This window comes from Nigerium massiliense (assembly GCF_000826085.1).
Classification (GTDB): Bacteria; Actinomycetota; Actinomycetes; order Propionibacteriales; family Propionibacteriaceae; genus Propioniciclava; species Propioniciclava massiliense.
In genome coordinates this window covers 1309845-1422186 of the sequence record NZ_CCYM01000003.1, presented here as the reverse complement: position 1 = coordinate 1422186, position 112342 = coordinate 1309845, and the positions used below count along the sequence as shown (strand labels likewise).

The following is a 112342-nucleotide window of genomic DNA, read 5'->3' as shown; positions in this document are numbered from 1 at the left end:
ACTCGTCCCCGCGGCGCACCTGATCGACCACGCTCATCGCCTCGCTGATCGGCACCGCGTAGCTGGACGCCTCCCCGCGCGTGCTGCCCGCGGTCGTCATGCCCATCACCTCGAACGTGTCGTCGAACATGGGCCCGCCGGAGTCGCCGGGCTCGGCGTGGGCGTCGGTCTCGATGAGCCCGCGCAGGTTCTCCTCGGGGTCGTACTCGCTCTGCCCGCGCACCCGGATGCTCTGGTCGGTCGCGGTGATCTTGCCGCTGAACGCGGTGATGTAGCCCTGGCCGCTGGCGTTGCCCGCGGCCACAACGGTGTCGCCGACGGCGACGGGGTGATGGTCGATCGTCACGGGCTCGAGCCCGCTCGCCCCCTGCAGCTGCAGCAGCGCGACGTCGCGGGTGGCGTCCCGTCCGACCAGCTTGGCGTCGTACCGCTTGCCGGTCGCGGCGATCGTCACCCGCACCAGCGACGTCGACCGGACGACGTGGTAGTTCGTGAGCACCTGGCCGTCCGGGGTGAGGACCATCCCGGTGCCGGCCCCCGACTGTCCCGGGCTCGTGACCCGAATCAGCGCCAGCCCGCGCTGCACCTGCGGCGACACGGACACCTCGGCGTTCCCGGGGGTCACGCTCGGCGCGGTGCTCGGCCCCGGGCGGCTCGGTAGGGCGGTGCTCGGCCCCGCGGCGTTCGGGAGGGTCGGCGCCGGTGACCCCTGGCTCGCGGGCGCGAGTCCCAGTCCGGTCGGCAGCAGGGTGATCGCGACCAGGTCGGCGATCACCGCGACCAACACCCCGAGCCCCACCGCGCGTCCCGGCTTGCGCGGACGCTGCGGCGGCAGCCCCTGTGGGGGAGGCGCGGGGTACGGCTGCATCGGGAAAATCCTTCGGTTGCGTGGGCCGACACCCCTCCGGGACGGAACCGGCACCTGCGGAGCGTCGACGTCAAGAGTGCCACGGCGCCGGTTTCGCCGCGATTTCCGCGCGCCGGGGCCGCGACGTTCGCCGACGTCCGGACGACGAGTCTGAGGCGCCCCGCCCGCCACGGTCCCGGCGCGGCGGTTCGCTCGGAGCACGGGGTTTCGCCGAGCTGAGGCCCTCGGGATCTCCCAACCCCACCCCTAGCGTCGAAGGAGATCCCGAGGGCGGCTTGGGCCGCGAGGGCGGCTTGGGCCGCGAGGGCGGCTTGGGCCGCGAGGGCGGCTTGGGCCGCGAGGGCGGCTTGTGGCCCGTCAGTTGATCGGGCTCGCGTCCAGGGTGACGGTGGCCGTCTCGCTCCGACCGTCGGCCGTGTCCCAGGTCACGGTGACCCGCTGACCGGGCTGGCGCTCGGCGAGCGCCGCGGCGAGCTCGGCCTGGCTGGTGACCCTCGTGCCGCCCACCGAGGTGATGACGTCGCCCTCGCCGAGCCCGGCTGTGTCGGCCGGCGTCCCGGGCGTCACGGAGTTCACCTCGACGCCGTCCGAGGACGCCTCGCCGTAGCCGCCGTAGCCGCGGTCGCCGGACCCGCCCTGCGCGGAGGCCACGGTGATGCCGAGGTAAGGATTGGGCCCGACCTGGACGGTCCCGGAATCCCGGCCCGCCTCGATGACGTTGGCCACGGCGAGCGCGTCGTCGATGTCGATCGCGAAGCTCGTCGTCGTGGCGGACGTCGGCCGGTAGCCGCCACCGGTGCCGCCCGCGGTCGTCATGCCGACGACCTCGCCCTGCGCGTCGAGCATCGGCCCGCCGGAGTCGCCGGGCTGCGCCTTGGCGTCAGTCGCCATCACGTCCCGCAGCGTCTCGGAGCCGGCGAGGTTGTCGCTGTTCACCGTGACGGTCGTCCGGGTCGTCGTGATGCGGCCACTGGCCGCGCTCAGGTAGCCCTGCCCGTTGGCGTTGCCCACCGCGGTGACGGCCTCGCCGACGCTGAGCGGGTCGGTGTCCGGCCTGATGACCGTGAGGTTGGACGCCTTGGCCAGCTGGAGCAGCGCCACGTCCCGGCTCGCGTCGTGGCCGAGCACCGTCGCCGTGTACGTCTGCTCGGTCGTCGGCACCGTGACCTTGATCGCGGTGCTCCCCTCCACGACGTGGTAGTTCGTCAGCACCTGCCCGGACGCGGTGAGCACCATGCCGGTGCCGGCGGCCTCGCCGGACGTCGTGGCGGTGTCGATGAGAACGATCCCCGCGCTCTGGGCCGCGGACGCCTCGGCCGTCGTGGAGCTGGACCCCCCCGACCCGGACGATGCCTGGTCCGTGGGCACTCCGCCGGACGCCGTGGAGCCCCCGGACCCGGTGGAGCCGGACCCCAGCCCCGCAGGCGCGGACTGGCCGGTGATGGCCGACCGGAACGCCGGGACGACGTTCGGCACGCTGACGCCGAGCGCGAGGACGCCGACGGCCAGCACCGAGCCGACGGCCATCAGGCCGGTCCGCTTCTTCCGGGGACGATGGCGCACCGGCGTCGCGCCCCACGCCGGTCCGCCGGGGTAGGCGGCAGGGGCGCCCCCGTCCGGCTGACCAGGCACGGAGAGGGGCGCCGCGCCGGACCGCGGGGGACGCTCGAAGTCGGGGTGGTCGGTGCGCTCGCTGCTCATGGTGATCCTCCTCGGCGGACGCCGTCTCGGTGTCCGTGCTCCCTAGACAATCCGACGCCCTTGGGAGTTTGCTGGGCCCAACCTGTGCTGAAGCTGTGAGGCGAGGTCGCGCTCTGTTGGCTGAACGGCCACCGTCTCAGCGGCCCGAACGGGGTTACGATGCGGGCTCGAGGCGCGGCTACAGTGGCGGTTTGGCGCCCTCCCCGGGGAGCCGTCCCCTTGTTCGAGGAAAGTTGATCGTGGCTGATACCAAGCGCAAGCTCGTCATCGTCGAGTCGCCCACCAAGGCTCGGACGCTCTCCAGCGTGCTCGGCGACGACTACATCGTCGAAAGCTCGCGTGGCCACATCCGCGACCTGCCGACCGGTGCGGCCGAGGTGCCCGCCAAGTACAAGGGCGAGAAGTGGGCGCGCACAGGGGTCAACGTCGAGAAGGAGTTCGAGCCGCTCTACGTCGTCCAGCCCGAGAAGAAGGCGACGCTGCGCGACCTGAAGGCGAAGCTCGCCGACGTCGACGAGCTCATCCTGGCCACTGATGAGGACCGCGAGGGCGAGGCCATCGCCTGGCACCTGCTGCAGGAGCTCAAGCCGAAGATCCCCTACAGCCGCATGGTGTTCCACGAGATCACCCCCCAGGCGATCCGGGACGCGGCCGAGAACCTGCGCGAGCTCGACACCGACCTGGTCGACGCCCAGGAGACCCGCCGCATCCTCGACCGCCTCTACGGCTACGAGGTCAGCCCGGTGCTGTGGAAGAAGGTCATGCCGCGGCTGTCGGCCGGCCGCGTGCAGTCCGTCGCGACCCGCCTGGTGGTCGACCGCGAGCGTGAGCGCATGGCGTTCCGCACCGCGACGTACGCCGACGTCGAGGCCACGCTCCACACCCTCGAGGACTCCGCCGACGACACGAGCTTCACCGCGCGCCTCAGCGACGCCGGAGGGCGCCGGTTGGCGTCCGGACGCGACTTCGACTCCCTGGGCCAGCTCACCGGCAAGAACCTGCTGCACCTGGCGCTCGAGGGTGCTGAGACGCTGGCCGGCGGGCTGCGCGAGGCGTCCTATGAGGTCACCAGCGTCGACGCGAAACCGTACACGCGGCGTCCGTACGCCCCGTTCCGCACGACCACGCTGCAGCAGGATGCCGGCCGCAAGCTCGGCTTCACGTCCCAGCGGACGATGTCGGTCGCCCAGGAGCTGTACGAGCGTGGCTTCATCACCTACATGCGTACCGACTCAGTGACGCTGTCGGGCACGGCGATCCAGGCGTCCCGCGCGCAGGTCACCGAACGGTTCGGGAGCGAGTACCTGCCCGACAAGCCGCGCGTGTACACGTCGAAGGTGAAGAGCGCGCAGGAGGCGCACGAGGCGATCCGCCCGGCGGGCGACTCGTTCCGGACGCCGCAGGAGACCGGCCTGTCCGGCGACCACCTGCGCCTGTACGACCTGATCTGGCGGCGCACGCTGGCGTCCCAGATGCGCGACGCCGAGGGCAACACGCTGACGATCAAGATGGCCGCGACGCTGCCGTCCGGGGTCGAGGTGACGGACGCCTCATCCGGCGAGGTCGTGACCGTCGAGTCCGCCGAGCTGACGGCGTCCGGCCGGACGATCACGTTCCCCGGCTTCCTCAAGGCCTACGTGGTGGGCACGGACGAGGGCGACTCCGCCGACGACGCCCAGGCGCCGCTGCCGAACGTCGAGAAGGGGCAGGGGCTGCAGGCGTCCGCGGTCGAGGCGTCCGCGCACGACACCCGGCCGCCGGCCCGGTACACCGAGCCGTCCCTGGTCGCGAAGCTGGAGGAGCTCGAGATCGGCCGCCCGTCGACGTACGCGGCGATCATCCGCACGATCACCAGCCGCGACTACGTGTTCAAGCGCGGCTCGGCCCTGGTCCCGACGTGGCTCGCGTTCGCGGTGACCCGGCTGCTCGAGCGGCACTTCCCGCACCTGGTCGACTACGGCTTCACCGCCGAGATGGAGGCCGACCTCGACGAGATCGCCCGCGGCGCGGCCCAGCGGGTCGCGGTGCTCAACGAGTTCTACTACGGCGGCGACGCCGACGACGCCCGCGACGGGCTGCACGAACTGGTCAACGAGCTCGGGGAGATCGACGCCCGCGAGCTGTCGACGTTCTACCCGGTCGCCGGCGAGGACTCCGGCATCGCCGTCCGGGTGGGGCGCTACGGCACCTACGTCGAGGACGCCGACGGCAACCGCGCCAACGTCGAGGAGGACCTGCCTCCCGACGAACTGACCGTCGAGAAGGCCCGCGAGCTGCTGGCCAACCCCACCGGCGCCGAGCGCGAGCTGGGCACCGACCCCGACACCGGGCACAAGGTCGTCGCGAAGAACGGCCGCTACGGCCCCTACGTCTCCGAGGTGCTGCCGGAGGACGCCCCGAAGTCCGCCAAGCCGCGCACCGGGTCGCTCCTCGCGTCGATGTCGCTGGACACGGTGACGCTGGACGACGCGCTGAAGGTGATGAACCTGCCGCGCGTGGTCGGCACGGACGCCGACGGCGTCGAGATCACCGCCCAGAACGGCCGCTACGGGCCCTACCTGAAGAAGGGCACGGACTCCCGCTCGCTCGAATCCGAGGACCAGATCTTCAGCATCACCCTCGAGCAGGCCGAGGCGATCTACGCCCAGCCGAAGCAGCGGGGACGCCGCGCTGCGGCCGGCCCGCTGAAGGAGCTGGGGGAGGATCCCGAGACCGGCAAGCCCGTCGTCGTGAAGGACGGCCGCTTCGGCCCCTACGTCACCGACGGCGAGATCAACGCCACCCTGCGGCGGGACGACTCGGTGGAGGAGATCACGATCTCCCGGGCGTCCGAACTGCTCGCCCAGAAGCGCGCCAAGGGCCCGGCCCCGAAGAAGCGGACGACGCGGTCGTCCAGCGCCAAGAAGCCGGCCGCGAAGAAGACCGCGACGCGCAAGGCGCCCGCGAAGAAGTCGGGCACGGCTTCCGGCTCCTGACCCTCAAGTCGAGGTCGCGACTGATCTGGGCACCCCGGCGGGTTCGCCGTAGGATTGCCTGCGCACGAGCCCGCGCGTGACCTGCGCGGGAGTCGATGTTCGCCCGAGGGAGGGGACGGTATGAGCGACGGCGGTGAAGTGGTGGCCGCGATCCTGGTGATCGGCATGGCCGCGGCCGGGGTGGCCCACACCCAGGGTGCGGGTACGGCGCCCTCCCGCACCAGCTCAACCCGTAATGCGCCCGTGACGCGCACGGCGCCCTCGTCGTCCGCGTCCACCGCGGCGCAGTGCCGCTACACCCAGGTCGAGCAGGGCGAGCGGTCCGCGTGCGCGCGGCAGGCGCAGTCGCTGCTGCGATCGAAGGGCTACTACAAGGGCAGCGCCGACGGCGTGTTCGGCGCGAGCAGCGTGTCCGCGGCCAAGGCGTTCCAGCGCAGCCAGGGCCTGAAGGCCGACGGCATCATCGGCTGGGCGTCCTGGGATCGCCTGAGCGGCTGACCCTCGCGCGACCCTCGTGCGGCTCGTCCTGGTAGGCGGCCCGCGACGCGTCCGCTGGCATCGGCGCCCGTCAGGTCGGGCATGATGGGGCAGCGGAGGTGGGCATGAGCGGACTGTTCGTGGTGTTCGAGGGCGGCGACGGCGTGGGCAAGTCCACGCAGGCGACGCTGCTCGCCGACCGGCTGCGCAGTTCTGGACGCGAGGTCGTCCGGACCTTCGAGCCGGGCGACACGGCCGCGGGCCGGCAGATCCGGCAGATCCTGCTCGACCCGGCGACCGGCGATTTGGACGCCCGCGCCGAGGCGCTGCTCTACCTCGCCGACAAGGCCCATCACCTGCACGAGGTCGTCCGGCCGGCGTTGGCGCGCGGGGCGGTGGTGGTGTGCGATCGTTACGTCGACTCGATGCTGGCCTACCAGGGCGCGGGCCGCGTCCTCGACCGTGGCGAGCTGGCCGGGCTGGCCCGCTGGGCGACGGACGGCCTGCGCCCCGACCTGACCGTGCTGCTCGACCTGGAGCCGGCGCGGGGCGTCGGCGCGATCACGGCCAAGGACCGGCTCGAGGCGGCCGGCGACGACTTCCACCTGCGCGCCCGGCAGGGGTTCCTCGAGCTCGCCGAGGCCGAACCCGAGCGCTACCTCGTCCTGCCGGCGCGTCAGCCGATCGAGACGATCGCGGCGGCCGTCCGGGATCGGGTGGACGCGTTGCTGTCGGACCCGCGTGGCAGGCTCGACCCATGAAAGCGACCACGCAGACCCCCGCGGGCGGGGTGTGGGCCGACCTCGTCGGGCAAGACCGGGTCGTCGAGATCCTCCGGCGGGCCGTCGCCGGGCAGCGGCACGCGATGACCCACGCGTGGCTGATCACCGGCCCGCCCGGCTCGGGCCGGTCGAACGCCGCCAAGGCCTTCGCCGCCGCGCTCCAGTGCGAGCGGGGCGGCTGCGGCCAGTGCCAGGCCTGCCGCACCGCGCTGTCCGGCGCCCACCCCGATGTGACGCTGGTGCGCACCGAGCAGCTGTCGATCGGCGTCGACGAGGTGCGCAGCCTCGTCCAGCGCGCCGCGATGAGCCCGACGCTGCGTCGCTACCAGGTCATCGTCGTCGAGGACGCCGACCGCATCACCGAGCGCGGCGCCGACGCCCTGCTGAAGAGCCTGGAGGAGCCTGCGCCCAAGACGGTGTGGGTGCTGTGCGCGCCGACGCCCGACGATGTCATCGTGACCATCCGGTCGCGGACCCGGCTGGTCGAGCTGGCCACACCGAGCAACGCCGCGATCGCCGCGTTGCTGCAGCGGCGTGACGGCGTCCCGGAGGCGATCGCCCAGTACGCCGCCCGCATCGCGCAGGGCCACATCGGACGCGCCCGCGTCCTCGCGCGCAACGAGGCCGCCCGCACCCGCCGGGAGGAGGTGCTGCGGCTGCCGTCCCGGCTCACCACCCTGGGCGCCTGCCTGAACGCGGCGGCCAACGTCGTCGAGGCCGCCGGCGAGGAGGCCACCCAGGCGACCGCGGAGCTCGACGCCCGCGAGAAGGCGGAGCTCAACGAGGCGCTGGGGGCCGGCACGAAGGGCGTCCGGCGCACGAACATGAGCGCGGCCTTGCGCGAGCTCGACGATCAGCAGAAGGCCCGGGCGAAGCGGTTCCAGCGGGACGCGCTCGACCGCGTCCTGACCGAGCTCACCAGCTACTACCGGGACGTCCTGACGGTGCAGACCCGGGCCGGAGCGCCGCTGATCAATGCCGAGCACGCCGACGACATCGGACGCCTCGCGCAACAGCACACGCCGGAGTCGACGATCCGGCGGCTGGACGCCATCCTCGACTGCCGCACCGCCCTGGAGACCAGCGTGGCGCCGCTGTTGGCGATGGAGTCGTTGATGATCAGCCTGCGGGCGTGAGCCGGCCGGGGCTGGCCGCGCGGGGCTCCCGTGTCGCTGCGGCGCCGACGCGGCGGACTACGGGACGATGAGTCTGTTTGCGACGAAAGGACACGCTCATGGCCTGGAACCCGTTCAGGAACGGCGACAAGACGACCGGCGTGGACGGCGTCCCCGCATCCGATCCCGAGCAGGGCCGCCCGGACGTCTCGGACGCCACCGGTCTCGATGAGGACGGCCTGGCAGCCGACCGGGCCGACGTCGCCCGCGAGGAGGCCGTCGCCCGGACCGACGAGCACGGCGACGACGGCGTGAGCCGTGCCGAGGAGGAGTTCGCGCAGTCGTGCGACAACGAGGCCGTCTCGGGCGACGACGCCCAGCCGCTCGGCGGTGGTCCCTGGCAGCCGCGCGACCGCCGCGAAGATGCCGCGTCCTACGACTACCAGGACGTGTACGGCTCGGGTGCGCGGGAGCGTCCCGACAACCGGTTCTACGACGCCCGTGAGCACACGACCACCCCGCCGGAGCGCCGCCCCGAGGACGATCGCGGCGTGAGCCGGCAGGTCCCCGCCGGCCCGGACGCCGACGATCCCCGGCTGGTCCGCGCGTCTCGCCAGGACGAGGGCCAGTCGCACGCCGGCGCCCGGGGCGAGGACCGCGGCGACCAGCGGGCCAACGCCGCCGTGGGTGACGTCGTGAACCCCCCGCATCCTGAGCCTGACCGGCACGATACCCAGGGGGCGTCCGGCCGTGATGTCCGCGACCAGGATGTCCTCCGGGATCGTCAGGGCGACTGGGTCTCCTCCGGCCCCACCGCGTGGCGCGACCGCGACGCCTCCTCCGACCCCGTTCCGGGGGCGGACCAGGGGCTCGACACGGATCGTCTGGACGACCGTCGCTACGGCGCCGATCGGGCGGAGGACCGCGGGTTCGACGGGGTCCGCGTGGACGACCCTGGCCGCGTCGAGGACCGTCCCGCCGCGTTGTCGGAGCGCGACCGGGCCGTCAGCGACGAGCAGGAGCGGCTGGCGGCCGAGCGTCGCGCCCGCCGCGACGCCCGCGAGGCCGCGCTGGCGCCGGCGCGTCAGCCGGAACAGGAGCTCGCCCCGGTCACCACGACGCAGGTCGTGCGCACGACCGACACGTTCTGGGGTTCTCTCGGGCTGTTCCTGCTGCGGGCGGTGACGGCGTTCATCATGGGCGTCCACGGCGCGCAGAAGCTGCTCAACCGCAGCGCCGCCACGGACCTGTTCTCGAACACGATCCTGCCGTACCCGCGCTACCTGGCCCTGGGCGTCGGCGTGCTGGAGGTGCTGATCGCGGTCGCGCTGCTCGTCGGCCTGCTGACCCGCCTCGCCGGCCTGGGCGTCACGCTCGTCACCGGCGGCGCCCTCGCGCTGGTCTTGTGGGGCGCGTGGAGCATCTTCCAGCCCGGCCAGTCCGGCTTCATCGGCGAGCTGGAGCTGCTGCTCGCTGCCGTGGGCCTGCTGCTCCTCTTCCTCGGCGGGGGCGGCTGGAGCCTCGATCGTGCCTTCCGGCGCCGCCGCGCGCAGACCAAGGCCGAGCGCCAGGCCATGCTCGCCCGCGAGGGCCTGCCCCGCTGACCGCGCCGGCCGCGGTGAGGGAACGAATGAGCGGGCGTCGGGCACTGGCGGGGCTGGCCGCGCTCGTCCTGCTCACCGGCTGTGCCACCGGCGGCCCGGCGCCGACGGCGTCCTCTCCGGTGCCAAGCACGGCCGCGTCCCCGGCCGTCGCCACCCCGGCACCGACGTCCGCCGCCTCGCCGAGCAATCCGCCCCTGGTCCCGGTGCCGACGGCTCCGACACCGCCGCCGTCCGGGTCGGCGTCCCTGGCGCCGCTGCCGGCGGAGGCGTCCGCGTTGCGGGAGTTCTACGCCCAGCGGCCCACCTGGCAGCGCTGCGGCACCGACGTGGCCCTGGAATGCGCCACGGTGCGCGTCCCGCTGGACTACGCCATCCCGCGGGGGCGCAGCATCGAGCTGGGCCTCGCGCGCCGGAAGGCGAAGGCCGGCCCCCGGCTGGGGTCGCTGTTCGTCAACCCCGGCGGGCCGGGCGGGTCCGGTACGGGGTACGTGTCGCTGTTCTCGTCCAAGGGGCTCGAGCGCTACGACATCGTCGGCTGGGACCCCCGCGGCGTCGGCAGCTCCGTTCCGTTGCAGTGCGCGAACGGGGCCGCGGCTGAGCGCTTCCTGGCCCTCGACCTCTCCCCGGAGTCGGCGGCCGAGCGCGCCGAGCTGCTGCGCGGCACCAAGGCCTTCGCGGACTCGTGCCTGCGGGGCAGCGGCGACGTCCTGGCGCACATCTCGACGCAGGAGAACGCGCGCGACCTCGACATCATCCGCGCCGCGCTGGGGGAGACCCGGGTCACCTACGTCGGCCAGTCCTACGGCACGATGCTCGGCGCCTATTACGCCCAGCTGTTCCCCGGACGCGTCGGCCGCCTCGTGCTGGACGCCGGCGTGGACGTCACCGGGACCGCTGGCATCACCCCGACGCTCGGCTTCGACCGCGCGCTGAACTCCTTCGCGGACGCCTGCCTGCTCGGCGGCTGCCGCTGGGGCACGAGCCGCGCCGACGTGATCGGGTCCATCCGGAAGCTGCTCGACGACCTGGACGCCCACCCCGTCGCTGTCGGGGACCGCCAACTCACGCAGAGCCGCGCCGCGACCGGCATGGCCGCGATGCTCTACGCGGGGACGCTGGCCACGCCCGTCCTCGACACCGCGCTCGACAGGCTGCGCCACGGCGACGGCCGGATGCTGATGATGGCCGCCGACGAGCTGTACGGGCGCGACAAGGAGGGGAACTACGGCGGCCTGCTCGGACCGTTCCAGGCGATCCAGTGCGCGGACGCCCGCCCCACCACCGTCGAGCAGGCCGAGCGGCAGTGGGCGATCGATCGGCAGCGCGCCCCGTTCTTCGGTTACCTCTACGGCCCGCAGGTGATGTGCGCGCAGTGGCCGGTGAAGACCGCGGGACCGCTGGAGAAGGTGGACGGCGCGGGCGCCCCGCCGATCGTCGTCGTCGGCGGGCGCAACGACCCCACGACGCCCTACGAGGAGTCCGTCGACCTGGCCAGGCACCTGAGGTCGTCGGTGCTGGTGACGTTCGAGGGGGAGGGGCACGTCGCCTACGGCGGCAAGAGCGCCTGCATCGACACCGCCGTTCGCGACTACCTGAACGCCGGCATCGTGCCGAAGGCTGGGCTGACCTGCTCGTGAGCGGGCCGATTTCGCCGCCGGTCGAGCGCCCCGCTATAGTGGTGCACCGGCCTCGTCGGCCGCGCCACCTTAGCTCAGTCGGTAGAGCGACGCTCTCGTAAAGCGTAGGTCATCGGTTCGAATCCGATAGGTGGCTCCACCCAACCCCTGGCCCCGTGGCTAGGGGTTTTTCGTTCCTCCCGACCTCTGAACGGGGCCGGGGACACGCGAAGCGAGGGGGCGTCCACCGCGCTGGTGGACGCCCCCTCGAGCGTGACTAGCGGCGACTTACTTGAAGACGCCGAGCTTGCCGAACTTGTCGGCGAGCAGGTAGTAGACGGTGATGCGGCTCCTGCGGTTGACGCCCTTGAGCTCGGCGCCGACCTCGGCGATCGCCTTGTCGAGCTCGTCGTCCGACTGCGTCAGGCCGAGCTTCTTCTTCAGGAAGTTCTCGCGGACGGTCTTCAGCTCCTCCTTGTCGCCGAAAGCGACGTAGGCGGTGTCGGTGTTGCTCATCACCAGGCGATAGGTGCTCACGAGCTTCGCGACGACGGCGTCGTCGGCTCCGGGAGCGTGCTTCTTGACGTCGGCTGCCCAATCAGTAGCCATCGGGGGTGTCCCTTCTCGTCGAGGGCCGTCGATCGACCCTGCCAGCGCACACCCTAGAGGAGGTTGGAAGCGATGCAGCGGAACCGTGGAGTCCGTCCGACTGTGTCGTCAGCCCGGGCACGTCCAGGGACGCCCGACCCGATCGCGCCGGGCCACTGCGCGCGGACAGTCGCAGAAGGCGTGGCGCCGGCACCAACGCGCCCCACACTGGCGCGGGGGGCGCTAGGCTCTGCGCGGCATCGGAGGTGGGATGGGAGCTGAGGTCGCGGCCATCGCGGGGCTCGTGGTCGTGCTGGCGTTCGCGGTGGTCCGGCCGAAGGGGCTGCCCGAGGCGGCCGCGGCGGTCCCGGTCGCGGCGTTGCTGGTGCTCACCGGCGTGGTGCCGATCCCATCCCTGCTCGAAGAGCTCGGCCGGTTGGCGCCGGTCGCCGCGTTTCTCGCCGCGGTGCTGATGCTCGCCGACCTGTGTGACCGCGAGGGTCTGTTCAAGGCGGCGGGGCAGGCCATGGCGCGGGGCGCCCGGGGCTCGGCTACCCGGCTGCTCGGGCTCGTGTTCCTCGTCGCCTCGCTGACCACCGCGGTGCTGAGCCTGGACGCCACGGTGGTGCTCCTCACCCCCGTGGTGTTCGCGACCGCGTCCCGGGTGGGGGTGAAGGCGCGGCCGCACCTGTACGCCTGCGCGCATCTGGCCAACTCCGCGTCGCTGCTGCTGCCCGTCTCGAACCTCACGAACCTGCTCGCCCTCGAGGCCACCGGCCTCGACTTCGCCCGGTTCGCGCTGGTGATGGCGGCGCCGTGGCTCGTCGTCATCGCCGTGGAGTACGTCTCGTTCCGGGTCGCGTTCCGGGGCGACCTTTCGGTCTCCGCGGGCGACGCGCAACCCGTCCCCGACGAGAAGGTGAAGGTGCCGGTGGCCGCGGTGGCGGTGTTGGCGTTGACCCTGGTCGGGTTCCTGGTGTGCTCCGCGCTGGGCGTCGAGGCGGCGGTCGCGGCCTTCGCCGGCGTCCTGGTGCTCGGCGCCATCAGCATCGCCGCCAAGCGGTCCACCGTCATGAGCGTGCTGACGTCGGCGAACGTCGGGTTCGTCGCGTTCGTGCTGTCGCTGGGCGTCGTCGTCCGCGGGGTCGTCGACCACGGCCTGGCGGACGCCGTCGGTCACCTGGTACCGCGCGGCGACGGCCTGCTCACCCTGGTCCTGCTCGCGTTCATGGCCGCGGTGCTGGCCAACGTGGTGAACAACCTGCCGGCCATTTTGGTGATGCTGCCCCTCGTCGCCGACGCCGGGGTCGGACCGGTGCTCGCCGTCCTGATCGGCGTCAACGTCGGGCCCAACCTCACCTATGTGGGCTCGCTGGCGACGCTGCTGTGGCGCCGTATCGTCCACTCCCACGACCACGAGACCGAGGTCGGCCGGTTCACCGTGCTCGGCCTCGTCACCGTCCCGCTGGGGCTGCTGCTCGGCACCGCGGCCCTGTGGGGCGCCTTGACGCTGCTGCCACGATGAGGACGTCACGACGAGGAGGTCACCGATGAAGATCCTGATCTGGGTGCAGGAGGCCACGTGGCCGGCCTGCATCGATGCGGTCCGGTCGAGGCCCGCTGGGGACTCGATCACGCTCGTCCACGCCCGTGACAGCCATGAGGAGGTGCCGCGCGGCTTGATGGACGGCCTGATGGGGCGCGGCTACGGGCGCCGCCCCGCGGATCGTCTCGCGGCCGTCAGCGACGAGGCCGCCCAGGACGTCCTGGAGCGCGCGGCGTCCCGGCTCGGCCGCCCCTGCGAACGGCTCAGCCTGACCGGACGCCCCGAGCGGCTGATCACCGAGCAGGCCGCCACCGCGGACCTTCTCGTGCTGGCCCGCGATGGCGACCGCAGCCGGCTCGGCCCCCAGAGCCTCGGCAAGCACACCCGGTTCGTCGTCGACCACGCGCCCTGCCCGGTGCTGTTGCTCTGGCCGGAGTCCTCCCCCTCGCTGGAGTCGATCCCGCCGCCACCGCCGCCGGGGCACGAGCCGCCCGAGCCGAGGCCGTAGCCTTCCGTCATGGACGCCTGGCTCACCGGATTGGCAACAGGGCTGGCGCTGATCGTCGCGATCGGCGCGCAGAACGCGTACGTGATGCGCCAGGGCATCCGCAACGAGCACATCGTCCCCATCGTCGCGGTGTGCGCGCTGAGCGACGTGCTGCTCATCGCCCTCGGGACGCTCGGCATCGGCGCCGTCGTGCAGCGGGCCGGCTGGGTGCTGGAGGTGCTGCGCTGGGGCGGCGTCGCCTACCTGCTGTGGTTCGCGTTCAACAGCTTCCGCTCCGCTCTCCACGCCGGGCGCCTGGACGCCGCCGACGCGCCCGACGCGGGTCGCCTCAGCCTGGGGAGCGCCGTCGGGACGGCGCTCTCGCTGACCTACCTCAACCCGCACGTCTACCTCGACACCGTCGTGATGCTCGGCAACCTGGCCAACCAGCACGGGGATCTGCGCTGGCACTTCGCGACCGGCGCGATGGCCGCGTCCGTGCTGTGGTTCACCGGGCTGGGCCTGGGCGCCCGGGCGCTCGCGCGTCCGCTCAACCGGCCCGGAACCTGGCGCGTCCTGGACGTCTGCGTCGGCGTGGTGATGGTGCTGGTCGCGCTCCGCCTGGCGATCGGCTGAGCGTCCCCGTGGGGCCTGGACGGCGAAGGGCTGCGCGATCAGCGCGGCTGCGTGCTCGTGAACGTCGCGGTTCCGTGGGCGACCTCGACGCCGTCCTGGTTCACCACGTCCGCGTCGACGAAGGTGATCTCTTTCGAGCGCTTGCGGACGCGCCCGATCCCCGTCAACACGTCGCCGACCTCGGCGCGGTTGAGGTAGCTGATCGACAGCTGCAGGGTCATCGCGACCCGGCCTTCGTCGAGGCCCTCGCTGACGGCCCGGCCCATCGCGGTGTCCATGAGGGTCGCGATGACCCCGCCCTGGACGCCGCCGCTCGCGTTGCGATGCCGCTCGTCCGTGCGGAGCGTCTGATGCTCGCCCGAACCGTCGATCCCGATGTGGTCGATGAACCCGCTCATCGTCGGGGGTCAGGCGCCCACGAGGGCGACGGCGAGGGCGGCGATGATCACCAGGATGCCGACGGCGCGGCGTCCGGGACCGAGGTCAGGGTTCGTGATCGGCATGAACAACAGTTTAGTTTTCGCGCGCCGCGCCTCCGGCGTGACACACCGCCGCCGAGGGTCGCCGGGACGATCGAGCGCCCTGGGGGCGTCCGTCACAGCCAATCGCGCTGCTTGAACGTCACGTACAGCCCCACGCTCATCGCGAGGATCAGCCCGGCGCTCAGCCAGAACCCGGCCGGCTGGCCGAAGAAGGGGTAGGGGACGTTCATCCCGAACCACCCGGTGATCGCGGTGGGGACGGCGATGATCGCCGCCCAGCCGGACAGCTTCTTCATCACGATGTTCAGCCGGGCGTCCTGCAGCGAGAGGTTCGTCTCGAACAACGACGACGACAGGTCGCGCAGCGAGTCGGTCCACTCGGACGCGCGCAACACGTGGTCGTTGAGGTCCTCGTACAGGGTCTGGAAGTCGTCGCCGGCCACGTGCTGGTGCCGCAGCAGCCCGTTGACCACGTCGCGCATCGGCAGGACGACCCGGCGCAGCGTCACCAGGTTCTTGCGCAGCTCGTAGACCTGGCGCTGGAACGTGTTGCCGGTGCGCTGTTGGGCGAACAGGGACTCCTCGAGGTCTTCGACCGCGTCATCCAGGGACTGGATGGTGGCGAAGTGCTGGTCCACGACCATGTCGAGCAGGTTGTAGACCAGCGTCCCCGCGCCGTGCCGCTCGAGGTCGTCCGCGTCCGCCCACCGCGCGCGCAGTTCGTCGAGGTCGAAGCCGTCGTCGAGCCTGATCGTGACGAGCGCGGACGGCAGGACGATCCCGGAGACGCGGGAAGTGCGGACGGTGCCGAACAGCTCGTCCGCGTGGGCCGGGGTGTAGTCGGTGCCGTAGACCGTGAAGAACAGGTACTCGTCGTGCCGGGTCAGCTTGACGCGCTCGTGCGGGGCGAGGGCGTCCTCGGTGGCGGACGACGGCAGCCCGAGCCCGCGGACGATCGGGTCGAGCTGGTCCCAGGTGGGCGAGACGAGGTCGACCCAGATGAGGGAATCCGGGTCGTGGGCGAGCTCGATGATCTCGTCCGCCCGGACGTCCTGCGCGATGACGCTGCCTTCGCGCCACACAGAGCTCGTCAGGCGCAGCGCCGAGGCGGTGTCGTGTTCGGTCACCGCCCCATCATGGACCCTGTCCCGTCACCGGCGGGTCATCTCGGAATGGCCGGATCAACGCTCCGGCGCGGAGGCGTCCTCGTCGAGGTCCTGGGCGGTCGGCACCTGGGCGGTGTCGGGCCACGTGGCGAAGGCCCCCTCGATGAGGACGAGGAGCGCGCCCTCGCTGGTGGCGACGGTCGCGTGCTGTTCGCCGTGATCCCACACGACGGCCTGCCCCTGCTCGACGCGCTCGCCGTGGCCGTCCTCGCCGCTGGCCTCGATGACGCCCGCGACCACGATCATCAGCTGGTTGCCGACCGTGGGGTGCCGGCCGATGCGGCCGCCGGGCTCGAGCCGGGCGACGGAATGGCCCATGTGACCCTCGCGGGTCAGCCACCCCCAGTGGAAGCCGCGGCTGCCGTACTGGTCGATCTCCATCCGCGGGATCTGGGCCAGGTCGATGACGCGCATGGTCATCCCCTTCCGGGTCGTGGCCGGCATGCGGCCGGTGGAGCCCATGCTGGAGGCCGCCGCCGTCCCGCGTCAATGGGGTGCCCCCGGCCCGCGGACGCCCCAGAGCGGCGGGGCTCAGCCGCGGCGCACCGTCCGGCGCCTCAGCCCTGCCGGACCATCCGGATCATCGGCAGAGAAGACCACCAGTCGCCGGCCGCGACGGCCAGGCCGTCGGGGACGAAGCCGTTGCGCCGGTAGAACGCCACCGCGCGGGCGTTGTCGGCGATGCACCACAGGAAGGCGGGTCGGCGGTCGGGCAGCCCGGCGTCCAACATCTGCTGCGGCAGCCCGGTGCCGTGGATGCCGGGGACGGTGTACAGATGCCCCAGCGCGTAGTCGATCGCGGGCGGCGTCCACCGGTCGCTGATCTCGTCGAATTCCCACTGCTCGACGCCGCCTCCGACGGCCATCACGCCGACGATGCCGCCCAGGTCGTTGTGGGCGACCAGGTGGCGGCGGTAGGTCTCGCCCGCCGCCTCGGCGCGGTCGGCGTCGTCGATCTCGTGGTGCACCTCGGCGATGCGGGGCTCGACCTCCGACCAGCGGTTGGCCGCGAACTCGGGCCCGACCAGGTGCGCGTAGGTGACCACCGTCATCGCCAGGTGCGCCTGCACGTAGGCGGGAACCTCGTCGTGGGATAGCGGGTCGAGGCTGAACCTCACGCCAGGTGGCTTTCGAGGCGCTCGAGCTTGCCGGTGATCTCGCCCGTGTGGCCGGGGCGGATGTCGGCCTTCAGCACGAGCGAGACCCGGGTGCCGTACTCGCCGACGGCTTCGGTCGCCCGCCGGACGACGTCCATGCACTCGTCCCAGCTGCCCTCGATCGTGGTGAACATGGAGTCGGTGCGGTTCGGCAGGCCGGACTCGCGGACGATGCGCACCGCGGCCGCCACGGCCTCGGAGACAGAGTCGCCGGCACCGGGGCCGCCGCTGGGGGAGACGGAGAACGCAACAAGCATGGCCCCATTCTGCACCCGGACGCGCGGGCCGGCTGGGGCCGACCGCGGCGCTTTGACGGGCGCTCGTCCACCCGCGCGGAGACGGACGCTCGTGCGGCGTCGGGTGCCGCTCGCGGCGCGAAGGCGCTTGTCGGCGTGCGACCATGGGCGAATGGATTATGCGGACCTGACCTCGCTGGGCTTCGAGTACCCCGACTGGCCCTCGCTCATGAAAGCGCTCGACCCGGCCAAGCTGCGCGGCTACGAGGGCAGGCTCGGCTTCCGCTTCCTCGGCGCCTACACCGATCCGTCGGGGGCACGGCTGATCCTCACCTACACGGACGCGGACGGGACGCAGACGGCGTCCGACCTGGTGAGCGACGTCTCGGTCGCCGCCGGCGTCACCCCGGTCGACAAGCTGGCCGTCCGGCTGGACGTGCTCGCCGACCCGGCGGACGCCGAATCCGTCGTCACCGCCTATCTGGCGATGCTGGACGACGCGTTCGTCCTGTCCGAGCGTGTCGTCGTCCGCGACCTCAAGGTCGGCGCGGTCGCGCTGGCCGCCCGCGTCTACCCCTCGCTGGACGCCTTCGAGGCGTCCCCGGATTCCTACCTCGATCCCGCCGAGCACGGGCAGGAGCCGCGCCGGGAGACCACCGAGAACGGGCGTGAGATCACCGTCCCGCTGCGCGTGAGCGTGCCGTTCCTCGTCTCGTACGCGCTGCTCAAGGAGGTCGCCGACCGCGGCGTCTCGTCCCCGGTGGCGCGGGTGACCGGACGCATCGCGTCCGTCGAGGAGCGCCGCAACGACCTGACCGGTCAGCGCTGGTGGTACGTCCGCGTCGACAGTGCCCTGCCCCTGGCGGTCGCGCTTCCGGGCGCCCTCGACCCGGCGGAGGGCGGCGTCGTGGCCGGCGACTTCTGGATGGTGGCGTCCACCGGCGCCTGGGACCTGCAGCCGTGAACCGTCAGCCGATGACGCCGAGGAGGCGCAGGATCCCCCATAGGATGAAGATCACCGCGGCGATCGCGACGGCCAGGAACGCGACGACCATGGCGACGGCGCGGACGAGGTAGCCGCGCACGTCGGTGTTGACGTGCCGGTTGTCGCGGACGCACTGCTCGAGCAGGCGGTAGTTCTTCCGGTTCGCCCGGTGGGCGACGTCCGCGACGTCGCCGATACCCGGGATGAAGCCCAGGCCGGTGTCGAGCAGCAGGTTGAAGCCCATCCTGGCCAGGACGTGCAGCGGGACGCGCTGCCGGACGGCGTCCACCATGATCGCGCCGGACAGGCCGGTGCCGACCGCGTCGCCGATGCCGGGGACGAGACCGATCAACGCGTCCAGGCCGACGCCGATATCGGTGCCGGGGATCTTGACGAGGTCGTCCATCACGCGCGCGAGGGCGCGGCTGGTGGCGATGTCTCCGTAGTCGCGGGGGCGTCCCGGCTCAGGCGTCGGCATGCGGAAAGCCTACTCAGACGCCGAAGCGGCCGCCCGCGGGTCCCGCCGCGCCCGCGTCCGCCCTGTCCAGCCGCACGACCCGGTCGCAGCGCGCGACGACGTCCGGGTCGTGCGTGATCACCAGCATGGGACGGCCCGCCATCGCCGCCCACAGGTCGTCGAGCAGGGCGTCCGCCGTCGCCGGGTCGAGGTGCTCGCTGGGCTCGTCGAGGATGACCGCCTGGTAGTCGCCGACCAGCAGCCGGGACGCCGCCAGCCGGCGCGCCTCGCCGCCGGAGATCGTCGCGCCGAGTTCGCCGACGAGGCGGTCGGGGTCGATGGGCAGCCCCGCCGAGGACAGAGCGGCGGCCACCTGCTCGGCGGCGGCGTCCTTGTTGCCGATCTTGACGTTCTCGGCCACGGAGGTGGCGAAGAGGTGAGCGTCCTGGGCGAGGTAACCGAGCCGGCCGCGCGTGCGGACGTCCCCTGCCTGCGGCGGGATGAGCCCCAGGATCGTCGCGGCGACCGTGGTCTTGCCGACCCCGGACGGCCCCACCAGCGCGACCCGCTCGCCGTCGCGGACGTGCAGGTCGAACCCGGTCAGCAGCGGTTCGTGGCCGGGCCAGCCGACCGTGACGTCGTCGAGGTCGATCGCGGGCGAGGGGTCGTGCGCGGCGGCGTCCAGGTCGCCGCGGCCCACCGGCGGGGCGTCGAGGACGGCCTGGACGCGGCGCAGCGCGGCGCTCGCGCGGGTGAGGGTCTGGGCGGCCTTCGCGAAGTCGGCGAACACCTCGTGCAGCGCGAGCGGGACGAGGACGAGGACGGCGAGCATCGTGCGGCCGAGGCGTCCGTCGGCGACGGCGTGGCTGCCGATGACCAGGGCCGCGACGACGGCGAACCCCGCGCCCAGGGTCTGGATGGCGGTGGCCACGCCGCGCACCCAGGCGGCGCGCTGTTCGGCGCGGCGGAGGCGTCCGTCGACGGCGAGCATGCGGTCGAGGTAGGCGTCCTCCGCGCCGTAGGCGACGAGGTCGGGGGCGGTGCGGCTGATCTCGTGCACCGCGTCGGCCAGGGCGCCGCGAGCCGGGACCGCCTCGGCGTCCGCGTCGCGCGAGAGCCGTCGGGCCAGCCAGGGCGCGAACGCCGCGGCGACGACCGACGAGGCGAGCAGCACGAGGGCGTCCAGGGGGTCGAAGGCCGCGATCGCGGCCGTCGTACCGAGGATCACCACGCCACCGGACGCGAACGGCACGATCACCCGGACGACCGCGTCGAGCACGGCGTCGACGTCGGCGACGACGCGGGTGAGCAGGTCGCCGCGGCGGCGTCCGAGCAGGGTGGTGGCGGCGAGCGTGGCGTAGGTCTCCAGCCGCAGGGCCGACTGCATCCGCAGCGCGACATCGTGGCCGACGAGCCGCTCGAGGTAGCGGAAGACGCCGCGCGAGATGCCGAAAGCCCGCACGCCGACGGCCGCGGCGGTCAGGTACATCACCGGCGGGTGCTCGGCGGCGCGCGACAGCAGCCAGGCCGCGACCCCCATCAGCGCGACCGACGCCCCGGAGGCCGCGGCGGCCAGCAGCACCGACGCGATCAGCCGCCCGCGACCCCGGTCGACGGTGCCGAGCAACGAGCGCAGCAGGGTGAGCGTGGAGTTCATCGCACATCCTCCCGGGGATCGGCGGGTTCGATACGGACGACGGCGTCCGCGCGCTCGATGACCCGCCGGCGGTGGCTGACGACCACCGCCGTCACCCCCGAGGAACGCAGGGTGTCGAGCAGGGCGATCTCGGCGCCGCTGTCGAGGCCGGCGGTCGGCTCGTCGAGCAGCAGGACGTCGGCGCCGCCCAGCCGGATGCGCAGCAGCGCGCGGGCCGTCGCGACGCGGCGCCGCTCACCGGACGAGAGGCCCTCGCCGTCGTCACCCACGCTGTGGTCGGGGGCGAGCTCGGGGGCGCCGGCGTCCCGCAGCGCGTCGCGCACCTGGTCGTCCGTCGCGGCCGGGAAGCCCAGCCGGACGTTGCCCGCGACGTCCCCGTTCACCATGCCGGGGTTCTGCCCGACGTAGGCGACCCGGCGGCGCCAGGCGGGCAGGGTCGTCGCGTCCAGGCGGTGTCCGTCGACCAGCACCGAGCCCGCGGTGGGTTCGAGGAACCCGAGCAGCGCGTTCAGCACGGTGGTCTTGCCGCCACCCGAGGGCCCGGTGAGGACGACGAACGCGCCCGGTGTGACGTCGAACGTGACGCCCGCGACCGCGGGGTCGTCCGCGCCGGGGTAGGTGTGGCCGAGGTCGCGCACGGCGACCAGCGAGGCCGAGCCGGCCCTGTCCGGGGCCGGGGCGGGGCTCGGACGATGGCCCGATCCGCCGTCCTGGTCGGCACCCTCGATCAGCGCGAACGCGGACGCCGCGGCGGCCGTCCCGTCGGCGGCATCGTGATAGTGCGCGCCGACCTGGCGGACGGGCAGGTACGCCTCCGGCGCGAGGACGAGGACGAACAGCGCGGTGGCCAGGTCGAGGTCGCCGGCAACGACGCGGAAGCCGATGGTCACCGCCACCAGGGCCACCGACAGGGTGGACAGCAACTCCAGCACGAGCGCGGACAGGAACGAGAGGCGCAGCGTCGCCATGGTCTCGGCGCGGTGCGCGGACTGGGTGCGGCGCAAGCCCTCGAGCTGGGCGCGGGCGCGTCCGAACACCTGCAGCGTCGGCAGGCCGGCGACGAGGTCGGCGAAGTGGTTCGCCAGGCGCGTCTGGACGCGCCAGCGCTTCTGCGTGCGCGCCTCGGTCGTCCAGCCGACCAGCGCCATGAACACCGGGATCAGCGGCAGCGTCAGCGCCACGATGATCGCGGAGGTGAGGTCGGCGGTGAGGATGGCGACGCCGATGATCAGCGGCACGGTCACCGCGAGCACGAGCTGGGGCAGGTATTTGGCGTAGTAGCCGTCGAGGGCATCGAGACCCTGGGTGACGAGGGTGATGAGCCCGCCGGACGCCGCCCCGGCGTCCAACGGGCGGGCCAGCCGGGCCGTGACGATGTCGCGCCGCAACTGCGACTTCACCGCGGCGGACGCCCGCTGCGCTAGCCAGTCGCCGGCCCAGCCCAGCGCCGCCTTACCCACGAACACGGCGGCGAGCATCGCCGCGGCCGTGCCCACCCCGTCCAGGGTGCGGGTGGCGAAGACGCCCGCGATCGCGTGCGCGACGAGCCAGGCCTGCGCGAGCGTCAGCGCGGCGTTGACGCAGCCGACGGCGACCGAGGCCACGAGGAACCAGCGGGTGGCCGAGCCCCGCCGGACCAGCCGGGGATCGAGCGGACCCCGGGAACGCCGGACACGGGGCCCCTGGTCGCCAGGGGCCCCGTGTCGCGCGGTGGATGCGGACGCCATCAGTACGACGGCGCGGCTTCCGGTTCGAGCTGCTCGTCGGGGATGTTCTCGACGCCGATCCGGCGACGGTTCACCCAGTACGACCAGGCGGTGTAGGCCAGCACGATCGGCACGAAGATGCCGGCCGCGACGGCCATGATCGTCAGCGTCAGCTCCGAGGACGCCGCGGTCGTCACGTCGAGCGGGCTGTCCGGCACCGCGGTGTTGTCGAACCCGAGGCTCGGCCACATCCGCGCGAACACGCCGACCGCGACGAACACGATGGCCGCGACGGTGCCCACGAACGCGATGCCGTCCCGGCCGGCCCGGCCCGCCAGCAGGCTGACCACCAGGCTGGCCGCGGCCAGCACCAGCAGCACCCAGCCGATCGCGCCGGTGCCGTAGGCGATGTTCGACCACAGCAGGAACACTGCGCCCAGCACGATCGAGACGAGGCCGGCCTTGAGGCTGAACGCCCGGGCGCGGTCGCGCATCTCGCCCTTGGACTTCAGCGCCAGGTAGTTCGCGCCGTGGAACAGGAACAGCGCGACGAGGCAGACGCCGGTGAGCAGCGCGAACGGGTTGAGCAGGCCGAACAGCCCTCGGGTGACCACGTGCAGCGACGGGTTCGCCTCCGCCATCTCGACCGGCAGGCCGATGATGAAGTTGCCGAACGCCACGCCGAACAGGAACGCGACCGCCAGCGAGCCGATGGACGACATCCGGTCGAACGCGTGGCGCCACTCGGTCTCGGGACGCTTCGCCCGGTACTCGAACGCCACACCGCGGACGATGAGCCCCATCAAGATGAGGAACAGCGGGAGGTACAGCCCGGAGAAGAGGGTGGCGTACCACGCGGGGAACGCGGCGAACGTCGCGCCGCCGGCGGTCAACAGCCAGACCTGGTTCCCGTCCCAGACGGGGCCGATGGTGTTGACGATGGTGCGGCGTTCCTTTTCGTTGCGTCCCAGGATCGGGATCAGCATGGCCACGCCGTAGTCGAAGCCCTCGAGGACGAGGTAGCCGGTCCACAGCACGGCGATCAGGAGGAACCACGTGACCTGCAGGCCCGTGGGAGCTACTGCGAGAGGCATGTCAGTTGAATCCTTTCTCTCAGTAGGCGAAGGACAAGGGTTCGTCCTCGTCCTTGACGGTCGGCGTTTCGACGACGGGCAGCCCGGCCTTGGCGTACTTGAACAGCAGCCCCAGCTCGACGACGGCGAGGATCCCGTAGATGAGCGTGTAGACGATCATCGTGAACAGCACCTCGCCCCAGCCGACGCCGGGGGAGACCGCGGACGCCGTGGGCAGCACGCCCGCCACGATCCACGGCTGGCGGCCCATCTCGGTGAAGATCCAGCCGAACGAGTTCCCGAACAGCGGCGCGAGCGGCGCGATCGTCATCAACGCGGTCCACCAGCCGGAGTCCTTGGGGAGGCGTCCCTTGCGGGTGGCCCACAGCGTGTAGAGCCCGATCAGAATGCCGATGAACCCCAGCGTCATCATGATGCGGAACGACCAGTAGCTCACCGGGATGTTCGGGTGCCAGTTCTCCACGCCGATGGCCTGCAGCTTGTCGCGGTAGGCCCGCTGCAGTTCGTTGTTGGGGTTGACGAGCTCGCCCTGGTTGTAGCCGGCCTCCAGGTTGTTGATGCCCTGCACCTCGGCGAAGGCGTCGCCCTCGGCGAGCCAGCCGAGCACGTACGGGACCTTGACCGAGAAGACCTCGCTGCGGCCGTCCAGGGAGCCGATCGTGAACAGCGAGAAGTCGGCCGGCGGCTTGCCGTGGCCACCCTCGGTCTCGTACAACGCCTCGGCGGCCGCCATCTTCATCGGCTGGACGTCGTACATGATCTTGCCCTGGAAGTCGCCGGACAGGATCACGCCGAGGCCGGCGACGACGAGCACCCAGGCGCCGAAGCGGGTCGCCCAGCGGTGGGCGTCCGCGTCCGACTCCTCGCGCGCCGACCAGGCATCGGCGCGAGAGTTGAGCTTGGCGAGATGCCATCCGGAGATCGCCAGGACGAGGCCGCCGCCGGCCATCCACGCGGCCGTGATGGTGTGCGGGAAGGTGGCCAGGAAGACGGGGTTGGTGAGGACGGCGCCGAAGTCGGTCATCTCGGCACGGTCGGTGGCGACGTTGTAGGTGGCGCCGACCGGGTTCTGCATCCAGCTGTTCGCGGCGAGGATGAAGATCGCGCTGAGCGTGGCGCCGATGCCGGCCAGCCAGATGGTCGCCAGGTGCACCTTCTGGGGGAGCTTGTCCCAGCCGAAGATCCACAGCCCGATGAACGTCGACTCAAGGAAGAAGGCCAGCAAGGCCTCCAGCGCCAGCGGCGCCCCGAAGATATCGCCGACGAACCGGGAGTACTCGCTCCAGTTCATGCCGAACTGGAACTCCTGCACGATGCCGGTGACCACGCCCATGGCGAAGTTGATCAGGAACAACTTGCCGAAGAACTTGGTCAGGCGCAGGAACTTGTCATGGCCGGTCTGGACCCACCTCGTCTGCATGACGGCGACGATCAACGACAGCGAGAGCGTCACCGGCACGAAGAAGTAGTGGTAGACCGTTGTGATGCCGAATTGCCATCGGGCAACGGTTTCTGCGTTCATGGGGCGGAATATATATGACGGAGTGTCGTAGATCGCTCCTATGCCTAGGATGACAAACATGGCCCTGCTAGGGGAACTCGAACATCAGGTGATGACGGTGCTGTGGCACCGGACGTCCGCCGCGTCCGTTCGGGAGGTTCACGACGAGCTGTCGGCGCACCGCGAGTTGGCCTACACGACCGTGATGACGGTGCTCGATCGCCTCGCGAAGAAGGGGATCGCGCTGCGCGAGCTTGACGGACGCGCCTGGTTCTACCGTCCGGCCATGTCGTGCGTCGACCTGCACGCCGACGAGATCGTGGCCTTGCTCGACTCCTGCGGCCCGGACAGCCGCGCAGAGATCTGGGCGCGCGTCAGTGAAAAGTTACAGCGCTGAGTCACCCGCGCGGGGGCCGGGAACCGGCTCGCGAGTGCGCACGGGGCGCCGCGTGACGGCGGCGCCCCGTGCGTGTTCGGTGCCGACCCTCAGTTGAACGTGCCCGTGCCGTCGTCGACCATCGTGATGTCGGAGAACTGGGTGTCTCGGTGGTAGACGCGCTTGTTGACGGCCCAGGTGATCACGCCGAGCACCGCTCCGATGGCGATCAGCACCAGGGCGATCCAGAACTGGACGAGCGGGCGTCCGGTCCACGGGCCCACCAGGTAGAAGGTGCACAGCGCCGCGGCGATCGGCACCCAGGTGGGGGCGCGGAAGTGGTCGTGGTCGACCTTGTCCTTGCGCAGCACCAGCACCGCGATGTTGGTCAGCGTGAAGACCGCCAGCAGAAGCAGGGCGGTGGTGCCGCCGAGCTCGGACACCTGCCCGACGAACGTGATCAGCGCCGCGGCGAGGGCCGTGGTGAAGACGATCGAGAACCACGGCGTCCGGCGGCCCTTGAGCACCCAGCCGAACCACGGCGGCAGCACCTGCTGCTTGGCCATGCCGTAGAGCAGGCGCGACGCCATCATCATGTTGATGAGCGCGGTGTTCGCCACGGCGAACATCGAGATGAACGGGAAGATCGCGGCGAACGGCAGCCCCGGGGCGCCCATCTGGACGACGGTGAGCAGCGGCGTCGCGCCGGTCTGGGTCAGCTGGCCGATCGGGACGATGGCGACGGCGGTCAGCGAGACCAGGACGTAGATGATGCCCGTGATGGTCAGGCCGGTCAGCATGATCTTCGGGAAGATGCGGGACGGATCCTTGGTCTCCTCGGCCATGTTGACGGAGTCTTCGAAGCCGACCATGGCGAAGAACGCCACGGACGTCGCCGCCGAGACCGCCAGGAACCAGCTCTTGTCGGACGGGCTCTCGAAGATCATCGTCCGGGAGAAGTCGGCGCGCCCGCCGGCCACCGCCATGAAGCCGACGAAAATGACGATGAGCAGGCCGGACAGCTCGATGAGCGTGAGCACGACGTTCAGCTTCACCGACTCGCCGACGCCGTACAGGTTGATGCCCATCACCAGCGCCATGAAGCAGAGCGCCACCACCGTGATCACCGTCGGATCGGAGGCCATGTGGAAGCCCTTGAGGAAGTTCTCGGCGAAGGCGCGCGACGCGGTGGAGGCCGACGTGATCCCGGAGCACATGACCGTGAACGCCACCATGAAGGTCAGGAAGCCGACGCCGTACGCGCGGTGGGTGTACACGGCGGCGCCGCCGGCCTCCGGGTACTTGGTCACCAGTTCGAGGTAGGCGAACGCCGTCATCAGCGCCACGGCGAAGGCCAGCAGGAAGGGGAGCCACACGGCCCCGCCGACCTCTTTGGCGACGGTTCCGGTGAGGGCGTAGATGCCCGTGCCGAGGATGTCGCCGACGATGAACAGCAGCAACAGGCCGGGGCCCATGACGCGTTTGAGCTCGCCGTCTTCCTCCGACGGGCGGGCGGTGGATGTCTCTGACATGTGTGGTCTCCCAGCGCGTTTTGGTAACTGGCTGGTCACACTTTCGTCCACCGGGGGAGGGTTGACAACAGCGTTGGCGAAAAAGGGGTGCTGGAGCGTCAGGTCCAGGCGCGGCCGTCCCACCAGGAGCGCTCGCCGTCGACGTCATACCAGCCGGGCACGAGCCGGCTCTCCCGGATGGGCTCGCTGTCGCCCGGACGCGTCACGACCGGGCCGTCCTGCACCCACTCGCGCCGAGACCGCCACAGCGCGCCGGCGAGCGCCGACGCGGCCCCCACCGACATCACGGCGAGGCCCCAGGCTCCGGCCAGGGTGGGCGGGGTGTCCTGCCCCTGGGCGTGCGTGGCGTCCAGCAGGGAGGTCAGCACGAGCATCCAGTCGCCCAGGACGAACAACCCGCCCGCCGCGACGACGGGCACGGACGCCCAGCGCAGCCAACGAGCCCGCTCGGCCCGATGGACGGTCGCCAGCCCCGCGGCCAGCAGCACGAGCAGCCCGGCGATCACCGACAGCACGATGCGGTAGGGCCCGGCTCCGATCTCCTCGTCGATGGACGCCCCGCCGCGCGTCAGCCACGGACCCCACGCGCCCACTGCCAGCGCGACTCCGCCGAGCCCGAGCCCGAGCGCGGGCCGGGTGTTGTTCAGGCGCTCCGCGATCATGCGTCCGATCGTAGCGGGGAGGCGTCGACGCCCCGGCCGCGCGGGCCGGGGCGTCGGCTGCCCGGGCTAGGCGGTGGCGGCCGCCTGGAACTGCGCCTGGTAGAGGTCGTGGTAGGCGCCGCCGGCGCGGACCAACTCGTCGTGGCTGCCCTGCTCGACGATGCGGCCGTCCTCCATGACGAGGATGACGTCCGCGTCGCGGATCGTGGAGAGCCGGTGGGCGATGACGAAGCTCGTCCGATCGGCGCGCAGCGCGGCCATCGCCTGCTGCACGAGCAGCTCGGTGCGGGTGTCGACGGAGCTCGTCGCCTCGTCCAGCACCAGCACGGACGGGTTCGACAGGAACGCTCGGGCGATCGTGATCAGCTGCTTCTCTCCGGCCGACACGTTCGAGCCCTCCTCGTCGATCATCGTGTCGTAGCCGTCCGGCAACGCGTGCACGAACCGGTCCACGTAGGCGGCGGTGGCCGCGGCGACGACCTCATCGTGGGTAGCGCCGGGGCGTCCGTAGGCGATGTTGTCGGCGATCGTGCCGTGGAACAGCCAGGTGTCCTGCAGCACCATGCCGATCTCGTCGCGCAGCGCCTGCCGGGGGACCGCGGTGATGTCGGTGCCGTCTAGGGTGATGCGACCGCCCTGCACCTCGTAGAACCGCAGGAACAGATTGACGACCGTGGTCTTGCCCGCGCCGGTCGGACCGACGATCGCGACCGTCGAGCCGGGCTCGGCCACGAAGGAGAGGTCCTCGATGAGCGGCTTGTCGGGCGAGTAGCTGAAGTCGACGTGCTCGAACGCGACCCGGCCCTTGACTGGCGCGAGGGTGCCCTGCTCATCGGGGGACTGCTCGTCGGCGTCCAGCACCTGGAAGACCCGCTCGGCGGACGCGACGCCCGACTGCAGAAGGTTCGACATGGACGCCAGCTGCGTCACCGGCTGGGTGAACATGCGCGAGTACTGGATGAATGCCTGGACGGCGCCGAGCGTCATCTGGCCCGTGGCGACGCGCAGGCCGCCGACGACCGCGATGGCGACGTAGTTCAGGTTCCCGATGAAGAACATCACCGGCATCATCACGCCCGAGATGAACTGCGCCGCGAACGCATTGGCGAAGAGGTCGTCGTTCTGCCGGGCGAAAGCCTCGCGGGCCTCGCGCTGGCGTCCGAACACCTTGACGAGTGCGTGGCCGGTGTACGACTCCTCGATGGTGCCGTTGAGCACGCCCGTCGCGGCCCACATGCCCGCGAACTTGCTCTGGGCGCGCTTGCCGATCAGGACGGCGGCGCCCATCATCACGGGCACCGCGATGATCGCGATCACGGCGAGCATCGGCGAGACCACGAACATCATGATGAGCACGCCGATCACCGTCATCAGGTTCTGCAGCATCTGGCTCAGCGTCTGCTGGAGCGACTGGGCGATGTTGTCGATGTCGTTGGTGACGCGGCTGAGCAGCTCGCCGCGCGGCTGGCCGTCGAAGTAGGCCAGCGGCAGCCGGTTCAGCTTCTCGGAGGTCTGTTGGCGCATGCGGTAGACCGTGCGCTGGACGACGTTGTTGAGCAGCCAGCCCTGGGCGAACATGAACGCCCCGGCCACGGCGAACAGGCCGATGCCGAGCGCGACGACCTGGCCGAGGTGCTCGATGTCGATGCCCCGGCCGATCGTGACGTTCATGGTGGCGACCATGTCGGCGATGTTGTTCTGCCCGGCCGCCCGCAGCGCCGCGACGGCCTGCTCCGTGCTGGTGCCGGCCGGGAACCGCTCGCCCAGCGCGCGGCCGAGGACGCCCGCGAAGACGATGTTGGTCGCCTGGCCGAGGATGGCGGGGCCGACCACGTTGAACACGACGCTGATCACCGTCAGCGCGACGACCACGATGATCAGCGTGCGCTCGGGGCGCAGCATGCCGAGCAGTCGGCGCAGCGACGGCAGGAAGTTGATCGCCTTCTCGCCGGTGCCGCGCCCGTGCATCGGGCCGCCGCCGGTGCGGGCCGGGCCGTGCTTCGGTCGATCGGGGGCCTGGGTGACCCTCTGGGTGGGCTTGTCCGAACGGGTGCTCATGCCGCCTCCTCGATCTGGTGCTGCGACTCGACGATCTCGGCGTACGTGGGGCAGGTCGCCACGAGCTCGTCATGGGTGCCGATGCCGTCGACCCGGCCGTGGTCGAGGACGACGATCTGGTCGGCGTTGCGGATGGTGGAGACGCGCTGGGCGACGATGAGGACCGCGGCGTCCTGGGTCTCGGGGGAGAGAGCCGCCCGCAGGCGGGCGTCGGTGCCGACGTCGAGGGCCGAGAACGAGTCGTCGAAGACGTAGACGTCCGGGCGCTTGATGAGGGCGCGGGCGATCGACAGCCGCTGACGCTGCCCGCCGGAGACGTTCGTGCCGCCCTGGGCGATCGGGGCGTCCAGCTTCTCGGGCATCGCGGCGACGAAGTCGTCCGCCTGGGCCACCTTCAGCGCGTGCCACATGTCCTCCTTCGTGGCGCCGGGGCGTCCCATCTCGAGGTTGGAGGCGACCGTTCCGGTGAACAGGTAGGCCTTCTGCGGGACGAGGCCGATGCGGCTCCACAGCAGGTCGGGATCGAGCTCGCGGACATCCACCCCGTCGATCAGGACGCGGCCGCCGGTGACGTCCATCAGCCGCGGGATCAGGTTCACCATCGTCGACTTTCCGGCGCCGGTGGAGCCCACGATGGCCGTGGTCTGCCCGGCCCGGACGGAGAAGCTGACGTCGTCGAGGACGGCGTGCTCGGCGCCCGGGTAGCGGAACGTGACGTGGTCGAACTCGATCGCACCGGCGTGATCGAGGGACGTGACCGGATCGGCCGCGGGGACGACGGTGGACTCGGTGCCGAGGACCTCCTGGATGCGGCCCGCGCAGACGCTGGCCCGGGGCGCCATCATCAGCATCATCGTGCTCATCATCACCGACATCAGGATCTGCATGAGGTACTGCAGAAACGCGGTGAGCTGGCCCACCTGCATCTGGCCCGCGTCGATGCGGAGGCCGCCGAACCACATCACGCCGATCGAGGACGCGTTCATGATGAACATCACCGTCGGCATCATCGTGAGCATGCGGCGTCCGACCCGCAGGGACGTGTCGGTGAGCTCGCCGTTGGCCTTGGCGAACCGTTCGCTCTCGTAGGGCTCGCGCACGAACGCCCGGATGACGCGCAGGCCGCTGATCTGTTCGCGGAGCACGCGGTTGAGGTTGTCGGTACGCACCTGCATCTGCTTGAACAGCGGCATCGCCTGCACGACGATCGCGCCCACGATGCCGGCGAGCAACGCGACGGCGACGGCGATGATCCACGACAGGCCGACGTCCTCGCGCAGCGCCATGACGATGCCGCCGACCATCATGATCGGCGCGCTGACGATCATGATCGCGCTCATCAGCACCAGCTGTTGCACCTGCTGGACGTCGTTGGTGGTGCGGGTGATCAGGGACGGCGCGCCGAACGTGTTCATCTCGCGGGTGGAGAAGTCGAGGGTGCGGTCGAAGATCGCGGCGCGGACGTCGCGCCCGAACGACATGGCGGTCTTGGCGCCGAAGTAGGTGGCGCCGATCTGGCCGGCGACCTGCACCAGCGTCACGCCCAGCATCAGCAGTCCGGTGCGGCCGATGTAGCCCGTGTCGCCGCGGCTGACGCCCTGGTCGATGATGGCCGCGTTGAGCGACGGGAGGTAGAGCGACGCGGCGACCTGCACGAGTTGCAGGACGCAGACCATCGCGATGAGGCCGGTGTACGGCCTCAGGAAGCGGCGGAGAAGCCTGATCAGCATGGGGTTTCCTTCGAGAAGCCGGTCAGCAGGATGGCGGCCAGGTCGGCCGGGGTCTGTTCGGTGGTGTCGGTGCTCGCCGAGAGGAACGAGGCGCCGATGCTCAACGCCTCGATGGCCCGGGCGGCCTGGCGCGGCGGGACGCTCAGGGCGTCCGCGTGGGGGAGGAGGAGGGCCTCGATGGTCTCGGCGATGCGGGTTTCGCGCGCCGGCGGGCGGCGGCAGCCGCCCTCGCCCCGGATGGAGGGGTGGTGGCGCAGGGCGAGCAGGCTGCGCAGCTCGCGCGAGCGCGCGGTGAGCACGCGGATGATGCCCTCGACGAGGCCGGCGAGATCGGTGCCATCCAGCTTCTGCAGACGCCCGACGACGGGCGCCGCGGACGCCTCGGTGGCCACGACCTCGGCGATGAGTTCCTCTTTGGAGGAGAAGACCCGGAAGATCGTGCCCTCGGCGATGCCGCAGGCGGCGGCGATCTGCCGGGTCGACGTCGCCAGGCCGTGCTCGAGCAGCAGGGGGCGGGTGGCGTCCAAGATGGCCGGCGGCGCGGGACATGGGACTCCAGGAGTGGTGGGGGCGAACGGTCTTTCGTCGGCGGCGCTGAGCCGCCCGATGGGGTGGCGGGAGGATAGGCCGCGGACGATTCTAGTGAGTGAGTGCTCACTCACAAGCTCCGGGACGCCGCGGCGGGCGAACGTTCACCGCGGACGCGTCCGACTGCACTGATGGCAATGGTTAGGGTGAGCGCTCGGGAGGATCACATGGGCGAGGTGTTCGTGCGGGCCGCGGTGCTCATCGCGATCATCGGCATGGGGTACGGCATCAAGCGGCTGGGCTGGGTTTCGCTCGACGACTTTCCGACCATCTCCCGCGTCGTCCTGCGCATCACGCTGCCGTGCGCGCTGATCACCAGCTTCAACGAGTTCCACCTCACCCCCGGGCTGCTGCTCCTCTGCGTTATCGGAGCGGCGGCGGTCCTGAGCCAGCAGGTGGCGGTGGGGGCGCTCGAGCGGCGCCGGGGGCGTCCGGCCCAGGCGTTCGGGGTCATCAACGTGCCCAACTACAACATCGGCCTGTTCGCGATGCCCTACGTCGCGACGTTCGCTGGGCCCCAGGCCATCGTGCTGACCGCGCTGTTCGACCTGGGGAACTCCCTGGTCTCGGCGGGGATCGGCTACGGCTGGGGGCTGATGTGGGCGCGACCGCAGCTGCGAGTGACGGTCGCGAAGTTCGTCCGGCAGGTGTTCAGCTCGGCGGTGTTCGATACGTACCTGGCGCTGCTGATCCTGCGGCTGCTGGACGTGGCGCTGCCGCCGCCGGTGATCGCGTTCACGTCCACGGTCGGCGGGGCCAACACCTTCCTGGCGATGCTCATGATCGGCATCGGGCTGGAGGTCGTGCTGTCTCCGGCCAAGTACGCCACGGCGGCCCGCTACCTCGGCTACCGCTACGGCTTCGCGCTGCTGTTCGCGCTCGTGGTGTGGTTCGCCCTGCCGCTGGATGCGCCGGTGAAGGTCGTGCTGTGCATGGTGTTCTTCGCGCCGATGGCGGCGATGGTTACGGGTTTCACGGGCGAGGCCGGCCTCGACGTCGAGGTGTCGGCGTTCATGACGTCCTTGACGACACTGGTCGCGGTGGTGGCGATGCCGGCGATCTTCCTCGTCCTGTCGCCGTGAGAGCTGGGGTGCCGCGCGGGGAAGCTATTGTCGCGCCATGACCGACGACGCGCTCACGCCCGGACCCTGGGCCGCAGTGATCAACCCCTCGAAGTTTGACGATGGGGGAGACGCGGCCCGCGACCTGGTGCGCCGGACGGCGTCCGACTACGGCTGGCCCGAACCGGTGTTCCACGAGACGACGATCGAGGACCCCGGCACCGGGCAGGCCGAGCAGGCTCTGGCGGACGGCGCGGAACTGGTGATCGCGGTGGGCGGCGACGGGACGATCCGCTCGGTGGCCGAGGCGCTGAGGGGCAGCGGCGTCCCCATGGGGCTGGTGCCGATGGGGACGGGCAACCTGCTGGCCCGCGCGCTGGCCACCCCGCTCGACCTGGAGAACGCCGTGGACACCGTGTTCAGCGGGGGAACCCGCAAGATCGACGTCGGCCACATCACCGCCGACGACCGTGACCCCGAGGTGTTCTTGGTGATGGCCGGCCTCGGGCTGGACGCCGACATCATGGCCACGGCCGACGACACGCTGAAGGCCAAGGTGGGCTGGCTCGCCTATGTGGTCGCCGGGGCGAAGAACCTGTTCAACAAGGGCTTTCGCGTCTGGGCGGACGCCGACGGCGCGCAGCACAACAGCCAGCACGCCCGCACCGTGCTGATCGGCAATGTCGGGCAGATCCAGGGCGGCGTGATGATCATGCCCGAGGCGCTGCTCGACGACGGCCTCATCGACGTGCTGTTCGTCGCGCCCCGCGGGCCGCTGGGCTGGGGTGCTGTCGCGCTGAACATCCTGACCCGTGGCCGCCGTGGACACGGCGAACTGAAGCGCACGCAATGCAAGAAGGTGACCGTCCGGGCCCGCAAGCCCATCGAGGCGCAGATCGACGGGGACACCATCGGCGCCGTCCGCCAGCTGGTGTGCACGGTGGAACAGGAGGCCCTCGAGGTGCGCATCCCGCCGGCCGATCCGGAATAGCGTCGGATGCCGGCGCTTGACCTTGCCGTCACGTCAACGTCTAGCGTCGCCGGCATGACCATCTCGATCATCGACAGCGCGGCGGCCATGCGACAGGTGCTGGACGCGCCGCCGTCCGTCCGGGCCGAGGCGGTGCGCGAACTGTGGGCGCCCCTGGCGGGCATGTACCACTTCATCCCCGGCGGGGTCGACTTGGCCGAGGTCCACCGGCAGAGCTTCGGCTTCCCGTTCGAGGGCACGGACGCCGTCGACGCGCGGCTGCGGGTGGGTCTCGACGCGCTCGAGGGCGCCCGGGTCTGGCAGCGGGCGCGGCAGGCGCTGGACGACAGCATCGCCGCGCTGACCGCCGCCGTGCCTGGCCTGGCCGTGCCCGATCTGCGGTTGCTGTTGCTCCTCGGCGACCCGACGAGCGACCACTTCATGACCGAGATCCAGGGGCTCTCCGCGTTCGGGGGCATCAGTGGCTTCATCGCCATCACCATCTGGCCCCACCCGCAGGTGCTCGACAGGCTGGAGGCGCTCGTGGCCCACGAGCTGCACCACAACGTGCGTTACTCGCCGGGCGGCGTCATCTGGGACCCCGCGACGGTGACCGTGGGCGAGCACGTCGTGGCCGAGGGCCTCGCCGACACCTTCGCCTCCGAGCTGTACGGCCCGGTCGGCGCCACGCACTTCGTCAGCGAGCGCACGCGGACCGACGACGCGGTGCTGGCCAAGGTCGCCTCCGGGCTCGGCGTCACCGGCATGGCCGACTTCACCGCCTGGGTGCTCGGGGACGCCAGCGCGCGGCTGTTCGGTGGCCGGCCGGTCGGGCTGCCCACCGGCGCCGGGTACGCGGCGGGCGCGCGGCTCGTCCGGGCCTACCTGGAGGAGACCGGCTCGACCGCGGCCGCCGCCGTCCACGCTCCCGCGGCCGACGTCCTCGACGTCGCCCTGCCTCGGCTCGGCCTGGTGCCCGGCTCGGCAGACTGAGCACGTCCGACGAAACGAAGGAGCGGCCGTGGAGTGGACCGTGAGCGAGCTGGCCGACCGCGCCGGGATCAGCGGGCGGACGCTGCGGCACTACCACCAGATCGGCCTGCTCGAACCCGACCGGATCGGGACGAACGGGTATCGCTACTACGGATCGGCCGCGGTGGCGAGGCTGCAGCGCATCCTGCTGCTGCGCGAGGCGGGCATGGGGTTGCGGCTGATCGCGGACATCCTGGCCGCCGACACGACGACGGAGGCGGAGATCGAGGCCCTCGTCGCCCACCTCGAGTCTCTCGCCGCCGAACGTGACGCCCTCGACCGGCGCATCCGAGCGGTGGAGCACACCGTCCGGAGGCGCCGGGAGGGCCGCGAGCCGCGCATGGACGTCATGCTCGAGGGTTTCAACGACCGGTACGAGCAGGAGGTGGTGCGCCGTTGGGGACGGGAAGCTTTCGAGGCGTCCAATCGCTGGTGGCACGCCAAAGGCCCCGGGCAGCAACGGGAATGGAAGGCGAGGGCCGAGACGCTGCTTGGGCGCTGGGCAGAACTCCAAGGCGCGGGAGTGCCGCCGGACTCGCCCGCAGCCCAGGATCACGCGGCGACCCACCTGTCCTGGTTCGCGGAGATCCCGGGGACGCCCACGCACGCCGGCGATCGCGACCGCTCCGCGGCCATGGTCCGCGGCATGGCCGCGCTGTACGAGACCGACCCCGACTTCCACGAGACGTTCGGCAGCGTCGAGGCGGCCCGCCTCGCGGCCGCCGCGTTGCGCCTCCACGTCGCCCTGCCGTCGGGGACCGGCGCCGGTGTCGCGGATCGACCCGCCGCCGAGGGCGGTGCCGGGGAATAGCGGGCGAGCGCCCAGCGCTGTCGCTACCGGAACCCTGAACGGACGAGTGAAGGAGCACGACCGATGACGAACACGCTGCACGACGGACTTCCCCTGGCCCTGGGCGGCAACACCTTCGGCTGGACGACCGATGACGATCAGTCCTTCGCGGTGTTGGACGCCTTCGTCGACGCGGGAGGCACGCACATCGACACCGCCGACGTCTACTCGGCGTGGGCCGAAGGCAACTCCGGCGGCGAGTCGGAGAGCGTGATCGGCAGGTGGCTGCAGCGCACGGGGCGCCGCGACGACGTCTTCCTGGCGACCAAGGTCGGCTCGCACCCGAAGCACCAGGGCCTGGCCGCGGACAACGTCCGCGCCGCCCTGCAGGAGTCGCTGCAGCGCCTGGGCACCGACCACGTCGACCTCTACTACGCCCACTACGACGACGAGTCCCAGTCGCCGGACGAGTTGGCGGCCACGTTCGGCGGCCTCGTCAAGGACGGCCTGGTGCGCAACATCGGGCTGTCGAACCTGAGCCCGGAGCGCGAGCAGGCCTGGATCGACGCGGCGACGTCCGCGGGCGTGGCCGTCCCGGTCGCGATCCAGCCGCAGTACTCGCTGGCGCACCGCGCCGACTTCGAGGGCGGCTACCGGGCGATCGCCGAGGCGAACGGCCTCGCGGTGTTCAGCTACTTCTCGCTGGCGTCCGGCCTGCTGACCGGAAAGTACCGCAGCAAGGAGGACATCGCGGGCACCGCCCGGGCGTCCTTCCTCGAGGCCAGCGCCACCGACGACGCGTTCGCCCTGGTGACCACCCTGACCGAGGTCGCCGGTCGCCACGACGTCGAGCCAGCCACGGTCGCCTTGGCCTGGCTGCTCGCCAAGGGCGTCACGGCACCGATCGCGTCCGCGCGGACGCCGGAGCAGCTCGCGCCGCTCGTCGCGTCGTCCGAACTGACGCTCACGGCCGGCGACATCGCCGACCTCGACCGGGCCTCCCAGCCGTTCGCCTGACGGACGGCCGCGGGCTCACCCCTGCGGCGCCTCCCCGAAGCCGCCGTCCGCCCAGGCCTGCAACGCGTCGCGCGCCTGGGCGGCGTCCGGGCCGGTGATCGTGGCGCGCAGCTCGTCGCCGTTGCGCGCGTCCAGGGTGGTCAGCATGAGCATGTTGGCCGCCGGCACCGGCCCGTTGCCGTTGGTGACATCGGTGAGTTGAACGTCGGCGTCCGCGTCGCTGAGCGCCTGCACGAGAACCGCCGCCGGCCGTGCGTGCAGGCCGTGTGGGTTGCTCAGGGTGGCGCTCCAGGTGAGTTCGCCCTCCTCGGACGCCTCGCCGTCCGGCTCCTCGGACACCGGCGCGTCCTGCGCCCCCAGGTGCTCCTGCTTCGCGCGGAGCCCGCCCTCGGCGTCGGAGGCGACGGCGTCCAGGCCGGCCCCGGTCGAGGCTGTGACGAACGCCGCGATGAGCCCCTCGACGAGCGGCGCCGGGGAGAGGCGCACGCGCGCGGCGACGTCGGGGTCGACGAACTCCAGCGCCATCTCGGCCGAGAGGATCGCGCTGCCGAGATCGAGCACCACCAGAACCCCGTCGGCGGGGTCGTCGCCGCCGAGTAGGGACTCGAGAGCGGTGGAAATCGCCTCGGCATCCGTGCCGAGGGTGTCCTCGTCGAGACCCGCGGCCACCTCCACGCGGGGGCGCCGCTCAGCGGGGACCATCTCCTCGGCCAGAGCGACGGCGGCGCGCGCGAGCGCTCGCGAGTGCGAGACGACGACGAAGCCGACCATCAGGCGAGCGTCCTCGCGGCGCTCTCGAGCAGCAGGGTGACGCTGGTCGCCCCCGGATCCTGCACGCCCTTGCTCCGCTCGCCGAGGTAGGACGCCCGGCCCTTGTGGGCGACCAGGTCGACCGTCGAGTCGCGGCCCTCGGCGCACGCCGCGGCGGCTGCCTGCAGCGCCTGCCCGAACTCCGCACCGCCCGTCACGGCTTCGTCGTACGCATCGACGGCCGGGGTCAGGGCGTCCACCATCGTCTTGTCCCCGACCTTCGCCTTGCCGCGGTCGAGGATGCCCTGCAGGCCTGCGCGGAGCGCCTTGCCCCAGACCTCCGGGGTCGCGTCGCCGCTGCTCGGCAACTCCTTGGCGAGGCGGAGGAAGAACGTCCCGTACAGCGGGCCGGAAGCGCCGCCCACGGAGTTCACCAGGGTCATGCCGACCTTCTTCAGCAGCGCCGGAGCGTCCGGGAATTCGGAGCCCAGGGCGCAGACGGCCTTCATGCCGCGGTTCATGTTCGAGCCGTGGTCGGCGTCGCCGATCTGGCGGTCGAGATCGGTCAGCAGCTCGGCGTTCTCGGCGATGGACGCCGCGAAGTCGGCCATCCAGGCGGCGGCCTTGTCGGCGGTGAGCGCGGTCATCAGCACCCCCACCTCAGGCCGGGGGTGTTCACCGGAGCGTCCCAGAGTTTGAGGAGCTCGTCGTCCGCCTTCAGCAGGGTCAGCGAGCAGCCGGCCATCTCCAGCGAGGTGATGTAGTTGCCGACCAGGTTGCGTGCGACCTTCACGCCGGCCTTCTCGAGGATCTTCGTGACCTCGCCGTACATCAGGTACAGCTCGAGCAGCGGGGTGCCGCCCATGCCGTTCATCATCGCGATGACGTCGCCGCCGAATTCGAGGTCGGCCAGGATCGGCTCGACCAGCATCTGCGCCATGTCGGACGCCGGCGCCAGCTTCTTGCGCTCGCGGCCCGGCTCTCCGTGGATGCCGATGCCGAGCTCGAACTCGTCCTCGCCGAGGTCGAAGGTGGGCTTTCCCGCGGCCGGAACCGTGCAGGACGTCAGCGCCAGCCCCAGCGAGCGGCCCTGGCCGTTGACCTTCTTGGCCAGCTCGACGATCGCGTCGAGGTCGCGACCCTCCTCGGCGCCCGCGCCGACGATCTTCTCCAGCAGGACGGTCAGGCCGACGCCGCGGCGTCCGGCCGTGTAGAGGGAGTCGGTCACCGCGACGTCGTCGTCGACGACCACGGATTCGACCCGGACGTCCGCCTCCTCGGCGGCCATCTCGGCCGCCATCTCGAAGTTCATGACGTCGCCGGTGTAGTTCTTCACGATGTGCAGGACGCCCGCCCCGCCGTCGACGGCGGCGGTCGCGACCTGCATCTGCTCGGGGACGGGGGAGGTGAACACCTCGCCGGCGCAGGCGGCGTCCAACATGCCGCGCCCGACGAACCCGCCATGCATCGGCTCGTGCCCCGAGCCGCCGCCGGACACGAGGCCGACCTTGCCCTTCACGGGGGCGTCCGCGCGGATGATCAGGTGGTGCTCGTGATCGACTCGGACGCGGTCCGAGTGAGCGGCTTCGATTCCCCGCAGGGCATCGCCGACGACGGTGTCGGCGTCGTTGATGAGCTTCTTCATGGCCCCAGTTAACCCGCCGCGGCGCGCATTAGCGACCCGCGCCACCAAATCGTCACCGCGACCCGCCCGGGCGGGAGGTCCTAGCCGCGGCCGTACCTGCTGAGGTAGCCGCTGACGTCCCCGGCACGGAGCCCGGCCGCGAGCGCAGCCGTTCGGGCGTCGTCGAGGATGTTCACCGACGCGCCCTTGACGGTGGCGTACCGCGCCACCGGGACCATCAGCGAGGTGACCGCTCCGGCGTCCAGGTTCCTCAGCAGCCCGGCCAGGCGGGGGAGTTCCGCGGGCTGGACCGGTCCGGTGAGGCGCACCTTCGGGCCCAGCGAGGTGGCCAGTTGGGTGAACCGCGCCGGGCCCTGGGCGGCGATCGCGTGCAGTTGGTCGAGCATGCCGGTCAGCACGGCGCGGTGCCGCTCCGAGCGGTCGAGATCCCCGCGGGGCAGGCCCTTGCGCTGCCGGGCGTAGATCAGCCAATCGGCGCCGTGCAGCACGAGGCGTCCGGCCGGGAAGCGGGTCACCGCCCCGGTGACCGAGCTCCGCACCGAGGACGTGACCTTGTTCGCGACCGCGAAACCGTCCAGCAGGCGGGTGATCAGGACGAAGTCGGTGAAGTCGGTCTGCGCGGTGATCTGGATCGGCAGGCCGCCGAACAGGTTCGACACGGTCGCGCGCAGGCCGTCGACACCGCCGCGGGCGAACGCCGAGTTGATCTTGCCGCGGCCGCCGCCGGCGATCGGCACGTAGGAGTCCCGGGTGATCGAGACCAGCGTGACGCGCGTGCGGTCGGCCGACAGCTGGGCCAGGACCAGGGCGTCCGCGTTGCCGGTGAAGGCGCCGGGGGTACGCGAATCCGTGCCGAAGATCAACGCGTTAACCACGCCGGCGGGCAGCGGCAAGATCAACTCGGCGTTCGCCCGCGGCGGTGTCGACGGCCTGCGCGCGACCGTGTCGAACCTGTTCGCGCCGGGGGTACGCGAATCCGTGCCGAAGATCAACGCGTTAACCACGCCGGCGGGCAGCGGGTCGGCCGGTGCCGGGGCGGTCGACGCGCTCGGCGCCTGCGCGGGGGAGGACGACGGGGCCGCGCCGGCGGGGGACGGGGACGGTGCGCCGGGGGTCGATGCCGCCCGGCTGGTGCAACCGGCCGCCGCCAACCCGAGCGTGGCTAGCAGGGCAGCGCGTCGGGAGAAGTTCACCCCAGCACCCTAGAACCCTGCCTCCGCAGCGCCCGCCCGGGACGCGCCGGTCGGGGCGGGCGTCCTCGGTGCGCCGGGCAGGGCCGTGCGGTCAGTCGGAGGCGAGGCGGCGCCGGAGCGAGCGGGCGAACCGTTGGCACAGCTTGACCACGCCGCCGACGAGGAAGGCCGCCGCGACCGTCCCCTCACGGACGCCCACGAGGCGTCCCAGCATCAGCAGCGACAGCACCACGGAGATCGCCACCAGCGCCCAGTCGAAGAACTGCTTCATGGTGCCGAACCGGATCTTCGCCTTGCGCGAGATCACCAGCACCACGCCCTCGCCCGGCATGAGCCCGGCGCGCGGCGTGATCTCGGTGTAGACGCCGATCCCGAGGAGCAGCGTCCCCAGGAGCGCCCACGCCCACTGCTCGAGGTAGGTGCCGGGGGAGATCCACTGAACGAGGCCCAGCGAGACGTCGCACAGCGTGCCGAACAGCACCGCGATCGGGATCTGGGTGAGCTGGATGAGCGGGAAGGAGCGGCCCATCAGCAGCACCTCGATCACGAGGAACAGCAGGTTCATCGCGATCGTGTACTGCCCCATCGTGACCGGGGTCGCGGCGGCGAGCACCGTGGGCACCGACGAGATGGCGGACGTCCCGAGGTTGGAGCGGATCGACACGGCGATGCCCAGCGACATGAGGAACACCCCGAGGCAGAAGACGGCCCAGCGTAGGAGCACGTGGCCCCGGGGGGCGTGTTCGTCGTGTGACGTCGTCACGGAACCTCTCTCCTCCTCGGTGGACGGGCCGCCGCGGACCCACGGCGAACAGTAGTAGCTCGCCACTGCTTGACTTTTCAACGAGGGGCGGGCGCCCGGCCGGCGGCGTCCCGGTGACAATCTCTCGGCGTGCCCGCGTTTGTCTCGCAATGTTCACCGGAGCGCGATAGACAAGGGCGAAGGACGCGGCCCGCTCGGGCCGCGCGCGACGGACGGAGCCGCGGATGCATCAGCTGCGCGAGATTCACAGTTGGCTGACCGACATGGACGGCGTCCTCGTCCACGGGTCAACGCCGCTGCCGGGGGCGACCGAACTCATTGAGCACTGGCTGACCACGGACACGCCCTTTCTGGTGCTCACCAACAACTCCACGTTCACCGCCCGCGACCTGGCCGCGCGGTTGCACCGCTCGGGCATCCCGGTCCCGGAGGAGCGGATCTGGACGTCCGCGATGGCGACGGCCGACTTCCTGAAGAACCAGCCCGGCGAGAAGACCGCGTTCGTCATCGGCGAGGCCGGCCTGACGATGGCGCTGTACGAGGCCGGCTTCGTGATGACCGACATCGACCCGGCCTTCGTGGTGCTGGGCGAGTCGCTGACGCTGTCGTGGGAGTCGTTGACCATCGCGACGCGGCTGATCCTCTCCGGCTCCCGGTTCGTCGCGACGAACCCGGACGCCAACGGTCCCGGGACGCACGGCGTCGTCCCCGCCACGGGCGCCGTCGCGGCGATGCTGACGGCCGCGACCGGGCGCGAGCCCTACATCGTCGGCAAGCCCAACCCGATGATGTTCCGCTCGGCGATGAACCGCATCGAGGCCCACTCGGAGTCGACCGCCATGATCGGCGACCGGATGGACACCGACATGGTCGCCGGCATGGAGGCAGGGCTGCACACGATCCTGGTGATGTCCGGGGTCGCGTCGAAGGAGTCGATCACAAAGTTCCCGTACCGGCCCAACACCGTGCTCGACGGCGTCGCCGATCTGGTCCGCATCCTGAAGGGCACCGACGAGGGCTAGTTCGGCCCGCGCGGCCGATCTCGGTAGGCTTGCCGGGTGAGTGAGAACCGTCCCGTCCAGCCGTCCGACCAGCACGCCTCCGTCCCGGAGCAGATGCAGGTACGACGCGACAAGCGTGAGCGCCTGCTCGCCGCCGGACGTGACGCCTACCCCGTCAGCGTGCCCCGCACGCACTCGCTGGCCGAGATCCGCGAGGGCTGGGGGCACCTCGAGCAGGGCGAGGAGACCGACGACGTCGTCAGCGTCGCCGGCCGCATCATCTTCCAGCGCAACACCGGCAAGCTCTGCTTCGCGACGCTGGCCGATCAGTTCGGTCAGGACGCAGACGGCGAGCGCCTGCAGGTCATGCTGTCGCTGAACGAGGTCGGCCAGGAGGCGTTGGACGCCTGGAAGGCGGACACCGATCTGGGCGACTTCGTCTCCGTGACCGGCCGCGTGGTGTCGTCGCGCCGCGGCGAGCTGTCCGTGATGGCGACGGGCTGGCAGATGGCGTCCAAGGCGCTCCGTCCGCTGCCGAACCTGCACGCAGACCTGTCCGAGGAGGCCCGGGTCCGCCAGCGCTACGCCGACATGGTGGTGCGTCCCGAGGCGCGCCAGATGGTGCGCACCCGCGCCGCGATCACCCGCAGCATCCGCGAGACCCTGCACCGCGAGGGGTACCTCGAGGTGGAGACCCCGATCCTGCAGCTCGTGCACGGCGGCGCCGCGGCGCGTCCGTTCACCACCCACCTCAACGCGTTCGACATCGACATGACGCTGCGGATCGCGCTGGAGCTCTACCTCAAGCGCGCCATGGTGGGCGGCACCGACAAGGTCTACGAGATGGGCCGCATCTTCCGCAACGAGGGCATCGACTCCACGCACAGCGCCGAGTTCACGATGCTGGAGTACTACCAGGCGTGGGCCGGTCAGACGAGTGTCGCGGAGGTGCTGCGTCGCATCATCCTGGACGCGGCGGACGCCGTCGGCTCGCGGCAGATCGAGACGCCGCACGGCACGATCGACCTGGACGGCGAGTGGCGCTGGCTGCCGCTGTACGACGGGCTGTCCGAGGCGCTCGGCCGGACGATCTCCCTGGAAACCCCGCTGGCCGAGCTGCAGCAGGTCGCCGCCGAGCGCGACATCGAGTTCGACCCCGGCTGGGGCGCCGACAAGCTGGCGGTGGAACTGTTCGGGGAGATCGTCGAGCCGGGGCTGCTCCAGCCGACGTTCGTCTGCGACTACCCGGCGATCGCGCAACCGCTGGCGCGTCCGCACCGCGACAAGCCGGGCCTCATCGAGGCCTGGGACCTCATCATCGGCGGCCTGGAGCGGGGCACCGGCTTCTCCGAGCTCATCGACCCCGTCATCCAGCGCGAGCGGTTCACCGAGCAGTCGCTGCTGGCAGCCAAGGGCGACCCCGAGGCGATGTCGTTGGACGAGGACTTCCTCAACGCGCTCGAGTTCGGCGCCCCGCCGATGGGCGGGGTCGGGCTGGGCATCGACCGGCTGATCATGCTGTTCACCGGCGCCGGCATCCGCGAGACGATCCTCTTCCCGCTGCTCAAGCCGCACAGCTAGCAGCCCCCTGACGCGAACGCGCCCCCATTCGGGAGGCGCGTTCGGCGTTTTTGCGAGGTGCTGGGTCAGCGGTACGCCCGGGCCACGGGGACGAGCGTGACCTTGCCCGGAGTCTGTTCCACCGCGGCCAGCCAGCCGCCCTTGTGGTCGGAGAGCAACGGGTAGAGCGCGTTCTTGCCGTCGTCCTCGGTGGCGCGCCAGGTCTTGCTGTCGCGGTAGGGGCCACCCAAGCAGTAACCGGCCCAGTACGGGAACCGCGGCAGGCCCTTCGGCCCGGCGCCGGAGGCCGGAAGGCACTGGGCGCCGTTGGCCAGGTGCAGCCAGACGGGGGCGCTCGGCCCACTCTGATCCCGCGTCACGTTCCGCACGCCGTCGGCTCGCGCCCAGGGCTTCCTGCCGCCGGTCAGGCACATCAAGCTGCGGCCGTTCGAGCCCGGCTTGGCGAAGCAGGGGTCGAGGAGGCCGTTGTCCAGGGCGCAGCGGAAGGCGTCCTTACGGCCGGTGAGCGCCGAGCCCATGCACGACCCCGAGCGGAAGCGGACCGTGACCGCGTGCTTGAGGGCGGTCTTGTCCTTCCAGGGGTCGAGTCGCAGGACGCGGGTCTTCACCGACGCGGTCGCGGCCGGGGTGCCCGTCCTGCTGGCGGTTTCGGTGGCCTCGACGGTGGGAGTGCCGGCGCTCGACGTCGAGGCGGGCATGCTCGCCTGGGTCGTGGTGGGGGCGGCGCTCGACGGGCCGGTCGCCGCGGCGTCCGCGGGGGCGGGGACAGGCGCGCCGGCCTGGGGCNGTGAGCGCCGAGCCCATGCACGACCCCGAGCGGAAGCGGACCGTGACCGCGTGCTTGAGGGCGGTCTTGTCCTTCCAGGGGTCGAGTCGCAGGACGCGGGTCTTCACCGACGCGGTCGCGGCCGGGGTGCCCGTCCTGCTGGCGGTTTCGGTGGCCTCGACGGTGGGAGTGCCGGCGCTCGACGTCGAGGCGGGCATGCTCGCCTGGGTCGTGGTGGGGGCGGCGCTCGACGGGCCGGTCGCCGCGGCGTCCGCGGGGGCGGGGACAGGCGCGCCGGCCTGGGGCTGCGCGGCGCAGCCGCCCAACAGCAGGAGGGCGGCGAGGCCGATGATGGGGTGGTTGGTCCTCACGGGAGTCTCCGTTTCTGGCCGGGCCCGATGCCCGGACGCCCGCACGCTAATCCTCGAACGGACCTGCATGTAACGGGAGGACCTCCACGTCCCCCGGCGGGGACGTGGCGACGGATGAACCGCCGGCGAGGCGCTATTTCCAGAGGGTGGCGACGGCGAACGCGGCGGCCATCAGGCCCATGCCGACGGCGAGGTTCCAGGGGCCTAGCGTGGCCATGAACGGGATCATGTAGCCGGCCAGGTAGTAGACCACCAGCCACAGCACGCCGAGCAGGCCCAGGGTGATGAACGTCGGCGGCACCCAGGCTCGAGTGTCGACCAGAGCCGGGCGGCGGCGCGGCCGCTTGGTCACGACGGGCTGCGTGGTCGCGTCGTCCTTGCTGCTCGTGACCGTGCGGCCGGCGGGTTCGCTCGCCGGCTTGCGCGTGTCGGACGACCCCGCCTTGGACTTGTGGTCCTGCGGCCGGACGCCGTCGGGCCGGGCCGCGGACGCCGGCTTCGTCGTGGCGTCGTCGGGCGTGGTGGGCTCGTTCTTGCCCGCGAATTCGGAACCCTTCGGCTCAGGCACAGGTCGCTCTCCTCGGTGATGACGGGCCTTCAGGTTATCGGGTCACCCCGGGCGATTGCGAAGGCTCGCGTAGCCTGGGCGCCGTGAGGAAGCCCTGGGCCCGCGCCATGCGCCGCCTGCGCCGGGCCCGGGCGCGCGACGAACGCGTCGGACGCCGCTCGGCCGGCCTGCGGATCCTCACCGCCGCCACCTGCCTCGTCGCCGGGCTGATGATCGCCACGTCCGCCGTCAACGCCAAGGACGGCGACCTGCGTCCGAACCGCAACACCGATCTCATCCGCCTCGTGCAGGAGCAGGCCGACCACAACGCCCAGCTCAGCCGGCGCCTGAGCGAGTTGCGGGCCGAGACGCGCGAGCTCGCGGGTTCCCAGAGCGTGGCCGGCCCGACGCAGGCGCAGCTGGCCGCCGCGGCCGCCGCCGCCGGGACGCGTCCGGTGCGCGGACCGGCGGTACGGGTCACGCTGACCGACGCGCCGACCGACGCCACCCCCCAGGGCGTCAACGAGTCCCTGCTCGTCGTCCACCAGCAGGACATCGAGGCGGTCGTCGACGCGCTGTGGCGCGGCGGCGCCGAAGCGATGACGATCCAGGGCCAGCGGGTGACGAGCCGCACGGGCATCAAGTGCGTCGGCAACACCGTCGTGCTGCACGGCGTCCCGTATGCGCCGCCCTACGTGATCGAGGCGATCGGCGACCAGGTGCGGCTCGACGGGGCGCTGCAGGCGTCCGCGCCGCTGATGGTCTTCCGCCAGTACGCGGACGCCTACCGGTTGGGCTACCGGGTGCAGCGAGTCCGCGAGGCGGCCATGCCGGCCTACGCGGGTTCGGTGGACGCGCGGCGGGCCGCCGCGAAGCGGTGACACCATGGACGGCATGGCTCGCATCCTGGTCGTCGACAACTACGACTCGTTCGTCTACAACATCGTCTCCTACCTGGCCCAGATCGGCGCCGAGGTCGACGTGTGGCGCAACGACGACCCGCGGTTCGGCGAGGACGGCTGGACCGGCGGCTTCGACGGCATCCTCCTGTCGCCCGGCCCCGGTACCCCCGAGGCGGCGGGCGTCTGTGTCGACGTGGTGCGCGAGCAGGGCGGGACGCTGCCCATCTTCGGGGTGTGCCTGGGCCTGCAGTCGATCTCCGTGGCGTTCGGCGGGGTGGTGGGCCGCGCGCCCGAGGTGCTGCACGGCAAGACCTCCCCGGTGTTCCACGACGGGCGCGGCGTCTTCGAGGGGCTGCCCAACCCGTTCACCGCGACCCGGTACCACTCGCTCGCGCTCGACCCGGCGACCGTCCCCGACGACGTCGAGGTGAGCGCGCGCACCGAATCGGGCGTCATCATGGCCATCCGGCACCGGACGCTGCCGGTGGAGTCGGTGCAGTTCCATCCCGAGTCCGTGCTCACCGAGGGCGGCTATCAGATGCTCGCCAACTGGCTGAAGGCCTGCGGCGACGCCGGCGCGCCCGAGCGGGCGAGGGGACTCTCCCCGCTGATGTCGGTTCCGAGCCGTCAGGACGCCGCGGCCTCCTGACGGCGCGGCTCAGCCTCCGGTCGTGGGCGTGGGGGACGCGGTCGAGGGCGTCGAGGTGGACGGCGGCGGGGAATCGCTCGAGCTCGTCGAGGGCGACGGGCTGGGGGACTCGGGGGCTTTGGCGACGATGATCTTGACGCGCGTCGACTTCGCCCGCTTCGACCCTTTGGCCGGATCGGTTCCCACCACCGTCCCGGCCTGCTGCTGGCTCGTGCTCTCCTCGGTGTAGTGGTTCGTGAAGCCCGCGTCATCGAGCGCGCGTTCGGCGGCCTGGACGCTGAAGCCGGAGACGTCCGGGATCTCGGCCTGGCCGCGGGCGTAGGTGAACGTGAGGGTCGTCCCCTCGGGCACCGACGTTCCCTCCCTCGGGTTCACGTTCAGCACCTCGTTGGCCGTCGCGTCGGCCGGCTCGTCGGACGCGGCGACCTTGCGCACCGAGCTGAAGCCGTTCTGCTTGGCGAACGCCATCGCCTCGTCGACGTCGCGGCCGATCATGCCGGCGGGGACGATGACCTTGTCGGGCCCGGCGTTGACCACGAGCGCGACCTGAGACCCCTCCTCGGCGGACGAGTTGCCCCCCGGCGTCTGCTTGACCACCTCGCCGACGGTCTGGTCGTCCGCGCCCTTCGTGGACGTCACGACGGGCACGAGTCGGGACGCCCGGACGATCTGCTCGGCCGTCGCCTGCTGCTGCCCGGTCACGATCGGCACGGTGACCGTGCGGACGCGGTTCTGCGGAATGAAGTAGACCGCCAGCAGGGACCCGACCGCCAGCAGCAGCAGCACGGCCAGCAGCGGCCAGAGCCAGCGCCGGCTGCGCTTGCGGGGGGTCACGGGGACCTCCGCGTACGTCGGCGTCTGACCCGAGCGCGGCAGCGGCGTCGGGGCCGGCTGCCCCGCGGCCGTGGCTGCGCCGGCCCCGGCGGGCAGCACCGCGGTGGCGGGAGCGCCCATGACCGCGGTCGCGTCCTCGCGCGGCAGCTCGGCCTGCACCGGAAGGCCGGCGAGAAGCCGGTCGATATCGGCGTGCATCTCGGCGGCGCTCTGGTAGCGGTCGTCCGGGTTCTTGGCCAGGGCCTTCAGCACGACGGCGTCCATCGCGGGGGTGATCTCGGCGTCGAGCTGGCTCGGCGGGACCGGGGTCTCGCGGACGTGCTGATAGGCGACCGAGACGGGCGAGTCGCCGGTGAACGGCGGCCGTCCGACGAGCAGCTCGTAGAGCAGGGTGCCGGCCGAATAGAGGTCGGAGCGCGTGTCGACGGTCTCGCCGCGGGCTTGCTCGGGGGAGAGGTACTGGGCGGTGCCGATGACGGCGGCCGTCTGGGTCATCGTGGACGACGTGTCCGCCACCGCGCGGGCGATGCCGAAGTCCATCACCTTGATGTCGCCGGCGTTGGTCAGCATGACGTTGGCGGGCTTGATGTCGCGGTGGACGATGCCGGCCCTATGGCTGTACTCCAGCGCGTTCAGGACACCCTGGGTGAACTGCAGCGCGCGTTGCGGAAGGATCGGACGCCCTTCGCGCAGCAGGTCGCGCAGGGTCAGCCCATCGACCAACTCCATGACGATGTAGGGGACGGCGATGCCGGTGTCGTCGTCCTTCTGCTCGCCGGTGTCGTAGACCGAGACGATGTTCGGGTGGTTGAGCCCGGCCGCGGCCTGCGCCTCGCGGCGGAACCGCGTCTGGAACGTCGGGTCACTGGCCAGGTCGAGACGGAGTTGCTTGACGGCGACGTCGCGGTTCAGCCGGCGGTCGTGGGCACGGCGAACCTGCGCCATGCCGCCGCGTCCGATGACGGGGCCGAGCTCGTAGCGGCCACCCAGCACCGTGCCTTGCCCGGTCATCGGAGAGCCTCGATCACGGCGGCGGCGATGGGACCGGCGAAGCGGCCGCCGGAGGTCTCGGCGGTGGTGGCGCCGGAGTCCTGGACGAACACCGCGACGGCGACCTGCGGGTTGTCGGAGAACGCGATGAACCACGCGTACGGGGGTCGACGGCCGTCGCTCTTGGCGGTGCCGGTCTTGCCGCCGACCGTCACCCCGGACACCTGGGCTCGGCGGCCCGTGCCGTTCTGGACGACGTTGATCATCATGTCCTTGAGCTGCCGAGCGTTCTGCGCGCTCATCGCGCGGCTGAGCTGGCGCGGGCTGCGCGTGCTCAGCACGCTGAGGTCGGCGCCCCGCACCTGGCTGACGATGTACGGGTCCATCACGACGCCGTCGTTGGCTACGCCGGCGGCGACCATCGCCATCTGCAGCGGGGTGGCCGCCACCTCGAACTGGCCGATCGCGCTCATCGCGGTCTGGGCCGCGTCCGGCTTCTCGGGGAAGCGGGACGGCACGGCGCCGATGTCGGACAGCTGGGTCTTGCCGAAGCCGAACGCCTCGGCCTGCTTGCGGATGGCGCCGTCGCCGAGTCGGACGCCGAGGCCCGCGAACGCGCTGTTGCAGGACACCTGGAGGGCCTGCTTCAGCGAGATCTGGGCCCCGCCGCAGCTGCCGGCGTTCTTGATGACGGCGGTGGAGTTCGGCAGCTTGTAGGACGCCGGCGCCGGGATGCTGGTGTTCTCGTTCATCCCGCTCTCCAGCGCGGCCGCGGAGGTGACGACCTTGAACGTCGAGCCGGGCGGGTAGACGTTCTTGGCGGCGCGGTTCAGCATCGGCTGATCGGAGTCCTTGTTCAGGGACGTCCAGTTCTTCTGGGCCGCGTCCAGGTCGTGCGTCGCCAGGGAGTTGGGGTCGTAGCTGGGCGTCGACACCATCGCGCGGACCTCCCCGGTGCTGTAGTCGAGGGCGACGACCGCGCCCGGGCGTCCGTTCAGCGCGCGGTAGGCGGCGCGCTGCGCGCGGGCGTCCAGGGTGGTCTGGATGCTGGCGCCGGTCGGCTTCTTGCCGGTGGCCAGGTCCACCATCCGCTGCAGGAACTGCGCGTCGCCGGCGCCCGAGAGCGCCTGGTTCTGCGACTGCTCGAGGCCGGCAGAGCCGTAGAGGAACGAGTAGTAGCCGGTCACCGGGGCGTACAGCGGGGCCTGGGAGTAGACGCGCTGGTACTCGTAGCGGTCGTTCGACGGCTTGCTGGTGACGACCGGGGTGTTGCCGACGAGGATGTCGCCGCGGTCGGTGCCGAACTGGGCGTCGCGGACGCGGCGGTTGTTGGGGTCGTTGGTGAGCGCGTCGGTGCGGAACACGTACGCGTAGCTGGAGTTCAGCATCAGGGCGAGAAACATGATCATCACCACCACCGACACCTTGCGGATGGGGCCGTTCATCGCGGATCCTCCTCGTCCTTGCGGGGGATGTCGACCGGGTCGAGCGCCTGGGTCGCCTCGCCGTCGTCCCCGTCGTAGTCGGCCCACGCCGAGGGCCGGGGGCGTGCGGCACCCGCCCCACCGACCACCTCGGTCGGGGCGTCCGCCCCCGGGTCGCGGTTCGGCCCGGCCACGCCGACCACCTCGGTGGGCGCCTCCGCGCCGGCCTCAGGCGGACGCGCCACGCTCGCCCCGGCTGCTCCGACACCGGCCGCGCCGGGACCTGCCATGCCCGCGGCCGGGCGCGGGGCGCCCTGCCCGTCGCGTCCGACGAGCTCGGTCGGCGCCTCGAAATCGGCGGGGTCGGGACGCGGCCCGAGCGCCTCGTTGACGTCGTCCTGGGGCCGGGACCGCGTCGCCGACGACACGGCGCCGCGCGGCGCGACCGCGGACATCGACTGGGTGGCGTCGCCGGCCAGGGAGACGTACTCGTCGGGGGAGACGTCCACGTGCGGGCGGCGGCCCTGATGGGTGATCGTCACCATCAGGCCGAGGAGCAGGTAGTTGGCGACCAGGGACGACCCGCCCTGCGAGACGAACGGGGTGGTCAGGCCGGTGAGCGGCAGCAGCCGGGTGACGCCGCCGATGATCACGAAGACCTGCAGCGCGAACACGAACGCCAGGCCGGCGGCCAGCAGCTTGCCGAACGGCTCGCGGGCGGCCAGCGCGGCCCGCATGACGCGGGCGACGATGAGGGCGAAGATCATGATGACCGCGAACAACCCGAACAGGCCGAGCTCCTCGCCGATCGCCGCGGAGATGAAGTCGTTCTTCGCCAGCGGCGTCAGGTAGGGCCGGCCCAGCCCCCAGCCGGTGCCGAACAGCCCGCCCCAGGCGAAGCCGAACTGGGCGTTGATGACCTGCAGGTTCTGGTCGTAGTTCGCGAAGGGGTCGAGCCACGAGCCGAAGCGCACCTTCACGTGGTCGAACAGTGTGTAGCCCAGCACGCCCATGCCGATCAGCATCAGGAAGCCGAGCAGCGCCCAGCTGGGCCGCTCGGTGGCGACGTAGATCATCATCACGAACAGGCCGAAGAACAGCAGCGTGGTGCCGAGGTCCTTCTGGAAGACCAGGACGAGCAGGCTCGCACCCCACATGATGAGGATCGGGCCGAGATCGCGGGCGCGCGGGAAGTCGATCCCGAGGAACCGGTGACCGGCCAACGCGAGGACGTCGCGCTTCTCCGTGAGGTAGGCGGCGAACGCGATCGAGAGGATGATCTTGGCGATCTCGGCGGGCTGGAAGCTGAACTGGCCGATCCGGATCCAGATGCGCGCGCCGTGGTTCTCGCTGCCGACGACGGGGAGCAGCGGCATCAGCAGCAGCACGAGGCCGGCCACGAACCAGACGTAGGTGTAGCGCTGCAGCCTGCGGTGGTCGCGCAGGAAGACGACGAGGAGGCACATCAGCGCGGCCGAGATGGCCACCCACATCAGCTGGAGCTCCGCGCTCTTCATCGGCGGGTCGGTCGCCAGGTCGAGGCGGTGGATCATCGCGAGCCCGATACCGTTCAGCGCCACCACGCACGGCAGCAGCAGAGGGTCGGCGTAGGGGAGCCGCCAGACGATGACGAGCCACACGACCAGAGCGATGCCGCCGAAGGCCGCCGGCACGACGAACCAGTCGCCGGTCAGGGCGCCGTACTGGTTGAGGTGCGTGAGCGCGTAGCCGCCGAAGCACAAGGCGATCGCGAGCATCAGCATCAGCAGGGAGACGAAGCCCCGTTTGCGGTAGACGATGACCTCCGCCATGTCAGCAGTCCTCCGGGGTCGTCACCTGGGTCTGGGTGGGGCTGGGGGTCGGCGAGGCGGTCGCCGCGTGCGACGCGCTTGCCGTGGCACCGGGGCTGAGCGTGGCGCCGGCCGAGACGCTCGGCGAGGCGGTGACCGGGCTCGGGCTGGGCGACGGGATCGGCGGCGGCGTCTGGGCACGGGCCCGCGCCTCGCGCTGCGCGACGCAGCGGGTCGCCTTCGTGCGCAGTTCGCTCAGCGTCGAATCGGCGGCGGCCAGGTTTTCGACCTTGATGTTCTGCCGGACACGTTCGGCGTAGTAGGGCGGCAGGTCGCCGACGCGGGTGGTGTCGGTCTTCACGACGTGGCTGAGGTCGCGCCCCAGGATGCGGTCGGGGACGCCGCGGTAGACGGCGACGAGGTCGTCGTCCGACCCGACGTAGTACTGCGTCTGGGTGTAGGTGTACCAGCCCCAGCCCGCCAGACCCAGCACCAGCAGGGGCACCAGCACGGCGGCGAGCATCTTGGTCCAGCCCCCGAAGCCTCGGCGTCCACGCAGCGCGTAGCGCTCCTCCTCCGAGACGGTCGCGCCCCCTGCGGCTCCGGACGGGGAGGCTTCGGCGGCGGCCGCGTCCTCGGCCTCCGGGCCGGCGGCCTCGAGGGCGGGCAGCGGCGCGGTGGACTCCCCGAGGTGCGGGACCTTCATCGTGCGGGCGGCCCCCAGCACGGCGGGCCGGCCCTCCGGCGGCCCGTCCACGACGTCGGCGACGATGATCGTGATGTTGTCGTATCCGCCGGCCTCGTGGGCCAGGGCGGTCAGCTCGTCGATGGCGACCTCGCGGTCGGGGTCGCCGACGAGCTCGGCGATCTGCTGGTCGGTGACCAGGCCGCACAGGCCGTCCGAGCACACGACGAGCCGGTCGCCCTCGCGGATGTCGAGCATCGCCAGGTCGGGGTGGTGCTGCGGGTTGCCGTTGAGCACCTTGAGGATCAGCGAGCGGTGCGGATGCTCGAGCGCCTGCGCCTCGGTGATGCGGCCCTCGTCGACCAACGTCTGCACCCACGAGTGGTCGCGCGTCACCCGGCGCAGCTGGCCGTCGCGGAGCAGGTAGGCGCGGGAATCGCCGATGTTGACCACCGCGACACGTCCGTCGGCCAGGACGAAGCCGCACACCGTGGTGCCCATGCCGTCCAGCGCGCTGTCCTCGTCGGCGAGGTCGGCCAGGTGGTCGTTGGCGCGGGCGAGCGCCGAGCCCAACAGGCCCAGCAGCACGGTCCCGCGCGGGGACGACCCGGCGACGCCGTCGGGCGCCGTGGCTTCCGGGTCGGTCGCGACCGGATCGTCGTCCTCGGGTTCGGTCAGCCGACGCCGCTCGGCGTCCTTGAGCAGCCGCGGCAGCGCCTCGTCGGTCGCCTTCAGCTCGCGGACCGCGACGGTTGACGCCAGGTCGCCCGCGGCCGCGCCGCCCATCCCGTCGGCGACGATGAGCATCGTCGGCGACACGTAGCCGGAATCCTGGTTGGTCTTGCGGACCAGGCCGACTTCGGAGTGAGCTGAGTAGCGCAGCGACAGGGGCATCGGGTCACTTCTCCAGGACCATCAACGTCCGCCCGATCCGCAGCGTGTCGCCCAGCCCGAACGCCATCGCGTTCGTGACGCGCGCATCGTTGAGGTAGGTGCCGTTGGTCGAGCCCAGGTCTTCGACCGCGTAGCCGTGATCGGTGCGGAAGACGCGGGCGTGCCGGGTCGAGACGTACTCGTCGTCGAGGATCAGCTGGCAGTCCTCACTACGGCCGATGCGCAGCGAGTCGTTCAGCGGCAGCGTCAGCCCGGCCTGGGCGCCCCGGGTGATGCGCAGCACCTGGGGGAGCTTCCGTTCCGCGCGGGTTGGCCGGCGCTCGCGATCCTTGCGGACGGGCTCCGGCGAGGCGACGGACGAGGCCGGGACGCGCTTGCCGAACAGGTCGGTGCGGATGACGTTGCCGGCGAACAGCACGAACAGCCACAGCAGGGCGAGGAACGCGAACTTCAGCGCGAGGACGACGAGCTCAGACATCGGACGCCGATGATCGGACGAGAAGACGGGTGTTACCCATCTCGATGCGGGAGCCCTCGTGCAGCGGGGCGTTCCGGACACGCTGGCCGTCCACCAGGATCCCGTTGGTCGAACCCATGTCCTCCACCGAGATCTGCTGGCCGTCCCCGAAGCCCTGGACGACGATGCGGGCGTGCAGCCGGGAGATGCCCGGGTCGTTGATGCGGACGTCCGCGTCGTTGCCCCGGCCGAGCGTGAAGCCGGGCGGCATGAGCGGGTGCCGGATGTTGTTCACCTCGAGGACGAGGTTCGACCGCCGCAGGACGCCCGTGCTCGCCGGGTCGGCGTCCACGACCGCGACGGCGTCGCTGACGACGTTGAAGCGTCCGGTCGGGAGATCCTTGTCGAGCTCGTAGGTCACCGTGACGGGGCCGTTGAAGATGTAGCCCTGGTTCGACGCGTACTCGCGGAGCTGCGGGAGGATCTCCGCGTTCAGGGTGCGGGAGTACGGGGTGAGCCGGTCGTAGTCGTGCTGGCTGAGTTCGATGACGAAGTCGTTCGGGACCAGTTTGCGGTCGCGCGAGAGCAGTTTCGCCTCGGTGTCGAGTTCGCGCTGCAGGCGCGCGGTGAGCTCGACCGGCTGGACGTCGCCCTTGAACGCGCGGGCGAAAGCGCCGTTGACGACCCCTTCGAGTTTGCGCTCGAGATTGTCGAAGACGCCCACTCCGACCCCCTTTCGTTGACCGTTTCCCTGGCTGAAGCAGCCTCTAGAGTAACCGCTTCGTCACCGGACGCCCCTGAAGCGGGGTCTGTGGTCGAGGGTGGCGCGCCAGATCGGGACCAGGGTCGCAGATCGCGGCCCCGGGCGGTCGGATTTCGCTCAGTCTGCGAGGACGACCACCGAGCGCGGGCCGAGGGTGACGCGTCCATCGGCGACGCGGACGTCGCCGTACTGGGCCGCCACGAACGCGCGGGCCTCCTCGACGGTCACCTCGTCGTCGTGCGGGGCGAGCAGCACGGTCAGCGGGCCGTTGACCATGCGGAACCAGCCCTCGCCGTGGTCGACCGACACGCCGGACGCCTCCGTGCGGAGGTTGCCCTCCCGTAGCTCGATGAGCCGGCGGTGGAAGTCGAGGAACGCCCGGTGATCGGGGTCGTCCAGCTCGGCCCAGTCGAGCTTGGAGTCCTCGAACGTGGAGAGGGCCTGCGGGTCGGGGACGACCAGGTCGTCGCCGTAGATGACCTCCCAGCCGTGCTCCGCGAACTCGTCGGTGCGGCCTTGGCTCACGAGCCGGCCGAGTTCGGGGTCGTGGTCGGTGAAGTACTGGAACCGGCTGGTCGTGCCCCACTCCTGGCCCTGGAAGAGCATCGGCGTGAACGGCCCGATCAGCAGCAGGGCCTCGCCGGCGGCGATGACCCCGCGAGGCAGCCGCTCGTCGGGGCGGTCGCCGAGGGCGCGGTTCCCGATCTGGTCGTGGTTCTGGGTGAAGGCGACGAACGACCGCCGGTCGACCGAGTCGGGGACCTTGGTGCCCCAGTCCTTGCCGCGGAACGTGGAGAACGAGCCGTCGTGGACGAACACCTGGGTGATCGCCTTCGCCAGCGCCCCCGCGCCCCCGAAGTCGACGTAGTAGCCGAACGTCTCGCCGGTGACGTAGGAGTGCAGGGCGTGGTGGATGTCGTCATCCCATTGGCCGTCCATGCCGAGGCCGCCGTCGGCGGTGGGGGTGACGGTCGCGATGTCGTTGAGGTCGGACTCGGCGATCAGGGTCGCGGCGTGCCCGCTGAGCGACTCCCAAGCGTTCACCGCGTCGGAGAGTTCGGCCAAGATGTGGTGGTCGGAGTCGTCGGTGAGGGCGTGCACGGCGTCTAGGCGCAGGGCGTCGATGTGGTAGTCGCGCAGCCAATGCAGCGCGTTGTCGACGATGAACCGGCGCACGCCGGCGGAGTACTCGTCGTCCAGGTTGATCCCGGCGCCCCACGGGGAGTGGTGCTTCTCGGTGAAGTAGGGCGCGAAGACCGGCGCGTAGTTCCCGGCCGGGCCGAAGTGGTTGTAGACGACGTCCAGGCAGACGGCCAGGCCCTCGGCGTGGGCGGCGTCCACGAACCGCTGCAGCGCGGCGGGGCCGCCGTAGGACTCCTGGACGGCGTACAGCGCGACCCCGTCGTAGCCCCAGCCGCGGTCGCCGGGGAAGGCGGCGACCGGCATGAGCTCGACGACCTTGACGCCCAGGTCGCGCAGGTAGCCCAGCTTGCCGATCGCGGCGTCGAGGGTGCCCTCGGGGGTGAAGGTGCCCAGGTGGAGCTCGTAGAAGAGGTGGCCGAGCACGTCGTCGGCGCGCCAGCCGTCGTCCGACCAGTCGTGCGCGTTGACGTCGAACGTGCGCGATGCCTCGTGGACGCCGTGGGGCTGCCACCGGCTGCGCGGATCAGGACGGGGCTCGCCGCCGTCGATGCTCAGCAGGTAGTCGGTGCCGTCGGGCAGGTCGATGATCCAGACCTCGGACGCGTCCGCCCGTCCGGCCTCCTCGGGGATCTCGGAGGCGCGCGTCATCGGGAGGCGCTCGCCGTCCACCACGGCGTGGGCGGACTCAGCGAGCGGCGCCCACAGCGCGACGCGGACGGGGAGGGAATCAGGCATCGGTGCGCTCCAGGACGGCGACGGGATAGGTGGACAGCAGCTTGGACAGGGTCACCGAGCCGCCGCGCGACGTGGTGCCGGTGAGGATGTCGCTCCAGTTGCCGCGGGGCAGCACCACCGTGTGCTCGGTGACGGTGGCGGAGTCGACGGTGCGGTACAGCCGCTCGGCGACGACCACGACGTCCGGTTTGGCGCCGCGTCCGTAGCTGATGACGTGCCCGGTCGAGGTGGGCAGCGGGCGGTAGGCCGCGAACTTGCCGACGAAGGCGTCCGGGCGGCGCTTGCGCAGCTCGAGAATGCGGTGGGTGAGCAGCAGCTTCTCGGCGGCCAGGTCTTTCGGCTCGCCGTCCTGAACCGCCTTGAGGGCCTTGGCCATCGCCTTGTAGTCGACGGGGCGCCGGTTGTCGGGGTCGACCAGGTAGTTCTGCAGCGTCTCGCAGCCCTGGTAGACGTCGGCGACGCCGAGGCAGGTCAGCTGGACGGCCTTGCGCGACAGAACCGACGTGCGCACCGCATCGGCGGTCATCTCGTACCACCGGCCGAACGCGTCGAGGACCTGCGGGTTCGTGCGGAGCGCGGCCAGCGTCTCGACCATCGCCTGCTCGGCCTGCGTATCCCCGGACGTCCACGACGTCCACAGCTTCTGCTCGCGGGCGGCCTTCAGGGCGTAGGCGCTGAGGCGGTCCTCCTCGATGGGCCCGCTGTCGGTCCAGGTCCCGGCGAGGATCTGCCACAGCAGGTTCTCGGTGTGGCCTTCGATGTCGTCCATCAGCGGGTGCAGCTCGGTGATCATCTCGCGCCACTCGGAGGCGTACTGGCTGATGACCCCGATGCGGGAGCGGACGTCCTCGCCGCGCTTGGTGTCGTGGGTGGTGCCGCAGGTCATGGTCGCGGGCCAGGCCTCGGCCATCGTGGCCGCCCACTCGTGGAACTGGTCGGGGGTGAGGTTCCAGGTGACCGGCGAGCCGCCGACCTCGTTGAGCGCGACCAGTTGCGTCCAGCGGTAGTAGGCGGTGTCCTCGACGCCCTTGGCCTGGACGGCGCCGCACACCTGCTGGAACCGGACGACCAGCTCGTCGCGCTGGTCGCGCTGGCTGTGTCCCTCGACGCCGACCTCGCGGCCGAGCACCAGGTCGACGACCACCTCGAGGGTGTCGTGCAGCTCCGGGTCGAGGCGCGCGCGTGCCTTCTTCGCGGCGTCCAGGACGACCTCGATCGCCTCCTCGTCGGCCTCCTCGCCCGGGACGACGTAGGCGCGGTAGCGCTCGAACGCGATGACGAGTTCGGTGACGCACTCGCGGATCCAGCGGAAGGTGTGGTCGCGCAGCATGATGTCGCGGCGGCAGATGTCGTTGACGAGGGTGGCGATGCGGTGCACCTCGGCGAACAGGCTCGTCGTGGTGATCTCCCGCTTGGAGACGTCGATGACCTCGGGCAGCGTGCCGGGGATGTCGCCGGTCAGCTGGAGGGCCAGGGTGCCGGTGTCGGCGGCGCCGAGCGGGTCGCAGTGCATGGCGTGGATGCGCCAGGACGCGTCGTACCCCGTGGTGCCGGCGACCGGCCAGTCGTCGGGGGGCATCTCGTTGCCCTCGAGGATCTTCTCCGCGGCGATCCAGGCGCCGCCCGTGGCCGCTGACAGGCGCCGCAGGTAACCGCGCGGGTCGGCGAGGCCGTCCGGGTGGTCGATGCGGAAGCCGTCGATGTGGCCGTCGTTGTAGAGCTCGAGAAGGAGCGCGTGGGTGGCGTCGAAGACCTCCTCCTCCTCGACGCGGACGGCGACGAGGGTGTCCACGTCGAAGAAGCGGCGGAAGTTGAGTTCCTCGTCCGCGACCTTCCAGTAGGCGAGGCGGTAGTGCTGGGCCTTGATGCACAGCGGGAGGGGCAGGGTCTCGGTCCCGCCGCGGACCGGGAAGACATGGTCGTAGTAGGTGAGCACGGGCTGCTCGCCGAGCTCCTCCTGGCCGGGGATGACGAGGTTCTCCAAGTGGATCTCGTCGTTGGCCAGGCAGGTGCCGATGCGGGCGCCGAGCATGGGCATGAGGAAGCCCTCGTCGGTCTCGTCCGAGCCGTCGAACCACGCCGCGTACGGGGACTGCGGGCCGTCCTTGAGCACCGACCAGAGCGCCTTGTTGTGCCACAACGGGGTGGGGACGGCCATGTGGTTGGGGACGACGTCCACGATGATGCCGAGGCCGCGCTCGTGGGCCGCCTTGGCGAACCGCTCGAACGCCTTGCGGCCCCCCATGGTGTCGGAGATCTGGGCGTGGTCGACGACGTCGTAGCCGTGCGTCGAGCCCGGCGCGGCCTGCAGGATCGGCGAGAGGTAGAGGTCCGTCACGCCGAGGGCCTCGTAGTAGTCGAGCTGGTTCTGCGCCTGACGGAACGTCAGGTCGGGGCCCAGCTGGAGCCGGTACGTCGAGACGGGGGTGCGGCGTCCCGCCGACGGGAGATGCGGGCGCTGTTCGCTGGTGGTGGTCATCGCGTCGGCCTCCCAATGTGGGGACGGTTCGGAAGCGTGGAGCAGTCAGTCATACCCGACCCAATCTATCGCGGGACGCTACGGGCGGGGACACCCGTTCACGCACCCACCGACGCCCGCGCGGCAGCGCCGCATGGCCGGTCGGATCACACACCCGGCCCCGGACGCCCCGGAGAGGACGACCGCGACCCGGATGGCCGCTGGCATCCGACCAGCGATCTCGCCGAATCACCGCGAGGACTACGGTCAGGGGGACGACCCGAAGGAAGCCATGCTCTCGATCCTGACCATCACCGTGCCCATCTACGCGGCCATCGCGCTGGGCTTCCTGGTGACCCGCCTGGGCATCTTCTCCTCCGAGGCGATCGCGTATTTCGGAAAGTTCGTCACCACCATCGCCCTGCCGTGTCTGCTGTTCACGTCCATCGCGCAGCGCCCGCTCGCCGAGATCGCCAACCCCACCTACCTCGTGGCGTGCGGGGCCGGCGCGGTCGCGGCCATCGGCATCGGGCTGTTCTACGCGTCGAAGGTGGAGCGCCTGTCGCCCGGGGCGGCGGCGTCCGCGGCGATGACGTTCGGCGCCGGCAACACCGGTTTCGTCGGCTTTCCGGTGATGATGGCGACGCTGCCGTCCGTCGCCGGGCTGGCGCTCGGGCTGAGCATGATCGTGGAGAACGTGCTGGTGCTGCCGCTGGTGCTGCTGCTGATGGAGCGCGCGACGGGGGAGCGGCGGGGCTTCTGGGCCGAGGTGACCGGGACCCTCGGACGGCTGGCCCGCAACCCCCTGGTCATCGCCGTCGTGGTCTCGGTGGCGTTCGCGGTGTTCCGGATCCCGGTGCCCGACGTGCTCGCGAAGACGACGGAGATGTTCGGACGCGCGAGCACCGCGCTGGCACTGTTCGCGGTCGGCGGGATGCTGGTCGGGTTGTCGGTGCGCGGTCACCTGCGCGAGATCGCGGTGCTGTCGCTGGGCAAGCTCGTGCTGCACCCGGCGCTGGTCGCGGGCGCCCTGTGGGTTGCCGTGCGCGCCGGGCTGCCGGCGATGTCCCCGGAGATGAGCGCCGCGCTGGTGCTGAACGCGGGGATGCCGGCGATGTCGCTCTACCCGATCCTCGGGCAGCGGTACGGTCAGACCGAGGTGCCGCCGGCCGTCCTGCTGGTGACCACCGCCGGGTCGTTCGTCACGCTGACCGCGCTGCTGGCGATCCTGCACGTGGGGGTCTGAGGGCGTCCGCCGATTGGGCGTTCGAGGGGCGGCGTGCTAAGTTAGTCGAGCTGTTCTTCCCTAGGGAAGATCACTCGCGCGAGTGGCGGAATGGCAGACGCGCACGGTTCAGGTCCGTGTGTCCGAAAGGACGTGGAGGTTCAACTCCTCTCTCGCGCACAACAACGAGATCCTGAGGAACCGCTCCGGCGACGGGTTGAACCCGAGTCTGGAGCGGTTCTGCTTTGTCCGGGCGTCGCGCAACTGAGCCCTCGTGGGGAAACCCGGCGCCGCCGCGGTTGAGCCCTCAACGCGGCTTCAGGCGGGGGCCGGGTTCGCGGCGACGGAATCGAGCAGGCGCGGGGCACGGAGCACGTCGGTGAACCGTCGCAGCAAGTCTCGCGGCCAGGTCGCGTCCATGCGTCTGCGCCAACGGGTCAGGATAGGCACCAAGGTTTTGAAAGCGAACCAACCAGGAGCCGACATGTCCCGCACCCTCGTGGCCAACCTCTTCTACTCGGTCGACGGCGTCGCGTCCGACCCGTTCATGTTTCCAGCACGACTCGTTCGACGACGGTCTCGCCCAGCACATGACCGAGGGCGTCGCCGGCATCGACGCCAACATCCTCGGCCGGGTCACCTACCAGGAGTGGTCGCACCACTGGCCCAAGGTGACCCAGGGCGAGGACGCCGGACTTCGGCGACTTCATCAACAACACGCCGAAACACGTCGCCAGCTCGACGCTGAAGCCCGCTGACATGCGTGGAACAACAGCCGGCTCATCGAGGGCGATCTGCTCGACTTCGTGCGCGATTTGAAGGAGCAACCGGGCGGGGAGATCGCCGTCCAAGGGTCGCTGTCCGTCGTGCGGCAGTGTGTGCAGGCCGGGCTGATGGACGCGCTGACGTTGATCATCCACCCGGCACTCGCCGGGCAGGGACGCCGCCTCTTCGAGGGCGTCGAGCCGACACGGTTGTCGCTGATCGACGTCCAGCGGACGGAGAAGGGCAACGTCCTGCTGACGTACGGTCCGTATGCCGGTTGACCCACGTCGCTGAGACGGCGCTAGCTCGCTGCCGAGCGCGTGGTGTCGCCCAGCGACACCGGCCGCGTTCGAGCTCATCATTGTCGGGCGAAGGGAGTCGGCAGGTCGACGTCTCGCTGACTACCGGCCCCCAAACGAGGGGTGGCCATCAGCCGTGGTGTGATTCGCTGGGAGTCGTCCGGTCATCCCGCCATTGCGCGAGGATCGTGGCCGCGGCGGCGGCCGCCGCCAGCCCGGCGCCGGTGAGCGACCCGCCCCATGCCAGGAGCGCGGCGACCGCCAACCCTAGAGCGCCGATGAACGTCAGTCTTGCTGGCGTTCCTGGGCGAGCTCGCCCACCCCGAGCAGGCCCACAGGGCGAGCTCGCCCAGGAACGCCAGCAGGTGCCAGGGCGTCAGTCGAGGGCTCGATTCGTGCTGGGTCACCGTCAGCGTCCGCAGCGATCGGGCTGGGTCCAGGGCCACGTGTCGGCGAGCCACTGCGCGACTGCGTCGGCCAGCGGGCCGTCGAGCCCGGCGCGGTCGGCGCTCACCCACGACTGCACGATGACGTCTCCGCCCTTCTCCGGCGGGTAGAGGTAGACGCAGCCGATGACGCGGCGGTCGTCCGGGTCGAGGACGGTGAACGTGAAGCCCCGACGGGCCGCGAAGTCGGCGGCGTGGCGCCGCAGGTCGGCGAGATTCTCCTCGAGCGACATGCCCTCTAGCGGTGGCCAGTTCCCGTCCGGGTACCCGGGTGTCGCTCGGATGTGGTGGATGCTGGACGTCCAGGCGGCGTGGTCAGCCTCGTTGTGCTGCGGACCCAGTGGCTCCAGGACGAACAACTCGTGCGTCAGTTCTCGGGGCGGCGTGAAGCCCTCCGGGACGAACGGCGCGGGGGTCATGGGTCGAGGGTAGGCGTCGGCCGTAACGAGGGCCAGTTTGCGCCGAGGGTGCCCCTTCCGCTGACCTCGACGACGCGCGTTGTCTGCGTCCCGATTGCATCGAACCGAGGGTGCGCCTCGCGCCGTCGTGGGGGCGAGACCTCGGGCATAACGGGATTATCCTGCCACCAGATTCTCGAGCCCTCGCCCCGAATCCCCCTGACAAGGGATGACGCTTGGTGAGAGCTCGGGCGAGTTCAGCTAGCGGCAGGATAATCCCGTTATGGGTGCGGTCGGGGTCGGCATCGCCTCACAGCGCCGCGAGCGGAAGGGCGAGCTCCATCATCTGAGTGAAGGCCGTCTGGCGTTCCAGCGGAGTGGTGACCGCGCCGGTGACGATGTTGTCGGAGACGGTGAAGAGGCCCAGCGCCTCGACGCCGGCGTCAGCGGCCACGGCGTACAGTCCCGCGGTCTCCATGTCGACGGCCAGGACGCCCATGGACGCCCAGCGCTGGTTCACGCTCTCGTCCTTGTTGTAGAAGGTGTCCGAGGAGACGACGTTGCCGACGTGCCCTGGGACGTCGGTCTCGCGGGCCCGGCGGACGACGTCCTCGATCAGGCGGAAGGAGCCGATGGGGGCGAACGTGCCGGGCAGGTGATACTGCGCGAAGACGTTCGAGTCCGTGCACGCGGCTTGCGCGACGACGACGTCGTAGAGGTCGATCTCCTTTTGCAGCGAACCGCACGAGCCGACGCGGACGAGCTTCTTCGCCCCGAAGACGTGGATGAGCTCCCACGCGTACAGCGACATCGACGGGATGCCCATGCCGGACCCCATCACCGAGACCTGCGTGCCCTGGTAGGTGCCGGTGAAGCCGAGCATGTTGCGGACGCTGTTGAACTGGACGGGCTCGTCGAGGTACGTCTCGGCGATGAACTTCGCCCGCAGCGGGTCGCCGGGGAGGAGGACGGTCTCCGCGATCGGGACGTCGTGCGGGTCGATGTGCGGGGTCGATGCCATGGGGCCTCAGCGCGTCGCGCCGGAGCGCGAGCCGCCGATCCAGATATCGCTGTGCACCTCGCGAGCGAGCTTGGAGTCGGGATCCATGTGGAACTCGCGCTCCATCGGATGCCCGCTCTGCGACTCGTAGTCCTTGAGGACGGTGACGACCTGGCGTCCGAGGAAGAACAGCGCGCCGAGGTTGATGACGGCCATCAGCGACATGGCGACGTCGGCGAGCGACCACACGAACGACAGCTCCTGCACGGCGCCCCAGAAAGTGGCCACCACGACGAGGATGCGCATCCCCCAGTTGCCCGCGCGGCCGCCGCCGATGAAGTCCTGGTTGATCTCTGCGTAGGTGTAGTTGCCGAGGACGGAGCTGAAGGCGAAGACGAAGATCAGGATCGCCATGATCGGCATCACCCAGGCGCCCAGCTCGGACGCCAGGGCGGTCTGCGTCAGGGTCGCGGCGCCGTCGCGGGTGGTGACGCCGGGGGTGTAGATCTCGGGGGCGGCGAGGATGATCATGACCGCGGTGGCGGTACACACCAGGATCGTGTCGACGAACACGCCGGCCGACTGGATCAGGCCCTGCTGCGCGGGATGCGAGGCGTTAGCCGTGGCCGCCGCGTTGGGGGCGGAGCCCATGCCGGCCTCGTTGGAGAACATGCCGCGCTTCACGCCGTTGAGCATGGCCGCGACGACTCCACCTGCGGTGCCGGAGAGCGCCGGGTTCAGGCCGAAGGCGCCGGCGAAGATGGAGCCGATGGCGGCGGGAACCTCGGGGGCGCGGGTAACCAGCACGGCCAGGGCCAGCAGCACGTACACCAGCGCCATGATCGGGGCCATCCACTCGGCGACCCGGGCCACCGACGTCACGCCGCCGAAGATGATCAGGGCGGTGAGCACGGCCAGGCCGATGGCGGTCCAGAGCGGGTCGATGCCGAACGTGCCCTGGAAGACGCCGGCGATGGTGTTGGCCTGGACCATCTCGAACGCGAACCCGAACGCGAAGATCAGGCAGCAGGAGAACACGATGCCGAGCCAGCGCTGGCCGAGGCCCTGCTGGATGTAATAGGCGGGGCCGCCGCGGAAGGCGTCGTCGTCGGGGTGTTTGGTCTTGTACAGCTGGGCCAGCGTCGCCTCGACGAACGCGGTCGACATGCCCAGCAGCGCCATGACCCACATCCAGAAAACCGCCCCCGGCCCGCCGAGGGTCAGGGCGATGGCGACGCCCACGATGTTGCCGGTACCGACGCGGGACGCCAACGAGATCGCGAACGCCTGGAACGACGACACGCCGCCTTCGGCGTTGCCCCGCGAGGAGAAGATGGCCTTCCACATCTGCCCGAACAGGCGGAACTGGACGCCGCGGGTCACCACGGTGAAGAACAGCCCTGCCGCGAGCAGCATGAAGATCAGCACCCAGGTGAGGTTGTCGTTCAAGAAGGTGACGACGTTGTCGAGCATGAGGCCTCCGCTTCGGACGCGGTCCCGGCACCGGGACGTGTGGCGACACAGTAGAGGGAAGACGGGTTGTCCCGCCACAAGACGGCGCTGCGGTCAGGGCTGAAACCGGCAGCAACCCCCGGGCTCTAGGCGTTGTCGGTGAGCACGACCTCCACGCGACGGTTCTTCGCCTTGCCGTCCTCGGTGCCGTTGGACGCCACCGGCTTGGTTGCGCCGAAGCCGCTGACCTTCATGCGTCCGACTGCGATGCCCTTGGCCGCGAGGTTGTCCGCGACCGCCTGGGCGCGCTGCTGGGAGAGCTCTTGGTTGTGCGCGGCGTCGCCGGTGCTGTCGGTGTGGCCCTGGACGCCGATCTTCGCCTGGTCGTAGTACTTCAGGACGTCGGCCACGGCGGTCAGCTTCGCGTCGGCGTTCGGCAGCACGTCGGCCTTGTTGTAGTCGAACAGCACCGTCTCGGGAAGGGTGACGACCCAGCCGTCCGGGGTCTTCTTCGCGCCGAGGTCCTGCAGCGACTTCTGCGCCTTCTCGTCGGCCCCGGCGTCCACCTCGGCGGCGGAGGCGACCTGGGGGAGCGTGGTGCCCTGGCCGGTCGAGCGCACCGCGCCGAGGTCGACGTTGGTGGTGCCGGGGAGAGGGACGATGTCGCGGACCGAGAACTCAGTCGACGGCGTGGGGAAAGTGGTGGGGGCAGCGCTGTCGGTCGCCTGGGGCTGGGACGCCGGTGCGGGCGTGACCGTGATCGCCGGGGTCGGCGGCTGCTCGTTGAGCTGGCCGAACGTGATGCCGTCGGTGGGCGGGTTGGCCTTGTCGGCGGCCGGGATCGTGAGGGTGCCCGTGATCGAGTTGACGGCGACGACCGACTCGTAGCCGAGCTTCACCTGCAGCGCGGTCACGTCGGGCTTCGTGGCGCCCTGGAACACCAGGGTCAGCTTGCCGGACTCGCCCGGCTTCAGGTTCAGGTCGACGCCGGCTGGCGTGGTGATGGCGTGGGCGAACCCGTCCGGCTCGACGAGGACGCTCGGCTTGACGACGTCAGAGGTCGCCACGCTCAACTCCCGCGACCCGGCCTTCACCGTGCCCTGGACGGCGATGTACTCGGGCATCACGTCGATCTTCTCGACCGCCCACGTCGCACCGCCGGCCGAGCGGAGCGTGACTGGTTTCGCGACGCTGCGCGCCAGCGTGCCGGCGGCCGGCTCCACCGGCGAGTCGGCGTGGGACGGCAGCGTGATCGAGATCGGGTCGGCGGTCTTCGTCCACCCGCCCGGGTTGGCGGCGAGCGTGAGGTTGGTGGTGTCGGCACCGATCTCCCCGAGGAAACGCAGCGTGCCGCGGCGGCGGCCGTCCTTCACGCTGGATTCGGAGCTCTGTCCGATGAGCGGGTGGACGGTGCCGCCGCTCTCGGTGAGCGTCACGCCGTCTCGCACCGCGCCCGTCGAGCCGGTTTGCGGTGCATACCCGCCGAGCCCGCTGGAGTGGTAGCTCACCTCGGTGATCAGCCCCTCAGAGCGGACGGTGTCGACGACCAGGTCGGCGTCGCCGGTGCGCGTGACGGCCTGTGGCACGGCGACCTGCCGAACGGGCGCGGGCTGCCAGGCGAGGGCCTTGCCGGCGGCCGGGACGGGGACGGCCACCTTCGCCTCCTTGCCGCTTCGGCTGCGGACCACAACGTCGAGGCGATTGACGTCGACGTTCGGCAGCGGGACGTTCAGGCGGGCGGTCGCCACCGAGTCGGGGTTGAGGGTGACCTGCTGCATGGTCACCGGCACCTCCACGCCGTTGTTGGTGGTGACCTGCAGGTCGTCTCCGGTGAGGTCGGTCTCGGCGGCGTTGGTCGCGACCGAGAGCGCGACGGCGACGGCGTCGCCGGTGCGAACCGACTGGTCGGCGCGCACGGACAGGTCGGCCACCGTGGACGAGGGGGCCGGGCCCTGCTGCGCCTCGACCGTCACCCCGGAGGGGGCGCCGCCTCCCTGAGGGGCACCTGTCGGGGTGCACCCGGCCGCGAGCAGGGCGATGATGGAGCTGGCGAGCAGGGTGCGTCGACGCATGGGGTCCTCATTCAACGGGCGGGCCGGGTGCGTGTTCGGTCAAGCTAGCTGGTCCTCGTCCAGCCCGGGGAGCTGTCCACAGATCTCTCGTGGAGATCGCGCGAGCCGACGAAGCCTGTGGACGATGCGGTCGGGCCGGCGGTCAGCCAGGCCGGACGACCTCGACCAGCGTCGCGAGTCCCTGGCCGCCGCCGATGCCGCAGGTGGCGACGCCGACGGTGCCGAGCCCGCGGCGCACCAGCCGGTCGAACAGGCGCACGAGCAGGGCGGCGGCGCTCGCGCCCCACGGATGCCCCAGCGCCAGCGCCCCGCCGTCCGGGCAGACCACCGGCCCCGCCCCGGACGGTTCGACGGCGACGCCGAGCCGGTCGGTGCAGCCGAGCACCTGGGCGGCGAACGCCTCGGTCACCTCGAGGACGTCCACCGAGGTCAGCGGACGACCCGCGCGCTCGAGGACGCGCGTCACCGCTGACACCGGTCCCAGCCCGGGCAGGGTGGGATGCAGCGCCGTGGCCGTCCAGTCGACGATTCGCAGCCCGGGCAACCCGAGCTCGGCGCGCAGCCACTCGGGGACGACCGCAACCAGGGCGGCCCCGTCGCTGACCCCGCAGGAATTGCCTGCGGTGACGGTGCCGCCCGGCTCGAACGCCGGCGGGAACCGGGACAGCACGCGTTCCGACAGCAGCCGCGGGCGCTCGTCGACCCGCACCCCACCGATCGGGACGATCTCGGCGTCGAACACGCCCGCGTCCCGGGCGGCCAGCGTGCGGGCGTGCGAGCGGACGGCGTAGGCGTCCTGGCGTTCGCGGCTGATCCCGACCTCGCGGGCGACGTTCTCGGCCGCGGGACCCATGTCGGGGTCGCCGATCTCGGCCGGAGCGAACGGCCCGCGGTCGAACGGGACCGGCTCGGCGCCGTGGCGTCCCGGCCAAAGCCGGATCGGCTGTGTACTCGCGCTCTCGCCACCGCCGGCCAGCACCAGCAGCGCGCGTCCGGACGCCACCTGCGCCGCCGCCACGTGGATCGCCTCCTGACCCGAGCCGCACTGGCGGTCGACGGTCACGCCCGGCACCTCCAGCCCCAGCCCGGCGGACAGCGCCGCGACCCGCGCCGGGTTGCCGCCGGGACCGCGGGTGTTGCCGAGCACGACGTCGTCGACGGGCGGCGCGCCCGGCAGGTCCGCGACCAGCGCGCGCAGCACCGGCGCCACGAGGTCGATCAGTTCGACCTCGGCGAACGCCTTGCCCGCGGTGCCGAACGGCGTCCGTCGGGCGGCGACGATGACGGGGGCGAGGCCGGGATCGGGCTGCCGGAGGCGTCGCTCGTCCGCGCGCCGGCTCCGCGCGGTGCCGTGGTCGGGCCGCGGGCCGATCACGAGGCGTCCCGGAACAGCTCGGCGGCGCGGGCCCGGTCGACCTTGCCCGCGGGGGTGCGCGGGACGGCGTCCACCACCCGCCAGCGACGCGGACGCGAGGCGCGCGGCAGGGCGACCGAGGCGGCGCGCAGCGCGTCCACGTCCAGGGTTCCGGCGACGGCGGCGGCGAGCGTCTGGCCCAGCCGCGGGTTCGCCAGCCCGACGACCGCGGCGTCCGTGACCCCGTCCAGCCCGGTCAGCCAGCGCTCGACGTCCTCGGCGATGACGGTGTGGCCGCCGACGTTCACCGCGGACGTGCCGCGCCCCCGCACCACCAGCCGGCCGCCGGTCAGCTCGCCGAAATCGCCGACGCCGAGCCAGCGACCGTCGCGGGTCAGGGGAGCGGCGGGGTCGTCGCGCAGGTAGCCCCGCGCGGCGAACGGGGTCGCGCACTCGACGCGCCCGTCAGCGACCCGCAGCTCGACGCCGGGGAAGGGCCGGTAGCCGCGCTCGGCGTCGTCCGCGATCGCGACCAGGCTCAGCTCGGCGGCGCCGTAGTACTCCACCACCCGGACGCCGCGGGCGCGCAACGCCTCGCGGCGGCGCCGGTCGAGGGCGTCCCCGCCGAGGACCACCGTGTGCAGCCGCGGCAACCGTCCGGCGGTCAGGTCGGCGAGCAGGCCGCCGACCTGCGCGGGGACGCAGAACGCGCAGGTCGCGGCGACGGGATCGTCGTCCCTCGTCAGCACCGGGACGCCGCGGTGGACGCCGTGCCACGCCCCCCACAGGAACAGTCCCGACCACAGCGGTCCGGGCGTCCACACGACGTCGCCGTCGCCGAGCGGCACGCAGTCGCCGAACGCGGGCTGGGCGTCGTTCCAGGACGCGGTGGTGCGCACGACCCCGCGCGGGCGCCCCGTCGACCCGGACGTGAACAGCACCATCCATCCCTCGGGCACCTCGGCGGCGGCCAGGTCATGCCGGGCGCGCTCGAGCAGATCCGGGCTCCAGCCGGGGTCCGCGACCGCCCCGCCGGCGCCTTCCACGATGGCCGGCACGAACGCGCGCAGCAGCGCGGCCTGGTCGTCGGTCGTCTGGAGTCGCATGGTGTCCCATCGCGTCGTGCATTCCGCCTCGGCGGCTGACCTCATTGAAACAGAAGGGGGTGGGGCTGTGCCGGCGCGTCCCCTACCCTGGGCCGCATGACTGAGCCCCGCGACGAGAATCTGGCCGACATCGACGAGCAGGAGAGCCTCGACGGCATGGACGACGAGGTGCGCCGCGCCGAACAGGTCGCGCAGGAGCGTCCCTACGGGGAGGTCATGACCGAGGACCTGGAGACCTCCGACCTGCTGGACGACGGCGCCGACCTTTCCCAGTCGATCGGTGAGGACGATCCCGACCTCGAGGGCGCGATCCCGGTCGACCGGCAGGTCGAGGTGGACGAGGTGCGCCGCGAGACGATCGACGATCGGATCGCGCAGGAGGTCCCGGATCCCGCGACCGACATCGTCCCCGACTGACGGCGGCGTCGCGCGTCCTCCTGGAACGGCGGTGGGCGTCCGGCCGGAGGAGGGGCGGACGCGGCCGGCGTCCTAGGCCCCGGCGCGTCCGGCGCGCCAGTACCCCATGCAGGCGAGTTGGCGCCGGGGAACCCCGGCCTGCTTGGCGCCCGCGCGGATGCCGTTGACCCAGCCGGCCTCGCCGGCGACCCACACGTACGCCTCGCCGCCCGAGCCCTCCTGCCAGACGAGATCGTCGGTCTCCTTCTCGGCGACCGCGCAGGCGGGGAACGGCAGCGCGTCGCAGGCTCGCTCCCCGCGGTCGCGGACGCACCAGGTGACGTCGACCCCGGTGGGCGCCTCCAGCGGCCGGACGTCGGCCTCGTGCGGCACCTCGACGATGATGCGGCCGCCGCTGTTCGCGGGCAGGGTGGTCGTGATGTTCTCGATGGCGGGCAGCGCGGTCTCGTCGCCGACGACCAGCACACGGTGCGCCTCGCGCGGGTTCCAGGCGACGCCCACGCTGTCGTGACCGGGCTTGGTGCGGTCGGCGGCGATCAGCACGACCTCGCTGCCCAGCGGCGCCTGCGTCGCGAACCGGACGCCTGGCCCGGCGGACGCTTGGGCGCCGTGGATGACGACGTCGACGTCCACCTCGCCGAGTGCGGGGCGGACCGCCGTCAGGGTGTAGGTGCGGATCGCGGGGCGCACGTCGTTCGGCTGCCCCTGCCAGAACGCGTACCAGTCGGTCCCGGCGCCGCGGAGGTCGCGCAGCGCCTCGGCCGAGCCGAAGGCGAGCTTGACGCGTTGGTCGAGGAGGGTGGGGCTGACATGGGCGAGCTCGCCGGCAAGGGTCAGCCGGACATACGACTCGCCGAGGGCGCGCCGGGCTGTGAGCCGAGCGCCGAACGCGCGGTAGGCGGTGCTCATCGGCTCAGCTCACCCGCAGCCCGGACTCGGAAGACGCATGTCATGAGGTTAGGCTTGCCTAACACTCCGGACAACCCCCCTTCTCATCCCGCGACCCACCCCGACGAGGGGGAGCGCCGCCGGTGCGGAGCGCGTCTCGGGGGTGTGAGACGACACCGGGGCGGCCGGTGGGGAAGGATGGCCCCCATGAAGTTCCTCTTCGTGGGCGCCGGTGCGGTCGGGACGTACGTGGGCGGGTCGTTGGCGGCGGCCGGACACGACGTGTCGTTCGTCGAACGGGCGCGCACGGCGGTGCTGATCCAGCAGAGCGGCCTGCGGTTGCACATGGACGGCGACACCCGCCTGGTGCGCGACGTTCGGGTCTACACCACCGCCCGGGAGGCGCTCGCGGCCGGCCCCCACGACGTGACCGTCCTCGCGTTGAAGTCCTTCGAGACCGACGCGGTGATGGCCGACCTGAAGGAGTGCGCCGGACCCGCGCCCCTGCCGCCGGTGCTGTCGCTGCAGAACGGCGTCGACAACGAAGCGGCGATCGCCCGGCACGTCGGGGAGGCGGGGGTGATCGCGGGCACCCTGACCAGCGCGATCGGTAAGCCGGCGGTCGGCGAGGTGATCGAGGAGAGGCGCCGCGGCGTCGGCATCGCGGCCGGCCACCCGCTGGCCCCGCGCGTCGCCGAGGCGCTCAACGACGCCCGGCTGGGCGCCCGGGTTTTCCCGGAGGCGGCGCCGATGAAGTGGTCGAAGATGCTGACCAACCTCATCGGGAACGCCACCTCGGCGATCCTCGACATGCCGGTCGGCGCCCTGTTCGCCGACGACCGCCTGTACGACGTCGAGATGGCCGTGCTGCGCGAGTGCGTCGCCGTGATGCGCGGGCTCGGGCTTCGCCCCGTCGACCTGCCCGGGACGCCGGTGCGGGCGCTGGCCTTCGGCGTCGAGCGGGTGCCGCGGTTCGTCGCCAAACCGATCCTGCAGCGCACGCTGGGTTCGGCGCGTGGCCACAAGATGCCGAGCTTCCACATCGACCTGCAGGCCGGACGCCGCACCGAGGTCGCCTGGCTCAACGGCGCGGTCGCGCGCCACGGGGCGTCCTGCGGGGTGGCGGCGCCGGTGAACCGGGTGCTGACCGACACCCTCGAGGGGCTGACGTCCGGCGCCATCGAGCGCGAACAGTTCCGGCGCCGTCCCGAGGCGCTGCTCGCCCTCCTCTGAGGACGTCCCGGCGCCGCCGCGGAACCGGCCGGGCCTGCGGCGCCTCAGGGGGCCTGCTCGGCCTCGGCCTCCTCGGCCTCGGCCTCCTCGATATCCGCTCGGGAGATGTCCAGCAGCGACAGCACGGCGTCCAGGTTCGGGACGTTCAGGGTCGTGGACGCCGCGGCGCGCACCGCCGGCTTGGCGTTGAAGGCGATCCCCAACCCGGCCAGCGCCAGCATGTCGAGGTCGTTCGCGCCGTCCCCGATGGCGACGGTCCGGTCGAGCGGCAGGCCCTCCTCGGCGGCCAGCCGGCGCAGGGCGTCCGCCTTGGCCGCCCGGTCGACGACCGCGCCGAGTACGTTCCCGGTCAGGACGCCGTCGACGACCTCCAGCTGGTTCGCCTGGACGCGGGTGATGCCGAGCTTGTCGGCCAGCGGCCGGATCACCTCGAGGAAGCCGCCCGAGACCAGCGCGGTCGTGAAGCCGAGGGAGTGCAGCGTCCGGATCAACGTGTCCGCGCCGGGGGTGAGGCGCAGCTGGCGGGAGACCTCGCCGATGACGGATTCCGGAAGCCCGGCCAGCGCCCTGACCCGCTCGTGCAGGCTTTGGGCGAAGTCGAGCTCGCCGCGCATCGCCCGCTCGGTGACCGCGGCGACCTCCTTCTCGCGGCCGGCGTGGGCGGCGAGCAGCTCGATCACCTCGTCCTGGATCAGGGTGGAGTCGACGTCCATGACGACCAGCCGGCGCCCGTACCGCCGCAGTCCGGCCGGGGACACCGAGACGTCGAAGCCCTCCCGCGCGCCGAGGCGGGCCAGCGCGGGGCGAAGCGCCTCGACGCTGGTGCCCTGGCCCGACAGGTAGAACTGGATCGTCGTCGGCGACGTCGACAGCCGCCGGATGTGGTACGCGTGGACGCCCAGCCGCGTGAACACCGACGTCACGTGGGCCACGTGCTCGGCGCGCAGCGGGTCGGCGAGCACGGTGACGATGGCGCGGGCGGGGTCGTCGCCGACCTGATCGCCGTAGCCGCGGACGGTGTGCACCTGCAGGCCGATGTCTCGGCACAGGTCGATGAAGCGCCCGGTGAGGTGGTCCTCGGCGTCCGCGTCGAGGTCGGTGAGCAAGAACGACAGCGTCATCGAGCCGCGCACGACGAGCTGTTCGATGTCGAGCACCACCGCGTTGTGCCGGGCGACCTCGCGGAACAGCGCGGCACGCAGGCCGGATCGCTCCCGGCCCGCCACGGTGATCAGGAGGGTGGGCTGCTGGGGGTCGAGCACGCCTCGATCCTAGGGCGTGGCGACGACCGGCACAGGCTCGAGCGCGACGGGTGTGTCCGGGCCCTCCACCTCGACGAGCAGGGAGTCGTCGTCGCCGCTGACGAGCGCCCGCAGCGGGCCCCCCTCGGGGTCGCCGCGATCATCCTCGCGGCGGCGTCCGGGGGCATGCAGCCGACGACCGCGATGCTGCCGCGGCGGCGTCCGAGTGGACGCCACTGGGCCGACAGGTAGCCGCGGTTCGGGGACAACGCGAGCGCCGCGATCACGAGGGAGCGGAAATGCTCGATCTCGGCGTTCAGCGGCGCGGCCTCGGCGAGCAGCTCGACGCGGACGCCCCGGCGGCGGGCCGAGGCGACGGCGTCCTCGAGCGCGTCGGTGATGAGCGGTCCGGCGATCAGGCGGTCGCGCAGCCGCGCCTCGAGGCGCGACATCGCCTCGCGCTCGGATTCGGTCAGCACGCCTCCGGCGCAGATGCGCTCCAGCAGCGGCTTGGCGTCGGAACGGAGCAGCGCGCCGTCGCGCATGGCGGCGTAGTCCTGCTCCTGCTGTTGGATGACCCGGACGCGCAGGGTGCCCGATTGCACGGCCGCACGGTTGATCGACAGCGCGGAGCGGTCGAGCGCCAGCCTGATGCTGCTGGCCAGGAGAGTGAAGGCGAACGCAATGATGTAGTTCCACCCGAGCTGCACCACGATCGGCCAGCCGAGCGCGGCCCGCGTCGTCCCCTCGATGAGCACCAGCAGGAACAACCCGACCCAACCGGAGATCGGGCGGATCGCGAACGACAGCGACGCCAGCGCCGTGGCGAACGCGCCGCCCCACCAGTAGCGCCAATCGAGGGTGGTGGGGTTGGACAGGTTCAGCGTGAGCGGGATCGTGACGAGCCCCATGGCCACGCACAGGGCGAGCCAGGACCTCGTGTCCTGGGGAATGAAGGTGGTGGCGATGGTCAGGATCGCGACGGCGAGTATCCCGGTCGCCAGCACCCCCGTGTCGCGGTAGCCCCCCGCTGAGGCGCCCGCCAGGAAGTGGAGCAGCATCAGCAGCCCGGCGGGGATGCCGACGATCAGGAGCCTCCGCGAGCTCCAACCGATGAAGGGGGGCTCGGGCGGCGGTCGGTCCTCCCAGCGGAGGGTGACGACGGTGCCCTCCTGGGGCACGGACAGCACATCGGCCTGGCCGCCGATCGACTCGAGGCGGGCCTTGATGCCGACGGGGATGCCCGCGCCGCGGTTCCCGGTACGGAGGAAGCCGACACCCTGGTCGCGGATCACCACTTTGACGTGGTGGCCGTCCGCCCGGACGCGGACGTCCGCTCGGGTCTGTCCCGAGTGCCGCGCGACGTTGGTCAAGGCCTCCACCGCGGCGTCCGTCATCGTCTGGATCGCCATGACGTCGGGCAGGTCGCCGTGGACGTCCACCGAGACGTCGAGGCCCAGCCGCTCGGCGTTGCTCTCGATGTCGGAGCGGAACGAGCGGGACACCCGGTCGGGCGTCGTCTGAGCGAGGACGCCCAGCGCCTGGTCCGCGAGCTCGGCCGCATTGTCGCTCAGCTCCGGCTCGCGGACGGCCAGCCGGAGCGCACCGAGGATCTTGTCGTGGATGAGGCCGTTCCAGTTCACCTGCTCGAACCAGCGGCTCTGCGCCCGGATGACGACATCACGCAGCGCCCCGTTGCGGTCGGACGTCTCCTGGATGTCGTCGGCGGTCTGGACGGCGAGTTCGAGGAACAGGGCCACCGCGACGCCGACGCAGCCCCACACGAGCGCCGACGCCGTTCCGGCGAACAACCCGATCACGGGGGGGCGCAGGAGCACGTAGTAGGCCCCGAAGCAGACGGCGGTCAGGATGCCCAGGCGCGTCCCGAACGCGAACGGCGCGAAGAAGAGCGCGACGATCACGATGTCGAACAGCGGAGGCACCGAGTGCCGCGCGGGGTGGTCGATGAGGTAGGGCAGGTGCGCGGCCCCGACGATCCAGGTGAACACGCAGAAGGCTCTCGCGGCCCAGTTCGTCCCGGGCGAGTAGAAGGCCTCGGCGATGGAGAACAGGATGATCGCTGCGAACAGCGACAGGGTGAGGGGGACGGCCCCGGGCGGGTACTCCCACCCGATCGGTCGGGAGAGGCGGATGGCGAGGAGCGTCCAGGTGACGGCCATGCAGATCACGCCGGCCGCCTGCAACGCCCGCTCCATCAGCGACCGGGTCAGGACGAAGTCGCGCAGCCAGGCGGGCAGGTACTTGTCGAGCGGGCTGTCCTTGATCACCCGCGCGTGGTCGCGCGGGAGGAACTCGGTCCTGAACGCCGGCAGCTGCACTTCGTCCTGGAGCCTGCGCGACAACCGCGCGAACCCTGCCCCTTGTCTCACCGACCTATTATCACGCCGTTCTCATTCATTTTGCGACTCCATGTCCCACGCACGAAGACCTGCGCCGGGAACGGGGGCAACGGTCAGCCTTCGTTGTGACGACGCGCCGCACGATCGCCGAGGGTCGTGAGCCGGCGGACGATGCCGGAGCCGAGCTGCTCGGACGCCTCGCGGCCCTCGACGAGGTCGCTCTGATCGGGCCGAGCGGACGGGAGGAGCCGCGACCCGATCCCGAGCGCGCGGACGGTGGTGCCCGGGAGCAGGCCGTGGACGCGGGAGGCGACCCGGGCCAGGAGGCCCACCTGCACGACGGGCTTGCCGGCCAGGACGCCGTCGACCATGCGGGCGGCCGCACGGCGGGCGTCCATCGAGAGCAGGGGAAGGGACGCGGCCGGCCCGAACCAGGCGTACTCGTGGGGGGCATCGCCGAAGAACCGGGCCCGCCGGTGCGAGCCGGTGCGCATCAGCCCGGGCACGATCGCGCTGGCCGTGACGCCGGTGCCGGACAGCTCGACGGCCAGCCCCTCGGTGAAGCCCACCGCTCCGAACTTCGCGGTCGAGTACGGCAGCAGGTGCGGGGGCGCGACGACCCCGCCGATCGACGTGACGACGCCGATGCGCCCGCGCCGGCGGTCACGCATGCCGGGCAGTACCGCCCACGCCAGGTGGATCGGGCCACGCAGCATCGTGTCGATCGCGTCGTCGAAGTGGGAGAGTTCGGCCGCCACCGCAGGCCCCACCTGGATGATGCCGGCGACGTGGACGGCCACGTCGAGCGGCCCGAGCGCGCCCTCGACGTCGGCGACCAACGCACGGACGGCGTCAGCGTCCCGAACGTCGCAGGGCAGCGCCACCACGCGCGGGCCGACCCCGTCGAGCTGGGCCTTCGCGGCGTCCAACTCCTGAGAGTCGCGCGCGCTGATGGCGACGTCGTAGCCGCGCTCGAGCAGGTCACGTGCGATCAGCAGACCCAGGCCGCGCGACGCCCCGGCAACCAGGGCGATCCCTGTGTTCTCAGTCATGAACGGACCCTATCCAGAGGGACCCTGCCCGATGTTCACCCCGCGGGGTGGCGACGGCCTGCCCGCGCCCGCGTAGCATGGGCAGCATGCGAGCACTCACGTGGCAGGGGATCGAGGACGTCCGAGTCGAGGAGGTGCCGGATCCTGTGCTGCAGGACCCGACCGACGCGATCGTCCGGGTGACGTCGACGGCCATCTGCGGATCCGACCTGCACCTGTACGGCGTGCTGGCCGCGTTCCTCAAGCCCGGTGACGTGCTGGGGCACGAGTTCATGGGCATCGTCGAGCAGGTCGGCTCGGCGGTGCAGAACCTGCAGGTCGGTGACCGGGTGGTCGTGCCCTTCACCATCTCGTGCGGACACTGCTTCATGTGCGACCGCGGCATGTTCGCCCAGTGTGAGACCACCCAGGTCACGGAGCAGGACAAGGGCGCCGCCCTGTTCGGCTACACGACGCTGTACGGGTCCGTGCCGGGCGGCCAGGCCGAGCTCGTCCGGGTTCCACACGCCGACTTCGGCCCCGTCAAGGTGCCCGAGGGCGTTGCGGACGAGCGCTTCCTCTACCTCTCCGACATCTTGCCGACCGCCTGGCAGGGCGTGAAGTACGCCGACGTACCCGAGGGCGGCACCCTCGCGGTGCTCGGCCTGGGACCCGTCGGCCAGCTGGCGGTGCGGTCGGCCAAGCAGCTCGGCATCGAGCGCGTCATCGGGGTCGACCTGGAGCCGGAGCGGCTCGCGCTCGCCGAGCAATACGGCGCCGAGGTGATCGACTACCGCGCGGTCAAGGACGTCGCCCAGGAACTCAAGGACCGCACCGACGGCCGCGGGCCGGAAGGCGTCCTGGACGCGGTGGGGATGGAGGCGCACGGCAATCCCGTCGCCGAGAAGGTGATCGCCGGCGCCAGCAGGCTTCCCGGCGGGCTCGGCCGGGCCGCGATCGAGAAGGCCGGCATCGACCGGCTGGACGCGCTGCACACGGCCTGCCAGGCCGTGCAGCGGGGCGGCACCATCTCGATCAGCGGTGTCTACGGCGGCAACATCGACCCGATGCCGCTGATGACCCTGTTCGACAAGGGCGCGACGCTCCGGATGGGGCAGTGCCACGTCAAGCGCTGGACGCCCGAGCTCGCCGACATCGCCGGCCAGGCCGACGACGTCCTCGGGCTGGAGACCCTCGCCACGCACCGCCTACCCCTGGCCGAGGCGCCGGACGCCTACAAGATGTTCCAGACGAAGTCGGACGGCTGCATCAAGGTGGTCCTCAAGCCCCAGGAGGGCTGAGAGCAAGCCCGGTCCTCAGTCGTCGACGCCGCGGGCGACCAGCGCCTCGCCCATCGCGTCCGCCTCGCGCAGCGCGCGCACGATCAGCGGCACCGCGAAGGCGCGCAGCGACCGGGTGCCGCGGGCGGACTGCGCTTCGCGCACCTCGGCCACCAGCGTGCTCATGAGCGGGACGCAGCGGATGCCCAGCATCAGGATCAGCCCCAGCCGCTCGGGGTCGACCCCGAAGCGACGCAGCCCGCCCGCGGCGGCGACCACGGCGTCCACCATGGCCGAGACCGGCGTCGTCAGCGTGACCAGCGCCGCGGCCAGCACGAGCAGCAAGATCACGCCCAGCACCTCGTAGGCCCGCACCCAGCCGGCCGTCCAGACGTGGAAGACGGCGACGAACACCACGATGAACAGCATCGGCCGCACCTGCCTCAGCATGGTCCGTGGCGGCAGGCCCGCCACCGCGTAGAGCGCGACGACGAGCGCCAGCGCCGCCGTCACCGTCTGCCAGGTGGTCAGGAACACCGAGCCCAAGCCCAGGGCGGCCAGCCCCAGCAGTTTCGTCCCGGCGCGGGCCCGGTGCAGCGGGGACGTCCCCGGCCGGTACAGCCCGAGCGTGCCGGTGTTCACGCGACGCCCATGAGCTCGCGGTAGAACGCGATCGCCGGGCCTGGGGCATCGTCGGCGACGATGCGTCCGCCGTCGAAGACCAGCACCCGGTCGAAGGACTCCAGCAGGTAGAGGTGGTGGGTGGCGAGCAGCACCGATTGGTCGAGTTCGCCGACGACGCGGCCGATCTCGGCAGCGTTGCGCAGGTCGAGCAGGGTGGTCGGCTCGTCCATGATCAGCAGGTCCGGCTCGGTGATCAGCACGGACGCCAGCGCCAGCAACTGCTTCTGCCCGCCCGAGAGCAGGTGCGCCGGGTGCTCGGCGTGGCCCTCCAGCCCGAAGCGGCGCAGCAGGACGTCGACCCGGCCCGCGACCTCGTCCTTGGGCAGCTTCGCCTTGCGCAGGCCGAACGCGACGTCCTCGGCGACCGTGGGCATGATGATCTGGTTGTCGGGGTCGGTGAAGCAGAACCCGACGCGCCTGCGCACCTCACGCGCGTCCTTGGCCGTGTCGAGCCCGTCGACGCGCACGTGGCCGGCGTCAGGGACGATCAGCCCGTTCATCAGCCGCAAGAACGTGGACTTGCCCGACCCGTTCGCTCCGATGACGCCGACGCGGCGCTGCGTCAGCTCGACCGTGACGTCGTCGAGCACCCGGCGCGGGCTGGGACCGGGGTAGACGTGGCTGACGTGGTCGACCTCGACGCGCAACGCGGACCTCAGGCGACGGTCGCGCCGGCGCCGGCCGTGCGCCGCTGCTGCAGCAGGCCGGGATAGGCGCTGTGGACGCCCTTGGCGACCAGGGCGGCGATCACGACCTTGACCAGGTCGCCCGGGATGAAGGGGGCGTTGGCGAGCAGCGCGGCGGGCAGCGTCATCTGGGTGCGCAGGATCATGCCGCCGATGCCGAACAGGTACAGCACGACGATGCCGCCGAGCGCGTTGATGCCGAGGCCGGCGCCGACCCGGTAGGGCGCGCCCACGCGCTCGGTGAGCAGGCCGATCAGCCAGGTGACGATGGGCCACCCGATGAGGAAGCCCGCCGACGGGCCCATGAACGCCCCGATGCCGCCGCGGCCGCCGGACAGCAGCGGCAGCCCGATGGCCGTCAGCACCAGGAACAGCAGCAGCGCGAGACCGCCTCGGCGCGCGCCGATGATTGAGCCCGTCAGCATGCACGACAGCGACTGGGCGGTGATCGGGACCGGGGAGATGGGCACGTAGAGCGGGGGGACGAGGCCGAGGGCGAAGGTGATCCCCGCGAAGATCGCGATAAGAGCGAGGTCGCGGGAGGTGCTGCGTGGTGTCGCCATCGGGACAGGTCCTTCCACCGGTTGAGGTTTCGCCCCATACGGTACGCCATCGGCTCGTGTCTGGGGCCGACGGTGGCCAGAACCTGGCTTCTGGACGATGATGGGCCCATGAGCGACGACAACGTGGTGCTGTACCGGGCGATCATCGACGCCCTCGTCGTCCAGTGCCGCGAGGGTGAAGGCCAGGTCTCCGCACGGCGCATCCAGGCGGGGCTGTGGAACGAGAACGCCGAGGCCGCGGAAGTCGAGTCCGAACAGCCGGAGCAGCACGCCATGAACGTGCTGCTGGGCTCCCTGGCCGACGAGCAGCGCGACGTGCTGGCGGGCCTGTTCGCGGCCGAGTTCGAGTCGGGCGTCTACAACGCGTTGCGGGTGCTGGAAGCCGCGCGGGTCGAGCTGTTCCTCGGCGACGAGACGGGGATGCCCACCGATCACTTCCTCGACCGCATGGACGACGGTCCCTGGCCGGGGCGGTCATGACGGGGAGCGCGGCTCCCGCCGTCGTGGCCTAGGCTGTGCTGACGTGCAGCAATCAGTCCAGCTCCCGGGCGTGGCCGGCGCCATCGCCTTCGACAACGACCTCGTTCGCGGTCACCTGCTGAAGGTGGACGGCCGGCGCATCCAGCCCGTCAAGGGTGTCTACCGGCTGCCCGGTTCCGACGGTCGGGACGTCCACGCGCGGCTGCGCGGCCGCTGGATCGCGGCCAACCCGAGCGTCGTCATCGGTGACCAGACCTACCGGACCGGTCCCGAGAGCCCCTCGTGGTTGATCCTGCCCGTCTGCCTGCCGCTGCTGTTGCTGCTGGGCGGCGGTGTGGTGCCCGTGCTGCTCGCGGTCGTGTGCTTCGTGTTCAACCTGTTCGTGCTGCGCTCCGACCGGACGGAGGCTGCGCGGTTCTCGATCATGATGGTGGCCTTCGTGGCCTGCGTGGCGGCTTTCTTCCTGGTGACGCTGATCGCCGCGATCGTCCAGTGGATGTTTCGCTGATCCGGACGCCGCCGCTCAAACGAGCGCGGCGGACCTGACGGCGTCGATCAGCGCGTGCGCGAGGACCGCGGGCACCAGCCCGTGCCGGCGGAACACCAACGCGAGCGGGATCACGTAGACGAGCGCGACCAGGCCGCCCTCGAGGAGCAGGCCGGTCCAGGCGCCCGCGGCCACCCGGGAGAGGGTGAACATCAGGACGTGGGGCACCACCAGCAGCGCCAGGCACCACCCCCGCTGCGCGCGCGTCCGCGGCACCCCGCCGATGGCGTAGATCGCGACCGCGTACCAGAACAGCCGCCAGCCCGCCTCCTGGTTCACCGCCCCGGCGAGGGCGACGAACACCTCGTCCGCCCCGAGAGAGAACGTGTGCGGCATGCCCGCCAGCAGCCAGAGGACGAGCGGGGTCAGGGCCGCGGTCAGCAGCGCGCGCCGCACGCCCGAGGACGCCGAGCGCGGCTGCAGCCATCGGACCCAGGGGAACGGCACGAGCCGTGCCCGCAGCAGCGCCAGGGACGCCAGGACGCCCAACGCCGTCCCGGTGGCGGCCAGCGGCCCGGCGGCCAGCGTGGCCAAGCCGGCGACGGCGGCGACAAGGGCGTCCCGGCGCCGAAACGAGCGGTCGCGTTGCCACGTGAAGCAGGCCGCAGCCAGCGGGGCGAGGGTGAAGACGAACAGGGATATCCCGGCGGCGCGATCGTCGGCGCGGACGCCCGCGGGGACGCAGAAGGCGAGGATGGTCGCGACGACGGCGGCGAGGACGCCGACAACAGGGGCGATACGGCCGGTGGTGGCGACGCCCGGCGGCGGCTGCCACGCCGGACGCCACGGGACACCGAAGAACCCGCGCCGGTGCGGGGGAAGATCGGTCGTCGGAGGAGTCGCCACGACCCTCAGCCTAGGCGGAGGGTCGCGGCGGCGTCGTCCGACCAGGGTCTCGAACCGACCCGGACGGTGGTCAGATGTCGCCCACCTGGTTGGTGAGGTCCTCCAGCCGGGTCTCGACCTGCGGCGGGCGGAGGATCGAGCGGGCGACGTTGTGGAAGCCGGTCTGCTCCAGCAACTGCGAGGCCTCCTCGTCGCTGAGGTTGTAGGCGTGCGCGAGGATGCGCACGTTCTCGGTGTAGAACGCGTGAAGGCGGTTCACGCCGTTCAAGAAGTCCAGGCGCTCGGCCATGGTTCACTCCCGGGTTCGTAGGGCCAACGACCCCCCATCATGCCTACCCACGCCCGTCCCACCACCCCCGGTCGTCTAGAGCGGAACAGATGGCACCGAGACTTCGTCGCTCGTTTGCCGGGACGTTACCTTGCCCTGCAGCTACTGCTGCTCGTCCTGGGCGAGCGGGGTCGGCGCGGCGACCGCGGGGTCCGGGACGGGCGGGCCGGCGTCCGAGGGCGTCTCCTCGTCGGTGACCAGCGGTGCGCGGAAATGGATGGGGTCGACGACGATGCGCCGCTCCGGCGGCGTCCACCCGGCGGTGAGGCCGAGGCTGTTCAGCAACGCCACCACGTCCTCGATGAGGGCGCCGTCGTCGGCGCCGGTTCGGTCGTCCATGCGGATGACGAGCCGGCCGTCCATGATCATGCGCTCGAGGTCCTGCAGCGTCGAGTACAGGGCGCCCCGCAGCTCCACGCCGTTCTCGGCCACCGCCTCGGCCATGCCGGTGACGGCCTCCAGCGACTCGGCGACGTCTCGGCCCTCGCCGTAGACGTAGAGGATGCGCGCGTCGGCGAGCCGGTCGAGCGCGTTGATGAGAGCGCGGGCGTCCGCGGACGTGAACATGACGCAGCGGCGGTACTCGGCGGCCACGGCGGCGACGATCCCCGGTACGTCGATGGGGTCGATGGGCTCGTCGTCGAGGAAGGGCGACTCGACGTCGCCGGCGATCTCGCTGAACTCCTCGATGACCTCGTCCACCGAGACGGCCCCGGACGCGAGCCGCAGGCTGATCGCACCGGCGAACGTCCTCGGGTCAGGGGGGAACGCGCTGTCGAAGAGGTCACTCGTCACCCATCCAGACAACCATCGCCCGGGGGCCCAGGCAACATCCCACCGGCGCGGGAGGCGTCCGGCGTCGTCAGGCCCGAGAGGCCCCCGAGCCGCCGTCGCAGGACCCGGCGTCCGCTTCGGGCCCGGGCTCCGGCGGATCGGACGGGCTGGCGTTCTCGGCGGCGTAATCGATGTGGGCGTAGCGCTCGCGGATCGCGCGGCCCTGCTCGACGAACCGCTGCTGGGTGCGCCCGGTGGCGATCGCCATCCGCTCGTCCCGCGGCGGCAGCTGCAGGCGCTCCTCGGCGGCGATGCCGGCCTGCAACTCCCGGACCCGCTCCAGCTCGGCGTCCAGCCGGACGCCTAGCACCAGCGCCACGTTGGCCAGCCACAACACCAGCAGCAGCACGGTCACCGAGCCGACCACGCCGTACATCGCGTTGAACCGGCCGAACCGGATGACGTACTGCGTGAACAGGAAGACCGCGGCCGCCATGATGACCAGCGCCAACGAGGAGCCGGTGCTGATCCAGCGGAACCGGGGCTGGCGGACGTTCGGCGTGGCGTAGTAGATCAGGGAGGTGTAGCAGATCGCCCCCAGCCCGAGGATGGGCCACTTGATGGCGTTCCAGATGTCCTGGGTCTGTTGGGCCAGGCCGATCGCTGTCCCCAGGTACCTGACGACCTCCGTCGACGTCAGCACCGTCAGCATGAAGAACGCCCCGAAGACGAGCGTCAGCACCATGAGGAAGACGTTCGTCGGGATGACCCGCCACAGCGGACGTCCCTCGACGACCCCGTAGACGTCGTTGGCGACGCGGCCGAACGCCGCCACGTAACCGCTTGCCGACCACACGGCGACCAGCACCGCGATGACGAACACGATCCCCGCCCCGCTGGCGTTGGTGAGGTTCTCCACGGGGCCGCGCAGCAGGTCGACGACGTCGGGGGGCGCGTAGCGGGACAGGAAACGGACGATCCACTCGGTCGTCGCCCGGCCCTGCCCCACGAGCCCGAGTGTGGCGACGAGCGCCAGCAGCGCGGGGAACAGGGAGAGCACCGAGTAGTAGGTGAGCGCGCCGGCGGCGTCCATGCCGAGGCTGACCATGAAGCCGAAGGCGGTGCGCCGGATCGCGTACCACCACGACGATCTCGAGATCTGCCGGACGTAGCGGGGCTTGCGTTGGTCGTCCGGGTGCGGGGCGGTCTCGGCGCGCTGGACGGTGGCCTCGCGCTGCTCGTTGAGTCCGTCGGCGAAGGATCCGCTGCTGGTCATCGGCACCTCCTGGAGGGTCGGAGGGAGGAGCCGGCCGGGTTCGGGCGGACGGCCGCGATCGCGCCGGCCCTCGTCGGGACGACTCTAGTGCCGAGAGCCCTTCCGCTCGCAGACTCCGACACACGTTAGGCTCGGGCCGTGCTGCTCAGTGATCGCGACATCAAGGCCCGCATCGAGGCCGGCCGGATCGTCATCGATCCGTTCGACCCCACGATGATTCAGCCTTCCAGCGTGGACGTCTGCCTCGACCGCTATTTCCGGCTCTTCGACAACCACAAGTACCCGCACATCGACCCGGCCGAGGAGCAGCCGGAGCTGACCCGGCTGATCGAGGTGGGCGCCGACGAGCCGTTCGTCCTGCACCCCGGCGAGTTCGTGCTGGCCAGCACGTTGGAGTCGCTGGCGCTGGCCGACGATGTCGCGGCCCGCGTCGAGGGCAAGTCGTCGCTGGGACGCCTCGGGCTGCTGACCCACGCGACCGCCGGCTTCGTCGACCCGGGTTTCAGCGGGCACGTCACGCTCGAGCTGTCGAACGTCGCGACCATGCCGATCATGCTGTGGCCGGGGATGAAGATCGGCCAGCTGTGCTTCTTCCAGCTCAGCTCGGCCGCCGAGCAGCCCTACGGCTCGTCCGGACGCGGCTCGCACTACCAAGGCCAGCGAGGACCCACCGCCTCCCGAAGCTACGAGAACTTCCGGCGCCGCCCGGTGCAGTGACGCGGCTCAGGCGACGGTGGCGCCGCGCAGCAGCAGCGTCTGGGCGCGGTGCACCTGACCCTCGCCCTGCGCGGACGGCTCGCCGCGGTTGATCTCGAGCACGACGAAGCCGTGCACGACGGCCCACAGCGCCAGCGTCAGTTCGCCCAGGTCGATGTCGCCCGACAGCGTGCCTTGCTCGTGGAGTCGCCCGACCACCTGCGCGAGCGCGCCCGCGCGTCCTCCATCGAGGTCGGAGACGCCCGGCTGCGGGCCGGCGGTCGTCAGCATCAGCTTGTACAGCGCCGGGCGGCTCAGCGCCCACTGCCGGTGCGCCGAACCGAGCGCGTGGACCGTGTCGAACGACGCGTCGCCCGCGGAGGCGTCCGACATCGCCTGGTCGAACGACTCGGCGGCGGAGTCGATGACGGCCTGGATCAGCCCGGGCTTTCCGCCGAAGATGCTGTAGATGGCGTTCGTGGACGCGCCCTGGGTGGCCGTGAGCTCGCGCAGCGAGAGGCCCTCGGTGCCCGTATGCGCCAGCTGTTGCGAGGCCGCGTCGATGAGGCGGTCACGGAGGTCGTCGGGGTAGAGTTTTGGCCTGGGCACGAAGACAGAGTGTAGGGATCAGCCGGGGGAAAGCCCTTACCAAACGGGGATTGTGGCACGCAAAATATTCACTTTCAGCGGCTGAAATTATCGTTCGGTGAGCAAGGAAGCAGGTGTGATGAGGCGTTACCGTCGGCTCGCGGCTGTCGCGACGGCGCTCTCGGTGGCGGGCTGCACGCCCTCGCCGGCCCCCCGCGAGGTGACGCCGACGCCCGCGCCGACGGTCTCGAAGCCACCAGCGCCGGCGTCCCTGGACGTGTCCAAGTACGAGGAGGCGGCCTTCTCCGCGCCGAACGGGAACCTGTGGTGCGTGCTGTATTCCGACGGCATCTCCTGCCTGATCCCGCGCGGCTACAGGGGGGCTGCTCCCAAGCAGGCCGAGCCCTGCCCGTCCTGGAACGGCGAGGACGACCTGCGTCCCAACACCATCGACCTCGGGCCGAGCGGCAAGCCCCAGTGGGTGTGTCTGGACGACCAGGCCGCCCGCCCCTTCAAGGACGACCCGGCGAGCGGCTGGCAGCGCGGTTTCGGCACCTGGCGGCGCATCGACGACCAGTTGATCGCGGTCCTGCCGCACGGCAAGTCGCTGCGCCACGGGGTGTTCCAGTGCGCCAGCGCGGCCTCGGGCGTCACCTGCACGAACACCCGCACCAAGCACGGCATCAAGCTGAGCCAGCAGGCCGTCACACTGAGTTGAGCGCGGCCGGCCTGCGGCCGGTCCCGAGCAGGAGGTCACCATGCAGACGGTCGCCTGGGGCGCCGACCCCACCACCTATGACGGGTTCGCGCTGGACGCCGCCGAGATCATCGTCGCGCTTTCCCGCGGCTCGGCACGGGAGCTCAGCGAGACCGACGCGCAGGCCGTCGCCCGGGTCGTCGAGGACGTGACGGGCGCCGGCGTCCTGTGGCGGGGGAGCGCCGGCGACGTCGGGACGCTTCAGGAGTTGCACGGGTACTGGAAACAGTCCGCCGGCGAGTTGCGGATCGCCAGCGCGTCCGCCGCCCAGGTGGGGCTGGCCACCGCGCTGGGCGGCACCGTCCTGGTCGTCTCGGGTCCGCGGGCGCTGGAGGCCCTGGTGGGGGCCGTCGCCGGGGCGGCCGTGGTGCGGCGCGAGGAGCCCGTGCGGGCCGAGCCCCGATGACGGCTGACGTCGAGGACGAGCAGCCTGGCCTGGTCATCGAGGGCGACAACCTGGCCGTGCTGCCCGGCTTCAGCGACGGTTCGTTCCAGCTCATCTACATCGACCCGCCCTTCAACACCGGTGCCGCGCGCACCCGCCGCGCCCTGCGCGTCACCCCCGACGCCGACGGCGATCGCACCGGTTTCGCCGGACGCCGGTACCGCACCGAGGTCGTCGGACGCAGCGCCTACGCCGACACCTTCGCGGACTATCGCGCGTTCATCGAGCCGAGGCTGCTCGAGGCCCGCCGGCTGCTCTCCGCGTCCGGAACGCTGTACTTCCACATCGACCAGCGCGAGGCGCACTACTGCAAGGTGTTGCTCGACGAGATCTTCGGCCGCGACGCCTTCCTCAACGAGATCGTCTGGGCCTACGACTTCGGCGGCCGCGCCCGCGACCGCTGGCCCGCCAAGCACGACACGATCCTCGTCTACGTCCGGACGCCGGGGGCGCACTTCTTCGACCAAGACGCCATCGACCGCATCCCCTACATGGCGCCCGGCCTCGTCGGCCCCGAGAAGGCGGCGCGGGGGAAGCTGCCGACCGACGTCTGGTGGCAGTCGATCGTGGGCACGTCCAGCAAGGAGAAGACCGGCTACCCGACGCAGAAGCCGGCGCCGATCCTGCGCCGCATCATCCAGGCGTCCAGCCGCCCGGGGGACCGGGTGCTCGACTTCTTCGCCGGCTCCGGGACGACCGGCGCCGTCGCCCGTGAACTGGGCCGGCGATTCGTCCTGGTGGACGCGAACCCCGACGCCATCGCGGTGATGCGTCGCAGGCTGGGGGACGACGGCGTGACCTATCGCTGCGACAGGGCATGATGGCGGCATGGCTGCGATCACGGACGCGCTGGGTGGCGAGCATCTCTTCGCGGAGGTCCCCGTCGGCGGGGTCGCCGATTGGGTGCCGCTGTACGAGGTGATGATTCAGGAGCGGTTGAGCGCCTGGGCGCTGCCGGTCGACCGGCTGGACGACCTGCCCGTCGCGCTGGGCCTCTTCGGACGCCGCGCCCGCATCGGCGTCCACGGAGTGCGTTTTCCCCACGAGGTGTCGGCGGCCTTCGACGCCGGCGCGGCATTCGTGACCTCCCCGGTGTGCTCACCGGAGCTGGTGGCCGCGGCCGCGGGGCGCCCGTTCGTCGCCGGAGGTCTGACGCCGCAGGAGGTAGGCGGGGCCGTGGCCCAGGGAGCGACCGCGGCCCAGGTGATTCCAGCCGACGTGATGGGGATGTCCTACTCGCGGGCGCTGATGGCGATGCTGCCGGACGTCCCGATCGTGGCCACCGGACGCCTCGAGCGGTTCCAGGCGGAGATGTGGTTGCAGGCAGGCGCGGTGGCCGTCGGGCTGAGCCAGACGATCCTGCTTCCCGAGGACGACGGAGCGGTCAATCCCAACGACCCGGACGAGGTGCGCCGCCGCTGCCAGACGGTGGCGAACCTGGCAACCGGGTAGGGCCTTTGCCGTTACGCATTTGTTTCCTGAGAAATCCTTAGCTACTGTCAGCTTGTCTTAATAATCCCCGTGAACTTGGAGACAGCTGATGAACGACGACCACCGCCCTCAGACCAAGGTCGATGTGCCCGCTCGTGAAGACGCCGAAGCCGCCGGCATCACCCCCGCCCCGAAGCGTCACCGCCGCAGCGCGATCGCCCCGATCGCGATCGCTTTCGCGCTGACCGCGGGTGCCGGGGCCCTCGTGCTGACGCCGAACCAGGGGGAGTCGCTGGACGCCGTCGCCGCCCCGCAGGATCGCGTCGCGGTGCTGAGCCGCGACGCGCAGCGCACCGCCCTCCCGACCGCCTCCGTGAGCCCGATCGTCGCGAACTGGTCGAAGGCCGAGGTCAGCGTCAAGCCGACCCCGACCCCGACGCCCACCAAGACGGCCGACGCCCAGAAGAAGGCGGCGGCGCAGAAGGCCGCTGCGGACGAGGCCAAGGCGAAGAAGGCTGCGGCGAAGAAGGCCGCCGCCGCGAAGGTCGCCGCGAAGAAGGCCGCTGCGAAGAAGGCCGCAGCGCAGAAGCAGGCTGCGGCGAAGGCCGCCGCCAAGAAGCAGGCCACCGCCGAGCGCCGTGCCGCCCAGAAGGCGGCGGTGAAGAAGGCCGCGGCCGAGCGTCGCGCCGAGAAGCGCGTCGCCGCGAAGAAAGCTGCCGCCAAGCAGGCTGCGGCGCGGAAGGCTGCCGCCAAGCAGGCCGCGGCGAAGAAGGCCGCCGCGAAGAACGTCAAGGCGAAGCAGGTCAAGCTGAGCGCCCCCAAGAAGACGTCGAAGGCGGCCCCGAAGGCCGCGTCGAAGTCGCGCGCCTCGACGTCGTACCGCGGCTCCAGCAAGGCCGCCTCGGGCCGCGCCCTCGGACTGACCGCGCACGCCAGCTCCGTGTACGCCGACATCATGTCGAACTTCTCCGGCATCAACTCGGCCGGTGGCTACCGTCCGAACAGCCGGTCCGTGCACCAGTTCGGCCGCGCCATGGACCTCATGATCACCCCGGGCAAGGAGTCCGGTCTCGGCTGGGCGATCGCTCGCTACGCGGCCGCGAACGCCGGGCGGTTCAAGATCGACCACATCATCTTCGAGCAGAAGATCTGGACGCCGTACAAGCCGTACTGGCGCCCGATGGAGGATCGCGGCAGCATCACCCAGAACCACTTCGACCACGTGCACGTGGCGGTGAAGGCCTGACACTGGCCCCACAGCGAATCGGCCGGCACCTCGGATGAGGTGCCGGCCGATTCGTCATCAGGGAAGGGATCAGGGGAGTCTCGCCAGCAGGGTGAGGAACCGGGTGGTCTGCGTCGCGTTGTTGTTGTCGTCGCTGACCAGCGTCACGCGGTAGGCGCCGCCGCGCGTCCGGGAGACCTGCATGCCCTCGTAGTTGTCCAGCAGCGGGTTGGCCTGGACGGCGCCGGCCGGCAGCGGGGCGTCCATCGACGGGCAGGTGACGAGGTCCGCCACCAGCGTCTTCGACATCACCAGCTCGGGCCGCGTGGACAGGTTCGCGACGTCGGTGACGTCTGCGGCGCCCCGCGTGGTGACCGCGTAAAGCTTGCCCTGGTTGCCGGCGGTGGCCGACCAGGACATCTCGAGCACCAGCAGCTTGCCGGGCGCGTACTCCTGCGCCTCGGCGACCCGCATGCCGTCGTCGACCTTGTAGGCCAACTGCTTCGCCGGCTGCCAGCCGTCCCGGCCGCTGCGCTGGTAGACGAGGAAGCGCCGGTAGCCGGCGAACGAGCCGTCCGCCGGGGCGTCCCCGGACAGGGTGCCCTCCATCGCGGCGGTCAGCCGTCGGCCGTCCGCGCTGAGGGTGAGGCCCTCGAACATGGCGTTGACGGAGCCCTCGCCGTTCGGCGTGACGCGGAAGCGGTCCGGCACCGGCAGGGACGCCTTCTCGACGCCGTCGCGCCCGAAGACCCGGATGCTGGGCTCGAGCTCGGACGTGACGATGAAGTTGCCGCGCTTGTCGACGGCCAGGCCCTCGTTGTCAGCGGTGATGCCGTTGTAAGGGGTGCCGTCGAGGTGCCGCAGGATCAGCGGGGAGCGCACGATGCGCGGGTTGGCGAGGTCGCGGAGGTACCACAGCCGCGACGGCTCGGTGCGGTTGTTGTCGTTGGTGGCGACGAACGACCGCGAGCGGGCGTCCCAGGCCAGGTTCGACAGGCCCTCCAGCTTGGCGCCGCCGTAGGTGGCCTTGTCGAGGGCGTCGCTGTAGCCCAGCGCTGCGGCCCGCGGGCCGCAGCTGCCGGCGGTGTGGCCACCGCGTGCCGGGGGACGGTGGGCCGCGCCGTGGGCGCTGGCGGCGGGCGCCGAGACGGTCAGCGAGGCGGCCAGGGCGCCCAGGGTGAGGGCTGCGGCGCCGGCGCGGCGGGCGAAACGGGAGGTGGTCATCGGGACTCCTTGGCGTGGGGACCTCACCACCCTGGGGCGTCCGGCGTGAACGGGGCAGGGGCGCCTCGGTGAACGGCTGGGTAACGACTCCGCGGCCCGCGGGAATGCTCTTGCCGGACCACTGCCCGAGCCGCGTCCGCGCGGTTAGGGTGACCGTTATGACTTTGGATGTGACCGACACTGCAGCCTGGAACAAGCTGGACCACCTCGCCGATGAGCTGGTACCTGACCTGCGGGGCTGGTTCGAGGACGACGATCAGCGCGTCCAGGCCTTCACCCGTACCGCGGCCGACCTCCACGTCGACCTGTCCAAGAACCTTGTCGACAAGGAGATCCTCGACGCGCTGATCGAGCTGGCCGACGAGGTCGGGCTGGCCGAGCGTCGCGACGCCATGTTCGCCGGCGAGAAGATCAACGTCACCGAGAACCGCTCGGTGCTGCACACCGCACTGCGGCGTCCCAAGGGCGACAAGCTCGTCGTCGACGGCGTCGACGTCGTCGAGCAGGTGCACGAGACCCTCGACAAGGTCTACGCCTTCGCCGACAAGGTGCGCTCGGGCGAGTGGAAGGGCGTGACCGGCAAGCAGATCGCCACCGTCGTCAACATCGGCATCGGCGGCTCCGACCTCGGGCCCGTGATGGTGTACGAGGCGCTGAAGCCGTACGTCCAGGACGGCCTGGAGTGCCGCTTCGTCTCGAACATCGACCCGACGGACATCTACGAGAAGACGAAGGATCTCGACCCCGAGACCACGCTGTTCATCGTCGCGTCCAAGACCTTCACCACCCTGGAGACCCTGACCAACGCGCGGATGGCGCGCTGGTGGCTGCTGGACGCGCTGAAGAACGCCGGCGCGGTCGACGGCTCGGACGAGAAGAACGCCGAGGCCATCGAGAAGCACTTCGTCGCGGTCTCGACGGCGCTCGACAAGGTCGCCGATTTCGGTATCGACCCGGAGAACGCGTTCGGCTTCTGGGACTGGGTCGGCGGCCGCTACTCCGTCGACTCGGCCGTCGGTACGTCGGTCTGCGTGGCGATCGGCAAGGAGAACTTCGCCTCGTTCCTCGAGGGCTTCCACGCCATCGACGAGCACTTCGTCAACACCCCGTGGGAGCAGAACGTGCCCGCGCTGATGGGCCTGCTCAACGTCTGGTACCGCAACTTCCTGGGCGCCACCTCGCACGCCGTCCTGCCGTACGCCCAGTACCTGCACCGCTTCGCCGCGTACCTGCAGCAGCTCACGATGGAGAGCAACGGCAAGGGCGTCAAGGCGGACGGTGAGGAGGTCGACACCGACACCGGCGAGATCTTCTGGGGCGAGCCCGGCACGAACGGCCAGCACGCGTTCTACCAGCTGATCCACCAGGGCACCGAGCTCATCCCGGCCGACTTCATCGCCGTCGCCAACCCGGCGCACCCGATCCAGGACGGCGACCAGGACGTCCACGAGCTTTTCCTGGCGAACTTCTTCGCGCAGACGAAGGCGCTCGCGTTCGGCAAGACCGCCGACGAGGTCCGGGCCGAGGGTGTGGCCGAGGAGCTCGTCTCGGCGAAGGTCTTCGACGGCAACCGTCCGACCACCTCGATCATGGCCCCCGAGCTGTCGCCCAAGGTTGTCGGCGAGCTGATCGCCCTCTACGAGCACATCACGTTCACCCAGGGCGTCGTGTGGGGCATCGACAGCTTCGATCAGTGGGGCGTCGAGCTCGGCAAGCAGCTCGCCAAGGAGATCACCCCGGCGATCGGCGGCGACGAGGAGGCCCTGAAGAAGCAGGACGCCTCCACGCAGGCGCTGATCGGCTACTACCGCGAGCAGCGCAAGTGACGCTGCCCGGCTGACACGGCGAGGGCCCCGGGATCTTCCCGGGGCCCTCGTGTCGTCCCGCCCGGAAAGCCCTCGCCTCGACCTGCAAGGCCGCCGCGCCGAGGTGCCGGGCGGGTGTCACCCGTCGTTCAACTGTGCGTTGCCGCGGTGCCGCACGATCACGGGGTGTCGAAGTCGGATGCCAATGATCTGGCCACCAGATTGGCCGAACTCGTGCGGGGGCTCCCGGCGGGGACGCGCATCCCCAGCGAGCACGAGCTGATGGTGCGGTTCGACGCCCCGCGCTCGCTGATTCGCGGGGCGATCGCGCTCTTGGAGGCGCGCTTCGTCGTGCGCCGGGTGCAGGGGTCGGGGACGTACGTCACCGACGGCTCGACTACATCATCTCCTCGGACCAACCGCCGTCGTTCCAGCAGACCGTCCGGGACGCCGGCGGGACGGCGACGACGATCCTGGTCAGCAGCTCCCGCGAGGCGGCTCCGGGCGAGGCACGGCATCATCTAGGGCTGACCGGGGCTGCGGCCGAGCAACCGCTTCAGCACCTCCAGCGGTTGTCCCACATCGACGACCGTCCGGTCAGCTACCTGGAGGAATGGTTCCTCGACGACGTGGCACCCCACGCTGACGTGGCGGCCAACGCCTTCGGGTCGGTCAACGTGATGTTGCGCGGGCTCGGGTTCCAGCCACGGCGGGCCTGGTGCCGCGTGAGCGTGGACGTCCCGCCCGACCACGCGCTCGACCGCCTCGAGCTGGCGTCGCACGAGCTCACCTGGATGGTCGAGAGCGTGGCCGCCGACACGCTCAGCGGCCGCCCTCTGTTCTTCAGCAAGGCGTGGACGCGGCAGGACGCGATCCGCATGGTCTTCGAACTGGACGCCTGGTGAGCAACGACTGGACGGTCACCAACGTGCGCGCGGTGGTGGGCGACGAGATCGTCCCGGAGGCCACCGTCGTCGTGCGGGACGGCTTGATCGTCGGCCTCGAAGCCGGCCGGCTCGCGGGCGCCGAGGACGGTGGGGGAGCGCTCCTCCTGCCGGGGCTCATCGACCTGCACAGCGACGCCCTGGAGGTCGAGATCCACCCGCGTCCCAACGTCGAACTTCCCTGGGACTACGCCTTGTATGCGGCGGAGACGCGGCTCAGTGCCGTGGGCGTCACAACGGCGTTCCACGGGATCAGGTTCCAGCAACAGACGCCGGACGGGCAGCCGTGGCCGCTTGATCAGTCGGTCGAGCTGGCCTCCCGCCTCACCTCCTCGGGCACGGCTCCGTGCGGTCCGCGGAGAGTCTGGAGCTGCGCGAGACGGTCGGCCGCGGCCGCCTGGGAATGCCCGCGCCTCCGCAACAGCGCGGCCAGCTGGAGACCTGGCGAGGTTACCTCGCCGCCCAGGCGGCCGGGCCACCGCCCCTCGTGTCCCGTCTTGGTCGACGACAGCCCGGCGTGGCCCAGGGTCGTCTGGACGCGCCGGGCGAGTGGTCACACCAAGGGACCCGGCGGCAGGCTCACCGCAAGGTGAACGGCAACCGACGCTTCGTGGACGCGCAGGGCGTCCGTCCCCAGCAGGCGGGCCACCTCGGCGAACAGGGTCCGGGAGACGTCCTCGTCCAGGAACGGCTCGGCCGCGGGCCCGGAGCGCATCGTGCGGTCGTGGCAGACGATCACGGGCGTGCACAACTATGAGCCTCGACACCTGCAGCAGGCGATCGACTTTCTCGCGCTGCCCGGGGCGCCGACGTTCTCGGACGTGATGGTGCCTCCCGTGCCGCTGGCGGAACTTCCCGCGCTGTTCGAACGAGCCGAGCCCACGATCCTGCGCAGGACGGTTGCGCCCTCCGCGTGACGGCCAGCCCTACGGTGCGAAACGGGGGTGGGAACCGTTCGGTTCCCACCCCCGTCCCACGGTGTCAGCGCGGGGTCACCCCTTGCGCTTGTACAGCAGGTACGGACGCCGACGCGCGGTCCACGCCCGCTCCTCGCCCGCCCAGGCCGCGATGATCTCCTCGGCCGAGGCGCCGGCGAGCAGTTGGTCGCGGAACCGGTTCGACCCGGTCAACAAGCCCAGCCAGCGCCAGGCGTCCCCGCGGGCGTCGAAGGCCGGGTAGAGCTTCCGAGCGTCCACGAACATGTGCGCGGCGACGGCCAGGGCGTTCACGCGATCGGGGTCGGTGATGTGCACCTCCACGCCGCCGCACACCAGGTTGGCGTTCTTGCTGAACGTCGGCGTGAAGTAGGCCTCGCGGAAGTCGACGCCGGGGAGGCGGTGTTTCTTCAGCTCGGCCGCCCAGCGGTGGTCGACGTACGGGGCGCCGATGATCTCGAACGGCTTCGTCGTGCCGCGTCCCTCGCTCATGTTGGTCGCTTCGAACAGGCCGGTACCCGGGTAGAGCAGCGCGGTCGACGTCGTCGGCATGTTCGGTGAGGGCAGCACCCACGGCAAGCCGGTGTCGTCGAACAGTTCGCCCTTCCAGCCGCGGACCTTCGCCACCGTGAGCTGGGCGATCGTCTTGCCGGTCGGCTCCTTGGGCAGGTACTCGGCGTTGAAGAGCTGGGCGAGCTCTCCGACGGTCATACCGTGCTGCAGCAGGATCTCCTTCAGCCCGACGCCTGAGGTGAACCCCGGCTGCATCATCGGGCCGCGGGCGGTGCCGCCGACCGGGTTGGGCCGGTCGAAGACGACGAACCGGATGCCACCGGCCTCGGCCGCGGCCTGCATCGCGTTGTACATTGTCCAGATGTAGGTGTAGAAGCGGGCGCCGACGTCCTGGATGTCGAAGACGATCGTGTCGACCTTCGCCTCGGCGAACATGGTCTTGAACTTGGCGGCGTTGGCGCCGTAGGCGTCGTAGACGGTGATCCCGGTGCGCGGGTCGACGCTCTTGCCCTCGGACGCCCCGGCCTGCGCAGTGCCGCGGAAGCCGTGCTCGGGGCCGAAGACCGCGACGATGTTCACCCCATCCGCATGCATGCGGTCGACGATGTGGGTGAGGTCGGGCAGGATGCCGGTCGGGTTGGAGATGACGCCGACGCGGCGTCCGCGCAACTCGGCCCAGTTGGCGTCCTTCCAGGCGGTCGCGCCGGTCTCGACGCGGGGTCCCCGGCGGCGCGCGTTGGCGGACGCGTCCGTGCCGGCGGCGGTGGCCTGGGCGGCTGCGCCCAGGGGGAGGCTGGCGGCGCCCAGCCCGGCGGCGGCGATGACGCCGCGGCGGCTCATGGAGCCCATGGTGATGTCCTTTCGGGAAGGACCCGGGGCGGGCGGGCCGCCCCGGGGTGGGGTCAGCGGCGGTAACGCAGGCCGTAGCCGATGGGGTAGAGGTCGCTGGCCGGGTCGTCCGCGCGCGGGATCGACACCGGAAGGGTTCCGGTCGGCTTGCGCAGGCCGGTGATCACCCGCGACACGGCGCCCATGGAGGTGCCGTTCGTGGAGTAGCTGGCCAGGTAGGTGGAGACCTCGGTGAACTGGTTGATGTCGTAGGGGTTGCGGGTGGCGACCACGACGACGGGCTTGCCCGTGGCGACGAGCGCCTTCACGAGCGCGACCTGGTTGGCGTACGACGCGGCGTTGTAGCTGGTGAAGAGGACGACGTCGGTGTCCTTGGCGGCGTCCAGCACGGCCTGCCGGGTGGCCGCGTCGGGACTGGCCCCGGCGGTCTTGACGGTCGTGGCGGCGCCGAGGGCGTCCAGCTCGGCCTTGAGGGTCTCGTGCGTGACGTTGACGCCGTTCTGCGCGCCGTTGTAGCCGGTGACGAGGATCTTCGTGCCCTTCGGCTTGAGCGGCAGCGTCCCCGACGAGTTCTTCACCAGGGTGATGGAGTGGTCGGCGACGCGGTCGGCGACGTCCTGATGCGCCACGGTCCCGACGATCGACCCGATCGCGGAGACGTTGACGATCGGTTTGGTGGTGATGCCGCGGACGCTCTTGGTCTGCAGGTTGCGGACGACCGCCTCGTCGAGGCGGCGCTGCGGGAGGCGGCCGGACGCGAGGGCCTCCGTGACGGCCTTGGTGGCGGCGGTCTGATTCGGGCTCATCTCCATGAGGTCGGAGCCGGCCAGCAGCGCGCGGACGGCGATCTCACCGTCGTCGGTGGTCTTCGTGGCCGGATCGTAGAACATGTCGCGGACGCCCTGCATGGCCAGGGAGTCGGTGACGACCAGGCCCTTGAAGCCCAGCTCGCCGCGCAGCAGGTCGGTCATGATCGGCTTGCTCAGCGTGGCGGGCAGGCCGCTCGGGTCGAGGGACGGGACGGTCAGGTGGGCCGTCATCACCATCGAGACGCCCTCCTTGATGGCGGCCTTGAAAGGCGGGAGGTCGATCTTCTCCCACTCGGCGCGCGTGTGCGTGATGGTCGGCATGGCGAGGTGGCTGTCGGTGCCGGTGTCGCCGTGGCCGGGGAAGTGCTTGACGACGGCGTTGACGCGCTTGGCGCCCTGCTTCTGCAGGCCCTTGATCTGGGCGGCCGTGATCTTCGCGACGGCGGCCGGGTCGCCGCCGGGGGAGCGGACGCCGATGACCGGGTTGTTCGGATTGACGTTGACGTCGCCGTCGGGGGCGAAGTTGGTGTTCACGCCGAGCGCGCGCAGCTCCTGGCCGGTGATCTCGCCGGACTGGCGGGCGTCCCGGGTCGAGCCGGTGGCGCCGAGCGCCATCGCGCCGGGGAACTGGGTGGCCGGCGGCCCGATGCGCGTGACCACGCCCATCTCCTGGTCGGTGGCGATCGTCAGCGGGACGCCGGCGCCGGACTCCATCGCCGCCATCTGCAGCCCGTTGGAGAGCTTCGCGATCTGGGTGGTGCCGGCGACGTTGTTCGACCAAGCGAAGTAGATGACGCCACCGAGGTTGAACTTCTTCACGACCTCCGCGGGGGTGCGGACGCCGTAGAGCTTCATGTTCTGTGCCGCATCGGCCTCGGTGACCGTGGTGGCGTCCTGACCGTAGACGTACTGCATGAAGACCTGGCCGACCTTCTGCTCGGTCGTCATCTTCTGCAGTGTCTGCCACGAGTAGGCGCGGTCCTTCTGGGTGGCGCCCGGGACGGTGGGAATCCAGGCCGGGACGGCCTTGGCCGCCGGCTTCGCGGGTGCCGCGTCGGCGGCGATGGGGGTGGCGATCAGCGCGCTGGTGACCAGGCACGCCGCCGCGATTGCTGATGGGACGCGAGACGACACGCTCGTCCTCCTTGAGGGATCGGGGCGGGAGGTCGACGCCGACCTCGAATGCCGCCCGGCTTATGCTGAGCCTCAGTATTGGAGCTTTTCGCCACGATCGCCAGTGCTTCGTGGAGTTAACTTGCTGAATCGCTGCTCTACCCTGAAGGCATGACGAAGACTTCGCGACGCCTGCTCACCACCGCGGCCGTGCTGGCCGGCGTGGGCCTCGTGGCCGCCGGGGCCCCCGCCGCCTACGCGTTCGGAGGATCCCGGGGGCGCATCGTCGAGGCGGACCAGGCGCCTGCCCGCGTCGTCGCGATCATCCTCGGCGCGGAGGTCTACCCCTCCGGGACGCCGTCGCGCTACCTGCGCGCCCGGCTCGACGTCGGGGCGCGGCTCTACCGCGACGGCAAGGCCAGGGTGCTCATCGTCTCGGGCGACGATTCGCCCGAGCACAACCGGGAGACCTCCGCGATGCGCGCCTACCTGGTGCGCGAGGGCGTTCCCGCCGGCAAGATCGTCGAGGACGTCGCCGGCCTCGACACCTACGACACGTGCGTGCGCGCCAAGCGTGTCTTCGGCGTCACCGACGCGCTGCTGGTCAGCCAGAGCTACCACCTGCCCCGCGCGGTCACGACCTGCCGGGCCGCCGGGGTGGACGCCTGGGGCGTCGGGGATTCGTCAGTGCGGCGCGGTTCCAGCTTCTGGCGCATCGGGGAGGTCCGCGAGTACGCGGCCTACGTCAAGATGGCGTTCGACCTGCTGAGCCAGCGTGTCCCGCGGCTGGAGCCGCCGTCCTCGGCCGTCCGCGAGGCGCTGGCCCGCTAGCCGCCGCGGTCGTCCTGGTCGACCCCCGTCGATCAGGCGCCGTGGACGCGGGGGTCGGGGCCCATCCGCTTCTTCTTGTCGAGCTCGTGCATCGCGCGCATGTCGGCTTCGGTCAGCTCGAAGTCGAAGATGTCGATGTTCTCGTCGATGCGCGCCGGCGTCACCGACTTCGGGATGACGACGAGACCGCGCTGGATGTGCCAGCGCAGCACCACCTGGGCCGGGGTCTTGCCGGTGCGCTCGGCGATGGTGTGCACGATGTCGGAGTCCAGATCTTCGCCGCGCCCGAGCGGCGACCACGACTCGGTGACGATCTGGTGCGTCGCGTGGATCTGCAGCTGGTCGAACCGGGCGAAGGACGGGTGCGCCTCGATCTGGTTGACGGCCGGCGCGACGCCGGTCTCCTCGATGATGCGCAGCAGGTGGTCCTCGTTGAAGTTCGAAACGCCGATGGAGGTGGCCAGGCCCTGGTCGCGCAGCTCGATCAGCGACTGCCACGCCTGCACGAAGGACTGGCGGCTCGGCACCGGCCAGTGGATCAGGTACAGGTCGACCCGGTCGAGGCCCAGCTTGTCGAGCGACTCGCGCAGCGCGGCGGGGGCGTCCGTGTGCCGGTCGTTGCCGAGCTTGGTGGTCACGAAGATCTCGTCGCGCGCGATGCCCGAGGATGCGACGGCCTGGCCGACCGCCTCCTCGTTCTCGTAGAAGGACGCGGTGTCGATGTGCCGGTAGCCGACCTCGAGGGCGTGCGCGACGGACGCCCGGCATTCCTCAGGCGTCATCCTCCATACCCCGAGCCCCAGCTGGGGGATCGTGTGGCCGTCGTTCAGGGCGATGGCGGGCACGGCAGTCATGATGTCTCTCTCCGTCGATCGGTGGCCGCGGGGCCGGGGTGTTCAAGGCTGTGGGTGCAACGTTAGTGCCTTTCGGGGACGTGAAAGAATGATCGCTATGTTGTCTCTCCCTTCCCTGCTGACCGCACGCGTGCAGGACGCCGCCGGTATCGATCCCGAGATGCGGCCCGCCACCAAGCCCCAGTTCGGCCACTTCCAGTCCAACGTGGCGCTGCGCCTGGCGAAGCAGGAGGGACGCCCGCCGCGCGAGGTCGCGCAGGACCTCGTCGATCGCATCGATGTCTCCGACCTGTGTGAGCCGCTGGAGGTCGCGGGCCCGGGTTTCATCAACTTCCGCATCAAGGCGGACGTGCTGGCCCGCGTCGCCACCGAGCTGCTGGCCGACCCGAACACGGGCATCGACGTCACCGATCGGCCCGACAAGATCGTCATCGACTATTCCGCCCCGAACGTGGCCAAGCCCATGCACGTGGGCAACCTGCGCTCAACGATCATCGGCGACTGCTTCAACCGGGTGCTGACCGCGCAGGGCAACCGGGTCAAGCCGCAGAACCACATCGGCGACTGGGGAACCCAGTTCGGCATGCTCGTCGAGCAGATCTTGTTCGAGGGCGCCGATGCCACTCAGATGACCCTCGACGACTCCGTCGCCCTGTACCGGCGCGCGCAGGCGCACTTCAAGAGCGACGAAGGGTTCGCCGACGCCGCCCGCCACCGGGTGGTCGCGCTGCAGTCCGGAGATCCGCAGACCCGCGAGATCTGGCAGGCGCTCATCGAGGTGTCGAAGCGGGGCTTCAACGAGACCTACGAGCGGCTGGGCGTCCGGCTCACCGACGACGACCTGGCCGGGGAGTCGACGTACAACGACGACCTGCCACTCGTCGTGGCCGACCTCGTCGACCGGGGCATCGCGGTGCGCGACAAGGGGGCCCTGTGCGTTTTCGTCGAGGGCTTCGAGACGCCGCTGATCGTGCAGAAGTCTGACGGCGGTTATGGGTACGCCACGACCGACCTGGCCGCGATCCGGCACCGCGTGAGCGATCTCGGCGCGAACCGCATCATCTACGTCGTCGGATCGCCGCAGGCCTACCACTTCGAGCAGGTCTTCGCCGTCGCGCGCATGGCCGGCTACCTGCCCGACGGCGTCCGCGCCGAACACGTCGGCTTCGGCTCGGTGTTGGGCAAGGACGGTCACATGCTGCGCACCCGCGAGGGCGGCACCGTCACGCTGCAGTCGCTGCTGGATACGGCCGAGGAGGTCGCGGACCGGCCGGTGGCGATGGCCGCGGTGAAGTACGCCGACCTGTCGAACTCCCTGCACAAGGACTACGTGTTCGACGTCGAGCGCATGACCGCCACCACCGGCAATACGGGGCCCTACCTGCAGTACGCGCACGCCCGCGCCAGCCGCATCCTGCGCAACGCCGAGGAGCAGGGCATCGAGTGGACGCCGCAGGTCACCGTCCTCGACGAGCCGGCTGAGCAGACGCTCGCGCTGTTGCTGTCGCGCTACGGCGAGATCGTCGCCGAGGTGGGCGAGAACCTGCAGCCGCACAAGCTGTGCGGGTACCTCTACGACCTGGCCACCGCGATGAGCGTGTTCTACGAGCAGTGCCCGGTGCTCAAGTCCGACGGCGAGGTTCGCTCGTCGCGGCTGGCGCTGTGCGCGGCGACGAAGAAGGTTCTGGCGTCCGGGCTGGACCTGCTGGGGATCGTCGCTCCCGAACGCATGTGAGGCGCGAGGCGCCGTCGGCTGCGCTCAGGCTCGGGCGGCGGCGTCCTCACACCGCCGCGGCAACTCGCCGGGCGTGCGCCACGAGGTGGATGCCGCGTCGGCATTGACGGGCACCCACCTCGCCGAGGTTACTTTGACTTCGAGGCCTTGCCGGGGCTGTTCATATCCGTGACGGGCGTGCCGGCCGCGACGTCCTTCTTCTTCGGGATCTTGGTTGCGTCCGGCTGCTTCTTGGCCGCCTTCTTCACGTCGAGGTGGGCGAGCGGGTCGGGGTTCTCGGCGCGGTCCTGGGCGAGCCAGGCGGCCCCGACGATGCCGGCGGCGTTCAACAGCTGCGCGGCGACGATCGGGGTGTTCAGCTTCAGCTTCGGCAGGAACTTCTCCGCCTTCTTGCTGACCCCGCCGCCGACGACGAAGAGGTCGGGGGAGAACAGGAACTCGACGGTCTCGTAGTAGCGCTGCAGCAGCGGCACCCACTCGTCGTAGGAGAGCCCCTTCTTCTCCTTGACGGACGCCGCCGCCTGCTTCTCCGCGTCCTTGCCGTCGATCTCGAGGTGGCCGAGCTCGCTGTTCGGCACCAGGACGCCTCGGTTGATGATCGCGCTGCCGATGCCCGTGCCGAGCGTCGTCATGATGACGAGGCCGGGGTGGTCCTTGGCCGCGCCGTAGCGCGCCTCGGCGATGCCTGCGGCGTCCGCGTCGTTGACGAGGAGGATCGGGCGGCCCAGGACGTCCTCGAAGATCTCCTCGGCCTTGGTGTCGATCCAGGACTTGTCGATGTTCGCCGCCGAGCGCGTGACGCCGTGGGCGACGATCGCGGGGATCGTGATGCCGATCGGACCGTCGCCGATCTCGCCGGAGAAGTGGTCGACGATCTCCTTGACGACCTTGGCGACGTTCGCGGGGGTGGACTTCTTCGGGGTGTCGATCCGCAACCGTTCGGTGGCGAACTCGCCCTTGGTCAGGTCGACCGGTGCGCCCTTGATGCCGGAGCCGCCGATGTCGATGCCGAGCACATGTCGTGGAGCCATGGGCTCAGCCTAGCGACGCCGGATGGTGCGGACCCTGGTTTACGCTTGTCCCATGACGACGTGGTTGGTGACGGGCGGTGCGGGTTACATCGGGGCGCACGTGGTGCGGGCGTTCCTGGACGAAGGCATCACGCCGGTGGTGATCGACAATCTCTCCTCGGGGCACGCCGAGTTCATCCCCGACGGCGTCGCGTTCGTCGAGGGTGACATCACCGACACCGCTCTCGTCGAGCAGATCCTGACCGAGCACCGGTGTGACGGCGTCATGCACATCGCCGGCTTCAAGTACGCCGGGGTGTCGGTCGAGCGTCCCCTGCACACCTACACCCAGAACGTCACCGGCACCGTCTCGATGCTCGAGGCCATGGCCCGCGCCGGGGTCGAGCGGTACGTGTTCAGCTCGTCGGCGTCCGTCTACGGGACGCCGGACGTCGACCTCGTCACCGAGGACCAGCCACTGCACCCCGAGTCGCCGTACGGCGAGACCAAGCTCATCGGGGAGTGGCTCGCCGCCGACCAGGTGCGCGCCCGGCCGTCGCTGCGGGCCGTGTGCCTGCGCTACTTCAACGTGGTGGGGTCGGCGACCGACGAGGTGTACGACTCCAGCCCGCACAACCTGTTCCCGATCGTGATCGAGGCGCTGCTCGACGGCCGCACCCCGCGCATCAACGGCGACGATTACCACACCCCCGACGGCACCTGCGTGCGCGACTACGTCCACGTCGGGGACCTGGCGATCTCGCACGTCGCCGCCGCGAAGGCGCTCATGGACGGGCGGGACCTGCTGCCCGCCTACAACCTGGGGTCGGGCGAGGGGCTCAGCGTGCGGCAGATCATGGACGCCATGGCCGCGAACACCGACCACGACTTCACCCCCACCATCGGCCCCCGCCGTGCCGGGGACCCCGACCGCATCGTCGCGAACGGTGATCTCGCTGCCCGTGACCTCGACTGGACCATGCGCTGGGACGTGGATCAGATGGTTCGCTCCGCGTGGTCCGCGCGGATCGCCCACCGGAGCTGAGCGGCTGCCCAGTCTTCCTGGCGTGCTCGACCTGCGGGCCGTTGAGGGGGGGTCATGCCCGACGGTCAGCGCGGCTATGCGGGTTCTCGCGAACCTCGGGGCGGCGGATCTGGTCAGTCCCGACCTTGGGCTGTTCTGGGTCGATCCCGACTCGGGGGCGGTTGATCCGGGCCGTTCCCAACTCTCGGGGCGGCGGATCTGGGCAAGTCCCGACCCTCGGGACCGCTGATCTGGATCATTCCCGACCCTCGGTGCGGCTGATCTGGGCAAGCCCCGACAATCCGGGCGGTGGATCCGGGTCATTCCCACCCAGCAAGCCGCTATCCCGGGGTGATGCCCGACTCCAGCGCCGCCATCTGGGGTTCTGTCCGCCCTTCAGGGTTTCTCGCTGCGCCCAAACCCCTGACGGCCATTTCATAACGGGATTATCCTGCCACTAGTTTCACGGCGTCTCCGGCTCCTGAAGCAACGATGCTTGTCAGGGCGATTTGCTCAAAGAGGGCGAAAATCTAGTGGCAGGATAATCCCGTTATGCTTCGCGTCCCCGTCGCGAGTCCTGCGACTCGGCTGGGCGGGTGGGTTCGAACAGCTCAGCCGGGCGGGCGTCCCGGGCGCGATCCATCCAGCTCCTCCGAGCGGGTGGGGTCGAACTGCTCAGCCGGGCGGTTGGGGTCGAACAGCTCGGCCGAGGGCGTGGGTTCGAACAGCTCGGCGGTGCGGGCGTCCCGGGCGCGATCCATCTCGTCGAACACCAATTGCCGGGCCAGGGGACCGTCCAAGTGGTCGATGAAGTTGCTGAGCGAGAGGGCCTCGGTGGTGGCGAGCTGCACCCCGGCGACGTTCAGGCGACGGCTCAGAACCCCCTGATGCAGGTGGGTCGACTGGATACGCGCGTGCGGGATGACCGCGCTGTGGCGGGTGAAGAAGCCGTTGCGCACGACGACCACCTCGTCGTTGACGGCGTAGCCCATCCAGCTGTGCGCGAGCGGGTCGAGCCAGCGGGCGCGTGCGGGCGGCCCGGTGAACTGCAGCCGCTCCAGCTCGACCCCAGGCCAGACCGCGTGCAGGGCGATGTCGACCTGGTGGGCGTCCCCGACGGGCAGCAGCACCGAGCTGCTGGCGCCGCCGTCCTCGGAGCTCAGATCTGCGGCGCCGAGCACGACCATGTGGATCTTGAACCGACCGAGGAGCCGCCACATGATCGGCTGGCTGATCCGTAGCGACTGCACCCGGTGGACGGGGATGGTCTGGCTGGTGAGGCTGGTCAGGCCGCGGGTGATGCGCAGCCCGGACGCGGTGTCGGCCAGGGTGAAGTTGAACTGCTTGACGACCCGGTTCGAGAAGTAGCCGAATACGGCGAGCACCATCGGGATGAAGCCGCCGCCCGCGACCAGCGGCTGGTCGATGACGATGCCGATGATCACCGGCACCAGCAAGAACAGCAGCATCACCCACAGCTCGATCGACAGCAGCGCGCCGACGATCAGCTCCCCGGGGTTGAGCCGGACGAGCACCCGGTCGTCGCGCCCGAGGTCGTCCCAGGCGGAGGTCCCGGATTCGGGTCCCGCCTGTCGCTCCGCCAAAATGGACGCCGGAAGCGGCGGCGTCGCCTGCACGCCGGGGGAGGGCGACGGCCAGGTTCCGGCGGTCGGGCTCGCCGTGCCCACCAGATTGTCGGTCGCGGCCCGCGCCGGCGAGAACCCGCCGGTGACGGCACCGTCTGGCCTGGGCCCCTCGGTGACGCCCGACGTCGGTGCTGCCCCTGGGCGAGCGTTCCCGGAGCGGGCGGCGTGCGCCCGGGCGAGCAGCTGCTCGCGGATCTCCCCGGCGCGCTTGCGGGTCAGGAACGACAGCTTCGTGCCAGAGTCGCCGCTGGCGCCGACGTCGATGGTGAGCTGGGCGAGGCCGAGCAGGCGGGCGGCGAACGGCTGGGTGATGTCGACGCCCTGGATGCGGTTGAACGCGATGCGCTTGCTCTCGGTGAACGCGCCGGTGTTCTCGATGCGCAGTTCCTTGTCGTCGATGACGAACTTCGTCGTCCACCAGCCCCAGTATCCCGCGGCCAGCGAGATCAGCCCGAAGCCGATCACGGCCCAGGCGAACCAGGGCACCTCGCCGAAGCGGAAGTCTCGGATCTGGTCGAAGCGGTTGCCCTGCACGAACTCCTGCAGGATGAACCACGCCGCCGCCACCACGAGCAGCCACAGCTGGACGAGCGGGCTGGCCGGGTGCGCGCGCTCCTCGACCACGACGGTCGACCGGTCGTCTTGTTGGGACGAGGGGACAGGGACGTCGCTCCCGTCCCGCGGAGGCGAGTCGCTCGGAAGCTCGGAACCGGAGTGCTCGAGACGGGCGGGCTCGCCGGGCTCCTCGATGTCGCGACTGGGGTTCGTCATACGCCGGCCCCCTTGGCATCGGAGAGCTCGATCAGCCGGTCGCGCAGCTCGGCGGCCTCGTCGCGCGGGACGCCGGGGATGACGGCGTCCGTCGTCGCGCTGGCCGTCACCAACTGAACTCGGGCCAGGCCGAACGCGCGCAACAGCGGTCCGGAGTTGACCTTCACCATCTGCATGCGGCCGAACGGGACGACCAGCAACTCCTTCGACCAGAGCCCGCGGCGGACGCACAGATCGGCGTCGCGCTGGGCGTACCCCCAGGACGCGACCCACTTCCCGGCGCGGACGAACCGCCACGCCCACCACGCGGCGCCCACGGTGGCCACCGTCGCGGGGATCCACCACTGCCGCCAGATGAGCCACCCGGCGACCGCCACCGGGACGAACACGGCCAGGCACCCGATCGTCGCGCCGATGCGGCAGACCGTGGCGTACTTCGGCGAGAGCCGGTGCCAGGTGCCGCCAGGTGGAGTGAACAGGTCGACGTCGGACATGCCGGTCAGCCTAGCGGCAGCCTGGTCGGACCAGGCCGGGGAGGGTTCCTCGGGGAGCATCCGCTCGCAGTCGGCGTCCCTTCGAGCGAGGTGTGTCAGCGCTCATTGGCCCTGGGTGTGCGGGCCGGGTGCCCGGGCAAGGGACGGGCCGCCGGGTGAGTGGCGGACGAAGGCATCCAGAGCGCCCGGGTGTGCGAGGGGAACGGCTAGCGGCTAGACTGTCGGAGTTGCCTGACGGCACGCGGGCGTAGCTCAATGGTAGAGCGCCAGCTTCCCAAGCTGGACACGCGGGTTCGATTCCCGTCGCCCGCTCCACTCCTCACTGGTTGTTCTGTCCAGTCGCACGCGCGAAGAGTCTGGCCTCGTCGGGCGGCACTTCCCCGGTCACCGTGTGTCCCCGTTCAGGGACCTCGTCCGCAAGACGGTAGATGCCGTTGGCGCGCCGCAGGAATCCGTAGTCCACGAGCTCGCGTCGCAGGTAGGCGACGTCTTCATGGACGCGGGAGAGGATCTCGTTGACCTGCTTCTCGGGATAGTCCGTGCCCGGCTCGAACGCGCCGAGCAACTCGAGCAGCACGATCACTCGGGCACGCCGCTTGACCGGGATGCTGGCGAGGCGTCCGTCGCGGAAGAACGAGCGCAGTGTCTTGGCCCGGAACCGCTCGGCCTGCTCTCGGTCGGCGATCATCGCCGCCCGCGCGGACGTGTAGGTCTCGCCGGTCTCGGCCATGCGGGCGCGGACGAGCTTCTTGAAGTCGGAGTCGGCAGTCATCTGCAACCTTTCGGGCACCCGAACCCAGCCGTCGACGCCACGAGGTTGGCACGATGCGATGCGCCCGAGAATGTGCTCCCCTTCGCGACCTGTCGCTGGGGCTGGGCCACCGACGCGCTCGGCGTTGGGCACGCCGTGCTGGGCAGCCTAGCGGAAACCGAGTCTGCTCACCCGTCAGCGGGGTGTTTCAGGGCAGGCAGCCTCCGCCAGGACTGATCACGGCAATGAGGCCGGGCCAGCCGACCCCCGGCGGAGGAGCGAGCGCGTGCCGCGACTCAGCTCAGCAGGTTCTCCATCTGCGCGATGACGTCGTCGAAGACGTCCCGTGGCAGGACGCCGCCGACCCGGCGGACGGCGTCCGGGTCGACCCGGACGATGCGGTCGAGCCGCGCCTCGCTCGGACGCCCCGAGCGGTCCCACGGGCCGGTGCCGACGTCTGCCCAGTGTCGGCCCTCGCGGGCCTTCTGCTGCTCGTCGCGGTCGTGGTCCTTGCTCGTGAGGGGGAGCCCGAGCAGCCACTGTCCGTCGCGCCCGATGAGCAGCACGGGGCGGTCTTTGCCGCGGGAGTGGTCCTCCTCGTAGGGAACCCACGTCCACACGACCTCGCCGGGGTCGGCGGTCTCGCCGGGTTGGGGGTTGTAGCTGACGTCCGGCCGTCCGCGGAAGTCGCCCGGGTAGCTGGGCGCGCCGACGCGTCCTGCCCGGCGGGTCAGGTTCGTCGGGCGTGGACGCTGGGCGCGCGGGGCCTGGCGGCCGCGTGTGTGGTTCTGCCGGCTGATCCGCTCGGCCACCCGGATGCTCGCGCGCAGTCCGGCGGACACGATGCGTCCCAGTGACGCGACGAGCTGGTTGTTGGTGGGGCTCACGGCTGATCTCCTTCGGCTCGGGAGGTGCTTCGCGGTCGCTACCGGAACCGGGGCAGCGGCCCGTAGACGACGTCCTTGGCGCGCTCGGGCGCGGGAACGACGGGATGGCGGTGCTCCCACCAGCGATCCGCGAACCGGCGCAGCGGCGGCGTCCACAGCAGCAGCGCCGCGAGCGCGATCGGGGCGATCGCCCAGCTGGCGAGGGGGTTGATCATCAGCAGGCTCAGCGCCGCGGCGGTCGCGGCGAGGGCCCACCAACGCGGCCAGGCGTAACCCGCCCAGGAGTAGTGGGCGGCGATCGAGGCCAGCGCGGCGACCAGCAACACCAGCGCGACCTGCGCCAGCACGAGCATCACCCGGATGCCGCCACCCGGCTCGCTCGGCACCGCCCCGTTCAGCCAGGACGCCTCGGCGAACCGGTCGACGCTGATCCAGAACGTGAGCAGGAGCCCGGCGACCGCGAGCGCCGCCCCGGCCAGCAGCAGCACGGCCGGCGCCCACACGTACCACGGTCGGCGCGGCTCGCCGGTCTTGGGGTTCAGGTCGGACGCCCCGACGCGCGCCACCGCGTGCGGATCGGCCTCGGTAGCGCCGGCGCGTCCGGCCTGGGCGGCCGCCTCCGCGGTACCCACCGGCGCGCTCAGCGTCGCGGCGTCGGTGCGCATCGACGAGACGCCGTCCTTCGGCGCGGACGCGGCGGAGGCGTCCGCTGGGGTGGCGTCGTCGTGCTCGCGGGCGTCGGTCATCGTCCTCCTCGGAAAGTCCGGCCCCAGTCTAGGCAGACCCGGGCGGAGACGACGCGAGGGGCGCCGGTCGCAACCGACGCCCCTCGCCCAGCGTGTTCGCTCAGGCCTTCATCGAGCCCGTCTCGAGCATGCGGGTGTGCCAGCTCAGCGCCTCGCTCATCACGTGCGGCGTGTGCTTGCCCTTGGCCTCCTTCAGGCCGCGCTCCAGGTAGTCCTGGAGCATCGGCTTGTAGTCGGGGTGGGCGCAGTTGTCGATGACCTGCTGCGCGCGCTGCTTCGGCGACAGCCCGCGTAGGTCGGCGACGCCCTGCTCGGTGATGATGACCATCGCGTCGTGCTCGGTGTGGTCGACGTGGGAGACCATCGGCACGATGCAGGAGATGTCCCCGCCCTTGGCGACGGACGGCGACACGAAGCAGCTGATGTACGCGTTGCGGGTGAAGTCGCCCGAGCCGCCGATGCCGTTCTGCATGCGGGTGCCCATGATGTGCGTGGAGTTCACGTTGCCGAACAGGTCGGCCTCGATCAGGCCGTTGCAGGACACGACGCCGAGCCGGCGGATGACCTCGGGGTTGTTCGAGATCTCCTGCGGACGCAGCACGATGTGCTCGCGGTAGAACGCGGCCTTGTCGTTCATGCGCTCGGCCGCCTCGGGGGACAGCGAGAACGCGGTCGCGGACGCCACGGTCAGCTTGCCGGCGTCGATCAGGTCGACCATGCCGTCCTGGATGACCTCGGTGTAGGACGTCAGCTTCTCGAACGGGCCGTCCAGAAGGCCGGCGAGCACCGCGTTGGCGATGTTGCCGACGCCCGACTGCAGCGGCAGCAGATTGTCGGGCATGCGGCCCTGCTTCACCTCGTTGGCGAGGAAGTCGAGGAAGTTGCCGGCGATGGCCTTCGACTGGTCGTCGAGCGGCTTGAAGGGGCTGTTGCGGTCGGGCTGATCGGATTCGACGACGGCCACGACGCGCTCGGGGTCGATGTCGTAGAACGTGGTGCCGATGCGGCTCCCCGCCTCCAGCAGCGGGATCGGGTTGTTGTTGGGCGGCAGGTGCATCGAGTAGATGTCGTGCATGCCCTCGAGATCCTCGGACTGCCAGGAGTTCACCTCGAGGATGATCTTGTCGGCCTTCTCGAGCCAGACGTTGTTGTTGCCCACCGAGGACGACGGGACGACGGTGCCGTCCTCCTTGATGATGCTCACCTCGATGATCGCCACGTCGAGGTTGCCCCAGAACCCGGCGCGGACCTGCGGGCCGGAGTGGGACAGGTGCACGTCGTAGTACTCCGAGATGCCCTTGTTGATGGCGTCGCGCATCTGGGGGTCGGACTGGTACGGCATGCGCATGGCGACGCCGCCGGTGGCCGCGAGCTCGCCGTCGAGCTCGGGCGCGGTGGACGCGCCGGTGAACAGGCTGACGCGGAGCTCATCGCCGCGCTCGCGGGTCTCGCTGATGCGACGCGCCAGCGCGACCGGGACGACCTTCGGGTAGCCCGACCCGGTGAACCCACTGAGACCGATGTTGTCCCCGTTGTTGATGATCTTGGCTGCCTCGTCGGCGCTCATGACCTTGCTGCGGTACTTATCGCTGCGGATGCGCGACATCAACTTCCTCCCTGAACTGATGTGTGTTACCTCGTAATGTACCGGGCGACCGGGCCCGCCGCCTCCCTGGCTCTCGGAGCGAGGAAGCGGAGCGGCGCGCAGGACCACCGTGGGTCGGGCGGGCCGCGTCGTCGTGCGCGCTCAGCCGAGCGCGATGCGCTGGCGCATCGTGTGGGTCTCGCCGGGACGCAGCGTGATTGCGTTGTCGAGGGCGTTGGCGGCCTCGATGCAGATCATCCCTGTCCACTCGTCGTCGCCGAAGTCGGGCATCGCGGCGGACTTGGCCACCCACGGGTTCCAGACGACGGTGTTGGCCGAGCCGGTCTTCGAGACCGTGATGCGGCGATCGAGGACGGGGTCGGTCAGGACGACGGTGTCCTTGTGCGTGTAGAGCCGGTCGGTCTCGGCCGTGATCGTGACCGGGCCGGTCTGGGTGCGCTCGAGCTTCTCGGCGCCGGCGGCGCGGTCGAGGTAGTCGCAGCCGTCCAGGCCCTCGACGCTCACCTGACGGACGTCGCCGACGGTGAGGTAGGTGTGGAAGGCGTTCTCGAAGGTGAACGGCTCGTCGCCGTCATTGCTCACCATCATGCCGACCTGCAGGTACTCGGGGGTGAACTTCACGCGCACGTACGCCGTGTAGCGGTGGGGGAACTCGGCCTGGTCGCCCGACATCTTGTCGTCGAGTTCGTACTCGACGATGAGGCGGCCGTCCTGCTCGATCGTGTCCTTGATGTCGCTGCGGTGCCATGTGGAGATCCGGCCGAAGCCGTGGGCGGGGGCCTTCGTCCCATCGGGACCGGCGGCGAACCAGGGGAACACGATGGGGATGCCGCCGCGGATCGGGCTGCCCTCCTCGAAGGCGGATTTCTCGCTCATCCACAGCACGGGCTTGGCGCCGTCGGGGGTGTAACTCCAGACGTGGGCACCGAGGTCGTAGACGCCGTAGTGGCCGGACCCCGGGCTTGCTTCCACACCGTGAAGTGGGTTGCTGGTCTCCTCGATCGACATGAGATACCCCTCCTTGGGTTTCGCTCTTGTCGGCCCAGCCTATTGCCCAGCCGCGTCAGGCCGCATCACCCACGCACGATTCAGTGCGGCAGCGGTTCCGTGGGGCGGACGACGAAGCCGGTGCGCAGTTTGGGCGTGAAGAACGTCGACTTCGGGGGCATCAGCAGACCCTCGCGCGCGGTGCGCTGGATCTCCACCAGCGAGGTCGGCCGGATGAGCACCGCGGCCGCGATTTCGCCCGAGTCGACGCGCTCCAGCACGTGATCGAGGCCGTGCTGGTAGTCGACGTCGGGGTCGAGCTCGGCCAGCGCGTGCTCGAGGTAGGCGCCGTCCAGCGCGCGGACGCCGTCGAACGCGCCGTCCTTCGGTGCCAGCCACTCGGCTCCCGACGCGGTGACCAGCATCATGCGGTCGGAGGCGACCATCTCGCGCAGGGTCTCCGGCGTGGGGCGCGGGGCCGGCGTCAGGTCGAAGGACGCGGCCAGCTCCTCACGCAGGCGCTGCGGGTCGGCGCCGGGGTAGATGCGGTGGATCGCCTCGATGGACAGCTGATGGTCGACCAGCTCGTTGACGAAGGCCAGCGTCTCTTCGGCGGCGGAGTCGGCGCGGCCGGTCGCCTCCCGCACCTCGTCGCGATAGGTGCGCGAGATCGCGTAGCGGTGGTGGCCGTCGGCGATGAGGACGTCGTCGGACGCCAGCAGGTCGGTGATCGCGCGCAGCCGCTCGGCGTCGGTGACCCGCTCCACGATGTGCGTGACGCCCTCGACCTCGAGCCGCCCGACCTCCTCGCCGGGTTCGCGCAGCAGGTCCGTCAGCCCGTGCGCCAGCGACAGCCCCCACACCGGGGACATGTTCGTCGCCGTCGCCCGGGTCAGGTCGAGGCGGTCGGTCTTCGCCTTCGGGGTGGTGCGCTCGTGGGGCAGGACGCCGCCGGCGCCCTCGTCGACGACCTCCAGCCCGCCCAGCACGCCGGCGACGTCGCGCTCGACGCCGTGCGAGTCGACGAACCGCATGCGGTAGATGGTGAAGCTGGGCTCCTCCTCGCGGACCGTGACGCCCGCCTCCTCCCAGGAGTTCCACTGGTCGCGGGCGGCGCCGTAGCGGTCGCCCTCGCCGCGCGGGACGTCCACGTGGACGATGTTATGCTCGCTGCGCCCGGCCAGCTCGGTGACATCGCCGGGGGACAGCACGTCGTACGGGGGCGCGATCACGGAGTCGAGATCGGTCCCCGGCGCGAAGCGGACAGCACGGAACGGCAGGAAACGAGGCATGAGGGCGAGCCTACGAGGATGCGTCCGGGCTAGCCGGGGCGTCTCGCATGACAGGAGGCCGCGGCCCCGGCGCTCAGGCCCGCTCGGCCTGCAGGTACGCGACGAGCGCCTCGTCCCCGTCGACCGGCTCGAAGCCGGCGGCCTGGATCTTGTCGAGGCGCAGGACGCTGTGCGTCGGCCGCGGCGCCATCTGCTTGCCCCGGCCGTACTCCTCGGTGGACGTGGGGGACACGTCGTCCGCGGAGTGACCGGTCAGCTCGTAGACCCGCTTGGCGACGTCGCACCAGGTGACGATCGGGCCCTGCGAGGTCAGGTTGTAGGTGCCGAACGGCGCGCCGGACTCGACCAGGTGGACGATGCCCCGGGCCAGGTCGTCGGTGAACGTGAGCCGGCCGTACTGGTCGTCGACCACGCTCGGCTTGACGCCCTTGGCGGCCAGGCCCGCCATCGTCCGGACGAAGTTCGTGCCCTCGCCGATCACCCAGGACGTGCGCACCACGTAGTGCCTCGGCACCGTCGCCACGATGACGTCGGCCGCGGCCTTCGTCTGGCCGTAGACGCCCAGCGGGCTGAGCGCCTCGTCCTCGTCGTGGTCGGTGCTCGTGCCGTCGAAGACGTAGTCGGTGGAGA

Annotated in this window: 108 protein-coding genes, 3 tRNA genes and 4 pseudogenes (2 of these 115 only partly in view); 47 read left to right on the top strand and 68 right to left on the bottom strand. The window is 71.1% G+C overall.

Features of this window, described 5'->3' with window-relative positions; translation table 11 throughout:
* Positions 1 to 868, bottom strand: partial view of a S1C family serine protease gene (locus BN1187_RS13060; RefSeq protein ID WP_052462703.1) — the 5' portion only. It extends 296 nt beyond the left edge of the window; the window shows 868 of its 1164 coding nt (coding positions 1-868); the start codon lies at positions 866 to 868; its stop codon lies off the left edge, out of view.
* Positions 869 to 1225: 357 nt separating this feature from the next.
* Positions 1226 to 2569 carry a S1C family serine protease gene (locus BN1187_RS13055; RefSeq protein WP_052462702.1) on the bottom strand — a complete coding sequence of 448 codons (1344 nt, stop codon included), beginning with the start codon at positions 2567 to 2569 and terminating at the stop codon, positions 1226 to 1228.
* Between the two features lie 239 nt (positions 2570 to 2808).
* On the opposite strand from BN1187_RS13055, the gene topA reads away from it, so the two are divergent.
* From topA to BN1187_RS13020, 7 genes are all read left to right on the top strand, one after another.
* On the top strand, positions 2809 to 5544 hold the full coding sequence (gene topA / locus BN1187_RS13050; protein ID WP_040163391.1) for a type I DNA topoisomerase: 2736 nt from the start codon (positions 2809 to 2811) through the stop codon (positions 5542 to 5544).
* 120 nt (positions 5545 to 5664) lie between these two features.
* Positions 5665 to 6042, top strand: a complete 378-nt coding sequence (locus tag BN1187_RS13045; protein WP_052462701.1) for a peptidoglycan-binding domain-containing protein — start codon at positions 5665 to 5667, stop codon at positions 6040 to 6042.
* A 104-nt stretch (positions 6043 to 6146) separates the two neighbouring features.
* Complete coding sequence (gene tmk / locus BN1187_RS13040) at positions 6147 to 6782, top strand: dTMP kinase (RefSeq protein ID WP_040162378.1); 636 nt, start codon at positions 6147 to 6149, stop codon at positions 6780 to 6782.
* Entirely contained in the window at positions 6779 to 7939 is a 1161-nt protein-coding gene (locus BN1187_RS13035) for a DNA polymerase III subunit delta' (RefSeq protein ID WP_040162376.1), read from the top strand. The genes tmk and BN1187_RS13035 overlap by 4 nt, the downstream gene beginning before the upstream one ends.
* Before the next feature lie 98 nt (positions 7940 to 8037).
* Positions 8038 to 9522 (top strand): DoxX family membrane protein, encoded by a 1485-nt coding sequence (locus BN1187_RS13030; RefSeq protein WP_052462700.1) that lies wholly within the window; start codon positions 8038 to 8040, stop codon positions 9520 to 9522.
* Positions 9523 to 9548: 26 nt separating this feature from the next.
* Positions 9549 to 11159 carry an alpha/beta hydrolase gene (locus BN1187_RS13025; RefSeq protein ID WP_052462699.1) on the top strand — a complete coding sequence of 537 codons (1611 nt, stop codon included), beginning with the start codon at positions 9549 to 9551 and terminating at the stop codon, positions 11157 to 11159.
* Between the two features lie 63 nt (positions 11160 to 11222).
* A tRNA-Thr gene (locus tag BN1187_RS13020) sits at positions 11223 to 11298 on the top strand.
* Between the two features lie 128 nt (positions 11299 to 11426).
* Here the strand turns inward: BN1187_RS13020 and BN1187_RS13015 are convergent.
* Positions 11427 to 11747 carry a DUF2853 family protein gene (locus BN1187_RS13015; RefSeq protein ID WP_040162374.1) on the bottom strand — a complete coding sequence of 107 codons (321 nt, stop codon included), beginning with the start codon at positions 11745 to 11747 and terminating at the stop codon, positions 11427 to 11429.
* Positions 11748 to 11997: 250 nt separating this feature from the next.
* On the opposite strand from BN1187_RS13015, the gene BN1187_RS13010 reads away from it, so the two are divergent.
* The 3 genes from BN1187_RS13010 to BN1187_RS13000 are packed head-to-tail and all read left to right on the top strand — an operon-like array spanning position 11998 to position 14395.
* Positions 11998 to 13251, top strand: coding sequence for an SLC13 family permease (locus BN1187_RS13010; protein ID WP_040162372.1), 1254 nt, complete (start codon positions 11998 to 12000; stop codon positions 13249 to 13251).
* 25 nt (positions 13252 to 13276) lie between these two features.
* A complete protein-coding gene (locus BN1187_RS13005; RefSeq protein WP_040162370.1) occupies positions 13277 to 13780 on the top strand; it encodes a universal stress protein in 504 nt (167 codons plus the stop codon).
* Positions 13781 to 13789: 9 nt separating this feature from the next.
* Positions 13790 to 14395: a LysE/ArgO family amino acid transporter gene (locus BN1187_RS13000; protein WP_040162366.1), complete on the top strand. Its 606-nt coding sequence runs from the start codon at positions 13790 to 13792 to the stop codon at positions 14393 to 14395.
* A gap of 38 nt (positions 14396 to 14433) precedes the next feature.
* Here the strand turns inward: BN1187_RS13000 and BN1187_RS12995 are convergent, their stop codons facing one another.
* From BN1187_RS12995 to BN1187_RS12975, 5 genes are all read right to left on the bottom strand, one after another.
* On the bottom strand, positions 14434 to 14793 hold the full coding sequence (locus BN1187_RS12995) for a PaaI family thioesterase (RefSeq protein ID WP_052462698.1): 360 nt from the start codon (positions 14791 to 14793) through the stop codon (positions 14434 to 14436).
* Positions 14794 to 14990: 197 nt separating this feature from the next.
* Positions 14991 to 16004 carry a magnesium transporter CorA family protein gene (locus BN1187_RS12990; protein ID WP_218184661.1) on the bottom strand — a complete coding sequence of 338 codons (1014 nt, stop codon included), beginning with the start codon at positions 16002 to 16004 and terminating at the stop codon, positions 14991 to 14993.
* A 54-nt stretch (positions 16005 to 16058) separates the two neighbouring features.
* The gene (locus BN1187_RS12985; RefSeq protein ID WP_157754781.1) at positions 16059 to 16457 is read right to left on the bottom strand and encodes a cupin domain-containing protein; all 399 of its coding nucleotides are present in this window, start codon (positions 16455 to 16457) and stop codon (positions 16059 to 16061) included.
* A 143-nt stretch (positions 16458 to 16600) separates the two neighbouring features.
* The gene (locus BN1187_RS12980; RefSeq protein WP_040162364.1) at positions 16601 to 17161 is read right to left on the bottom strand and encodes a GNAT family N-acetyltransferase; all 561 of its coding nucleotides are present in this window, start codon (positions 17159 to 17161) and stop codon (positions 16601 to 16603) included.
* Positions 17158 to 17457, bottom strand: coding sequence for a thiamine-binding protein (locus tag BN1187_RS12975; protein WP_040162361.1), 300 nt, complete (start codon positions 17455 to 17457; stop codon positions 17158 to 17160). Before BN1187_RS12975 ends, BN1187_RS12980 begins: the two co-directional genes overlap by 4 nt.
* A gap of 151 nt (positions 17458 to 17608) precedes the next feature.
* Between BN1187_RS12975 and BN1187_RS12970 the strand changes: the two genes are divergently transcribed.
* Positions 17609 to 18400: a hypothetical protein gene (locus BN1187_RS12970; protein ID WP_040162359.1), complete on the top strand. Its 792-nt coding sequence runs from the start codon at positions 17609 to 17611 to the stop codon at positions 18398 to 18400.
* Positions 18401 to 18404: 4 nt separating this feature from the next.
* On the opposite strand, the gene BN1187_RS12965 is transcribed toward BN1187_RS12970, so the two are convergent.
* From BN1187_RS12965 to BN1187_RS12945, 5 genes are all read right to left on the bottom strand, one after another.
* Complete coding sequence (locus BN1187_RS12965) at positions 18405 to 18899, bottom strand: DUF4112 domain-containing protein (RefSeq protein ID WP_072042076.1); 495 nt, start codon at positions 18897 to 18899, stop codon at positions 18405 to 18407.
* A gap of 13 nt (positions 18900 to 18912) precedes the next feature.
* Positions 18913 to 20535 (bottom strand): thiol reductant ABC exporter subunit CydC, encoded by a 1623-nt coding sequence (cydC, locus tag BN1187_RS12960; RefSeq protein WP_052462696.1) that lies wholly within the window; start codon positions 20533 to 20535, stop codon positions 18913 to 18915.
* Positions 20532 to 22139, bottom strand: coding sequence for a thiol reductant ABC exporter subunit CydD (gene cydD / locus BN1187_RS12955; RefSeq protein WP_040163361.1), 1608 nt, complete (start codon positions 22137 to 22139; stop codon positions 20532 to 20534). Before cydD ends, cydC begins: the two co-directional genes overlap by 4 nt.
* 122 nt (positions 22140 to 22261) lie before the next feature.
* Positions 22262 to 23335: a cytochrome d ubiquinol oxidase subunit II gene (gene cydB / locus BN1187_RS12950; protein ID WP_052462695.1), complete on the bottom strand. Its 1074-nt coding sequence runs from the start codon at positions 23333 to 23335 to the stop codon at positions 22262 to 22264.
* A gap of 19 nt (positions 23336 to 23354) precedes the next feature.
* Complete coding sequence (locus tag BN1187_RS12945) at positions 23355 to 24857, bottom strand: cytochrome ubiquinol oxidase subunit I (protein ID WP_040162357.1); 1503 nt, start codon at positions 24855 to 24857, stop codon at positions 23355 to 23357.
* A gap of 58 nt (positions 24858 to 24915) precedes the next feature.
* Between BN1187_RS12945 and BN1187_RS12940 the strand changes: the two genes are divergently transcribed.
* Positions 24916 to 25233, top strand: coding sequence for a BlaI/MecI/CopY family transcriptional regulator (locus tag BN1187_RS12940; RefSeq protein WP_052462694.1), 318 nt, complete (start codon positions 24916 to 24918; stop codon positions 25231 to 25233).
* Positions 25234 to 25322: 89 nt separating this feature from the next.
* On the opposite strand, the gene BN1187_RS12935 is transcribed toward BN1187_RS12940, so the two are convergent.
* The 5 genes from BN1187_RS12935 to BN1187_RS12915 all read right to left on the bottom strand — a co-directional run bounded on the left by BN1187_RS12935 (position 25323) and on the right by BN1187_RS12915 (position 31721).
* Positions 25323 to 26744, bottom strand: a complete 1422-nt coding sequence (locus BN1187_RS12935; protein ID WP_040162354.1) for an APC family permease — start codon at positions 26742 to 26744, stop codon at positions 25323 to 25325.
* Positions 26745 to 26842: 98 nt separating this feature from the next.
* Complete coding sequence (locus tag BN1187_RS12930; protein ID WP_040162351.1) at positions 26843 to 27406, bottom strand: hypothetical protein; 564 nt, start codon at positions 27404 to 27406, stop codon at positions 26843 to 26845.
* Between the two features lie 66 nt (positions 27407 to 27472).
* A complete protein-coding gene (locus tag BN1187_RS12925; RefSeq protein WP_052462693.1) occupies positions 27473 to 29464 on the bottom strand; it encodes an ABC transporter ATP-binding protein in 1992 nt (663 codons plus the stop codon).
* Entirely contained in the window at positions 29461 to 31194 is a 1734-nt protein-coding gene (locus BN1187_RS12920; RefSeq protein WP_040162348.1) for an ABC transporter ATP-binding protein, read from the bottom strand. The genes BN1187_RS12925 and BN1187_RS12920 overlap by 4 nt, the downstream gene beginning before the upstream one ends.
* Entirely contained in the window at positions 31188 to 31721 is a 534-nt protein-coding gene (locus BN1187_RS12915; RefSeq protein ID WP_052462692.1) for a TetR/AcrR family transcriptional regulator, read from the bottom strand. Before BN1187_RS12915 ends, BN1187_RS12920 begins: the two co-directional genes overlap by 7 nt.
* A gap of 228 nt (positions 31722 to 31949) precedes the next feature.
* Between BN1187_RS12915 and BN1187_RS12910 the strand changes: the two genes are divergently transcribed.
* The 5 genes from BN1187_RS12910 (at position 31950) to BN1187_RS12890 (ending at position 36652) form a co-directional block, all read left to right on the top strand.
* Complete coding sequence (locus tag BN1187_RS12910) at positions 31950 to 32864, top strand: AEC family transporter (protein ID WP_040162345.1); 915 nt, start codon at positions 31950 to 31952, stop codon at positions 32862 to 32864.
* A 37-nt stretch (positions 32865 to 32901) separates the two neighbouring features.
* Positions 32902 to 33834 carry a diacylglycerol/lipid kinase family protein gene (locus tag BN1187_RS12905; protein ID WP_040162343.1) on the top strand — a complete coding sequence of 311 codons (933 nt, stop codon included), beginning with the start codon at positions 32902 to 32904 and terminating at the stop codon, positions 33832 to 33834.
* A gap of 54 nt (positions 33835 to 33888) precedes the next feature.
* Entirely contained in the window at positions 33889 to 34806 is a 918-nt protein-coding gene (locus BN1187_RS12900; protein WP_040162341.1) for a DUF2268 domain-containing putative Zn-dependent protease, read from the top strand.
* Positions 34807 to 34834: 28 nt separating this feature from the next.
* Entirely contained in the window at positions 34835 to 35656 is an 822-nt protein-coding gene (locus BN1187_RS12895; RefSeq protein ID WP_052462691.1) for a MerR family transcriptional regulator, read from the top strand.
* Between the two features lie 63 nt (positions 35657 to 35719).
* Complete coding sequence (locus BN1187_RS12890) at positions 35720 to 36652, top strand: aldo/keto reductase (RefSeq protein WP_040162338.1); 933 nt, start codon at positions 35720 to 35722, stop codon at positions 36650 to 36652.
* A 15-nt stretch (positions 36653 to 36667) separates the two neighbouring features.
* On the opposite strand, the gene BN1187_RS14950 is transcribed toward BN1187_RS12890, so the two are convergent.
* The 5 genes and pseudogenes from BN1187_RS14950 to BN1187_RS12870 all read right to left on the bottom strand — a co-directional run bounded on the left by BN1187_RS14950 (position 36668) and on the right by BN1187_RS12870 (position 39910).
* On the bottom strand, positions 36668 to 36991 hold the full coding sequence (locus tag BN1187_RS14950) for an HPr family phosphocarrier protein (RefSeq protein WP_261795336.1): 324 nt from the start codon (positions 36989 to 36991) through the stop codon (positions 36668 to 36670).
* Positions 36992 to 37009: 18 nt separating this feature from the next.
* Positions 37010 to 37423 (bottom strand): annotated as a pseudogene (gene dhaM / locus BN1187_RS14945) (dihydroxyacetone kinase phosphoryl donor subunit DhaM); the annotation flags it as partial.
* Entirely contained in the window at positions 37423 to 38061 is a 639-nt protein-coding gene (dhaL, locus tag BN1187_RS12880) for a dihydroxyacetone kinase subunit DhaL (RefSeq protein ID WP_040162334.1), read from the bottom strand. The pseudogene dhaM and the gene dhaL, both read right to left, overlap by 1 nt.
* Positions 38049 to 39047 carry a dihydroxyacetone kinase subunit DhaK gene (dhaK, locus tag BN1187_RS12875; RefSeq protein ID WP_040162332.1) on the bottom strand — a complete coding sequence of 333 codons (999 nt, stop codon included), beginning with the start codon at positions 39045 to 39047 and terminating at the stop codon, positions 38049 to 38051. The genes dhaL and dhaK overlap by 13 nt, the downstream gene beginning before the upstream one ends.
* 80 nt (positions 39048 to 39127) lie before the next feature.
* Positions 39128 to 39910, bottom strand: a complete 783-nt coding sequence (locus BN1187_RS12870; RefSeq protein ID WP_052462690.1) for an LCP family protein — start codon at positions 39908 to 39910, stop codon at positions 39128 to 39130.
* On the opposite strand from BN1187_RS12870, the gene BN1187_RS14420 reads away from it, so the two are divergent.
* Complete coding sequence (locus BN1187_RS14420) at positions 39897 to 40253, top strand: hypothetical protein (RefSeq protein WP_052462689.1); 357 nt, start codon at positions 39897 to 39899, stop codon at positions 40251 to 40253. The genes BN1187_RS12870 and BN1187_RS14420 overlap by 14 nt on opposite strands.
* Before the next feature lie 78 nt (positions 40254 to 40331).
* Here the strand turns inward: BN1187_RS14420 and BN1187_RS12860 are convergent, their stop codons facing one another.
* Entirely contained in the window at positions 40332 to 41003 is a 672-nt protein-coding gene (locus tag BN1187_RS12860; protein WP_072042110.1) for a YczE/YyaS/YitT family protein, read from the bottom strand.
* Between the two features lie 224 nt (positions 41004 to 41227).
* On the opposite strand from BN1187_RS12860, the gene BN1187_RS12855 reads away from it, so the two are divergent.
* Positions 41228 to 42025, top strand: a complete 798-nt coding sequence (locus tag BN1187_RS12855) for an HAD-IIA family hydrolase (protein ID WP_040162326.1) — start codon at positions 41228 to 41230, stop codon at positions 42023 to 42025.
* Positions 42026 to 42118: 93 nt separating this feature from the next.
* Positions 42119 to 43585 carry a lysine--tRNA ligase gene (gene lysS, locus BN1187_RS12850; protein ID WP_052462797.1) on the top strand — a complete coding sequence of 489 codons (1467 nt, stop codon included), beginning with the start codon at positions 42119 to 42121 and terminating at the stop codon, positions 43583 to 43585.
* A gap of 65 nt (positions 43586 to 43650) precedes the next feature.
* Here lysS and BN1187_RS12845 read toward each other — a convergent pair whose 3' ends face one another.
* Complete coding sequence (locus BN1187_RS12845) at positions 43651 to 44283, bottom strand: hypothetical protein (RefSeq protein WP_040162321.1); 633 nt, start codon at positions 44281 to 44283, stop codon at positions 43651 to 43653.
* Positions 44284 to 44372: 89 nt separating this feature from the next.
* Between BN1187_RS12845 and BN1187_RS12840 the strand changes: the two genes are divergently transcribed.
* Entirely contained in the window at positions 44373 to 44795 is a 423-nt protein-coding gene (locus BN1187_RS12840; protein ID WP_147675125.1) for a hypothetical protein, read from the top strand.
* A 60-nt stretch (positions 44796 to 44855) separates the two neighbouring features.
* Here BN1187_RS12840 and BN1187_RS15065 read toward each other — a convergent pair whose 3' ends face one another.
* Entirely contained in the window at positions 44856 to 45290 is a 435-nt protein-coding gene (locus BN1187_RS15065; RefSeq protein WP_072042073.1) for a cell division protein CrgA, read from the bottom strand.
* An 83-nt stretch (positions 45291 to 45373) separates the two neighbouring features.
* Between BN1187_RS15065 and BN1187_RS12830 the strand changes: the two genes are divergently transcribed.
* A complete protein-coding gene (locus BN1187_RS12830; protein ID WP_235750673.1) occupies positions 45374 to 46150 on the top strand; it encodes a DUF881 domain-containing protein in 777 nt (258 codons plus the stop codon).
* Between the two features lie 13 nt (positions 46151 to 46163).
* Positions 46164 to 46820 carry an aminodeoxychorismate/anthranilate synthase component II gene (locus BN1187_RS12825; protein WP_040163343.1) on the top strand — a complete coding sequence of 219 codons (657 nt, stop codon included), beginning with the start codon at positions 46164 to 46166 and terminating at the stop codon, positions 46818 to 46820.
* 9 nt (positions 46821 to 46829) lie between these two features.
* On the opposite strand, the gene pknB is transcribed toward BN1187_RS12825, so the two are convergent.
* The 8 genes and pseudogenes from pknB to treY all read right to left on the bottom strand — a co-directional run bounded on the left by pknB (position 46830) and on the right by treY (position 59014).
* Positions 46830 to 48665, bottom strand: coding sequence for a Stk1 family PASTA domain-containing Ser/Thr kinase (pknB, locus tag BN1187_RS12820; RefSeq protein WP_040162315.1), 1836 nt, complete (start codon positions 48663 to 48665; stop codon positions 46830 to 46832).
* On the bottom strand, positions 48662 to 50089 hold the full coding sequence (locus BN1187_RS12815; protein ID WP_040162312.1) for a peptidoglycan D,D-transpeptidase FtsI family protein: 1428 nt from the start codon (positions 50087 to 50089) through the stop codon (positions 48662 to 48664). The genes pknB and BN1187_RS12815 overlap by 4 nt, the downstream gene beginning before the upstream one ends.
* 389 nt (positions 50090 to 50478) lie before the next feature.
* Positions 50479 to 51879, bottom strand: a pseudogene (locus tag BN1187_RS12810) (FtsW/RodA/SpoVE family cell cycle protein); the annotation flags it as partial.
* Position 51880: 1 nt separating this feature from the next.
* Positions 51881 to 53437 (bottom strand): PP2C family protein-serine/threonine phosphatase, encoded by a 1557-nt coding sequence (locus tag BN1187_RS12805; protein WP_040162310.1) that lies wholly within the window; start codon positions 53435 to 53437, stop codon positions 51881 to 51883.
* Between the two features lie 4 nt (positions 53438 to 53441).
* Complete coding sequence (locus tag BN1187_RS12800; RefSeq protein WP_040162308.1) at positions 53442 to 53915, bottom strand: FHA domain-containing protein FhaB/FipA; 474 nt, start codon at positions 53913 to 53915, stop codon at positions 53442 to 53444.
* On the bottom strand, positions 53908 to 54618 hold the full coding sequence (locus tag BN1187_RS12795) for an FhaA domain-containing protein (protein WP_040162306.1): 711 nt from the start codon (positions 54616 to 54618) through the stop codon (positions 53908 to 53910). The genes BN1187_RS12800 and BN1187_RS12795 overlap by 8 nt, the downstream gene beginning before the upstream one ends.
* 156 nt (positions 54619 to 54774) lie before the next feature.
* Positions 54775 to 56535, bottom strand: coding sequence for a malto-oligosyltrehalose trehalohydrolase (gene treZ, locus BN1187_RS12790; protein ID WP_040162303.1), 1761 nt, complete (start codon positions 56533 to 56535; stop codon positions 54775 to 54777).
* A complete protein-coding gene (gene treY, locus BN1187_RS12785; RefSeq protein WP_040162301.1) occupies positions 56528 to 59014 on the bottom strand; it encodes a malto-oligosyltrehalose synthase in 2487 nt (828 codons plus the stop codon). Before treY ends, treZ begins: the two co-directional genes overlap by 8 nt.
* Before the next feature lie 193 nt (positions 59015 to 59207).
* On the opposite strand from treY, the gene BN1187_RS12780 reads away from it, so the two are divergent.
* The 4 genes from BN1187_RS12780 to BN1187_RS14745 all read left to right on the top strand — a co-directional run bounded on the left by BN1187_RS12780 (position 59208) and on the right by BN1187_RS14745 (position 61264).
* Positions 59208 to 60239: an AEC family transporter gene (locus BN1187_RS12780; RefSeq protein WP_052462687.1), complete on the top strand. Its 1032-nt coding sequence runs from the start codon at positions 59208 to 59210 to the stop codon at positions 60237 to 60239.
* A 76-nt stretch (positions 60240 to 60315) separates the two neighbouring features.
* Positions 60316 to 60398 (top strand) — tRNA-Leu (locus BN1187_RS12775).
* 410 nt (positions 60399 to 60808) lie between these two features.
* Positions 60809 to 60976, top strand: a complete 168-nt coding sequence (locus BN1187_RS14750) for a hypothetical protein (RefSeq protein ID WP_218184659.1) — start codon at positions 60809 to 60811, stop codon at positions 60974 to 60976.
* 24 nt (positions 60977 to 61000) lie between these two features.
* Positions 61001 to 61264, top strand: coding sequence for a dihydrofolate reductase family protein (locus tag BN1187_RS14745; protein ID WP_315969078.1), 264 nt, complete (start codon positions 61001 to 61003; stop codon positions 61262 to 61264).
* Between the two features lie 427 nt (positions 61265 to 61691).
* On the opposite strand, the gene BN1187_RS12765 is transcribed toward BN1187_RS14745, so the two are convergent.
* The 6 genes from BN1187_RS12765 to BN1187_RS12740 all read right to left on the bottom strand — a co-directional run bounded on the left by BN1187_RS12765 (position 61692) and on the right by BN1187_RS12740 (position 69110).
* Complete coding sequence (locus BN1187_RS12765) at positions 61692 to 62147, bottom strand: GNAT family N-acetyltransferase (RefSeq protein WP_040162298.1); 456 nt, start codon at positions 62145 to 62147, stop codon at positions 61692 to 61694.
* A gap of 289 nt (positions 62148 to 62436) precedes the next feature.
* A complete protein-coding gene (deoD, locus tag BN1187_RS12760) occupies positions 62437 to 63147 on the bottom strand; it encodes a purine-nucleoside phosphorylase (RefSeq protein WP_040162295.1) in 711 nt (236 codons plus the stop codon).
* A 6-nt stretch (positions 63148 to 63153) separates the two neighbouring features.
* On the bottom strand, positions 63154 to 64599 hold the full coding sequence (locus BN1187_RS12755; protein ID WP_040162293.1) for an alanine/glycine:cation symporter family protein: 1446 nt from the start codon (positions 64597 to 64599) through the stop codon (positions 63154 to 63156).
* Between the two features lie 125 nt (positions 64600 to 64724).
* Complete coding sequence (locus tag BN1187_RS12750) at positions 64725 to 66650, bottom strand: OmpA family protein (protein ID WP_052462686.1); 1926 nt, start codon at positions 66648 to 66650, stop codon at positions 64725 to 64727.
* Positions 66651 to 66792: 142 nt separating this feature from the next.
* Entirely contained in the window at positions 66793 to 68025 is a 1233-nt protein-coding gene (locus BN1187_RS12745) for a thiolase family protein (RefSeq protein ID WP_235750672.1), read from the bottom strand.
* Positions 68022 to 69110, bottom strand: a complete 1089-nt coding sequence (locus BN1187_RS12740) for a class I adenylate-forming enzyme family protein (protein ID WP_052462685.1) — start codon at positions 69108 to 69110, stop codon at positions 68022 to 68024. The genes BN1187_RS12745 and BN1187_RS12740 overlap by 4 nt, the downstream gene beginning before the upstream one ends.
* A gap of 96 nt (positions 69111 to 69206) precedes the next feature.
* Here BN1187_RS12740 and BN1187_RS12735 point away from each other — a divergent pair, with 96 nt between their 5' ends.
* Positions 69207 to 69527 carry a hypothetical protein gene (locus BN1187_RS12735; RefSeq protein WP_040162291.1) on the top strand — a complete coding sequence of 107 codons (321 nt, stop codon included), beginning with the start codon at positions 69207 to 69209 and terminating at the stop codon, positions 69525 to 69527.
* 72 nt (positions 69528 to 69599) lie between these two features.
* On the opposite strand, the gene BN1187_RS12730 is transcribed toward BN1187_RS12735, so the two are convergent.
* Positions 69600 to 70436, bottom strand: coding sequence for a siderophore-interacting protein (locus tag BN1187_RS12730; protein ID WP_052462684.1), 837 nt, complete (start codon positions 70434 to 70436; stop codon positions 69600 to 69602).
* A 186-nt stretch (positions 70437 to 70622) separates the two neighbouring features.
* Here BN1187_RS12730 and BN1187_RS12725 point away from each other — a divergent pair, with 186 nt between their 5' ends.
* Entirely contained in the window at positions 70623 to 71648 is a 1026-nt protein-coding gene (locus BN1187_RS12725; protein ID WP_040162286.1) for a ketopantoate reductase family protein, read from the top strand.
* 44 nt (positions 71649 to 71692) lie between these two features.
* Here BN1187_RS12725 and serB read toward each other — a convergent pair whose 3' ends face one another.
* The 3 genes from serB to BN1187_RS12710 form a co-directional block, all read right to left on the bottom strand.
* Entirely contained in the window at positions 71693 to 72910 is a 1218-nt protein-coding gene (gene serB, locus BN1187_RS12720; protein ID WP_040162283.1) for a phosphoserine phosphatase SerB, read from the bottom strand.
* Positions 72880 to 75279, bottom strand: a complete 2400-nt coding sequence (locus BN1187_RS12715) for a sensor histidine kinase (protein ID WP_147675124.1) — start codon at positions 75277 to 75279, stop codon at positions 72880 to 72882. The genes serB and BN1187_RS12715 overlap by 31 nt, the downstream gene beginning before the upstream one ends.
* An 83-nt stretch (positions 75280 to 75362) precedes the next feature.
* Positions 75363 to 76301, bottom strand: a complete 939-nt coding sequence (locus tag BN1187_RS12710) for an SDR family NAD(P)-dependent oxidoreductase (RefSeq protein ID WP_040162277.1) — start codon at positions 76299 to 76301, stop codon at positions 75363 to 75365.
* Positions 76302 to 76387: 86 nt separating this feature from the next.
* On the opposite strand from BN1187_RS12710, the gene BN1187_RS12705 reads away from it, so the two are divergent.
* On the top strand, positions 76388 to 77581 hold the full coding sequence (locus BN1187_RS12705; RefSeq protein ID WP_040163321.1) for a zinc-dependent alcohol dehydrogenase: 1194 nt from the start codon (positions 76388 to 76390) through the stop codon (positions 77579 to 77581).
* Positions 77582 to 77596: 15 nt separating this feature from the next.
* Here the strand turns inward: BN1187_RS12705 and BN1187_RS12700 are convergent, their stop codons facing one another.
* From BN1187_RS12700 to BN1187_RS12690, 3 genes are read right to left on the bottom strand one after another with little or no spacing between them, the layout of a single operon-like run.
* Positions 77597 to 78202 carry an energy-coupling factor transporter transmembrane component T family protein gene (locus BN1187_RS12700; protein ID WP_040162275.1) on the bottom strand — a complete coding sequence of 202 codons (606 nt, stop codon included), beginning with the start codon at positions 78200 to 78202 and terminating at the stop codon, positions 77597 to 77599.
* Positions 78199 to 78891 (bottom strand): energy-coupling factor ABC transporter ATP-binding protein, encoded by a 693-nt coding sequence (locus BN1187_RS12695; protein WP_040162271.1) that lies wholly within the window; start codon positions 78889 to 78891, stop codon positions 78199 to 78201. Before BN1187_RS12695 ends, BN1187_RS12700 begins: the two co-directional genes overlap by 4 nt.
* An 8-nt stretch (positions 78892 to 78899) precedes the next feature.
* Positions 78900 to 79493 carry a biotin transporter BioY gene (locus tag BN1187_RS12690; protein ID WP_040162268.1) on the bottom strand — a complete coding sequence of 198 codons (594 nt, stop codon included), beginning with the start codon at positions 79491 to 79493 and terminating at the stop codon, positions 78900 to 78902.
* A gap of 108 nt (positions 79494 to 79601) precedes the next feature.
* Here BN1187_RS12690 and BN1187_RS12685 point away from each other — a divergent pair, with 108 nt between their 5' ends.
* Positions 79602 to 79973: a DUF6547 family protein gene (locus BN1187_RS12685; RefSeq protein ID WP_040162265.1), complete on the top strand. Its 372-nt coding sequence runs from the start codon at positions 79602 to 79604 to the stop codon at positions 79971 to 79973.
* 43 nt (positions 79974 to 80016) lie between these two features.
* Positions 80017 to 80481: a hypothetical protein gene (locus tag BN1187_RS12680; protein WP_040162262.1), complete on the top strand. Its 465-nt coding sequence runs from the start codon at positions 80017 to 80019 to the stop codon at positions 80479 to 80481.
* Positions 80482 to 80496: 15 nt separating this feature from the next.
* Here BN1187_RS12680 and BN1187_RS12675 read toward each other — a convergent pair whose 3' ends face one another.
* The 4 genes from BN1187_RS12675 to BN1187_RS12660 form a co-directional block, all read right to left on the bottom strand.
* Positions 80497 to 81366 (bottom strand): hypothetical protein, encoded by an 870-nt coding sequence (locus tag BN1187_RS12675; RefSeq protein WP_040162259.1) that lies wholly within the window; start codon positions 81364 to 81366, stop codon positions 80497 to 80499.
* A gap of 70 nt (positions 81367 to 81436) precedes the next feature.
* Positions 81437 to 81655: a hypothetical protein gene (locus BN1187_RS12670; RefSeq protein ID WP_040162256.1), complete on the bottom strand. Its 219-nt coding sequence runs from the start codon at positions 81653 to 81655 to the stop codon at positions 81437 to 81439.
* 141 nt (positions 81656 to 81796) lie between these two features.
* The gene (locus tag BN1187_RS12665; protein WP_040162253.1) at positions 81797 to 82489 is read right to left on the bottom strand and encodes a DUF6891 domain-containing protein; all 693 of its coding nucleotides are present in this window, start codon (positions 82487 to 82489) and stop codon (positions 81797 to 81799) included.
* 67 nt (positions 82490 to 82556) lie between these two features.
* Positions 82557 to 83744, bottom strand: a complete 1188-nt coding sequence (locus BN1187_RS12660; RefSeq protein WP_052462683.1) for a YihY/virulence factor BrkB family protein — start codon at positions 83742 to 83744, stop codon at positions 82557 to 82559.
* A gap of 138 nt (positions 83745 to 83882) precedes the next feature.
* Between BN1187_RS12660 and dcd the strand changes: the two genes are divergently transcribed.
* Positions 83883 to 84461, top strand: coding sequence for a dCTP deaminase (dcd, locus tag BN1187_RS12655; protein ID WP_040162250.1), 579 nt, complete (start codon positions 83883 to 83885; stop codon positions 84459 to 84461).
* Between the two features lie 6 nt (positions 84462 to 84467).
* On the opposite strand, the gene BN1187_RS12650 is transcribed toward dcd, so the two are convergent.
* Entirely contained in the window at positions 84468 to 85049 is a 582-nt protein-coding gene (locus BN1187_RS12650) for a TetR/AcrR family transcriptional regulator (RefSeq protein ID WP_052462682.1), read from the bottom strand.
* A 118-nt stretch (positions 85050 to 85167) separates the two neighbouring features.
* Here BN1187_RS12650 and BN1187_RS12645 point away from each other — a divergent pair, with 118 nt between their 5' ends.
* From BN1187_RS12645 to BN1187_RS13935, 5 genes are all read left to right on the top strand, one after another.
* Positions 85168 to 85746 (top strand): hypothetical protein, encoded by a 579-nt coding sequence (locus tag BN1187_RS12645; RefSeq protein WP_147675123.1) that lies wholly within the window; start codon positions 85168 to 85170, stop codon positions 85744 to 85746.
* 40 nt (positions 85747 to 85786) lie between these two features.
* On the top strand, positions 85787 to 86191 hold the full coding sequence (locus tag BN1187_RS12640; RefSeq protein ID WP_040162242.1) for a hypothetical protein: 405 nt from the start codon (positions 85787 to 85789) through the stop codon (positions 86189 to 86191).
* A complete protein-coding gene (locus tag BN1187_RS12635; RefSeq protein ID WP_040162239.1) occupies positions 86188 to 87051 on the top strand; it encodes a DNA-methyltransferase in 864 nt (287 codons plus the stop codon). Before BN1187_RS12640 ends, BN1187_RS12635 begins: the two co-directional genes overlap by 4 nt.
* Before the next feature lie 7 nt (positions 87052 to 87058).
* Positions 87059 to 87682: a bifunctional 4-hydroxy-2-oxoglutarate aldolase/2-dehydro-3-deoxy-phosphogluconate aldolase gene (locus tag BN1187_RS12630; protein ID WP_052462681.1), complete on the top strand. Its 624-nt coding sequence runs from the start codon at positions 87059 to 87061 to the stop codon at positions 87680 to 87682.
* Between the two features lie 88 nt (positions 87683 to 87770).
* Entirely contained in the window at positions 87771 to 88907 is a 1137-nt protein-coding gene (locus BN1187_RS13935; RefSeq protein ID WP_082034697.1) for a VldE C-terminal domain-containing protein, read from the top strand.
* 69 nt (positions 88908 to 88976) lie between these two features.
* On the opposite strand, the gene BN1187_RS12615 is transcribed toward BN1187_RS13935, so the two are convergent.
* Positions 88977 to 90110 (bottom strand): esterase-like activity of phytase family protein, encoded by a 1134-nt coding sequence (locus BN1187_RS12615; protein ID WP_052462679.1) that lies wholly within the window; start codon positions 90108 to 90110, stop codon positions 88977 to 88979.
* 158 nt (positions 90111 to 90268) lie between these two features.
* On the opposite strand from BN1187_RS12615, the gene pgi reads away from it, so the two are divergent.
* Positions 90269 to 91936 carry a glucose-6-phosphate isomerase gene (gene pgi, locus BN1187_RS12610; RefSeq protein ID WP_040162236.1) on the top strand — a complete coding sequence of 556 codons (1668 nt, stop codon included), beginning with the start codon at positions 90269 to 90271 and terminating at the stop codon, positions 91934 to 91936.
* Between the two features lie 158 nt (positions 91937 to 92094).
* Here the strand turns inward: pgi and BN1187_RS14485 are convergent, their stop codons facing one another.
* Positions 92095 to 92301 (bottom strand): hypothetical protein, encoded by a 207-nt coding sequence (locus BN1187_RS14485; RefSeq protein ID WP_173424972.1) that lies wholly within the window; start codon positions 92299 to 92301, stop codon positions 92095 to 92097.
* Between BN1187_RS14485 and BN1187_RS15255 the strand changes: the two genes are divergently transcribed.
* The 3 genes and pseudogenes from BN1187_RS15255 to BN1187_RS12595 all read left to right on the top strand — a co-directional run bounded on the left by BN1187_RS15255 (position 92201) and on the right by BN1187_RS12595 (position 93452).
* Complete coding sequence (locus BN1187_RS15255) at positions 92201 to 92440, top strand: hypothetical protein (RefSeq protein ID WP_390620230.1); 240 nt, start codon at positions 92201 to 92203, stop codon at positions 92438 to 92440. The two genes, BN1187_RS14485 and BN1187_RS15255, sit on opposite strands and share 101 nt — an antisense overlap.
* A pseudogene (locus tag BN1187_RS12600) lies at positions 92377 to 92820 on the top strand (UTRA domain-containing protein); the annotation flags it as partial. The gene BN1187_RS15255 and the pseudogene BN1187_RS12600, both read left to right, overlap by 64 nt.
* Positions 92817 to 93452, top strand: coding sequence for an amidohydrolase family protein (locus BN1187_RS12595; protein ID WP_040162232.1), 636 nt, complete (start codon positions 92817 to 92819; stop codon positions 93450 to 93452). The pseudogene BN1187_RS12600 and the gene BN1187_RS12595, both read left to right, overlap by 4 nt.
* Here the strand turns inward: BN1187_RS12595 and BN1187_RS14405 are convergent.
* The gene (locus tag BN1187_RS14405; RefSeq protein WP_147675121.1) at positions 93413 to 93610 is read right to left on the bottom strand and encodes a hypothetical protein; all 198 of its coding nucleotides are present in this window, start codon (positions 93608 to 93610) and stop codon (positions 93413 to 93415) included. The two genes, BN1187_RS12595 and BN1187_RS14405, sit on opposite strands and share 40 nt — an antisense overlap.
* On the opposite strand from BN1187_RS14405, the gene BN1187_RS12590 reads away from it, so the two are divergent.
* A complete protein-coding gene (locus BN1187_RS12590; RefSeq protein WP_157754780.1) occupies positions 93603 to 93776 on the top strand; it encodes a hypothetical protein in 174 nt (57 codons plus the stop codon). The two genes, BN1187_RS14405 and BN1187_RS12590, sit on opposite strands and share 8 nt — an antisense overlap.
* Before the next feature lie 75 nt (positions 93777 to 93851).
* Here the strand turns inward: BN1187_RS12590 and BN1187_RS12585 are convergent, their stop codons facing one another.
* Both BN1187_RS12585 and BN1187_RS12580 read right to left on the bottom strand, forming a co-directional pair.
* Positions 93852 to 95156: an exo-beta-N-acetylmuramidase NamZ family protein gene (locus tag BN1187_RS12585; RefSeq protein WP_040162226.1), complete on the bottom strand. Its 1305-nt coding sequence runs from the start codon at positions 95154 to 95156 to the stop codon at positions 93852 to 93854.
* A 53-nt stretch (positions 95157 to 95209) separates the two neighbouring features.
* The gene (locus BN1187_RS12580) at positions 95210 to 97099 is read right to left on the bottom strand and encodes a glycoside hydrolase family 3 protein (protein ID WP_218184657.1); all 1890 of its coding nucleotides are present in this window, start codon (positions 97097 to 97099) and stop codon (positions 95210 to 95212) included.
* 150 nt (positions 97100 to 97249) lie between these two features.
* Between BN1187_RS12580 and BN1187_RS12575 the strand changes: the two genes are divergently transcribed.
* On the top strand, positions 97250 to 97909 hold the full coding sequence (locus BN1187_RS12575; protein WP_052462678.1) for a SanA/YdcF family protein: 660 nt from the start codon (positions 97250 to 97252) through the stop codon (positions 97907 to 97909).
* Between the two features lie 32 nt (positions 97910 to 97941).
* Here BN1187_RS12575 and BN1187_RS12570 read toward each other — a convergent pair whose 3' ends face one another.
* Complete coding sequence (locus BN1187_RS12570) at positions 97942 to 98763, bottom strand: aldo/keto reductase (RefSeq protein WP_040162223.1); 822 nt, start codon at positions 98761 to 98763, stop codon at positions 97942 to 97944.
* Between the two features lie 97 nt (positions 98764 to 98860).
* On the opposite strand from BN1187_RS12570, the gene argS reads away from it, so the two are divergent.
* Positions 98861 to 100498 carry an arginine--tRNA ligase gene (argS, locus tag BN1187_RS12565; RefSeq protein ID WP_040162220.1) on the top strand — a complete coding sequence of 546 codons (1638 nt, stop codon included), beginning with the start codon at positions 98861 to 98863 and terminating at the stop codon, positions 100496 to 100498.
* A gap of 215 nt (positions 100499 to 100713) precedes the next feature.
* Here argS and ppgK read toward each other — a convergent pair.
* Positions 100714 to 101529, bottom strand: a pseudogene (gene ppgK, locus BN1187_RS12560) (polyphosphate--glucose phosphotransferase); the annotation flags it as partial.
* Between the two features lie 52 nt (positions 101530 to 101581).
* Between ppgK and galE the strand changes: the two are divergent.
* A complete protein-coding gene (gene galE / locus BN1187_RS12555) occupies positions 101582 to 102553 on the top strand; it encodes a UDP-glucose 4-epimerase GalE (RefSeq protein ID WP_040162217.1) in 972 nt (323 codons plus the stop codon).
* Positions 102554 to 103143: 590 nt separating this feature from the next.
* On the opposite strand, the gene BN1187_RS12550 is transcribed toward galE, so the two are convergent.
* Both BN1187_RS12550 and BN1187_RS12545 read right to left on the bottom strand, forming a co-directional pair.
* Positions 103144 to 104949, bottom strand: a complete 1806-nt coding sequence (locus tag BN1187_RS12550; protein ID WP_040162214.1) for a PH domain-containing protein — start codon at positions 104947 to 104949, stop codon at positions 103144 to 103146.
* Positions 104946 to 105443: a PH domain-containing protein gene (locus tag BN1187_RS12545; RefSeq protein ID WP_040162211.1), complete on the bottom strand. Its 498-nt coding sequence runs from the start codon at positions 105441 to 105443 to the stop codon at positions 104946 to 104948. Before BN1187_RS12545 ends, BN1187_RS12550 begins: the two co-directional genes overlap by 4 nt.
* 241 nt (positions 105444 to 105684) lie before the next feature.
* Here BN1187_RS12545 and BN1187_RS12540 point away from each other — a divergent pair.
* Positions 105685 to 105758, top strand: a tRNA-Gly gene (locus BN1187_RS12540).
* A 4-nt stretch (positions 105759 to 105762) separates the two neighbouring features.
* Here the strand turns inward: BN1187_RS12540 and BN1187_RS12535 are convergent.
* The 7 genes from BN1187_RS12535 to BN1187_RS12505 all read right to left on the bottom strand — a co-directional run.
* Positions 105763 to 106215 (bottom strand): DUF2087 domain-containing protein, encoded by a 453-nt coding sequence (locus BN1187_RS12535; protein ID WP_040162209.1) that lies wholly within the window; start codon positions 106213 to 106215, stop codon positions 105763 to 105765.
* Between the two features lie 275 nt (positions 106216 to 106490).
* Positions 106491 to 107081: a type II toxin-antitoxin system PemK/MazF family toxin gene (locus BN1187_RS12530; protein ID WP_040162207.1), complete on the bottom strand. Its 591-nt coding sequence runs from the start codon at positions 107079 to 107081 to the stop codon at positions 106491 to 106493.
* Between the two features lie 38 nt (positions 107082 to 107119).
* Complete coding sequence (locus BN1187_RS12525; RefSeq protein WP_040162204.1) at positions 107120 to 107827, bottom strand: hypothetical protein; 708 nt, start codon at positions 107825 to 107827, stop codon at positions 107120 to 107122.
* A gap of 100 nt (positions 107828 to 107927) precedes the next feature.
* Positions 107928 to 109433 (bottom strand): acetyl-CoA hydrolase/transferase family protein, encoded by a 1506-nt coding sequence (locus BN1187_RS12520; RefSeq protein ID WP_040162202.1) that lies wholly within the window; start codon positions 109431 to 109433, stop codon positions 107928 to 107930.
* Between the two features lie 141 nt (positions 109434 to 109574).
* Positions 109575 to 110405, bottom strand: coding sequence for a D-hexose-6-phosphate mutarotase (locus tag BN1187_RS12515; RefSeq protein WP_040163295.1), 831 nt, complete (start codon positions 110403 to 110405; stop codon positions 109575 to 109577).
* 116 nt (positions 110406 to 110521) lie between these two features.
* Entirely contained in the window at positions 110522 to 111712 is a 1191-nt protein-coding gene (locus BN1187_RS12510; protein ID WP_040162197.1) for a DUF1015 family protein, read from the bottom strand.
* A gap of 73 nt (positions 111713 to 111785) precedes the next feature.
* Positions 111786 to 112342: the 3' end of a sugar nucleotide-binding protein gene (locus tag BN1187_RS12505; protein WP_040162194.1), read on the bottom strand. It continues 838 nt past the right edge of the window; only the last 557 of its 1395 coding nucleotides appear in the window; its start codon lies beyond the right edge, outside the window; it ends in the stop codon at positions 111786 to 111788.

Coding starts and splice junctions, on each gene's coding strand:
- BN1187_RS12660 (WP_052462683.1), bottom strand. CDS start 83,744: ATGACCAGCAGCGGATCCTTCGCCGACGGACTCAACGAGCAGCGCGAG.
- BN1187_RS12985 (WP_157754781.1), bottom strand. CDS start 16,457: ATGCGCGTCATCGACCTGGCCCAGATCCCGCGGATGGAGATCGACCAG.
- BN1187_RS12755 (WP_040162293.1), bottom strand. CDS start 64,599: ATGCTCGACAACGTCGTCACCTTCTTGAACGACAACCTCACCTGGGTG.
- BN1187_RS12670 (WP_040162256.1), bottom strand. CDS start 81,655: ATGGCCGAGCGCCTGGACTTCTTGAACGGCGTGAACCGCCTTCACGCG.
- deoD (WP_040162295.1), bottom strand. CDS start 63,147: ATGGCATCGACCCCGCACATCGACCCGCACGACGTCCCGATCGCGGAG.
- BN1187_RS12535 (WP_040162209.1), bottom strand. CDS start 106,215: ATGACTGCCGACTCCGACTTCAAGAAGCTCGTCCGCGCCCGCATGGCC.
- BN1187_RS12910 (WP_040162345.1), top strand. CDS start 31,950: ATGGGCGAGGTGTTCGTGCGGGCCGCGGTGCTCATCGCGATCATCGGC.
- BN1187_RS14750 (WP_218184659.1), top strand. CDS start 60,809: ATGACCGAGGGCGTCGCCGGCATCGACGCCAACATCCTCGGCCGGGTC.
- BN1187_RS12800 (WP_040162308.1), bottom strand. CDS start 53,915: ATGTCTGAGCTCGTCGTCCTCGCGCTGAAGTTCGCGTTCCTCGCCCTG.
- BN1187_RS12740 (WP_052462685.1), bottom strand. CDS start 69,110: ATGCGACTCCAGACGACCGACGACCAGGCCGCGCTGCTGCGCGCGTTC.
- BN1187_RS12550 (WP_040162214.1), bottom strand. CDS start 104,949: ATGACGAACCCCAGTCGCGACATCGAGGAGCCCGGCGAGCCCGCCCGT.
- BN1187_RS12845 (WP_040162321.1), bottom strand. CDS start 44,283: ATGCCCGCCTCGACGTCGAGCGCCGGCACTCCCACCGTCGAGGCCACC.
- galE (WP_040162217.1), top strand. CDS start 101,582: ATGACGACGTGGTTGGTGACGGGCGGTGCGGGTTACATCGGGGCGCAC.
- BN1187_RS12965 (WP_072042076.1), bottom strand. CDS start 18,899: ATGCCGACGCCTGAGCCGGGACGCCCCCGCGACTACGGAGACATCGCC.
- argS (WP_040162220.1), top strand. CDS start 98,861: ATGTTGTCTCTCCCTTCCCTGCTGACCGCACGCGTGCAGGACGCCGCC.
- BN1187_RS12710 (WP_040162277.1), bottom strand. CDS start 76,301: ATGACTGAGAACACAGGGATCGCCCTGGTTGCCGGGGCGTCGCGCGGC.
- BN1187_RS12890 (WP_040162338.1), top strand. CDS start 35,720: ATGACGAACACGCTGCACGACGGACTTCCCCTGGCCCTGGGCGGCAAC.
- tmk (WP_040162378.1), top strand. CDS start 6,147: ATGAGCGGACTGTTCGTGGTGTTCGAGGGCGGCGACGGCGTGGGCAAG.
- BN1187_RS13935 (WP_082034697.1), top strand. CDS start 87,771: ATGAACGACGACCACCGCCCTCAGACCAAGGTCGATGTGCCCGCTCGT.
- BN1187_RS13035 (WP_040162376.1), top strand. CDS start 6,779: ATGAAAGCGACCACGCAGACCCCCGCGGGCGGGGTGTGGGCCGACCTC.
- treY (WP_040162301.1), bottom strand. CDS start 59,014: ATGACCACCACCAGCGAACAGCGCCCGCATCTCCCGTCGGCGGGACGC.
- BN1187_RS12940 (WP_052462694.1), top strand. CDS start 24,916: ATGGCCCTGCTAGGGGAACTCGAACATCAGGTGATGACGGTGCTGTGG.
- BN1187_RS12630 (WP_052462681.1), top strand. CDS start 87,059: ATGGCTGCGATCACGGACGCGCTGGGTGGCGAGCATCTCTTCGCGGAG.
- BN1187_RS12780 (WP_052462687.1), top strand. CDS start 59,208: ATGGCCGCTGGCATCCGACCAGCGATCTCGCCGAATCACCGCGAGGAC.
- BN1187_RS12585 (WP_040162226.1), bottom strand. CDS start 95,156: ATGGGCTCCATGAGCCGCCGCGGCGTCATCGCCGCCGCCGGGCTGGGC.
- lysS (WP_052462797.1), top strand. CDS start 42,119: ATGCAGGTACGACGCGACAAGCGTGAGCGCCTGCTCGCCGCCGGACGT.
- BN1187_RS12975 (WP_040162361.1), bottom strand. CDS start 17,457: ATGCTTGTTGCGTTCTCCGTCTCCCCCAGCGGCGGCCCCGGTGCCGGC.
- BN1187_RS12705 (WP_040163321.1), top strand. CDS start 76,388: ATGCGAGCACTCACGTGGCAGGGGATCGAGGACGTCCGAGTCGAGGAG.
- BN1187_RS12640 (WP_040162242.1), top strand. CDS start 85,787: ATGCAGACGGTCGCCTGGGGCGCCGACCCCACCACCTATGACGGGTTC.
- BN1187_RS12945 (WP_040162357.1), bottom strand. CDS start 24,857: ATGAACGCAGAAACCGTTGCCCGATGGCAATTCGGCATCACAACGGTC.
- BN1187_RS12615 (WP_052462679.1), bottom strand. CDS start 90,110: ATGACCACCTCCCGTTTCGCCCGCCGCGCCGGCGCCGCAGCCCTCACC.
- BN1187_RS12635 (WP_040162239.1), top strand. CDS start 86,188: ATGACGGCTGACGTCGAGGACGAGCAGCCTGGCCTGGTCATCGAGGGC.
- BN1187_RS12815 (WP_040162312.1), bottom strand. CDS start 50,089: ATGAACGGCCCCATCCGCAAGGTGTCGGTGGTGGTGATGATCATGTTT.
- cydB (WP_052462695.1), bottom strand. CDS start 23,335: ATGCCTCTCGCAGTAGCTCCCACGGGCCTGCAGGTCACGTGGTTCCTC.
- BN1187_RS12685 (WP_040162265.1), top strand. CDS start 79,602: ATGAGCGACGACAACGTGGTGCTGTACCGGGCGATCATCGACGCCCTC.
- pgi (WP_040162236.1), top strand. CDS start 90,269: ATGACTTTGGATGTGACCGACACTGCAGCCTGGAACAAGCTGGACCAC.
- BN1187_RS12520 (WP_040162202.1), bottom strand. CDS start 109,433: ATGTCGCGCATCCGCAGCGATAAGTACCGCAGCAAGGTCATGAGCGCC.
- BN1187_RS12690 (WP_040162268.1), bottom strand. CDS start 79,493: ATGGCGACACCACGCAGCACCTCCCGCGACCTCGCTCTTATCGCGATC.
- BN1187_RS12750 (WP_052462686.1), bottom strand. CDS start 66,650: ATGCGTCGACGCACCCTGCTCGCCAGCTCCATCATCGCCCTGCTCGCG.
- BN1187_RS12765 (WP_040162298.1), bottom strand. CDS start 62,147: ATGACCCCCGCGCCGTTCGTCCCGGAGGGCTTCACGCCGCCCCGAGAA.
- BN1187_RS12930 (WP_040162351.1), bottom strand. CDS start 27,406: ATGATCGCGGAGCGCCTGAACAACACCCGGCCCGCGCTCGGGCTCGGG.
- BN1187_RS12510 (WP_040162197.1), bottom strand. CDS start 111,712: ATGCCTCGTTTCCTGCCGTTCCGTGCTGTCCGCTTCGCGCCGGGGACC.
- BN1187_RS12920 (WP_040162348.1), bottom strand. CDS start 31,194: ATGCTGATCAGGCTTCTCCGCCGCTTCCTGAGGCCGTACACCGGCCTC.
- BN1187_RS12805 (WP_040162310.1), bottom strand. CDS start 53,437: ATGCCCCTGTCGCTGCGCTACTCAGCTCACTCCGAAGTCGGCCTGGTC.
- cydC (WP_052462696.1), bottom strand. CDS start 20,535: ATGAACTCCACGCTCACCCTGCTGCGCTCGTTGCTCGGCACCGTCGAC.
- BN1187_RS12995 (WP_052462698.1), bottom strand. CDS start 14,793: ATGAGCGGGTTCATCGACCACATCGGGATCGACGGTTCGGGCGAGCAT.
- BN1187_RS12735 (WP_040162291.1), top strand. CDS start 69,207: ATGACTGAGCCCCGCGACGAGAATCTGGCCGACATCGACGAGCAGGAG.
- dhaK (WP_040162332.1), bottom strand. CDS start 39,047: ATGAAGAAGCTCATCAACGACGCCGACACCGTCGTCGGCGATGCCCTG.
- BN1187_RS12855 (WP_040162326.1), top strand. CDS start 41,228: ATGCATCAGCTGCGCGAGATTCACAGTTGGCTGACCGACATGGACGGC.
- BN1187_RS13000 (WP_040162366.1), top strand. CDS start 13,790: ATGGACGCCTGGCTCACCGGATTGGCAACAGGGCTGGCGCTGATCGTC.
- BN1187_RS12935 (WP_040162354.1), bottom strand. CDS start 26,744: ATGTCAGAGACATCCACCGCCCGCCCGTCGGAGGAAGACGGCGAGCTC.
- BN1187_RS13010 (WP_040162372.1), top strand. CDS start 11,998: ATGGGAGCTGAGGTCGCGGCCATCGCGGGGCTCGTGGTCGTGCTGGCG.
- BN1187_RS13005 (WP_040162370.1), top strand. CDS start 13,277: ATGAAGATCCTGATCTGGGTGCAGGAGGCCACGTGGCCGGCCTGCATC.
- BN1187_RS12645 (WP_147675123.1), top strand. CDS start 85,168: ATGAGGCGTTACCGTCGGCTCGCGGCTGTCGCGACGGCGCTCTCGGTG.
- BN1187_RS12545 (WP_040162211.1), bottom strand. CDS start 105,443: ATGTCCGACGTCGACCTGTTCACTCCACCTGGCGGCACCTGGCACCGG.
- BN1187_RS12525 (WP_040162204.1), bottom strand. CDS start 107,827: ATGACCGACGCCCGCGAGCACGACGACGCCACCCCAGCGGACGCCTCC.
- BN1187_RS13025 (WP_052462699.1), top strand. CDS start 9,549: ATGAGCGGGCGTCGGGCACTGGCGGGGCTGGCCGCGCTCGTCCTGCTC.
- BN1187_RS12970 (WP_040162359.1), top strand. CDS start 17,609: ATGGATTATGCGGACCTGACCTCGCTGGGCTTCGAGTACCCCGACTGG.
- BN1187_RS12575 (WP_052462678.1), top strand. CDS start 97,250: ATGACGAAGACTTCGCGACGCCTGCTCACCACCGCGGCCGTGCTGGCC.
- treZ (WP_040162303.1), bottom strand. CDS start 56,535: ATGCCTGATTCCCTCCCCGTCCGCGTCGCGCTGTGGGCGCCGCTCGCT.
- BN1187_RS12570 (WP_040162223.1), bottom strand. CDS start 98,763: ATGACTGCCGTGCCCGCCATCGCCCTGAACGACGGCCACACGATCCCC.
- BN1187_RS13045 (WP_052462701.1), top strand. CDS start 5,665: ATGAGCGACGGCGGTGAAGTGGTGGCCGCGATCCTGGTGATCGGCATG.
- BN1187_RS12825 (WP_040163343.1), top strand. CDS start 46,164: ATGGCTCGCATCCTGGTCGTCGACAACTACGACTCGTTCGTCTACAAC.
- BN1187_RS12905 (WP_040162343.1), top strand. CDS start 32,902: ATGACCGACGACGCGCTCACGCCCGGACCCTGGGCCGCAGTGATCAAC.
- BN1187_RS12900 (WP_040162341.1), top strand. CDS start 33,889: ATGACCATCTCGATCATCGACAGCGCGGCGGCCATGCGACAGGTGCTG.
- BN1187_RS12725 (WP_040162286.1), top strand. CDS start 70,623: ATGAAGTTCCTCTTCGTGGGCGCCGGTGCGGTCGGGACGTACGTGGGC.
- BN1187_RS12925 (WP_052462693.1), bottom strand. CDS start 29,464: ATGAGCACCCGTTCGGACAAGCCCACCCAGAGGGTCACCCAGGCCCCC.
- BN1187_RS13015 (WP_040162374.1), bottom strand. CDS start 11,747: ATGGCTACTGATTGGGCAGCCGACGTCAAGAAGCACGCTCCCGGAGCC.
- BN1187_RS12730 (WP_052462684.1), bottom strand. CDS start 70,436: ATGAGCACCGCCTACCGCGCGTTCGGCGCTCGGCTCACAGCCCGGCGC.
- pknB (WP_040162315.1), bottom strand. CDS start 48,665: ATGACCGGGCAAGGCACGGTGCTGGGTGGCCGCTACGAGCTCGGCCCC.
- BN1187_RS13055 (WP_052462702.1), bottom strand. CDS start 2,569: ATGAGCAGCGAGCGCACCGACCACCCCGACTTCGAGCGTCCCCCGCGG.
- BN1187_RS13030 (WP_052462700.1), top strand. CDS start 8,038: ATGGCCTGGAACCCGTTCAGGAACGGCGACAAGACGACCGGCGTGGAC.